This window comes from Streptomyces sp. NPDC014907 (genome assembly GCF_055562975.1).
Map to the genome: position 1 here is coordinate 441,420 of NZ_JBVHEG010000005.1, position 115,081 is coordinate 556,500.

Sequence of the window (115,081 nt, forward strand, 5' to 3'; positions counted from 1 at the left end):
GGGCATGGCCGTCCAGTGCGCCCCGGCGACCCTCGCCGGACTGAGGATCGGCGAGGAGGCCCGGCTCGCGACCTCCCTCGTCGTCCGCGAGGACTCCCTCACCCTGTACGGCTTCGCCGACGACGACGAACGGCAGGTCTTCGAGCTCCTCCAGACCGCCAGCGGCGTCGGCCCCCGCCTCGCCCAGGCCATGCTCGGCGTGCACAGCCCCGACGCGCTGCGCCTCGCCGTCGCCACCGGCGACGAGAAGGCCCTCACCGCCGTCCCCGGCATCGGCAAGAAGGGCGCGCAGAAACTCCTCCTCGAACTGAAGGACAAGCTCGGCGCCCCCCTCGGCACCGGCGGCCCGGCCGGCCCCCGGCGCGCCGCCTCCGGCCCGGCCCCCTGGACCGAGCAGCTCACCGCCGCCCTCATCGGCCTCGGCTACGCGCCCCGCGAGGCCGAGGAGGCCGTCGGCGCCGTCACGCCGCAGGCCGAGGCCGCCCTCGCCGAGACCGGCGCCGCCCCCGTACCGCAGCTGCTCCGCGCGGCCCTGCAGACCCTCAACCGCGCCCGCTGACCCCCCTCCCGGCACACCGGCCGGCCCCGTACGAACGAGAAGGCACCACCGTGAACTGGGACGACGACACCACCGAGGCACCCGACGCCGAGGCGCGCATCGTCGACGCCGCCGCAGAGGGCGACGACCAGGCCGTCGAGGCGGCCCTGCGCCCCAAGGACCTCAGCGAATTCGTGGGCCAGGAGAAGGTGCGCCAGCAGCTCGACCTGGTCCTCAAGGCCGCCCGGCAGCGCGGCGCCACCGCCGACCACGTCCTGCTCTCCGGCGCCCCCGGCCTCGGCAAGACCACCCTCTCGATGATCATCGCGGCCGAGATGAACGCCCCGATCCGCATCACCTCCGGCCCCGCCATCCAGCACGCCGGCGACCTCGCCGCGATCCTCTCCTCCCTCCAGGAGGGCGAGATCCTCTTCCTCGACGAGATCCACCGCATGTCCCGGCCCGCCGAGGAGATGCTGTACATGGCGATGGAGGACTTCCGCGTCGACGTGATCGTCGGCAAGGGCCCCGGCGCCACCGCCATCCCGCTGGAGCTGCCGCCCTTCACCCTCGTCGGCGCCACCACCCGGGCCGGGCTGCTGCCGCCCCCGCTGCGCGACCGCTTCGGCTTCACCGCCCACATGGAGTTCTACGACCCGTCCGAACTCCAGCGCGTCATCCACCGCTCCGCCGGACTCCTCGACGTCGAGATCGACCCGGCCGGAGCCGCCGAGATCGCCGGCCGCTCGCGCGGCACCCCCCGCATCGCCAACCGCCTGCTGCGCCGGGTCCGCGACTACGCCCAGGTCAGGGCGGACGGAGTCATCACCCGGGAGATCTCCGAGGCGGCCCTGAGCGTGTACGAGGTCGACGGCCGCGGCCTCGACCGGCTCGACCGCGCCGTCCTGGAGGCCCTGCTCAAGCTCTTCGGCGGCGGACCGGTCGGCCTGTCCACCCTCGCGGTCGCGGTGGGGGAGGAGCGCGAGACCGTCGAGGAGGTCGCGGAACCCTTCCTCGTCCGCGAGGGCCTGCTGGCCCGCACCCCCCGGGGCCGGGTCGCCACTCCCGCCGCGTGGGCCCACCTCGGGCTCGTTCCGCCGCAGGCGGCGGGCCCGGCGGCACCGGGAAGCGGACAACAGGGGCTCTTCGGGGCGTGAGACGCCCGTGACGGGCGGATGACGGCGCGGAGTGTCGCCCGAGCAGGAACCACGGTGCCATGCTGGGCGTTGTTCCATCGATGCGGACTCGCCTAGACTCCGCCGATGCCGCCCTTTCTGGTCGGCGCGCCCACCCCCGAAGACCAGGCCGCGGGTTCTCCGTGACCGTGCGAAGGATTTCCGTCCCGTGAATAACATCGGCATGCTCCTCCCGTTCATCGTGCTCATCGGGGCGATGTTCCTGATGACCCGCTCTGCGAAGAAGAAGCAGCAGCAGGCGGCGGAGATGCGCAACCAGATGCAGCCCGGCACCGGCGTACGCACGATCGGGGGAATGTACGCCACCGTCAAGGAGATCGGCGACGAGACCGTCCTCCTGGAGGTCGCGCCCGGCGTGCACGCCGTCTACGCCAAGAACGCCATCGGCGCGGTCCTGGAGGACTCCGAGTACAACCGGATCGTCCACGGCGACGAGGGCGACGAGGCGCCGGACTCCGACGCGGTCGTCCCGGACGACGCCTCCTCCCTGACGGCGGGGGCCACCGACATCACCGCCGAGGACGCCCCCAAGGCGGACCTGACGAAGAAGTCGGACGCGGCCGAGGGCCAGAAGGACGGCAAGGCCGACGGCGAGACCGACGCGAAGTAGTCGCGGCCGGGGAACACGCGCACTCCTCCCGGAGCGCGCGGCCCCCGGAACGGTTCCACGTCTGCGGGGGAAGGTCCCCACACATACTTCGTGGCCACCGCGCGCACACCCGGCGCACGGTGGTTGGACAGGGAGATACGACAGGTGGCAGCACCGAAGAAGGGCCGAAGGCCGGCGGGGGGACAGAGCCGGCCGGGCCGCGCCCTGGCACTCATCCTGATCGCCATGGTCGCGCTCACCGGCGGCATGTTCGCGTCGGGGCACACCACCCCGCGCCTGGGCATCGACCTCGCCGGCGGCACGTCGATCACGCTCAAGGCCAAGGCCGACCCCGGCCAGGAGTCGGCGGTCAACGAGACCAACATGAACACGGCGGTCGACATCATCGAGCGCCGTGTCAACGGTCTGGGTGTCTCCGAGGCCGAGGTCCAGACGCAGGGCCGCGAGAACATCATCGTCAACATCCCTCGCGGGACGGACGAGAAGCAGGCCCGTGAGCAGGTCGGCACCACCGCCCAGCTCTACTTCCGGCCCGTCCTCACGGTGACGAGCGGCGCGCCCCAGCCCGCGCCGACCGCCGGTTCCTCCGGCGCCCCGTCGGCCCCTCCCGCGCCGTCCGCCTCCGGCACGACCGCGGGCGGCCCGTCGGCCGCCCCGAAGACCACCGCCTCTCCCCGGGGCCGTGCGCTCACCGAGGCGCTCAGGGCACCGACCCCGACCCCCACCGGAAGCGCCCCGGCCTCCCCGAAGCCGAAGGCCTCCGGCACCCCCGCGGCGACTCCGGCGCCGAACCCCGCCAACGCGGCCCTCGAGCAGAAGTTCGCCGCCCTGAACTGCCTCGACCCCAAGCAGCGCTCCGCCGCCGGCCAGGGCGTCAAGCCGTCCGAGCCCACCGTGGCCTGCGGCGAGGACGCCCCGGGCGTGTGGTCGAAGTACATCCTCGGCCCGGCCGAGGTGGAGGGCCGTGACGTCGACGACGCCAAGGGCGTCTTCGACCAGCAGCGCGGCATGTGGATCGTCACCATGGACTTCACGGACGCCGGTTCGAAGAAGTTCCAGTCGATCACCGGCAAGCTGTCCTCGCAGGCCGACCCGCAGAACCGGTTCGCGATCGTCCTGGACGGCGAGGTCGTCTCGGCCCCCTCGGTGCGCCAGACGCTCAGCGCCAGCGCCGAGATCTCCGGCAACTTCAACCAGCAGTCCGCCCAGGACCTCGGCAACATCCTGTCCTACGGCGCCCTGCCCCTCTCCTTCCAGACGCAGAGCGTCGACACCGTCACCGCCGCGCTCGGCGGCGACCAGCTGGAGGCCGGCCTGATCGCCGGCGCCATCGGCCTCGCGCTCGTCGTCATCTACCTGGTCGTCTACTACCGGGGCCTGTCGCTGATCGCCATCCTCAGCCTCGGCGCCTCCGCGCTCCTCACCTACGTGATCATGGCCCTGCTCGGTCCGGCCATCGGCTTCGCGCTGAACCTGCCGGCCGTCTGCGGCGCCATCGTCGCCATCGGCATCACGGCGGACTCGTTCATCGTCTACTTCGAGCGCATCCGCGACGAACTGCGCGAGGGCCGCACGATCCGCCCGGCCGTCGAGCGCGCCTGGCCCCGCGCCCGCCGCACCATCCTGGTCTCCGACTTCGTGTCGTTCCTGGCCGCGGCCGTGCTCTTCGTCGTCACCGTCGGCAAGGTCCAGGGCTTCGCGTTCACGCTCGGTCTGACCACCCTGCTGGACATCGTCGTGGTGTTCCTCTTCACCAAGCCGGTCATGACGCTGCTGGCGCGGACCAAGTTCTTCGGCGACGGCCACCCGTGGTCCGGCCTGGACCCGAAGCGCCTCGGTGCCAAGCCGCCGCTGCGCCGCACCCGCCGCACCACCGCCCCCGCCGGCCCTGTCGACCCGAAGGAGGCGTGAGATGTCGAAGCTCGGCGATCTCGGAGCCCGACTCCACCGCGGTGAGGTCGGCTACGACTTCATCGGCAACCGCAAGCTCTGGTACGGCCTGTCCGTCCTGATCACCATCACCGCCATCGTCGCCCTGGCCGTCCGCGGCCTCAACATGGGCATCGAGTTCCAGGGCGGCGCCGTCTTCACGACCCCGAAGACGGACGTCTCCGTCAGCCAGGCCCAGGAGTACGCGGAAGAGGCCTCGGGCCACGACGCGATCGTCCAGCAGCTCGGCAACGGCTCGCTGCGCATCCAGGTCGGCGGCCTCGACACCGACAAGTCCGACCAGGTCCGCTCGGAGCTGGCCAAGGACCTGAAGGTCGCCGAGAGCAAGATCGCGGCGGAGCTGGTCGGTCCCAGCTGGGGCGAACAGATCGCCAACAAGGCATGGACCGGCCTCGGGGTCTTCATGATCCTCGTGGTGATCTACCTGGCCATCGCCTTCGAGTGGAGAATGGCGGTCGCGGCACTCGTCGCCCTCATCCACGACCTCACCATCACCGTGGGCATCTACTCCCTGGTCGGCTTCGAGGTCACCGTCGGCACCGTCATCGGCCTGCTGACGATCCTCGGTTACTCGCTCTACGACACCGTCGTCGTCTTCGACTCCCTCAAGGAGTCCACGAAGGACCTCACGAAGAAGCAGGCCCGCTTCACCTACAGCGAGCTGGCCAACCGTTCGATCAACGGCACCCTGGTCCGCTCGATCAACACCACCGTCGTCGCGCTGCTGCCGGTCGCCGGCCTGCTCTTCATCGGCGGCGGCGTCCTCGGCGCCGGCATGCTCAACGACATCTCGCTGTCGCTGTTCGTGGGCCTCGCCGCCGGCGCGTACTCGTCGATCTTCATCGCCACCCCGCTCGTCGCCGACCTCAAGGAGCGCGACCCGGCGATCAAGGACCTCAAGAGGCGCGTCCTGGCCAAGCGGGCCGCCGCCGCCAAGGACGAGCGGGCGGACGGGACGGACGCGTTCGGCGACGGTGCCGAGACCGCCGTCGTCGGCCCCCGGGCCGGCCGCCGGGGCCGCACCGAGGAGCACCGCGGATGACCGCGGGGACCCAGGACCTCACCGGCCTCCTGCTCAGCCGCATCCGCGACGTGCCGGACTACCCGAAGCCCGGCGTGCTGTTCAAGGACATCACGCCGCTGCTCGCGGACCCGGAGGCGTTCGGCGCGCTGACCGACGCCCTCGTCGGGCTGTGCTCCGCGCACGGCGCGACGAAGGTCGTCGGCCTGGAGGCCCGCGGCTTCATCCTGGCCGCACCGGTGGCCGTCCGCGCGGGACTGGGCTTCGTCCCGGTCCGCAAGGCCGGCAAGCTCCCCGGTGCCACGCTCCGCCAGGCGTACGAGCTGGAGTACGGCACCGCCGAGATCGAGGTGCACGCCGAGGACCTGGCGGCGGGCGACCGCGTCATGGTCGTCGACGACGTCCTCGCCACCGGCGGCACGGCCGGGGCGGCCGTGGAGCTCGTCCGCCGCGCGGGCGCCGAGGTCGCGGGCGTCGCCGTCCTCATGGAGCTGGGCTTCCTCCCGGGCCGCGCCCGGCTGGAGCCGGCCCTGAAGGGCGCTCCGCTCACGGCGCTGATCACCGTCTGACGTCGGGCCTCCACCCGTACGGGGCGCTCCGGGAATCACCGGGGCGCCCCCGTCGTTTTCCGGAATGCCCCGGTCCGGTGTGCCGGGGCGCATGTCCCCGGGCACCGCGGACGCCCCGGACACCCGTCCCCTCCGGGCGCGTGAGCGGGGCGGGGCGCGGCTCGATACGATGGCCTTTCCGGGCCTGACCGGGGGACCCGGAACCTCCCCCAGACCGCGTCCGGGGGGACCCCAGAGGAGCGCTCTTGCCAGACGAGGCCCAGCCACTCTCCGCCGCGCAGCCCGACCCGAAGGCCGAGAAGGCCGCGCCGGGAACCGGCACGCCACGGAACGAGCCCGCGGAGACCGGGCCCGTGCCCGCCGCGCCCGAGCCGGCCTCGCCCGCGCGCCCCGCACCGGCGCCGCCCGCCCGTTCCGGCGGCTCCTCCAACCGCGTCCGCGCCCGCCTCGCCCGCCTCGGCGTCCAGCGCTCCTCCCCGTACAACCCGGTCCTGGAACCGCTCCTGCGGATCGTCCGCTCCAACGACCCCAAGATCGAGACGGCCACGCTCCGCCAGATCGAGCGGGCCTACCAGGTCGCCGAGCGCTGGCACCGGGGCCAGAAGCGCAAGAGCGGCGACCCGTACATCACGCACCCGCTCGCCGTCACCACCATCCTCGCGGAGCTGGGCATGGACCCGGCGACCCTGATGGCCGGGCTCCTGCACGACACCGTCGAGGACACCGAGTACGGCCTCGACACCCTGCGCCGGGACTTCGGCGACCAGGTCGCGCTCCTCGTCGACGGCGTCACCAAGCTCGACAAGGTCAAGTTCGGCGAGGCCGCCCAGGCCGAGACCGTCCGCAAGATGGTCGTCGCCATGGCCAAGGACCCGCGCGTCCTGGTCATCAAGCTCGCGGACCGCCTGCACAACATGCGCACCATGCGCTACCTCAAGCGGGAGAAGCAGGAGAAGAAGGCCCGCGAGACGCTGGAGATCTACGCCCCCCTGGCCCACCGCCTGGGCATGAACACCATCAAGTGGGAGCTGGAGGACCTCGCCTTCGCGATCCTCTACCCCAAGATGTACGACGAGATCGTCCGGCTCGTCGCCGAGCGCGCCCCCAAGCGGGACGAGTACCTCGCGGTCGTCACCGACGAGGTCCAGGCCGACCTGCGCGCCGCCCGCATCAAGGCCACCGTCACCGGCCGCCCCAAGCACTACTACAGCGTCTACCAGAAGATGATCGTCCGCGGCCGCGACTTCGCGGAGATCTACGACCTGGTCGGCATCCGCGTCCTCGTGGACACCGTCCGCGACTGCTACGCGGCCCTCGGCACCGTCCACGCGCGGTGGAACCCGGTCCCCGGCCGGTTCAAGGACTACATCGCGATGCCGAAGTTCAACATGTACCAGTCGCTGCACACGACGGTCATCGGACCCAACGGCAAGCCCGTCGAACTCCAGATCCGCACCTTCGACATGCACCGGCGCGCCGAGTACGGCATCGCCGCGCACTGGAAGTACAAGCAGGAGGCCGTCGCCGGTGCCTCCAAGGTCCGCGCCGAGGCACCGAGGAGGACCGGCAAGGACGACCACCTCAACGACATGGCGTGGCTGCGCCAGCTCCTCGACTGGCAGAAGGAGACCGAGGACCCCGGCGAGTTCCTGGAGTCCCTGCGCTTCGACCTCTCCCGCAACGAGGTCTTCGTCTTCACCCCCAAGGGCGACGTCATCGCGCTGCCCGCCGGGGCCACCCCCGTCGACTTCTCGTACGCGGTCCACACCGAGGTCGGCCACCGCACGATAGGGGCACGGGTCAACGGGCGGCTCGTCCCGCTCGAATCGACCCTCGACAACGGCGACCTGGTCGAGGTCTTCACCTCCAAGGCCGCCGGCGCCGGTCCCTCCCGCGACTGGCTCGGCTTCGTCAAGTCCCCGCGCGCCCGCAACAAGATCCGTGCCTGGTTCTCCAAGGAGCGCCGGGACGAGGCCATCGAGCAGGGCAAGGACGCCATCGCGCGGGCCATGCGCAAGCAGAACCTGCCGATCCAGCGCATCCTGACCGGCGACTCCCTCGTCACCCTCGCCCACGAGATGCGCTACAGCGACATCTCCTCGCTGTACGCGGCGATCGGCGAGGGCCACGTCACCGCCCAGTCCATCGTGCAGAAGCTGGTCCAGGCGCTCGGCGGCGAGGAGGCCGCCACCGAGGACATCGACGAGGCCACCCCGCCGACCCGCGGGCGTTCCAAGCGCCGCTCCAACGCCGACCCCGGTGTCGTCGTCAAGGGCGTCGAGGACGTCTGGGTGAAGCTGGCCCGCTGCTGCACCCCCGTACCCGGCGATCCGATCATCGGCTTCGTCACCCGGGGCAGTGGCGTATCGGTTCACCGCAGCGACTGCGTCAACGTGGACTCGCTCTCCCGGGAGCCGGAGCGCATCCTGGAGGTCGAGTGGGCCCCCACCCAGTCCTCCGTCTTCCTCGTCGCCATCCAGGTCGAGGCCCTGGACCGCTCCCGGCTGCTCTCCGACGTCACCCGGGTCCTCTCGGACCAGCACGTCAACATCCTCTCGGCGGCCGTGCAGACCTCCCGCGACCGGGTGGCCACCTCCCGCTTCACCTTCGAGATGGGCGACCCGAAGCACCTGGGCCACGTCCTGAAGGCCGTGCGGGGCGTCGAGGGCGTCTACGACGTGTACCGCGTGACCTCGGCCCGCCGGCCGTGACGCGCGCACACGAAGGGGCGGGCCCGGTACGCGTACCGGGCCCGCCCCCTTTTCGCGGCGGTGTCAGCCGCCGAACTCCTCCAGGCCCTTCAGGGCCTGGTCGAGCAGGGCCTGACGGCCCTCCAGCTCGCGCGAGAGCTTGTCGGCCTTGGCGTCGTTGCCGGCGGCACGGGCCGCGTCGATCTGCTTGCGCAGCTTCTCGACCGCGTCCTGGAGCTGGCCGGTGAGACCCGCGGCACGCGCGCGCGCCTCCGGGTTCGTCCGGCGCCACTCGGCCTCCTCGGCCTCCTGGATCGCCCGCTCCACCGCCTGCATCCGGCCCTCCACCCGGGGACGGGCGTCACGCGGGACGTGACCGATCGCCTCCCAGCGCTCGTTGAGGGAGCGGAAGGCCGCGCGGGCCGCCTTCAGGTCCGTCACCGGGACGAGCTTCTCGGCCTCGGCCGCCAGCTCCTCCTTCAGCTTCAGGTTCTCGGTCTGCTCCGCGTCCCGCTCGGCGAAGACCTCGCCGCGCGCGGCGAAGAAGACGTCCTGGGCGCCGCGGAAGCGGTTCCACAGCTCGTCCTCGTGCTCGCGCTGGGCGCGGCCCGCCGCCTTCCAGTCCGCCATCAGCTCGCGGTAGCGGGCCGCGGTGGCCCCCCAGTCGGTGGAGTTCGACAGGGACTCCGCCTCCGCGACCAGGCGCTCCTTCACCTTGCGGGCGTCCTCGCGCTGGGCGTCCAGGGACGCGAAGTGGGCCTTGCGGCGCTTCGAGAACGCCGAACGGGCGTGCGAGAAGCGGTGCCACAGCTCGTCGTCGGACTTGCGGTCGAGCCGGGGGAGGCCCTTCCAGGTGTCCACGAGCGCCCGCAGCCGCTCGCCCGCGGAGCGCCACTGCTCGCTCTGGGCCAGCTCCTCCGCCTCGGCGACGAGCTTCTCCTTGGCGGCGCGCGCCTCGTCGGTCTGCCGGGCCTTCTGGGCCTTGCGCTCCTCGCGGCGCGACTCGACCGTCTCGACGAGCCTGTCCAGACGGGCGCCGAGCGCGGCCAGGTCGCCGACGGCGTGGTGCTCGTCGATCTGGTGCCGGATGTGCTCGATCGCCGCGGTGGCGTCCTTCGCCGAGAGGTCGGTGGTCCTCACCCGCTTCTCGAGGAGGCCGATCTCGACCACCAGGCCCTCGTACTTGCGCTCGAAGTAGGCCAAGGCCTCCTCGGGGGTGCCGGCCTGCCACGATCCGACGACCTTCTCGCCCTCGGCCGTCCGCACGTACACGGTGCCCGTCTCGTCGACGCGGCCCCACGGGTCGCTGCTCACAGCGCCTCCTCACCATGATGCCGTCGGGGGGCCGTAACCCCCCGGGCATCGTCCACAGTTTCCCGGCGGGCCTCGCCCGCCTTCCGCAGCGCGGCCGACGGCCCACGCTGCACGACGCCAATCTAGGCGAACCGCGGCCCGGCTGTCCGCACCCAGCGCGACCGAGATTCGACGGTCGCGCGCAGGAGCGGGCGCGCGGGCGGGCGCCCGCTCCGGCTCACTTCTTCGTGACGGTCGCCTTCTCGATGGTGACGGTCTTCTTCGGGGCGCCGTCCGTGGCGCCGCCCGCGACACCGGCCGCGGCGACGTCCTGGACCGTCTTGAGGCCGGCCGCGTCGATCTTCCCGAAGGGGGTGTAGGTCGGCGGCAGCTTGGTGTCCTTGTACACGAGGAAGAACTGGGAGCCGCCGCTGCCCGGCTGCCCGGTGTTCGCCATGGCCACGCTGCCGGCCGGGAAGGTCACCGTGCCGTCCGCGCCCGCCTTGCCGAGGCCGCCCAGGTTCTCGTCCGGGATGGTGTAGCCGGGGCCGCCGGTGCCGGTGCCCTGGGGGTCGCCGCACTGGAGCACGTAGATGCCCTGTGTGGTGAGCCGGTGGCACTTCGTCCCGTCGAAGTACTTCTTGTCCGCGAGGTGCTTGAAGGAGTTCACCGTGTGCGGGGTCTTCGCCGCGTCCATGGTGACCGTGACGGCACCCTCGCTGGTCCTGAGCACCATGTCGTACGAGGCGTTCCGGTCCACGGTGAGCTTCGGCTCCGGGTTCGCGGACCGCGAGGGCGCCGGCGTGGAGGGGTTCGCGGGGGTGGGCGTCGTGCCCGCGGCGCCGTCCGAGCCCTTCGTGCCGCCGTCGGTCAGTTTCACCGAGGCGTACACGGCGCCGCCCGCCGCCAGCACCACCGCGAGGGCGGAGGCGACGACGGTGTTGCGGCGCCTGTCCCTGCGGCGCTTCTCCTCCCGCCGCTGCTGCTGCCGCACGTACTTCTCCCTGGCAAGCTGCCGCCGCCGCTGATCGCTGCTGACCACCGGGTCCGCTCCTTCTCGCTCGTCTGTTCCTGCCCTGGCCGGATGTGCCCGTACCGTATACGGGTTGGCTGTGGAAGCGGCACCGCCGGTAGGCTCTGACCGGCCGCGTTCCGTGTTTTCCGCGGGCCCCGCGCCTCCCTGCCGGACGACATCTAAGGACGAACGTGCTGATTGCCGGGTTCCCCGCCGGGGCCTGGGGGACCAACTGCTACGTGGTCGCCCCCGCCGCAGGTGAGGAGTGCGTGATCATCGACCCGGGCCACCAGGCCGCCCAGGGCGTCGAGGAGACGCTGAGGAAACACCGGCTCAAGCCCGTCGCCGTCGTCCTCACCCACGGACACATCGACCACGTCGCCTCCGTCGTCCCGGTGTGCGGCGCCCACGACGTCCCCGCGTGGATCCACCCGTCGGACCGCTACATGATGAGCGACCCGGAGAAGGCCCTCGGCCGCTCCATCGGGATGCCCCTCATGGGCGAACTCACCGTGGGGGAGCCCGACGACGTGCGCGAGCTCGCGGACGGCTCCCGGCTGAAGCTCGCCGGCCTGGACTTCTCGGTCGCCCACGCGCCCGGCCATACCAAGGGGTCGGTGACCTTCCGGACCCCCGAGACCGCGGAGGTCCCCTCCGTGTTCTTCTCCGGGGACCTGCTGTTCGCCGGCTCCGTCGGACGCACCGACCTGCCCGGCGGTGACATGGACGAGATGCTCGGATCGCTGGCCCGCGTGTGCCTGCCGCTCGACAACTCGACCGTGGTGCTGTCGGGACACGGTCCCCAGACGACCATCGGCCAGGAACGCGCCACCAACCCCTACCTCCGGCAGGTGGCCGCCGGCCTCGGGAGCCCCGACGCTCCCCGACGAGGAATGTGACGACTCACGTGAGCACCTTCAAGGCCCCCAAGGGCACGTACGACCTCATTCCGCCGGTCTCGGCGACCTACCTCGCGGTCCGCGAGGCCATCGCGGCGCCCCTGCGCCGCTCCGGCTACGGCTACGTCGAGACCCCCGGCTTCGAGGACGTGAACCTCTTCGCCCGGGGCGTCGGCGAGTCCACCGACATCGTGACCAAGGAGATGTACGCCTTCGAGACCAAGGGCGGCGACCGGCTCGCCCTGCGGCCCGAGGGCACCGCCTCCGTCCTCCGCGCCGCCCTGGAGGCCAACCTCCACAAGCAGGGCAACCTGCCGGTCAAGCTCTGGTACTCCGGCTCGTACTACCGCTACGAGCGCCCCCAGAAGGGCCGCTACAGGCACTTCTCGCAGGTCGGCGCCGAGGCGATCGGCGCCGAGGACCCGGCGCTCGACGCCGAGCTGATCATCCTGGCCGACGAGGCCTACCGCTCCCTGGGCCTGCGGAACTTCCGCATCCTGCTGAACTCGCTCGGAGACAAGGAGTGCCGCCCCGCCTACCGGGAGGCCCTCCAGGCCTTCCTGCGCGGCCTCGACCTCGACGAGGACACGCTGCGCCGCGCCGAGATCAACCCGCTGCGCGTCCTCGACGACAAGCGCGAGTCCGTGCGGAAGCAGCTCGTCGGCGCCCCGCTCCTGCGCGACCACCTGTGCGACGCGTGCACGGCGTACCACGAGGAGGTGCGCGCCCTGATCACCGCGGCGGGCGTCGTCTTCGAGGACGACCCGAAGCTGGTGCGCGGCCTCGACTACTACACCCGCACCACCTTCGAGTTCGTCCACGACGGCCTCGGCTCGCAGTCGGCGGTCGGCGGCGGCGGCCGTTACGACGGCCTCTCCGAGATGATCGGCGGCCCCGCGCTGCCGTCCGTCGGCTGGGCGCTCGGCGTGGACCGCACGGTCCTCGCCCTGGAGGCCGAGGGCGTCGTGCTCGACCTGCCCTCCGCCACCAGCGTCTTCGCCGTCGCCCTCGGCGAGGAGGCCCGCCGGGTCCTCTTCGGCAAGGTCACCGAGCTGCGCAGGGCCGGTGTCGCTGCGGACTTCTCCTTCGGCGGCAAGGGGCTGAAGGGCTCCATGAAGGACGCCAACCGCTCGGGCGCCCGTCTCGCCGTCGTCGCCGGCGAGCGCGACCTGGCCGAGGGCGTCGTCCAGCTCAAGGACATGACGTCCGGCGAGCAGCGGGCGGTCGCCCTGGACGACCTCCTGGACGAGGTACGGGCCGAGCTGGCCTGACACCCGGCCGTACGCAGGGGCCCGACCCGCGGGACGCGGACCGGGCCCCCTCGCGTACGGGCCCGCCCGGTCCGTCCTTGTCCCCACCGAACGGTCCGCACGGTCCCCCGTACGGCAGAATGACCGGGACCGGCAGCCCGCGAGCGATGGATCGGAAACATGACGAAAGCAGCGGTGGACGACTCGGCGCGCGGAACGATCGGAGCGAGCCGCGCCTTCTCCTGGCTCCTGGTGATCACGGGCGCGGCCGGACTGCTCGCCGCCTGGGTCATCACGATCGACAAGTTCAAGCTCCTGGAGGACCCCGGCTTCACCCCCGGGTGCAGCCTCAACCCGGTGGTGTCCTGCGGCAGCGTCATGAAGAGCGAGCAGGCGGCGGTCTTCGGCTTCCCCAACCCGATGCTCGGGCTCGTCGCGTACGGCGTGGTGATCGCGGTCGGCGCCGGTCTGCTCGCCGGCGCCCGCTACCGCCGCTGGTACTGGCTCGGCCTCCAGGCGGGGACCCTCTTCGGCGTCGGCTTCTGCGCCTGGCTGACCTACCAGTCGCTGTACGAGATCAACGCCCTCTGCCTGTGGTGCTGCCTCGCCTGGACCGGGACCATCGTCATGTTCTGGTACGTGACCTCGCACAACGTGCGCAACGGCGTGATCCCCGCCCCCGCCGGCCTGAGGACCTTCTTCGGCGAGTTCACCTGGGTCCTGCCCGTCCTGCACATCGGGATCATCGGCATGCTGGTCCTGACCCGCTGGTGGGACTTCTGGACGGGCTGAGCCCGGCCGGATTGTCGGCGGCGTGACCTAGGCTTCGTGAACGTGGAGCCCGACCTCTTTACCGCAGCCGCCGAAGAACGCCAGGAGAAGGACCCGTCCAGCAGCCCGCTGGCCGTCCGGATGCGCCCCCGCACCCTCGACGAGGTGGTGGGGCAGCGGCACCTCCTCAAGCCCGGGTCGCCGCTGCGCCGGCTCGTGGGGGACGGCGACGGAGGCCCCGCCGGAGCCTCCTCCGTGATCCTCTGGGGCCCGCCGGGCATCGGGAAGACCACCCTGGCGTACGTCGTCTCGAAGGCCACGAACAAGCGGTTCGTGGAACTGTCCGCCATCACCGCGGGCGTCAAGGAGGTCCGGACCGTCATCGACGGGGCCCGGCGCGCGGCGGGCGGCTACGGCAAGGAGACCCTCCTCTTCCTCGACGAGATCCACCGCTTCTCCAAGGCCCAGCAGGACTCCCTCCTGCCGGCCGTCGAGAACCGCTGGGTGACGCTGATCGCCGCCACCACCGAGAACCCCTACTTCTCCGTGATCTCCCCGCTCCTCTCCCGCTCGCTGCTCCTCACCCTGGAGCCGCTGACCGACGAGGACCTGAAGGGACTGCTCGCCCGGGCCCTCACCGACGAGCGCGGGCTCGGCGGGGCCGTGACCCTGCCGGAGGACGCCGAGGCCCACCTCCTGCGGGTCGCGGGCGGCGACGCCCGCCGCGCCCTGACCGCCCTGGAGGCCGCCGCCGGCGCGGCCATCGCCAAGGGAGAGGCGGAGATCACCCTCCGGACGGTCGAGGAGACCGTCGACCGGGCGGCCGTGACGTACGACCGGGACGGCGACCAGCACTACGACGTGGCCAGCGCCCTCATCAAGTCGATCCGGGGCTCCGACGTGGACGCGGCCCTGCACTACCTGGCGCGGATGATCGAGGCGGGGGAGGACCCGCGCTTCATCGCGCGGCGGCTGATGATCTCCGCGAGCGAGGACATCGGCCTGGCCGATCCGAACGCCCTGCCGATCGCGGTGGCCGCCGCCCAGGCCGTCGCCATGATCGGTTTTCCCGAGGCGGCGCTGACCCTGAGCCACGCCACCATCGCCCTCGCCCTGGCCCCGAAGTCGAACGCGGCGACGACCGCGATCGGCGCGGCCCTCGCGGACGTGCGGAACGGCCTCGCGGGCCCGGTCCCGGCCCACCTGCGCGACGGCCACTACAAGGGCGCGGCCCGGCTCGGCCACGCCCAGGGATACGTGTACCCGCACGACGTTCCCGGCGGCATCGCGGCCCAGCAGTACGCCCCGGACACGGTCCGCGACCGCCAGTACTACGAGCCCACCCGCTACGGCGCGGAGGCGAGGTACGCGGACGTGGTGGAGCGCGTGCGGGCGCGGCTGCGGGGGGACGACTAGGGCGCGCCGGAAGCGGCGCCGCCCGCCGGGCGGGGCTTTCGGCGCGCGCCCCGGGCCTCCCGGACGGGGGCGTGCGGGGGACCCGCGCGGACCCGGTACACTGGTCGGGATCGCTGCGTCCCGTGTCCGGCTCCGGCCGGCACCACCAGAACGGGACAGTCAGTCGGAGACCCGGCCCCCGGGCGGGGATCTCCAGGAGCGTCGCGCACCTTCGAAGGTGTCGCGTGCCACCCATCACCCCCCGGAATCCCGGGAGCGGCGATGGGTCGTTCGCGTGCTGCACGTATGTGCCCAGACCTGGGAGCGGCTGCCCGGCAGGTCCGTCCCGTACGGACCCGGCGGGTTTCCCGGCTGCGGATGCGACCTCCCCTAACCCTGGTGAAGCCGTTTCTTTCGACAGAGAGGTTGGTTCATGCCGAACCAGTCCCGCCCCAAGGTCAAGAAGTCGCGTGCCCTCGGCATCGCGCTGACGCCGAAGGCCGTCAAGTACTTCGAGGCCCGCCCCTACCCGCCGGGCGAGCACGGCCGCGGCCGCAAGCAGAACTCGGACTACAAGGTCCGTCTGCTCGAGAAGCAGCGTCTGCGCGCCCAGTACGACATCAGCGAGCGCCAGATGGCGCGCGCCTACGACCGCGCCAAGAAGGCCGAGGGCAAGACGGGTGAGGCGCTGGTCGTCGAGCTCGAGCGCCGCCTCGACGCCCTGGTCCTGCGTTCGGGCATCGCCCGCACCATCTACCAGGCCCGTCAGATGGTCGTCCACGGCCACATCCAGGTGAACGGCCAGAAGGTCGACAAGCCGTCCTTCCGCGTCCGTCCCGACGACGTCGTCATGGTCCGCGAGCGCAGCCGCACCAAGCCGCTGTTCGAGGTCGCCCGCGAGGGTGGCTTCGCCGCCGACGGCGAGACCCCCCGCTACCTCCAGGTCAACCTGAAGGCGCTGGCGTTCCGCCTCGACCGCGACCCGAACCGCAAGGAGATCCCGGTCATCTGCGACGAGCAGCTGGTCGTCGAGTACTACGCCCGCTGACGCGAGCGCGGTACCGCCCACGCGGTGTTCAGCCCGCCGCTTCCCCGCCCTTGCCGGTGGGGGAGCCGGCGGGCTTCCGCGTCCCCGGGACCCCCGTGGCCCCGGTCGTGCGGAACGGGCGCCGCGCCCCCGGGTCCTCCCGGCCGGCTCCGGCCGGACCGCGCCGCCCGGCGAGCGCGCGTTCCGCCGTCGCGTCCGGCGAGAGCCCCCGCCCCTCGCGGAACGCCTCCTCGTACGCCTCCGCCCCCAGCGCCTCCCGCGCCCGCTCCTCGCACAGCTCCCCGGGACCGCCGAACGACCGCGAGCCGAAGAGCCGGACGCCCACGACGTCCCAGACCGGCACCGCCGCCCCCTGGAGGACCGCCGCCTCCGCCGGGTCCCCCTCGCTCACCGTCACCAGGGCGAGCAGCTCGACCGCCAGGACCAGTCCGACCAGGTCGCGGAAGGTGTGGTTGATCGAGACGCACTCGGTCAGGAGCTCCCTCGCCTCCCCGTACGCGCCCCGCGTCCACGCCGCGTACGCCAGGACGTAGAGGGCGTACGCCCGGGTCCACAGCTCCCCGTGCTCCTCGCAGATCTCCCGCACCTCCCGGCACAGGGCCGCGGCCCCCTCCAGGTCGCCCCGGAAGGCCCGCGCCATCGCCACCTCGACCCGGCCCATCAGCACGTTGCTGTTCAGCTCGCCGGCCTCCCGGTAGGCGTCGAGCGCCCGGCCGATCAGCTCCTCCGCCCGCCCGGCGTCGTCCGAGAGCAGCGCCAGACAGCCCATCCGGTGCGTCGCGTACGCCTCCGCCAGCGCGTTCCGCGACGACCGGGCCAGCTCCCGGCACTCGTGGAGCGCCGCCACCGCCGCCGTGCCGTCCCCCCGCAGGACCGACACGTACCCCAGGACCCACAGCGCCTTGAGCCGCGCCTCCGGGTGCCCGGAGTCCAGCGCCAGCGCCCGGTCCAGCCAGTGCCGCCCCTCGGACAGGCGCCCGCAGCCCACCCAGGCGAACCAGAGCGTGCCCGCCAGGTGCTGGGCGAGGTGCGCGTCCTCCGGGAGTTCCAGGCACAGGTCGAGGGCCGCCCGCAGATTGGGCAGCGCCACGTCCGTGCACGCCGCCACCTCCGCCTGGCGCGGGCCGAACCACTCCAGCTCGCACCAGGTGGCCAGCCCCACGTACCAGTCGCGGTGCCTGCGCCGCATCCGCTCCGTGTCGCCCAGCGCCGCCAGCCACTCCGCCCCGTACGCGGCGACCGTGTCCAGCATGCGGTGGACGGGACCCGCCGGCGTGTCCTCCCGCGACACCACGGACTGGGCGAGGAGCCCTCCCAACAGATCCAGGATTCGTTCCGGCGGCAGCTCGGGGCCACCGCACACGTACTCCACCGCCTCCAGGTCGAAGGGGCCCGCGAACACCGAGAGCCGCGCCCAGAGCAGCCGCTCCGCCGGGGTGCACAGCTCGTGGCTCCAGCCGATCGCCGTCCGCAGCGTCCGGTGGCGGGGGAGGGCCCCGCGCTCGCCGTCCGCGAGGAGCCGGAACCGGTCGTCGAGCCGCCGCAGCACCTGCTCGACGGAGAGGAGGGGAAGCCGTACGGCCGCCAGTTCGAGCGCGAGCGGAATCCCGTCGAGCCGCCGGCACAGCTCCCGCACGGCCCCCGGAACGCCTCCGTCCGCCACGGCCGGGTCCCCGGCCCCCCCGGCCCCGGGCGGTGCGCCCGGCAGCACCGGCGCGCCCGCCTCCGCCGCCCGCTCGGCCAGCAGCGCCACCGCGTCCGCCTCGTCCATCGGCGCCAGCGGGAACACCGCCTCGCCCGCCACCCGCAGCGGTCTGCGGCCGGCCGCGAGGACGGTCAGCCCGGGCGCGTGCGCGAGCAGGTCGCGCAGCAGCGGCGCGCACCCCTCCACCAGGTGCTCGAAACCGTCCACCACCAGCAGGAGCCGGCGCTCCGCCAGGTGTTCCCGCAGCGCCTCGCGCGGCGGCCTCGGCGTGTGGTCGGTCAGGCCCACCGCCTCGGCCAGGGCGTGTGCCACCAGGTCCGGGTCGCGCAGCGGCGCCAGCCCGGCGAACCGGACCCCGTCGCCGTGGCGCTCCCGCGCCCCCGAGGCCGCCCGCAAGGCCAGCCGCGTCTTGCCGACGCCGCCCACGCCCACGATCGTGACCAGCCGGGACGTCCCGAGGAGCGCCCTCAGGGCGGTCTCCTCGGCGGCCCGTCCGACGAACCGGTTCAGCTCCGCCGGGAGATTGCTCCGTCGCATGGGACACGGAGCGTACTCACCCCCGCGCGCTCCGTACAACCGGTTCCCGCCACCGGTCTTCCGCGGGCCCCGCGGGCACCGACGCGGACCGTAATGCGGTACGGCGCGACAGTCCGGGCGCGATAGGGTCGGGGGACGACTTTTCACAAGGCCCAACGACAGCAGAGAGCGGTGCAGCGTGACCGGTGGAGAGGTTGCCGGGCTCCTGGTGGCCGTCTTCTGGGCGATCCTCGTCTCCTTCCTCGCCGTGGCACTGGCGAGGCTGGCGCAGACGCTCAGGGCGACCACCAAGCTCGTGGCGGACGTGACCGAACAGGCCGTTCCCCTGCTCGCCGACGCCTCGGCCACGGTGCGCTCGGCGCAGACGCAGCTCGACCGGGTGGACGCCATCGCGTCGGACGTCCAGGAGGTCACCTCCAACGCCTCCGCGCTCTCCACCACCGTCGCCTCCACCTTCGGCGGCCCGCTCGTCAAGGTGGCCGCCTTCGGCTACGGCGTGCGCCGGGCGCTCGGCCGGAGCCGGGACGGGGAGGGCGCCCCGCGCGCCTCCGCGCGCCGTACCGTGGTCGTCGGCCGTACCGTGCCGTTCTCGCGACCCCGGAAGCAGAAGGGCTGAGCCGTATGTTCCGCCGCACGTTCTGGTTCACGGCCGGCGCAGCCGCCGGCGTGTGGGCCACCACCAAGGTCAACCGGAAGCTGAAGCAGCTGACCCCCGAGAGCCTCGCGGCCCAGGCCGCGAACAAGGCGGTCGAGACCGGCCACCGGCTCAGGGACTTCGCCCTCGACGTGAGGGCGGGCATGGTCCAGCGGGAGGCCGAACTCGGCGAGGCGCTCGGACTCGACGCCGCCGCCGACGGCCCGGACGCGGGCCGGGAGCTTCCGGAACCCCGCCGCAGGGCCGCGCTCGGCCCCGCACCCACGTACTTCACGTCCCCCACGCGTTCGTTCAACCGGAATGAGGACCACTGATGGAGTCGGCTGAAATCCGCCGCCGCTGGCTGAGCTTCTTCGAGGAGCGCGGGCACACCGTCGTCCCTTCGGCGTCGCTCATCGCGGACGACCCGACTCTGCTGCTCGTCCCCGCCGGCATGGTGCCCTTCAAGCCCTACTTCCTGGGCGAGGTCAAGCCGCCCTTCTCGCGCGCCTCCAGCGTGCAGAAGTGCGTGCGCACCCCCGACATCGAAGAGGTCGGCAAGACCACCCGCCACGGCACGTTCTTCCAGATGTGCGGCAACTTCTCCTTCGGCGACTACTTCAAGGAAGGCGCCATCAAGCTCGCCTGGGAGCTGCTGACCACCCCGGTCGAGCACGGCGGCTACGGGCTCGACCCGGAGAGGCTCTGGATCACCGTCTACCAGGAGGACGACGAGGCCGAGCAGATCTGGCGCGACGTCGTCGGCGTCCCCGCCGAGCGCATCCAGCGCCTCGGCAAGAAGGACAACTACTGGTCGATGGGCGTTCCCGGCCCCTGCGGCCCGTGCTCCGAGATCAACTACGACCGCGGTCCCGAGTTCGGCGCCGAGGGCGGCCCGGCCGTCAACGACGAGCGGTACGTGGAGATCTGGAACCTGGTCTTCATGCAGTACGAGCGCGGCGAGGGCTCCGGCAAGGACGACTTCCCGATCCTCGGTGAGCTGCCGTCGAAGAACATCGACACGGGCCTCGGCCTGGAGCGCCTGGCGATGATCCTCCAGGGCGTCCAGAACATGTACGAGACGGACACCCTCAAGGTCGTCATCGACAAGGCCACCGAGCTGACCGGCGTCCGGTACGGCACGTCCCACGAGAGCGACGTCTCCCTCCGCGTGGTCGCCGACCACATGCGCACCTCCGTCATGCTCATCGGCGACGGGGTCACCCCCGGCAACGAGGGCCGCGGCTACGTGCTGCGCCGCATCATGCGCCGCGCCGTCCGCAACATGCGCCTGCTCGGCGCCACCGGCCCGGTCGTCCAGGACCTCGTCGACACCGTGATCAACACCATGGGCGAGCAGTACCCCGAGCTGGTCACCGACCGCAAGCGCATCGAGACCGTCGCCCTCGCCGAAGAGGCCGCCTTCCTCAAGGCCCTCAAGGGCGGCACCAACATCCTCGACACCGCCGTCACCGAGACCAAGGCCTCCGGCGGCACGGTCCTCTCCGGCGACAAGGCGTTCCTGCTCCACGACACCTGGGGCTTCCCGATCGACCTCACCCTGGAGATGGCCGCCGAGCAGGGCCTCTCCGTGGACGAGGACGGCTTCCGCCGCCTGATGAAGGAGCAGCGGGACCGGGCCAAGGCCGACGCCAAGGCCAAGAAGACCGGCCACGCCGACATGACCGCGTACCGGGAGATCGCCGACGGCAGCGGCGCCACCGAGTTCACCGGCTACACCAGCACCGAGGGCGAGTCCACGGTCGTCGGCCTCCTCGTCAACGGCGTCCCCTCGCCGGCCGCCTCGGAGGGCGACGAGGTCGAGGTCGTCCTCGACCGCACCCCGTTCTACGCCGAGGGCGGCGGCCAGATCGCCGACCAGGGCCGCATCAGGCTGCACAGCGGTGCCGTCATCGACGTCCGCGACGTGCAGCAGCCGGTTCCGGGCGTCTCGGTGCACAAGGGTTCCGTGCAGGTCGGCGAGGTGACCGTGGGCGCCACCGCCTACGCCGCCATCGACGTGCGCCGCCGCCGGGCCATCGCCCGCGCCCACTCGGCCACCCACCTCACCCACCAGGCGCTGCGCGACGCCCTCGGCCCGACGGCCGCCCAGGCCGGTTCCGAGAACCAGCCCGGCCGCTTCCGCTTCGACTTCGGTTCCCCGAACGCCGTCCCCGGCACGGTCCTCACCGACGTCGAGCAGAAGATCAACGAGGTCCTCGCGCGCGAGCTGGAGGTCCACGCCGAGGTCATGCCGATCGACGAGGCCAAGCGCCAGGGCGCCATCGCCGAGTTCGGCGAGAAGTACGGCGAGAAGGTCCGCGTCGTCACCATCGGGGACTTCTCCAAGGAGCTGTGCGGCGGCACGCACGTCCACAACACCGCCCAGCTGGGTCTGGTGAAGCTGCTCGGCGAGTCCTCGATCGGTTCCGGCGTGCGCCGCATCGAGGCCCTCGTCGGCGTCGACGCCTACCACTTCCTCGCCAAGGAGCACACGGTCGTCGCCCAGCTCCAGGAGCTGGTCAAGGGCCGCCCCGAGGAGCTGCCGGAGAAGATCTCCTCCATGCTCGGCAAGCTGAAGGACGCCGAGAAGGAGATCGAGAAGTTCCGCGCGGAGAAGGTCCTCCAGGCCGCCGCCGGTCTCGTCGAGTCCGCCCGTGACGTCCGGGGCGTCGCCCTGGTGACCGGACAGGTGCCGGACGGCACCACCGCCGACGACCTGCGCAGGCTGGTCCTCGACGTCCGCGGCCGGATTCCGGGCGACCGTCCGGCCGTCGTCGCCCTCTTCACCACCGTGGGCGGCAAGCCGCTGACGGTCATCGCCACCAACGAGGCGGCCCGCGAGCGCGGCCTCAAGGCCGGCGAGCTGGTCCGCACGGCCGCCAAGACCCTCGGCGGCGGTGGCGGCGGCAAGCCGGACGTGGCCCAGGGCGGCGGCCAGAACCCGGAGGCCGTCGGCGAGGCCGTCGCCGCCGTCGAGCGCCTCGTGACGGAGACGGCGTGACGATGCGCCGCGGCCGCCGCATCGCGGTCGACGTCGGGGACGCCCGGATCGGGGTCGCCTCGTGCGACCCCGACGGGGTCCTCGCCACGCCGGTGGAGACCGTGCCGGGACGCGACGTCCCGGCCGCCCACCGGCGGCTCCGCCGGATCGTCGAGGAGTACGAGCCGATCGAGGTCGTCGTGGGCCTGCCCCGCTCGCTCAGCGGGCGGGAGGGTCCGGCCGCCGCCAAGGTCCGCGCCTTCGCCCGGGAGATGGCGAAGGGCGTGGCCCCGGTCCCGGTCCGGCTGGTGGACGAGCGCATGACCACGGTCACCGCCACCCAGGGCCTGCGGGCCTCCGGGGTGAAGGCGAAGAAGGGGCGGTCCGTCATCGACCAGGCCGCCGCGGTGGTCATCCTGCAGAACGCCCTTGAGTCCGAACGGGTATCAGGCAATCCGCCCGGTGAGGGCGTCGAAGTGGTCATCTGATCGCGATACGGTAACGTTCCGCGCGATACGGCGGCGTTCGAACAGCTGCCGTACTACGTAGAGGCGGATCGTCCGGAAGCCTCGCGGCTGTTTTGGGGATCGATGACTGAGTATGGCCGGGGCTCCGGCTCCGAACCGTGGCACCCCGGGGACCCGCTCTACGGGGACCAGGGGTGGGACGGTCGGCAGCAGCACCCGCACCCGCAGCAGGCGAACCAGTACGGCCACGAGGACCGGGGCCACCAGGACCCGTACGGCCAGGGCGGCCACGGAGGCCAGGGTGCCCACGGAGGCCAGGGCGGCCAGGGGTACGAGGGCGATCCCTACCAGCAGTACGGGGAGTACGAGCAGCAGGCGCAGCAGTACCCGTACCAGCAGCAGTCGCAGGGCTACGCCGATCCCCAGTACCAGCAGCAGCACCAGCAGCACCACCCCCAGCATCAGCAGCAGCACCAACAGCAGTACCAGCAGGCGTACGACCAGCAGCAGTACGGGACGGGGCAGCAGGGCGAGTACGACACGCCCGGGCACCTCGGACAGCAGTACGACGGCAGCTGGGAGTCGGGCCAGGCGGCGATGGCGTACGGCGCGCCCCCGGCCGATCCGTACGGCGGCCAGGACCCGGACCTGTACGGCACGTCCGGGGCCTACCCCCCGCCCCAGCCCCCCGGCCGCCGGCAGGACCCGCCGGAGCCGGTGATCGACTGGGCCCCGGAGGAAGAGGAGCACCCGGAGGAGGAGAAGCACCCCTTCTTCACCGGCGAGGACGACGACCGCGACGGCCGGAACGGCCGTGACGCCCGGGGCGCCCGGGACGACTACGACGACGACTACGACGACGAGGAGCCGGCGCGCGGCCGCGGCTCCCGCGGCGACGACCGCGAACGCCGGGGCAAGGCGAAGAAGCGCAAGGGCAAGAACGGCATGGCCTGCCTGGTCGTCGCGGCCGTCCTGACCGGCACCGTGGGCGGCATCGGGTACTTCGGCTACAAGTTCTGGCAGGGCCAGTTCGGCGCGGTCCCCGACTACGCGGGAAGCGGCAGCGGCGAGGTCCAGGTCGAGATCCCCAAGGGCTCCTACGGCTCCGACATCGGCAACATCCTGAAGAAGGCGGGCGTCGTCAAGAGCGTCGACGCCTTCGTGTCGGCCCAGCAGAAGGACCCCAAGGGCAACACGATCCAGGCGGGCGTCTACACGCTGAAGAAGGAGATGTCGGCGGAGAGCGCGGTCAGGCTGATGCTCGATCCGGCGAGCCAGGCCAATCTGGTCGTTCCGGAGGGCAAGCGCAACGTCTGGGTCTACGAGAAGCTCGACGAGCGCCTGGGCCTCAAACCGGGCACCACGAAGGAGATCGCCCACACGAAGGCGGACTCCCTGGGGCTGCCCGACTGGGCCAAGAAGCACCCCGAGCTCAAGGACCCGCTGGAAGGATTCCTCTTCCCCGCGAGCTACCCCGTCGCCAAGGGCACCAAGCCCGAGGACGCGCTGCGCAAGATGGTGACCCGCGCGAACCAGGAGTACGCCAAGCTGGGCCTGGAGGGGAAGGCGAAGGAACTGGGCGTCGAGGGACCGTGGGAGCTCGTCACGGTCGCGAGCCTGGTCCAGGCCGAGGGCAAGACCCACGACGACTTCCGCAAGATGGCGGAGGTGGTCTACAACCGCCTCAAGCCGGACAACCACGAGACCAACCAGAAGCTCCAGTTCGACTCGTCCCTGAACTACCTGAAGGGACAGAGCGAGATCAAGATCTCCGAGAAGGAGGCCCACAGCAACCAGGACCCGTACAACACGTACGTGCACAAGGGACTGCCGCCGGGACCGATCGGCAACCCGGGCAACGAGGCCCTCGCCGCCATGCTCAACCCGACCAGCGACGGCTGGATCTACTTCGTGGCCACGGACGGCATGAACAAGACCGAGTTCGCCAAGACACTGGCGGAGCACAACAAGCTGAGGGACAAGTTCAATGCCCACACGAACCAGTGAGACGGCCCGTCGCGCGGCCGTCCTCGGTTCGCCGATCGCCCACTCCCTCTCCCCGGTCCTGCACCGCGCCGCGTACGCCGCGCTCGGCCTCGACGACTGGTCGTACGAGCGCTTCGAGGTGGACGAGGCCGCGCTGCCCGGGTTCCTGGACGGACTGGGCGGCGGCTGGGCCGGGCTCTCGCTGACCATGCCGCTCAAGCGGGCGGTCATCCCGCTGCTCGACGAGGTCGGCGACACGGCCGCGTCCGTGGAGGCCGTCAACACCGTCGTCCTCCGCGAGGACGGACGGCGGGTCGGCGACAACACCGACATCCCCGGCATGATCGCCGCCCTGCGCGAGCGGGGCGTCGAGAAGGTGGAGGCCGCCGCCGTCCTCGGCGCCGGCGCCACCGCCTCCTCCGCGCTCGCCGCCCTCGCCCGCGTCTGCGCCGGCCCCGTCACCGCGTACGTACGGAGCGAGGCGCGGGCCGGGGAGATGCGCGGCTGGGGCGAACGGCTCGGCGTGGACGTGCGCACCGCCGACTGGGAGCGCGCGGCGGACGCCTTCGAGGCCCCGCTGGTGATCGCGACCACCCCCGCCGGGACGACGAACGCCCTGACGGGCGCCGTTCCGGCCACCGTCGGCACCCTCTTCGACGTCCTCTACGACCCCTGGCCGACCCCGCTGGCCGCCGCCTGGTCCGACCGGGGCGGCAAGGTCGTCGGCGGCCTCGACCTCCTGGTCCACCAGGCCGTCCTCCAGGTCGAGCTGATGACGGGCCGCGCGCCGGCCCCCCTCGCCGCCATGCGGGCGGCGGGAGAACGGGCACTGGCGGCCCGGTAAGCTCCCTCCCGGCGCCGGGAACCGGCCGGCGCCGAGGGGGGAACGGGGAACATGAGCGGGGAGACGGCGCTGGCGTCCAAGGGGGACGCCGTCTTCGACGTGATGCGCTTCCTGGCCGTGGCGTTCCTCGACGACCTGCCCGCATGGGCGCGGTACACCCTCCTCGTCCTCTTCGGTTCGGCCGTCCTGTACGGCCTCCTCTCCTGGTGGCGGAACAGGTTCGGCGCCGCCCCGGGGAGCACCCGCGGGAGCGGGGAGGCCGCTCCGCCGCACGAGCCCCCTGTCCGCTGACCGGACCGGCAACCGGGCGGTCGCTCCGGCGTGGGAGGATCGGGGACGGCGGGCCAGGGCCGCGCACCCGGGCGCGCCGTCGCAGTGCCAGGCGCGAGCATGAGGAGCATCGTTGAGCAGGTTGCGTTGGCTGACGGCTGGAGAATCCCACGGACCCGCGCTGGTCGCGACCCTCGAGGGTCTCCCCGCCGGTGTCCCGGTCACCACGGAACTGGTGGCCGACCACCTCGCGCGGAGGCGCCTCGGTTACGGACGCGGCGCCCGGATGAAGTTCGAGCAGGACGAGATCACCTTCCTGGGCGGCGTCCGGCACGGACTCTCCCTCGGTTCCCCGATCGCCGTCATGGTCGGCAACACCGAGTGGCCCAAGTGGGAGAAGGTCATGTCGGCCGACCCGGTCGACCCCTCGGAACTCAAGGAGACGGGCCGCAACGCGCCCCTGACCCGCCCCCGCCCCGGCCACGCCGACCTGGCCGGCATGCAGAAGTACGGCTTCGACGAGGCCCGGCCGATCCTGGAGCGCGCCAGCGCCCGCGAGACCGCCGCCCGTGTCGCCCTCGGCGCCGTCGCCCGCTCCTTCCTCAAGGAGGCCGCCGGCATCGAGATCGTCTCCCACGTCGTCGAACTGGCCGCCGCCAAGGCCCCCTACGGCGTCCACCCCACCCCCGCCGACGTCGAGAGGCTCGACGCCGACCCGGTCCGCTGCCTCGACGCCGACGCGTCGAAGGCGATGGTCGCCGAGATCGACCAGGCCCACAAGGACGGCGACACCCTCGGCGGCGTGGTCGAGGTCCTGGCGTACGGCGTGCCCGTCGGCCTCGGCTCCCACGTCCACTGGGACCGCCGCCTCGACGCCCGCCTCGCCGCCGCCCTCATGGGCATCCAGGCCATCAAGGGCGTCGAGGTCGGCGACGGCTTCGACCTCGCCCGCGTGCCCGGCTCCAGGGCCCACGACGAGATCGTCCGCACCGAGGACGGCATCAGGCGCGCCTCCGGCCGCTCCGGCGGCACCGAGGGCGGCCTCACCACCGGCGAACTGCTGCGCGTCCGCGCCGCGATGAAGCCCATCGCGACCGTCCCGCGCGCCCTCGCCACCATCGACGTCGCCACCGGCGAGGCCGCCGCCGCCCACCACCAGCGCTCCGACGTCTGCGCCGTCCCCGCCGCCGGCATCGTCGCCGAGGCCATGGTCGCGCTCGTCCTCGCGGACGCCGTCCTGGAGAAGTTCGGCGGCGACAGCGTCCCGGAGACCCGCCGCAACGTGCGGTCGTACCTCGACAACCTCCAGATCCGGTGACCGCCGGACCCCTGGTCGTCCTCGTCGGCCCGATGGGTTCCGGCAAGTCCACGGTGGGCGCGCTCCTGGCCGAGCGGCTGGGCGCGCCCTACCGGGACACCGACGCCGACATCGTCGCCGCCGAGGGACGCGAGATCTCCGACATCTTCGTGGAGGACGGCGAGGAGCACTTCCGCGCCCTGGAGCGGGCGGCCGTCGCCCGCGCCGTCGCCGAGCACGAGGGCGTCCTCGCCCTCGGCGGCGGCGCGATCCTCGACGCCGGCACCCGGGACCTGCTCGCCGGGCTGCCCGTCGCGTACCTCTCGATGGACGTCGAGGAGGCGGTCCGCCGCGTCGGCCTCAACACCGCGCGGCCGCTGCTCGCCGTCAACCCGCGCCGCCAGTGGCGCGAGCTGATGGAGGCGCGCCGCCACCTCTACACCGAAGTAGCCCGCGCGGTCGTCGCCACCGACGACCGCACCCCCGAGGAGGTCGCGGACGCGGTCCTCTCGGCACTGGAACTCAAGAAGGACGCATGACGACGGACCAGGAAGTGACCCGCATCCACGTGGCGGGCAGCGCGGGCACGGAGCCGTACGAGGTGCTGGTCGGCCGGCAGCTGCTCGGCGAGCTCCCCGGCCTGATCGGCGACCGGGCCAAGCGGGTCGCCGTGATCCACCCCGAGGCCCTGGCCGGCACCGGCGAGGCCCTCCGCGCCGACCTCGCCGAGCAGGGGTACGAGGCGGTCGCCATCCAGGTGCCGAACGCCGAGGAGGCCAAGACCGCCGAGGTCGCCGCGTACTGCTGGAAGGCCCTGGGCCAGACCGGCTTCACGCGCACCGACGTCGTCGTCGGCGTCGGCGGCGGCGCCACCACCGACCTGGCCGGCTTCGTCGCCGCGACCTGGCTGCGGGGCGTGCGCTGGATCGCCGTGCCGACCACCGTCCTGGCCATGGTCGACGCGGCCGTCGGCGGCAAGACCGGCATCAACACCGCCGAGGGCAAGAACCTCGTCGGCGCCTTCCACCCGCCCGCCGGGGTCCTCTGCGACCTCGCCGCCCTCGACTCGCTGCCGGTGCACGACTACGTCAGCGGCCTCGCGGAGATCATCAAGGCCGGCTTCATCGCGGACCCGGTGATCCTCGACCTCATCGAGGAGGACCCGGAGGCGGCCCGTACGCCGGCCGGGCCGCACACCGCCGAACTGCTCGTCCGCTCGATCGAGGTCAAGGCCGAGGTGGTCTCCGGGGACCTCAGGGAGTCCGGCCGCCGCGAGATCCTCAACTACGGCCACACCCTCGCCCACGCCATCGAGAAGAACGAGCGCTACAAGTGGCGCCACGGCGCCGCCGTCTCCGTCGGCATGGTCTTCGCCGCCGAACTCGGCCGCCTCGCCGGCCGCCTGGACGACGCCACCGCAGACCGGCACCGCGCGATCCTGGAGTCCGTCGGCCTGCCGCTCACCTACCGCGGCGACCAGTGGCCCAAGCTCCTGGAGACCATGCGGGTCGACAAGAAGTCCCGCGGCGACCTGCTGCGGTTCATCGTCCTCGACGGGCTCGCCAAGCCGACCGTCCTGGAGGGCCCCGACCCGGCCGTCCTGGTCGCGGCGTACGGCGAGGTGTCGGCGTGAGCGGGCCGCGTCCGGGCCGCCCGGTCCTCGTGCTGAACGGCCCGAACCTGGGCCGGCTCGGCTCCCGCGAGCCCGACATCTACGGCGCCACCTCCTACAAGGGGCTCGTGGAGTCCTGCCGCGCCCTCGGGGCGGAACTCGGCTTCGACGTCGAGGTGCGGGAGACCAACGACGAGGGCGAGATGATCCGCTGGCTCCACGAGGCGGCGGACGGCTCGGTCCCGGTGGTGGTCAACCCGGGCGCGTTCACGCACTACTCGTACGGGATGCGGGACGCGGCCGCCCAGCGGACCGCGCCGCTGATCGAGGTGCACATCTCGAACCCGTACGCCCGCGAGGAGTTCCGGCACACCTCGGTGATCGCGGCCGTGGCGACCGGAACCGTCGCCGGGTTCGGCGTCGGCTCCTACCGGCTGGCGCTGCGGGCGCTCGCCGAGGAACTGTCCGGCTGACGGGGCACCCGGGGAGGCCCCCGGCCGTTCCCCCCGTGGGGGCCGGGGGCGGTAACGTTCCGCCGTCCGGGGTACACGACCGGCCCCGGAGGACATCAGGCGTACGAGACGGAGTGGCACCGGATGCAGCACGCAGTGGGGGGCCCGCTGCCACCGCACGCGCGGCCGGGCGGGGCGCCCGGCCCCGTCCCCGGAGCGGGGGACGGCATCAGGGGCGGACAGCCGCCCGTACCGGGGGGCGCCCCCCACCCGGGGCCGGACGCCCGCCCCCGCCCCGGCGTCCACCCCGCCCTCCCGGACGGAGTCCCCGGGCCCCCGTACGCCCCGCCGCCCGCGGGGCCCGGCGCGCCGGGCTGGAGCACCCCCGGCGCCGTACCGCCGCGTCCGGCGGGCGGACCGCCCCCGGCCGAGGGCCCCCGGCCCCCCGCCCCCGGGCAGCAGCCTCCCGCCACGGCCCCGCACCACCCCGCCGCGCCGCCGCACCACGGCGACCTCACCGGCCAGGTCCCGCCGTCGCCTCCCGCGCCCGCCGCGGAGCACGGCGCGGGGACCGGTGCCGCGACCCTCGCCGTGCTGCTGATAGGACCGGCCGGCGCCGGCAAGACGACCGTCGCCCGGCACTGGGCGCGGCGCCGTCGCGTGCCCACCGCCCACATCAGCCTGGACGACGTCCGCGAGTGGGTCTGCTCCGGCTTCGCCGACCCCCAGTCCGGGTGGAACGAGCACTCCGAGGCGCAGTACCGGCTCGCCCGCCGCACCTGCGGCTTCGCCGCGCGCAACTTCCTCGCCAACGGGATCTCCTGCATCGTCGACGACGCGGTCTTCCCGGACCGGCCCGTCGTCGGCCTCGGCGGCTGGAAGCGGCACGTCGGACCCGGCCTGCTGCCCGTCGTCCTCCTGCCCGGCCTGGAGGTCGTCCTGGAGCGCAACGCCGAGCGCAGCGGCAACCGGCGCCTCTCGGACGAGGAGGTCGCCGCCATCCACGGCCGGATGGCCGGCTGGTACGGCTCGGGCCTGCCGATCATCGACAACTCCGCGTACGACGTCGAGACCACCGCCCGCGTCCTGGACGACGTCCTCGCCCGCGCGATCGCGAGCCCGCCCGCCTGGTGACCGGGGTCCGCCCGGTCGGCCGCCCTGAACAGGCCGCCGCGGCCCGGCCCTCGTAGGCTCGGGGCATGTCAGAGGTGTATGCGGACCGCCGTGTACGGCTGCGCGACCGGTGCGCGGCCGCGGGCAGCCCGGCGGCCCTGGTCTCCCGCCCCGCCAACGTCCGCTACCTCGCGGGCGGTTCCCCGCCGGGGTCCGTCCTGCTCGTCGGCCCGGAGCCGGAGGCGGACGTCCTGCTCCGCCCCGTCGCGCCCGGGGACGAACCGGCGGACGGGCGGATCGACGAACTGCTCCGGCAGCAGGTCCTGCCCACCGGGGGAGGGGACCCGGCCGTGACGGCCGTCGACCTCGCCCGCCGGGCGGGCGCCGACGCGCTCGCCGTCGAGGAGCACCACCTGACGGTCGCCCGGCACCGGGCCATGGGCGCCGTCGCGCCCGGACCGCGCCTCACCGACCTCGCCTGCGCCGTGGAGCAGCTCAGGATCGTCAAGGACGAGGACGAGATCGCCTGCCTGAGGATCGCCGCCGAGATCACCGACCAGGCCCTCGGGGAGCTCCTGGAATCGATCCTGGTGGGACGGACCGAGCGCCACCTCGCCCTGGAGCTGGAGCGCCGGCTCGTCGACCACGGCGCCGACGGGGCCGCCTTCCCCACCTCGGTGGCGACCGGCCCGCACTCGGGGCGCCGGGGCCACCGGCCCACCGACCGCCGGGTCGAGGAGGGCGATTTCCTCTCCGTCTGCCTCGGCGCCGACTACCGCGGCTACCGGTGCGAGATCGGCCGCACCTTCGTCATCGGAACGGCTCCCGCCGACTGGCAGATCGAGCTGTACGAGGTCGTCTTCGCCGCTCAGCGGGCCGGACGGGAGGCCCTGGTGCCGGGCGCCGAGTACCGGGACGTGGACCGGGCGGCCCGCCGGATACTGAAGGCGGCGGGGCACGCGGAGGCCGCCGTACCCCTCACCGGGCACGGGGTGGGGCTCGAAATCGACGAGGACCCGCAGTTGTCGCCCTCGGCCATGGGTAAACTGGACGCTTGTGTGCCGGTCACCGTCGAACCGGGGGTCCACCTCCCGGGCCGGGGCGGAGTCCGGATCGATGACACGCTCGTCGTGCGCCAGGAGGCGGACGGCGGACCCGAGCTACTCACCATCACGACCAAGGAGCTGCTCGCGCTGTGAGGCGCGTACGCCTCCCCGGTCCCACGTCAGTCCAGGAGATTCCGCAACCGTGGCTTCCACGAACGACCTCAAGAACGGCATGGTGCTCAAGCTCGAAGGCGGCCAGCTCTGGTCCGTCGTCGAGTTCCAGCACGTCAAGCCCGGCAAGGGCCCGGCCTTCGTGCGCACCAAGCTCAAGAACGTGCTGTCCGGCAAGGTCGTCGACAAGACCTTCAACGCGGGCGTGAAGGTCGAAACGGCCACCATCGACCGCCGTGACATGCAGTTCTCCTACATGGACGGCGACTACTTCGTCTTCATGGACATGGAGACCTACGACCAGCTGCACGTCGACCGCAAGGCCGTCGGCGACGCCGCCAACTTCCTCGTCGAGGGCTTCACCGCCTCCGTCGCGCAGCACGAGGGCTCGGTGCTCTACGTCGAGCTGCCGGCCGCCGTCGTGCTGACGATCCAGCACACGGACCCGGGCGTCCAGGGCGACCGCTCCACCGGCGGCACCAAGCCCGCCACGCTGGAGACCGGTCACGAGATCCAGGTGCCCCTCTTCATCACCACCGGTGAGAAGATCAAGGTCGACACGCGCACCAGCGACTACCTCGGCCGGGTGAACGACTAACCGTGGCCGCCCGGAGCAAGGCCCGCAAGCGCGCCTTCCAGATCCTCTTCGAGGCCGACCAGCGCCGCGCCTCCGTCCAGGAGGTCCTCGCGGACCAGGTCCGGCACGCCCGGTCGGACGACCGGCAGCCGCCGGTGAACGAGTTCACCATGCAGCTGGTGGAGGGGTACGCGTCCCACGTGGCGCGGATCGACGAGCTCATCGCCACCTACGCGGTGGACTGGGACCTCGACCGGATGCCCGCCGCCGACCGGAACATCGTGCGCCTCGGCGCGTACGAGCTGATCTGGGAGGACGGTACGCCGGACGCGGTCGCGATCGACGAGGCGGTGCAGCTCGCCAAGGAGTTCTCCACCGACGAGTCCCCGGCCTTCGTCAACGGCCTGCTGGCGCGCTTCAAGGACCTGAAGCCGCGCCTGCGCCGGGACGCGGACGTCTGAGTCCACGCGAACCTCCGAGTCCGTCGCGTTCCGGCGGCCGAAGGGCCCGCGGCACCGAGTGCCGCGGGCCCTTCGGCGTACCCCCGGGACGTTCGCGCGGGGCCGGAACGCCACGGGGCCCGTGGACGTCGATGACGTCCACGGGCCCCGGCGGTACGTTTCTGCGGGCCCCGGAAGGGGTCAGCTCTCCTCGTGGGCGACCGCGCGCCGCGCGTCCGCGTCCAGCACGCCCCAGCTGATCAGCTGCTCGGTGAGGACCGAGGGGGACTGGTCGTAGATGACGGCGAGGGTGCGCAGGTCGTCCTGGCGGATCGACAGCACCTTGCCGTTGTAGTCGCCGCGCTGCGACTGGATCGTCGCCGCGTAGCGCTGGAGGGGGCCGGCCTTCTCCTGCGGGACGTGGGCCAGGCGCTCCAGGTCCAGGACCAGCTTCGGCGGCGGCTCGGCGGCCCCGCCCGGCGTGGTGCCCGGCAGGAGCTCCTGCACCGGCACCCCGTAGAAGTCGGCCAGCTCGGCAAGGCGCTGCACGGTCACGGCGCGGTCGCCGCGCTCGTACGAGCCGACCACCACGGCCTTCCAACGGCCCTGGGACTTCTCCTCCACCCCGTGGAGCGAGAGACCCTGCTGAGTGCGGATGGCACGGAGTTTGGCCCCGAGCTGCTTTGCGTATTCGCTGGACATAACGCTCCCGGACGCTGTGACGACATGCGGCTGCGCCGCGCGGCTGGTAACTCACTGTGAGGTTACGCAGCGTTACACCCACCCGTCAAGCCGAAAGGTCCGTACCGCCCTCTCCCGGGGGACGGCGCCCGGGGGAGCGCCGGGGGTGCGCGAGGAGCGCCGCACCACCCCTGGTAGAGTTGACGCGCAAGTCAGACGTCCTTTAAGAGCCGTCCCGTGAGGCGGAGAAGGAGGTCCGTTTCTCATGGACACCCGGCTGGACACCCAGCAGCAGTACGGCGACGACGCGCGGCCCGTTCTCGAAGGCCCCGACATCGCGCGGGTCCTCACCCGCATCGCCCACGAGATCGTCGAACGCGCCAAGGGCGCCGACGACGTGATTCTCCTCGGCATCCCCACCCGCGGCGTCTTCCTCGCCCGCCGGCTCGCCGAGAAGCTCGCCGCCATCACCGGCGCCCAGGTCCCCGTCGGCTCCCTCGACATCACCATGTACCGGGACGACCTGCGCCTGAAGCCCGCCCGCGCCCTCGGCCGCACCGAGATCCCCGGAGACGGGATCGACGGACGCCTCGTCGTCCTCGTGGACGACGTCCTCTTCTCCGGCCGGACCATCCGCGCCGCCCTCGACGCCCTCGGCGACATCGGCCGCCCCCGTGCCGTCCAGCTCGCCGTCCTCGTCGACCGCGGCCACCGCGAGCTGCCCATCCGCGCCGACTACGTCGGCAAGAACCTCCCCACGTCGCTGCGGGAGACGGTCAAGGTCCTGCTCGCCGAGGAGGACGGTCGCGACACCGTCCTGCTCGGCACCAGGCCCGCCTCCTAGCCGGACCGGCTTTCCCGCCGGGGCCGGGGCACCCCCCTGCGCCCCCGCATGCCCTCACGCCTCCCCACCACGGAGAGAACCCCCGATGATGCGTCACCTCATCTCGGCCGCCGACCTCACCCGCGACGACGCCGTACTGATCCTCGACACCGCCGAGGAGATGGCCCGGGTGGCCGACCGGCCCATCAGGAAGCTGCCGACCCTGCGCGGCCGCACCATCTGCAACCTCTTCTTCGAGGACTCCACCCGGACCCGGATCTCCTTCGAGGCCGCCGAGAAGCGCCTCTCCGCCGACGTGATCAACTTCGCGGCCAAGGGCTCCAGCGTCTCCAAGGGCGAGTCCCTCAAGGACACCGCCCAGACCCTGGAGGCCATGGGCGTCGACGCGGTCGTCATCCGGCACGGCGCCTCCGGCGCCCCGTACCGCCTCGCCACCTCCGGCTGGATCGACGCCCCCGTCGTCAACGCCGGCGACGGCACCCACCAGCACCCCACCCAGGCCCTCCTGGACGCCTTCACCATGCGCCGCCGCCTCGTCGGCCGGGACGCCGGGCTCGGCCGGGACCTGGCCGGACGGCGCATCACGATCGTCGGCGACGTCCTCCACAGCCGCGTCGCCCGCTCCAACGTCGACCTGCTGCACACCCTCGGCGCCGAGGTCACCCTGGTGGCCCCGCCCACCCTGGTCCCCGTCGGCGTCGAGACCTGGCCCTGCGAGATCTCGTACGACCTCGACGCCGTGCTGCCGAAGTCCGACGCGGTGATGATGCTGCGCGTGCAGCGCGAGCGGATGAACGCCGCCTTCTTCCCCACCGAGCGCGAGTACTCGCGCCGCTACGGCCTCGACGGCGAGCGGATGGCGAAGATGCCCGAACACGCCGTCGTGATGCACCCCGGCCCCATGGTCCGCGGCATGGAGATCACCGCCGAGGTCGCCGACTCCGACCGCTGCACGGTCGTCGAACAGGTCGCCAACGGCGTGTCCGTCCGCATGGCCGTCCTCTATCTGCTCCTTGGCGGCTCCGAGCCCGCCGTCACCACCACCCCCGCCGCGCGCACCGAGGAGAACAAGTAACCATGAGCAAGACCCTGATCCGCGGTGCGAAGCCGCTGGGCGGCGAGGTCCGGGACGTCCTGATCGACGGCGAGACGATCGCCGAGGTCGGTACGGGCCTGTCCGCCGAGGGCGCGACCGTGGTCGAGGCCGGCGGGCAGATCCTCCTGCCCGGCCTGGTCGACCTCCACACCCACCTGCGCGAGCCCGGCCGCGAGGACTCCGAGACCGTCCTCACCGGCACCCGCGCCGCCGCCGCCGGCGGCTACACCGCCGTCTTCGCCATGGCCAACACCCACCCGGTCGCCGACACCGCCGGCGTCGTCGAGCAGGTCTACCGGCTCGGCAAGGAGTCCGGCTACTGCGACGTGCAGCCCATCGGCGCCGTCACCGTCGGCCTGGAGGGCAAGAAGCTCGCCGAGCTGGGCGCCATGCACGACTCCGCCGCCGGCGTCACCGTCTTCTCCGACGACGGCAAGTGCGTCGACGACGCGGTGATCATGCGCCGCGCCCTGGAGTACGTGAAGGCCTTCGGCGGCGTCGTCGCCCAGCACGCCCAGGAGCCCCGCCTCACCGAGGGCGCCCAGATGAACGAGGGCGTCGTCTCCGCCGAGCTCGGCCTCGGGGGCTGGCCCGCCGTCGCCGAGGAGTCGATCATCGCCCGCGACGTCCTCCTCGCCGAGCACGTCGGCTCCCGCGTCCACATCTGCCACCTCTCCACCGCCGGCTCCGTCGAGATCGTCCGCTGGGCCAAGTCCCGCGGCATCGACGTCACCGCCGAGGTCACCCCGCACCACCTCCTCCTCACGGACGAGCTGGTCCGCTCGTACAACCCGGTCTACAAGGTCAACCCGCCGCTGCGCACCGAGAAGGACGTCCTCGCGCTCCGCGAGGCGCTGGCCGACGGCACGATCGACATCGTCGCCACCGACCACGCCCCGCACCCCCACGAGGACAAGGACTGCGAGTGGGCCGCCGCCGCCATGGGCATGGTCGGCCTGGAGACCGCGCTCTCCGTCGTCCAGCGGACGATGGTCGAGACCGGCCTCCTCGACTGGGCCGGCGTCGCCGACCGCATGTCCTTCGCCCCCGCCCGCATCGGCCGGGCCGGGGGACACGGGCGTCCCGTCTCAGCCGGTGAGCCCGCGAACCTGACCCTGGTCGATCCGGCTTACCGTGGAGTCGTGGACCCCGCGGACTTCGCCTCCCGCAGCCGCAACACCCCGTACGAGGGGCGCGAGCTGCCGGGACGCGTCACCCACACCTTCCTGCGGGGCCGGGCAACGGTCGTGGACGGGAAACTGGCGTGACACCACTCATCGCAATCGCCGCAGGGGCCATCGCCGCGGAGGCGGCCGACCGGGAGTCGGCGGAGGTGACCGACTGGGCCGGACGGCTCGGCTGGGTCGCCGGACTGCTGCTCTTCATCGCCTTCGTGTACTGGCTGATGCGCCAGGGGTGGAAGTGGCGCGGCAGCCTCCAGTCCTCCCTCCCCGAACTGCCCGGGGTGCCGGAGCGGACCGGCGGGGCGAGACTGACCCTCGTCGGGCGCTACCACGGCTCCACCACCGCGGGGCAGTGGCTCGACCGGATCGTCGCCCACGGCCTGGGCGTCCGCAGCCGCGCCGAGCTCACGCTCACCGACGCCGGGATCGCGGTCGTGCGCCCCGGGGCGAACGACTTCTTCGTCCCGGCCGGGGCCCTGCGCGGGGCCCGCCTCGACAAGGGCATCGCCGGCAAGGTCCTCACCGAGGGCGGGCTCCTGATCATCACCTGGGAGCACGGCGGCGAACTCCTCGACTCCGGCTTCCGGTCCGACCGCGCGGCGGAGCACGCCGCCTGGGTCGAGACCGTCACCTCCATGACCAACGCAACGGAAGGCGCACGATGACCACCTCCACCAGGGGAGCCGCCAAGGCTCCCGCCGTACTCGTCCTGGAGGACGGCCGCATCTTCCGCGGCCGCGCCTACGGGGCCGTGGGGGAGACCTTCGGCGAGGCCGTGTTCTCCACGGGCATGACCGGCTACCAGGAGACCCTCACCGACCCGTCGTACCACCGCCAGGTCGTGGTCATGACCGCCCCCCACGTCGGCAACACCGGCGTCAACGACGAGGACCCCGAGTCCGGCCGCATCTGGGTCTCCGGCTACGTCGTCCGCGACCCCGCCCGCGTCTCCTCCAACTGGCGCGCCCGCCGCTCCCTCGACGAGGAGCTGGAGCGCCAGGGCGTCGTCGGCATCTCCGGCGTCGACACCCGCGCCCTCACCCGCCACCTGCGCGAGCGCGGCGCCATGCGCGTCGGCATCTTCTCCGGCGCCTCCTGGACCGGCGTCCGCGACGAGGCCCTGCTGGACAAGGTCAGGGCGCAGCCCGGGATGAAGGGCGCGGACCTCTCCGCCGAGGTCGCCACCAAGGAGGCGTACGTCGTCCCCGCGATCGGCGAGAAGAAGTTCACCGTCGCCGCCGTCGACCTCGGCATCAAGGGCATGACCCCGCACCGGATGGCCGAGCGCGGCATCGAGGTCCACGTGCTGCCCGCCACCGCCACCGCCGAGGACGTCTACGCCGTCCGGCCCGACGGGGTGTTCTTCTCCAACGGCCCCGGCGACCCGGCCACCGCCGACGGCCCCGTCGCCCTGATGCGCGCCGTCCTGGAGCGGAGGACGCCGCTCTTCGGCATCTGCTTCGGCAACCAGATCCTGGGCCGCGCCCTCGGCTTCGGCACCTACAAGCTGAAGTACGGCCACCGCGGCATCAACCAGCCGGTCCAGGACCGCACCACCGGCAAGGTCGAGGTCACCGCGCACAACCACGGCTTCGCCGTGGACGCCCCCCTCGACGAGGTCTCCGACACCCCCTTCGGGCGTGCCGAGGTCTCCCACGTGTGCCTGAACGACAACGTCGTGGAGGGCCTCCGGCTGCTCGACCGGCCGGCCTTCTCCGTCCAGTACCACCCCGAGGCGGCTGCGGGCCCGCACGACGCCGCGTACCTCTTCGACCGCTTCGTGACCCTCATGGAGGCCGAGCGTGCCTAAGCGCACCGATATCCAGTCCGTCCTGGTCATCGGCTCCGGCCCGATCGTCATCGGCCAGGCCGCCGAGTTCGACTACTCCGGCACCCAGGCGTGCCGCGTCCTCAAGTCCGAGGGCCTGCGGGTGATCCTGGTCAACTCCAACCCGGCCACGATCATGACCGACCCGGAGATCGCCGACGCCACGTACGTCGAGCCGATCACCCCCGAGTTCGTCGAGAAGATCATCGCCAAGGAGCGCCCCGACGCCCTCCTGCCCACCCTCGGCGGCCAGACCGCGCTCAACACCGCGATCTCCATGCACGAGCAGGGCGTCCTGGAGAAGTACGGCGTCGAGCTCATCGGCGCCAACGTCGAGGCCATCCACAAGGGCGAGGACCGCGACCTCTTCAAGGGCGTCGTGGAGGCCGTCAAGGCCAAGATCGGCTACGGCGAGTCCGCGCGCTCGGTCATCTGCCACTCCATGGACGACGTCCTCGCGGGCGTCGAGACGCTCGGCGGCTACCCCGTCGTCGTCCGCCCCTCCTTCACCATGGGCGGCGCCGGCTCCGGCTTCGCCCACGACGAGGAGGAACTGCGCCGCATCGCCGGCCAGGGCCTCACGCTCTCGCCCACCACCGAGGTGCTCCTGGAGGAGTCCATCCTCGGCTGGAAGGAGTACGAGCTGGAGCTGATGCGCGACAAGAACGACAACGTCGTGGTCGTCTGCTCCATCGAGAACTTCGACCCGATGGGCGTCCACACCGGCGACTCGATCACCGTCGCCCCGGCGATGACGCTCACCGACCGCGAGTACCAGCGGCTGCGCGACATCGGCATCGCGATCATCCGCGAGGTCGGCGTCGACACCGGCGGCTGCAACATCCAGTTCGCGATCGACCCGGCCGACGGCCGGATCATCGTCATCGAGATGAACCCGCGCGTCTCCCGCTCCTCGGCGCTCGCCTCCAAGGCGACCGGCTTCCCGATCGCCAAGATCGCGGCCCGCCTCGCCGTCGGCTACACGCTGGACGAGATCCCGAACGACATCACGGAGAAGACCCCGGCGTCCTTCGAGCCCACCCTCGACTACGTCGTCGTCAAGGCCCCGCGCTTCGCCTTCGAGAAGTTCCCCGCCGCCGACTCCACGCTGACCACCACCATGAAGTCGGTCGGCGAGGCCATGGCGATCGGCCGCAACTTCACCGAGGCGCTCCAGAAGGCCCTGCGCTCCCTGGAGAAGAAGGGCTCGCAGTTCACCTTCGTGGGCGACCCCGGCGACAAGGACGAACTGCTGCGCGAGGCCGTCCGCCCGACCGACGGCCGGATCAACACCGTCATGGCCGCCATCCGCGCCGGGGCCACCCCGCGGGAGGTCTTCGACGCCACGAGGATCGACCCGTGGTTCGTGGACCAGCTCTTCCTGATCAAGGAGATCGCCGACGAGCTGGCCGCCGCCGAGAAGCTCGACCCGGAGATCCTGGCCGAGGCCAAGCGCCACGGCTTCTCCGACGCCCAGATCGCGGAGATCCGCGGCCTGCGCGAGGACGTCGTCCGCGAGGTCCGGCACGCCCTCGGCGTCCGCCCGGTCTACAAGACGGTCGACACCTGCGCCGCCGAGTTCGCCGCCAAAACCCCGTACTTCTACTCGTCCTACGACGAGGAGAGCGAGGTCGCGCCGCGCGAGAAGCCCGCCGTGATCATCCTGGGCTCCGGCCCGAACCGCATCGGCCAGGGCATCGAGTTCGACTACTCCTGCGTCCACGCCTCCTTCGCCCTGAGCGACGCGGGCTACGAGACCGTGATGGTCAACTGCAACCCGGAGACCGTCTCCACCGACTACGACACCTCCGACCGGCTCTACTTCGAGCCGCTCACCCTGGAGGACGTCCTGGAGATCGTCCACGCCGAGACGCTCGCCGGCCCCGTCGCCGGTGTCGTCGTCCAGCTCGGCGGCCAGACCCCGCTGGGTCTCGCCCAGGCGCTCAAGGACAACGGCGTGCCGGTCGTCGGCACCTCCCCGGAGGCCATCCACGCCGCCGAGGACCGCGGCGCCTTCGGGCGGGTCCTCGCCGAGGCGGGCCTCCCGGCCCCCAAGCACGGCACCGCCACCACCTTCGCCGGCGCCAAGGCCATCGCGGACGAGATCGGCTACCCCGTCCTGGTCCGCCCGTCGTACGTGCTCGGCGGGCGCGGCATGGAGATCGTGTACGACGAGGCCCGCCTGGAGTCGTACATCGCCGAGTCCACCGAGATCAGCCCGACCCGGCCGGTCCTGGTCGACCGCTTCCTGGACGACGCCATCGAGATCGACGTGGACGCGCTCTACGACGGCCACGAGCTGTACCTCGGCGGCGTCATGGAGCACATCGAGGAGGCCGGCATCCACTCCGGCGACTCGGCCTGCGCCCTGCCCCCGATCACCCTCGGCGGCCACGACGTCAAGCGGCTGCGGGCCTCCACCGAGGCCATCGCCAAGGGCGTCGGCGTCCGCGGCCTGATCAACATCCAGTTCGCGATGGCCGGCGACATCCTGTACGTCCTGGAGGCCAACCCGCGCGCCTCCCGGACTGTCCCCTTCACCTCGAAGGCGACCGCCGTGCCGCTCGCGAAGGCCGCCGCCCGCATCTCGCTCGGCGCCACCGTCGCCGAACTGCGCGCCGAGGGCCTGCTGCCGAAGAACGGCGACGGCGGCACCCTGCCGCTCGACGCGCCGATCTCCGTCAAGGAGGCCGTGATGCCGTGGTCGCGCTTCCGCGACGTGCACGGCCGCGGCGTGGACACCGTCCTCGGCCCGGAGATGCGCTCCACCGGCGAGGTCATGGGCATCGACGCGGTCTTCGGCACGGCCTACGCCAAGTCGCAGGCCGGCGCCTACGGCCCGCTGCCCACCAAGGGCCGCGCGTTCATCTCGGTCGCCAACCGCGACAAGCGCTCGATGATCTTCCCGGCCCGCGAACTCGTCGCCCACGGCTTCGAACTGCTGGCCACCTCCGGCACCGCCGAGGTCCTCAAGCGCAACGGCATCAACGCCACGGTCGTGCGCAAGCTCAGCGAGGGGGAGGGCGAGAACGGCGAGAAGACCGTCGTCCAGCTCATCCACGACGGCGAGGTCGACCTCATCGTCAACACCCCGTACGGCACCGGCGGCCGCCTCGACGGCTACGAGATCCGTACGGCGGCCGTGGCGCGCGGCGTCCCGTGCCTGACCACGGTCCAGGCGCTCGCCGCGGCCGTCCAGGGCATCGACGCGCTCCACCACGGCGGTGTCGGCGTGCGCTCCCTCCAGGAGCACGCCGAGCACCTCGTCGCGGCCCGCGACTAGCAGCCCGTACGGAGAAGGGGGACACCGGCCACCGCGCGGTGTCCCCCTCTTCATGACCGAACAAGGGATATTTCGGACGATGTACAAGCTGTTCTTCCACCTGGTCTTCAAGCGGATGGATCCCGAGCAGGCCCACCACCTGGCCTTCCGCTGGATCCGCCTGGCCGCCCGCGTCCCGGTGCTCCGCACCTTCGTGGCCGCCGCCCTCGCCCCCCGGTACGAGGCGCTGCGCACCGAGGCCATGGGCCTGCGCATGCACGGCCCCTTCGGTCTCGCCGCGGGCTTCGACAAGAACGCCGTGGCCGTCGACGGCATGGCGATGCTCGGCTTCGACCACGTCGAGATCGGCACCGTCACCGGGGAGGCCCAGCCCGGCAACCCCAAGAAGCGCCTCTTCCGGCTCGTCCCGGACCGCGCCCTGATCAACCGCATGGGCTTCAACAACGAGGGCTCCGCCGCCGTCGCCGCCCGCCTGGCCGCCCGCAACCCCGTCTTCCGGACGGTCGTCGGCGTCAACATCGGCAAGACCAAGGCCGTTCCCGAGGCCGAGGCCGCCGCCGACTACGTGAAGTCCACCGAGCGCCTCGCCGCGCACGCCGACTACCTCGTCGTCAACGTCTCCTCCCCGAACACCCCGGGCCTGCGCAACCTCCAGGCCACCGAGTCCCTGCGCCCGCTGCTCACCGCGGTCCGCGAGGCCGCCGACCGCGCGGTCACCGACCGCCGCGTCCCGCTCCTGGTCAAGATCGCCCCCGACCTGGCCGACGAGGACGTGGACGCGGTCGCCGACCTCGCCCTGGAGCTCGGCCTCGACGGCATCATCGCCACCAACACCACCATCGCGCGGGAGGGCCTCGGCCTGAAGTCCGACCCCGCGCTGATCGAGGAGACCGGCGGCCTGTCCGGCGCGCCCGTCAAGGAGCGCTCCCTCGCCGTCCTGCGCCGCCTCCACGCGCGCGTGGGCGACCGCCTGGTCCTCGTCGGCGTCGGCGGCATCGAGAACGCCGAGGACGCCTGGCGGCGCATCCTCGCCGGCGCCACCCTGGTCCAGGGCTACAGCGCGTTCATCTACGAGGGCCCGTTCTACGCCCGCGCGATCCACAAGGGTCTCGCCGCGCGCCTCGCGGCCTCCCCGTACGCCACCCTCGCCGAGGCCGTCGGCGCCGACAACCGAAAGGCCGCCCAGTGACCCCGCCCCCCTCCTTCGGCACCCGTCTGCGCTCCGCCATGGACGAGCGCGGCCCGCTCTGCGTCGGCATCGACCCGCACGCCGCCCTGCTCGACTCCTGGGGCCTCGGCGACGACATCGCCGGCCTGGAGCGCTTCACCTTCACCGTCGTCGAGGCCCTCGCGGGCACCGTGGCCGTCTTCAAGCCCCAGTCCGCCTTCTTCGAGCGCTTCGGCTCGCGCGGCGTCGCCGTCCTGGAGCGCGCCGTCTCCGACCTGCGCGCGGCGGGCGGCCTGGTCGTCATGGACGCCAAGCGCGGCGACATCGGCTCCACCATGGCCGCCTACGCCGAGGCCTTCCTGCGCGAGGACTCCCCGCTCTTCTCCGACGCGCTCACGGTCTCCCCGTACCTCGGCTACGGCTCCCTGAAGCCGGCCGTCGACCTGGCCCGGAAGTCCGGCGCCGGCCTCTTCGTCCTGGCCCTGACCTCCAACCCGGAGGGCGGCGAGGTCCAGCGGGCGGTCCGCGAGGACGGCCGCACCATCGGCGCGACCATGCTCGCCCACCTCGCCGGGGAGAACGCGGGGGAGACCCCCATGGGCTCCTTCGGCGCGGTCGTGGGCGCCACCCTCGGGGACCTGTCCTCCTTCGACCTGGACATCAACGGTCCGCTCCTCGCCCCCGGCATCGGCGCCCAGGGTGCGACCCCCGCCGACCTCCCGGCCGTCTTCGGCGCGGCGGTCCGCAACGTCGTCCCGAACGTCAGCCGGGGGGTCCTGCGGCACGGTCCGGACGCGACCGCCCTGCGGGACGCGGCGCTCCGGTACGCGGACGAGATCCGCGCGGCCGTCGTCGCGTAGCCTCCGCCCGGCCCCCGCCGGTCAATCCGCAGGTCGGAGCGGATCGGGTCCGGGCCGGGGGCGGGGGCGGGGGAGGTTCCGCCCGGTCGTTCCGCTCCTTGACGAAAACTTGGCTCAAAACCGGGTCGTTATGCCGGAAAAGTCCTGGTCGAGCGATGCTGACCAGGACTTTTCCTTCTTTCTCGCTGACTGGAGCGGCCTCGGCCGCTAGTCTCCGGGGCAGAGCAGGCGTTCAGCGGCCACTCCGCTGGGTGTCGCTCCACTGGTGTGGGGCACTGGTTCCTCACCGGTCCGTATCCGACAGATCGACATCCGAGGTGACGTAGGCGTGGCTCTTCCGCCCCTTACCCCTGAACAGCGCGCTGCCGCGCTCGAGAAGGCCGCCGCGGCTCGCCGGGAGCGGGCCGAGGTCAAGAATCGACTCAAGCACTCCGGAGCCTCCCTCCAGGAGGTCATCAAGACCGGCCAGGAGAACGACGTCATCGGCAAGATGAAGGTCTCCGCGCTCCTGGAGTCCCTGCCGGGCGTGGGCAAGGTCCGCGCCAAGCAGATCATGGAGCGGCTCGGCATCTCCGAGAGCCGCCGGGTGCGCGGTCTGGGCTCCAACCAGATCGCTTCCCTCGAGCGGGAATTCGGCTCCACCAAAGCCTGACCTTCCCGGTCATTCCGGGCATGCGGCGTCCTCCCCGCGCAAGCAGGGGTGAACCACTGGAATAATCGCCGCATGGCAGCAGAGGTACGTCCGCGGCTGACCGTGCTCTCCGGCCCCTCAGGGGTCGGCAAGAGCACGGTCGTCGCGCATATGCGCAAGGTCCACCCCGAGGTCTGGCTCTCGGTGTCGGCGACGACGCGGAAGCCGCGCCCCGGCGAGAAGCACGGCGTCCACTACTTCTTCGTGACGGACGACGAATTCGACAAGCTGATCGCCAACGGTGAGCTCCTCGAGTGGGCCGAGTTCGCGGGCAACCGCTACGGCACCCCGCGCGGCGCCGTCCTCGACCGCCTGGACTCCGGCGAACCGGTTCTCCTGGAGATCGACCTCCAGGGCGCCCGCCAGGTCAAGGACTCCATGCCGGAGTCCCAGCTGGTCTTCCTGGCCCCGCCGAGCTGGGAGGAGCTGGTCCGCCGCCTCACCGGCCGCGGCACCGAGTCGCCCGAGGTCATCGAGCGCCGCCTGGGCGCCGCGAAGGTCGAGCTGGCCGCCGAGTCGGAGTTCGACACCACCCTCGTCAACACCTCCGTCGAGGACGTGGCCCGCGAGCTGCTAACGTTGATGCTGTTGACTTCTGGGGAATGATCCCCGGTTCCCAACGGCTTGTCTGATCTTTTTCCATCTTCGGAAGGTAGAGCGTGTCCTCTTCCATCACCGCGCCCGAGGGCATCATCAACCCGCCGATCGACGAGCTGCTCGAGGCCACGGACTCGAAGTACAGCCTCGTGATCTACGCGGCCAAGCGCGCGCGTCAGATCAACGCGTACTACTCCCAGCTCGGCGAGGGCCTGCTGGAGTACGTGGGTCCGCTCGTCGACACCCACGTCCACGAGAAGCCGCTCTCGATCGCCCTGCGCGAGATCAACGCGGGCCTGCTGACGTCCGAGGCCATCGAGGGCCCCGCGCAGTAAGCAGGAAGCGCACAGCGCTTGTAAGACGTGTCACCACGGGCCCGGCGGAACATCCGCCGGGCCCGTGGTGTCTCATGGAGCCATAAGCGTCCGAGTGCGGGGAGTCGTGGAAGTCGTGGCAAAGCCGAAGGTCGTTCTGGGCGTCACCGGCGGGATCGCCGCCTACAAGGCGTGCGAGCTGCTCCGCCGGCTCACCGAGTCGGGCCACGACGTCCGGGTCGTGCCGACCGAGTCCGCGCTGCACTTCGTCGGAGCCGCCACCTGGTCGGCGCTCTCCGGCAACCCCGTCTCCACCGAGGTGTGGGAGTCCGTCCACGAGGTGCCGCACGTGCGGATCGGCCAGAACGCCGACCTCGTCGTCGTCGCCCCCGCCACCGCCGACATGCTCGCCAAGGCCGCCCACGGCCTCGCCGACGACCTCCTCACCAACACGCTGCTCACCGCGCGCTGTCCCGTCGTCTTCGCCCCCGCCATGCACACCGAGATGTGGGAGCACCCGGCGACCCGGGAGAACGTGGCGACCCTGCGCCGCCGCGGCGCCGTCGTCGTCGAACCCGCCGTCGGCCGCCTCACCGGCGTCGACACCGGCAAGGGCCGGCTCCCCGACCCCGGCGAGATCTTCGAGGTCTGCCGCCGCGTCCTCGCCCGGGGCGCCACCGTCCCCGACCTCGCCGGCCGCCACGTCGTGGTCAGCGCGGGCGGCACCCGCGAACCCCTCGACCCCGTCCGCTACCTGGGCAACCGCTCCTCCGGGAAGCAGGGCTACGCCCTCGCCCGCGCCGCCGCCGCCCGGGGCGCCAGGGTCACCCTCGTCGAGGCCAACACCGGCCTCCCCGACCCGGCCGGCGTCGACGTCGTCCACGTCGGCACCGCCCTCCAGCTCCGCGAGGCCGTCGTCGAGGCCGTCGCCGACGCCGACGCGGTGGTCATGGCCGCCGCCGTCGCCGACTTCCGCCCCGCCGTCTACGCCCCCGGCAAGATCAAGAAGAAGGACGACGACGGCGCCCCCGTCGTCGAACTCGTCCGCAACCCCGACATCCTCGCCGGGCTGGCCGCGGACCGGGCCCTGCCCGGCCAGGTGGTCGTCGGCTTCGCCGCCGAGACCGACGACGTCCTCGCCAACGGACGCGAGAAGCTGCGCCGCAAGGGGTGCGACCTCCTCGTCGTCAACGAGGTGGGGGAGCGCAAGACCTTCGGCTCCGAGGAGAACGAGGCCGTGGTCCTCGCCGCGGACGGCACCGAGACCCCCGTGCCCCACGGGCCGAAGGAAGCGCTCGCCGAGACGGTCTGGGACCTGGTCCTGCCCCGGCTGCGTCCCACAGTCTGAGACGGACCGGAGCTTTCCGTCACGTGGCGCGCCGCCGCCCCGCTTCACCCGGGAGGAGGCGGAAAGCGCCTCCTCCCGGGTGATTCGCGTCCCGCCGGCGCGGGCACGGCGGCCCCGCCGGGGATCGGTTCCGAAACCCGAGGGCATCCGCCGGGCGAGACACCTGGTCCATTGCCCGACCACGACCGATAGACTGTTCGCGGAACGTCGAGGGGCGCAGCCCCCTGCCGGTCCGAGCCAGAGTAGCCAGCAGCCGCTGCAACCCCAGGGAGCGTTGTGTCCCGTCGTCTGTTCACCTCGGAGTCCGTCACCGAGGGGCATCCCGACAAGATCGCTGACCAGATCAGCGACACCATTCTCGACGCGTTGCTGCGTGAGGACCCGACCTCGCGCGTGGCGGTCGAGACGCTGATCACGACCGGTCTGGTGCATGTCGCCGGTGAGGTGACCACCAAGGCGTGGGCGGACATTCCCACCCTGGTGCGCAACAAGATCCTGGAGATCGGTTACGACTCCTCGAAGAAGGGCTTCGACGGCGCTTCGTGCGGCGTGTCGGTGTCCATCGGGTCGCAGTCGCCGGACATCGCGCAGGGCGTGGACACCGCCTACGAGAAGCGGGTGGAGGGCGACGAGGACGAGCTGGACCGGCAGGGGGCCGGTGACCAGGGTCTGATGTTCGGTTACGCGTCGGACGAGACGCCGGAGCTGATGCCGTTGCCGGTGCACGTGGCGCACCGGCTCTCGCGCCGGCTGACCGAGGTCCGCAAGAACGGGACGATTCCCTATCTGCGTCCGGACGGCAAGACGCAGGTCACCATCGAGTACGACGGTGACAAGGCGGTGCGTCTGGACACGGTGGTGGTGTCCTCGCAGCACGCCAGTGACATCGATCTGGAGTCGCTGCTGGCGCCGGACATCCGTGAGTTCGTGGTCGAGCACGTGCTGGCGGGGCTGGTGGAGGACGGCATCAAGCTGGACACCGAGGGCTACCGGCTGCTGGTGAACCCGACGGGGCGTTTCGAGATCGGCGGGCCGATGGGCGACGCGGGTCTGACCGGCCGGAAGATCATCATCGACACCTACGGCGGGATGGCCCGGCACGGTGGTGGCGCGTTCTCGGGCAAGGACCCCTCGAAGGTGGACCGCTCGGCGGCCTACGCGATGCGCTGGGTGGCCAAGAACGTGGTGGCCGCGGGTCTGGCGGCGCGCTGCGAGGTGCAGGTCGCCTACGCGATCGGCAAGGCCGAGCCGGTGGGTCTGTTCGTGGAGACCTTCGGGACCCACACGGTGGAGCCGGAGCGGATCGAGAACGCGATCGGGGAGGTCTTCGACCTGCGTCCGGCCGCGATCATCCGTGATCTGGACCTGCTGCGCCCGATCTACGCGCAGACCGCGGCCTACGGTCACTTCGGCCGTGAGCTGCCCGACTTCACCTGGGAGCGCACCGACCGCGTCGACGCCCTCAAGAAGGCCGCCGGTCTGTAGACCCCGGAAGCACGCGACGGAGCCCGGCACCCCCAGGGGGTGCCGGGCTCCGGTCCGTCCGGCCTGTCGGTGGCGTCTGGTAGGTATGGGGCGGTGAGCAGCCAGAACGAGAAGCCCTCCGACGAACCCGAGCAGCTCGCGCTCATCCGGGAGACCGTGCGGAAGGCGAAGGTGCCGCGGGCCAAGCCCCGCACCTGGCGGGGGGCCCCGGTGGCCAGGGAGCTGCCCGTCGCGCGGGTGGTCGTCAACAAGGGCGCCCTCCACCTCGACCAGTTCTTCGACTACGCGGTCCCCGAGGAACTGGACGGGGCCGCCCGGCCCGGGGTGCGGGTGCGCGTGCGGTTCGGGGCCGGGGCCCACCAGGTGAAGAACGGGCGCCGGGAGGGCGGACGGCTGATCGACGGCTTCCTCGTCGAGCGCCGCGCCACCTCCGACTACTCCGGCCCCCTGGCCGCGCTCGCCGACGTCGTCTCCCCGGAACCGGTCCTCGGACCCGAACTCCTCGGTCTCGCCCGCGCCGTCGCCGACCGGTACGCGGGCAGCCTGGCGGACGTGCTCCAGCTCGCCGTGCCGCCGCGCAGCGCCCGCGCCGAGGCCCGCCCCTCCCCGGAACCGCCGCCGCCGCCGCGACCGCCGGAACCGGGAAGCTGGACGCGGTACGAGCGGGGGCCGGCGTTCCTGGAGTCCCTCGCGCGCGGCGGGGTGCCCCGGGCCGTGTGGAACGCGCTGCCGGGACCGCACTGGGCCGGAGAGATCGCCCGCGCCGTCGCCGCGACCCTCGCCTCCGGGCGGGGCGCCCTGGTCGTCGTCCCGGACGGACGGGCCGCCGGGCGGGTCGACACGGCGCTGAACGAGCTCCTGGGCGAGGGCCGGCACGTGCTGCTCACCGCCGAGGCGGGACCCGAGAAGCGCTACGGGCGGTGGCTCGCCGTACGGCGCGGAGCGGTCCGGGCCGTCGTCGGCACCCGGGCCGCGATGTTCGCCCCCGTACGGGACCTCGGGCTCGCCGTCATCTGGGACGACGGCGACGGCAGCCACAGCGAACCGCACGCCCCGCAGCCCCACGCGCGCGAGGTGCTCCTGCTGCGCGCCGCCCACGACCGGTGCGCCTTCCTCCTGGGGAGCACCGGCTGCACGGTCGAGGCCGCCCAGCTCGTCGCGTCCGGCTGGGCCGCGATGCTGGCCGCCCCGCGCGAACGGGTCCGGGCGGCGGCCCCCCTGATCCGCACCGTCGGCGACGGCGAACTCGCCCGCGACGAGGCCGCCCGCGCCGCCCGGCTGCCCTCGCTGGCCTGGCAGACCGTACGGGAGGGACTGAAGACCGGACCGGTGCTCGTCCAGGTGCCCCGCCGGGGGTACGTGCCGAGGCTGTCCTGCGAGCGCTGCCGGACGCCCGCCCGCTGCCGGCACTGCGCCGGACCGCTCGAAGCCCCCGAACAGCGGGAGCTGCGCTGCGGCTGGTGCGGCCGGGGCGCCTCCGACTGGCACTGCCCGGAGTGCGGATCGACCCGGCTGCGCGCCCAGGTCGTCGGCGCGCGGCGGACCGCGGAAGAGCTGGGCCGGGCGTTCCCCGCCGTGCCGGTCCGCACCTCGGGGCGGGACCACGTCCTGGACGGCGTGCCCGGACGGCCCGCGCTCGTCGTCTCCACCCCCGGCGCCGAGCCCGTCGCCGAGGGCGGCTACGCCGCCGCGCTGCTCCTCGACGGCTGGGCCATGCTCGGCCGGCCCGACCTGCGCGCGGGCGAGGAGGCCCTGCGCCGCTGGATCGACGCGGCCTCGCTCGTGCGGGGACAGGCCGAGGGCGGCACGGTCGTCGTGGTCGCCGAGCCGACCCTGCGCCCCGTGCAGGCCCTCGTCCGCTGGGACCCGGTCGGGCACGCCCGGCGCGAGCTGGCCGAACGCGCCGAGCTGGGTTTCCCGCCGGTCTCCCGGATGGCGGCGGTGACCGGCCCGCCGGAGGCCGTCGAGAGCTTCCTCGCGGCGGCCGGACTGCCCGCCGACGCCGAGGTCCTGGGCCCGGTGCCGCTGCCCGTGGTCCGCCCCGGAGCGGCCCGCCGCCCCGGCGACCCGCCGCCGGGCGAACAGTGGGAGCGCGCCCTGGTCCGGGTCCCGCCCGGGAGCGGCGCGGCCCTGGCGGCCGCGCTCAAACAGGCCCGGGCGGCCCGCCTCGCGCGCGGCGGCGGGGACCCGGTGCGCGTCCGCGTGGACCCGCCGGACATCGGGTGACGCGGGACGGCCGTCCGTCCCCCGGGGGACGGACGGCCGTCGTGTCCCGTGCGCCGGCCGTCGCGTCAGACGTTGCGGGGCGCGGGGAGGACGGACGGGCGGGGGTCCTCACGGAGGACGGAGCCGCCCGAGGAGGGCTGCGGCGGCATCGAACGGGCGGCGGGGACCGTCGGAACGGGAAGGCCGTCGCCCGGCTCCGGGTGCTCCTGCTGCACGGGAGCGCTCTGCCGGGACGCGCGGCGGGCGCCGTAACGGCGGTGGACGGCCTGCTTGGTGACCCCGAGCGCGGAGCCCACCGCGTCCCACGAGAACCCGAGCGAGCGGTCGAAGTCGACCGCGGCGGTCACCAGGGTCTCGACGCTGTCCCGCAGCTCCTGGGCGAGGCGTACGGTCGGGGCGGGCGCGCGCCCGTAGACGACGAAGCCCGTCGACGGGCCGGAGCGGCGAGGGCGGTAGACATTGCCCAGCTGGGCCGTGAGCGTGCGCAGCGCGTCCACCTGCCGCCGGACCCGCTCGATGTCCCGCACGAGCAGGTGCAGACTCGCCCGGGCTTGGGCGTCGTGGGTTGCGTGGTCGGCCATGTGAAAGCCTCTCGAACCGGCGTTTGATGGGGCGGGCCACGAGGGGGAGCGGCGGCCCGATACGGTCAATCTCTCTTGACCAACGCGCCATCGGGAGTTGGGTCACGCTACGGGGGCGTACACGCACGCGCGAGGGGCGCCCGCCCTCCCGTACGCCCCCTCCGGCACCGGACGCCGCCGGGCGGGCGGGACCTACGGCACACGCCCTAGACTGGTGCGTCGCCCAACACCCCCGGAGAGACAGGCAGTCGCCATCCATGAAGCTCGTCTTCGCAGGCACCCCCGAGGTCGCCGTCCCCGCCCTGGACGCCCTGCTCGCCTCCGGACGGCACGAGGTGGCCGCCGTGGTCACCCGCCCGGACGCCCCGGCGGGACGCGGCCGGCGGCTCGTCGCCAGCCCGGTGGCCCAGCGGGCGGAGGAGGCCGGCATCGAGGTCCTCAAGCCGGCCAGGCCCCGCGACGAGGACTTCCTCGCCCGGCTGCGGGAGATCGCCCCGGACTGCTGCCCGGTCGTCGCCTACGGCGCCCTGCTCCCCAGGGTCGCCCTCGACGTCCCCGCCCGGGGCTGGGTCAACCTGCACTTCTCGCTGCTGCCCGCGTGGCGCGGCGCCGCGCCCGTGCAGCACGCGCTGATGGCGGGCGACCAGGTGACGGGCGCCTCCACCTTCCTCATCGAGGAGGGCCTGGACTCGGGACCGGTCTACGGCGTCGTCACCGAGGACGTCCGCCCGACCGACACCAGCGGCGACCTGCTCACCCGGCTCGCCTTCGCCGGCGCCGGACTGCTCGCCGCGACCATGGACGGCATCGAGGACGGCACGCTCCGGGCCGTCCCGCAGTCCGCCGAGGGCGTCACCCTCGCCCCGAAGATCCAGGTGGAGGACGCCCACGTGGACTTCGCCGCCCCCGCGCTGCGGGTGGACCGGGTGGTGCGCGGCTGCACCCCCGCCCCCGGCGCCTGGACCGTCTTCCGGGGCGAGCGCCTGAAGCTGATCCAGGTCACCCCCCTCCCGGACCGCACCGGCCTGGCGCCCGGCGAGCTGTCGGTGGGCAAGAACAACGTGTACGCGGGCACCGGCTCGCACGCGGTCGAACTCCTCTGGGTCCAGCCGCAGGGCAAGAAGCCGATGAAGGCCGCCGACTGGGCCCGGGGCGTGCGGATCGCCCCCGGGGAGCACCTGGGCGCGTAGCCCCCGGGCGCGGACGGGGCGCGGACCCCGGCGCCGCCCCGGGTACGGCCGGACGCGCGGCGGACGTACGCTGGGAGGGTTCGACCTCTTCATTTCGTCACGCGGAGCACCTTTGAGCGAGCAGGCACGTCGCCGTCCCCCCAAGCCCTACCGGAAGCCGAAGAAGGACCCCGTCCGGATGCTCGCCTTCGAGGTGCTGCGGGCGGTGGACGAGCGGGACGCCTACGCGAACCTCGTCCTGCCGCCCCTGCTGAGGAAGGCCCGCGAGGGCGGGGACTTCGACGGACGGGACGCGGCCCTCGCGACCGAGCTGGTGTACGGGACGCTGCGCCGCCAGGGCACGTACGACGCGATCGTCGCCGCCTGCGTCGACCGGCCGCTGCGCGAGGTCGACCCGCCCGTGCTCGACGTGCTCGCGCTCGGCGCCCACCAGCTGCTCGGGACCCGCATCCCCACCCACGCCGCCGTCTCCGCCAGCGTCGAGCTGGCCCGGGTGGTCCTCGGCGACGGGCGGGCCAAGTTCGTGAACGCCGTGCTGCGGAAGATCTCCCGGCACGACCTCGACGCCTGGGTGGAGCGGGTCGCCCCGCCGTACGACGAGGACCCCGAGGAGCACCTCGCCGTCGTCCACTCGCATCCCCGCTGGGTCGTCTCGGCCCTCTGGGACTCGCTCGGCGGCGGCCGGGCCGGGATCGAGGACCTCCTGGAGGCGGACAACGAGCGCCCCGAGGTCACTCTCGTCGCGCGCCCCGGCCGCTCCACCACCGAGGAGCTGGCCGCGGCCACCGAGACCCTGCCGGGCCGCTGGTCCCCGTACGCCGTGCGGATGGCCGAGGGCGGCGAGCCCGGCGCCATCGGGGCGGTGGCGGAGGGGCGGGCCGGCGTCCAGGACGAGGGCAGCCAGCTCGTCGCCCTCGCCCTCGCGAACGCGCCCCTCGACGGCCCCGACGCCCGCTGGCTCGACGGCTGCGCGGGCCCCGGCGGCAAGGCCGCGCTCCTCGCCGCCCTCGCCGCCGGGCGGGGCGCCTCGCTCCTCGCCTCCGAGAAGCAGCCGCACCGCGCCCGCCTGGTCGAGCGCGCCCTCGCCGGGAACCCAGGCCCGTACCAGGTGATCGCCGCCGACGGCACCCGCCCGCCGTGGCGTCCCGGCTCCTTCGACCGGGTCCTGGTGGACGTGCCGTGCTCCGGGCTCGGCGCCCTGCGCCGCCGCCCCGAAGCCCGCTGGCGCCGTCGCCCCGGGGACCTCGACGGCTTCGCCCCGCTCCAGCGCGCCCTGCTCACCGAGGCGCTGCGCGCGGTGCGCGTCGGCGGGGTCGTCGGATACGCGACCTGCTCGCCGCACCTGGCCGAGACCCGGGTGGTCGTCGACGACGTCCTCAAGAGGACGGGCGGCGCCGAGCTGATCGACGCCCGCCCCCTGCTGCCCGGCGTCCCGGCGCTCGGCGAGGGGCCGGACGTCCAGCTGTGGCCGCATCTGCACGGTACGGACGCCATGTACCTGGCGCTGCTGCGCCGGACCGCCTGACCGGCGGCGCTCCACCCTTCGATCGTCCGGCCGCAATATCCCGGTCCGTGCGGGTCCCGGGCCCCCGGTTCGCCCCGATTCGGGTCCGGACCCGAATCGAAACCGTCCAGCGGCAAAGAACCGCCCAAGAACGTGGGAGGCTTGGCACATGGCGCAGATCAACCCCAGCATCCTGTCCGCGGACTTCGCCCGGCTGGCCGAGGAGGCCAAGGCCGTCGAGGGCGCCGACTGGCTGCACGTCGACGTGATGGACAACCACTTCGTGCCCAACCTGACGCTGGGCGTGCCGGTCGTGGAGTCCCTCGCCCGGGCCACGGAGACCCCCCTCGACTGCCACCTGATGATCGAGGAGCCGGACCGCTGGGCCCCGCGGTACGTGGAGGCCGGCGCCGGGTCGGTGACCTTCCACGTCGAGGCGGCGGCCGCCCCCGTGCGGCTGGCGCGGGAGATCCGGGCCAAGGGCGCCCGCGCCTCGATGGCGCTCAGGCCCGCCACGCCCATCGAGCCGTACGAGGACCTGCTCCCCGAACTCGACATGCTGCTGATCATGACCGTCGAGCCGGGCTTCGGCGGCCAGGCCTTCCTCGACATCATGCTGCCCAAGATCCGCCGCACCCGGGAGCTGATCTCCAAGCACGGCCTGGAGCTGTGGCTCCAGGTGGACGGCGGGGTCGCGGAGTCCACGATCGAGCGGTGCGCCGAGGCCGGCGCGGACGTCTTCGTGGCGGGCTCGGCGGTGTACGGAGCGGCCGACCCGGCCGCCGCCGTGGCCTCGCTGCGCCACCGCGCCGAGACCGCGACGGCCGCCGCCGCGTGGGCGTGTGGCCACTGAGCCTCCGGCAGGTGAACGCGGCCCGTCGGGCCGCCGACGGGACTGATCGGGACACGTCGTTTCTGACAGGATGAACGGCGGGTCCGGGGTGTGAACGACTTCGGTACGTGGACAGCGGTACGTGCGCAAGCGGTACGTGAACGGCAGTGAGGAGATCGCGGTGGCGGGTATGTCGGCGGGACGGTCAGCCCTGCGGATGGGCCCCGCGGAGCTGGTGCAGGCGGCGGCCATGGCCCGCCGCTTCTACCTGGAGGGCAAGTCCAAGATCCAGATCGCCGAGGAGTTCGGCGTGAGCCGCTTCAAGGTGGCCCGGGTCCTGGAGACCGCCCTGGAACGCGACCTCGTACGGATCGAGATCCGCGTACCGGCCGAGCTGGACGCCGAGCGCTCCGACGCGCTCCGCGCCCGCTACGGACTCCGCCACGCCGTCGTCGTCGAGTCGCCGGCGGAGGGCGAGGACGAGTCGCCCGACCCGGAGAACCTCGGCGAGGTCGCCGCCGACCTGCTCGGCGAGCTGGTCACCGAGGGCGACGTCCTCGGCCTGGCCTGGGGCCGCTCCACCATCCACATGGCGGCCGCGCTCGACCGGCTGCCGCCCTGCACGGTCGTCCAGCTCACCGGGGTGTACGACGCCGGGACCGCCGAGCGCGGCTCCGTCGAGGCCGTCCGCAGGGCCGCCCAGGTGTCCGGCGGCGAGGCCCACCCCATCTACGCCCCCATGCTGCTGCCCGATCCGGCGACGGCCGCCGCGCTGCGCGGCCAGACCGGCATCGCGCGGGCCTTCGAGTACTTCGACAAGGTGACCGTCGCCTGCGTCTCCATCGGCTCCTGGGAGCCGGGCATCTCGACCGTCCACGACATGCTCTCCGACGAGGAGCGGGCCCACTACGCCTCGCTCGGCGTCGCCGCCGAGATGTCCGCGCACCTCTTCGACGCCGACGGGCGCCGGGTCGGCCGCGACCTGGGCGAGCGCTGCATCACCGTCGAGGCGGACCGGCTGCGCCGCATTCCCGAGGTCGTGGCCATCGCCGGCGGCCAGCGCAAGGCGGCGGCGATCGGCGCGGTGCTGCGCTCCGGACTCGTCACCAGCCTGGTGACCGACCGCGCCGCGGCGGACTACCTGCTCACCGAGTCCAGCCCGGGCACCCACCCGGCACTCGACCGGACGGACCCCGACGGCAACTGAGCGCCGGCCGCCGGGCCGCGAGGGCGGAAAAGCCTCCCGGCGGTATGTTCGGGGCATGTCGCCCAGGCCTCCGCGGGTGCTCCTCGCGCTCGTCCTCTCCGTCCTCCTGGGCGGTCTCCCGACCGGATGCTCCCCGGCCGGCGACGGCGCCCGGAGCCCCGCGGGCACGGCCTCCGCCACCGCCGCGCCGGACCGTTCCGCGCACACGCCCGGCCCGACCGCCGGGACCTCCGGCCTCCCCGTCGTGCGCGTCTCCGAACTGCCGCCCGAGGCGCGCCGGACCCTCGACCTCATCGCGCGCGGCGGCCCCTTCCCGTACGCCAGGGACGGCGCCGTCTTCTCGAACTTCGAGCGGGTGCTGCCCCGCCGGGAGCGCGGCTACTACCACGAGTACACCGTCAGGACCCCCGGCGAACGCGACCGGGGGGCGCGCCGCGTCGTCACCGGACGGAACGGCGAGGCGTACTACACCGACGACCACTACGAGACCTTCCGGGAGGTGGTCACGGATGAGGCTTGACGACCCCGTCGTCCTCGACCTGACCGGAGTCACCGACAGGGCGGCCCTCATGGACCGGTGCGCCGAGGTCCTCGCGCTGCCCGGCTGGTTCGGCCGCAACTGGGACGCCCTGGCCGAATGCCTCGGCGACCTGCCCGGGCCGGCCGTCCTCGTCGTCACCGGCTGGCGGGAGTACGCCGGAGCCCGGCCGGGGGAGTGGGAGACCGCCCAGGAGGTCTTCGCCGCCGCCGCCGACGAGCGCCCCGGGCGCCTCGCCGTCCTCCTCTCCCTGGGAGGGGTTTTCGGAGGATCGCACGAACCCTCTGCCGCGAGCCTCGGATGATCCGTCCGGAGCTGGTATCCGTACGGGCGTGGGACAATGAACTACGTGCTTTTTCCCCTGGCTGAAATGCCTAGGGGCCGATCCGAACGACTGGGATGTCAGCACGTGCGTTTCCTCAATGACGTCAAGCCGCCCTACGACCTGACGTACGACGATGTGTTCATGGTGCCGAGCCGCTCGGCCGTCGGTTCCCGCCAGGCGGTGGACCTCTCCTCGCCCGACGGGAGCGGAACGACGATCCCGCTGGTCGTCGCCAACATGACCGCGATCGCCGGCCGCCGGATGGCCGAGACCGTCGCCCGCCGCGGCGGACTGGTCGTCATCCCGCAGGACATCCCCATCGAGGTCGTCACCGACGTGATCTCGTGGGTGAAGAGCCGCCACCACGTGCTCGACACCCCGATCGTCCTGGAGCCGCACCAGACCGTCGCCGACGCGCTCTCCCTGCTGCCCAAGCGCGCCCACGACGCCGCCGTCGTCGTCGACGGGGACCGGCGCCCGGTGGGTGTCGTCACCGACGCCGACCTCTCCGGCGTGGACCGCTTCACCCAGCTCTCCGAGGTCATGTCCAGGGACCTGCTCCTCCTGGAGGCGGACATCGACCCGCGCGAGGCGTTCAACACCCTCGACGCGGCCAACCGGCGCTACGCCCCGGCCGTCGACGCGGACGGCCGGCTGGCCGGCATCCTGACCCGCAAGGGCGCGCTGCGCGCGACCCTCTACAGCCCCGCCGTCGACGCGCACGGCAACCTGCGCGTCGCCGCCGCCGTCGGCATCAACGGCGACGTGGCGGGCAAGGCCAAGCAGCTCCTCGACGCGGGCGTCGACACGCTCGTCATCGACACCGCGCACGGCCACCAGGAGTCGATGATCTCCGCCGTCCGGACCGTCCGGGCACTCGACCCGCGGGTGCCCGTCGTCGCGGGCAACATCGTCGCCGCCGAGGGCGTCAGGGACCTGATCGAGGCGGGCGCCGACATCATCAAGGTCGGCGTCGGCCCCGGCGCCATGTGCACCACCCGCATGATGACCGGCGTCGGCCGCCCGCAGTTCTCGGCCGTCCTGGAGTGCGCCGCCGAGGCGAGGAAGCACGGCAAGCACGTCTGGGCCGACGGCGGCGTCCGGCACCCGCGCGACGTCGCCATGGCGCTCGCCGCCGGTGCCTCCAACGTGATGATCGGCTCCTGGTTCGCCGGCACGTACGAGTCCCCGGGCGACCTCCAGCAGGACGCCGAGGGGCGCTTCTACAAGGAGTCCTTCGGCATGGCATCGGCGCGCGCCGTCAGGAACCGGACCTCCGAGGAGTCCGCCTACGACCGCGCCCGCAAGGCGCTGTTCGAGGAGGGCATCTCCACCTCCCGGATGTTCCTCGACCCGCAGCGCCCGGGCGTCGAGGACCTGATCGACTCGATCATCGCGGGCGTCCGCTCCTCCTGCACCTACGCCGGAGCCGGCTCGCTCGCCGAGTTCGGGGAGAAGGCCGTGGTCGGCGTCCAGTCCGCCGCCGGCTACGCCGAGGGCAAGCCGCTGCACGCCAGCTGGAGCTAGGCGTATTGATCCGCACGGCCGTGGCCCCCGGGAGTCCGCTCCCGGGGGTCACGGCCGTCCCCGTACGGGTCACGGCGCCGGGGCCGCGGCGGGAAGGCGCAGGACCTCGCTCAGCACCTCCGCCACCGCGGCGGCGATCCGGGCGTGCCCCCGGTCGTTCGGGTGCAGACCGTCCGCCAGGTGCTCCGGGCCGAGCAGCGGCCCGCCGGACAGGACGAGCAGGTGCCCGTCGCCCTCGGCCGCCAGGTCCCGGCCCGCCCGCTCCATGGCCAGGCGCAGCTCTGCGAGGGTGGCGCCGAGGGCGTTGCGGGTGTGTTCCGCCTCCGGGCGCAGGACGGGCGAGACGATGAGCAGCGGGGTGCCGGGGTGGCCCCGGCGGACGAGCCCGACGAAGGCCCGGACGGTCTCGTACAGCCAGTCGGCCGTCGCGGGCACCCGGGACCAGCAGTTGGTGCCGAAGGCGAGGGTGATCACGTCGCCCGGGAGCCGCGCCAGGTGCTCGGCGAGGGGAAGCTCGCCGCGCCCCGCGCCCGCGTACCCCAGATTGACCGGGTCGAGGCCCAGGAGACGGCCCGCCGCGGCGGGCCAGGCCCGGGCCGGACGGGTCGCCCACCAGCCCTCGGTGATGGAGTCGCCGTGGACGAGCCAGCGGGGCAGGGGAGGCGCGGGGGAGAGGGCGCCGCCGACGGCCCGCAGCCCGAGGGGCACGGGGGCCTGGCCCTCCGGCAGGTGCACGGAGAAGACGCCACCGCCCGGGGGCAGCGGGATCTCGGCGGTGGCCTCGGCGGCGGGGGCGACGCAGGTCTCCCCGACGAACGCCGCCCCCCGCCAGAGTGCGAAGCAGTGGCGCAGGTCGCGCAGCGGATCGTCGTCGCCGGGGACGTCCGCCCGGTAGCGCAGCTCCACCGCGCGCGTGCCGGGCGCCGCCGTGAACTCGATCCGGACGCCGATGGGCAGTTCGGCCCGCGCCGCGACGTCCCACGGCAGTCGTGCCAGGTCGTCGGGGTCGGCCCGTACGGGCCGCTTCCCGTCCAGCCAGGCGGTACCGCGCAGGAACGGTTCCGGGTCGAGCCAGTCCACCGGGGCCTCCGATCGTGGGGTCGCCGACCTCGCGGAGCGGATCGCCCGGAGCGGATCGCCCGGCGCGGGCGCCCCTGCGTCGCGTGGTCGCTCCATGCCCCCGATGTACGGATTCATGCGGGTCGGCGCAATGTTCCCCCGTTCGTGTCCCGAGCACGCAATGATCGACCGCCATTGCGCAACAACCCTGCATTACGGGTGCGAACTCCGCAGCTTAGGCTCATGCCCCGTACCAGGAGTGGCGGCGACCGCCCGCTCGGCGGTCCCCGTCCCCGCGGGCTTGCTCCGGCATGCCCGCGCACCGCCGCGGTCACCGCCCCGCCCCCGCAGGCAGCGATAAGGAGCCTCCGCAGTGCTGGACCACGGCGCAGCCCCACCGGTCGACGACACGGTCGCCCCCAAGCCCTCCGCCCTTCACGCCCTCACCCGCCGCAAGCCGGTGGAGTCCCTGGTCAACGAGGGCGGGCAGGGAGAGGGCGGCAGCCTTCGCCGCTCCCTTTCGATGTGGCAGCTGACCATGATCAGCATCGGCGCCACGCTCGGCACGGGCATCTTCGTCGTCCTCGGCGAGGCCGTGCCCAAGGCGGGCCCGGCCGTCACCGTGGCCTTCGTCCTCGCCGGGCTCACGGCGCTCTTCTCGGCCCTCTCGTACGCCGAACTGGCCGGCACCATCCCGGTCGCCGGCTCCTCGTACTCGTATGCTTACGCAACCATGGGGGAGCTGATCGCCTGGGTGTGCGGCTGGTGCCTCCTCCTGGAGTACGGCGTCTCCGTCGCCGCCGTGGCCGTCGGCTGGGGCGACTACCTCAACGAACTGCTCGACGGGACGATCGGCGTCACGCTCCCGGCCTCCCTGAGCGCGCCTCCCGGCGACGGCGGCGTGTTCAACCTGCCGGCCCTGATCGTCGTCGTGCTCGCGATGGTGTTCCTGCTGGGCGGCGCCAAGGAGTCCGCCCGCGCCAACACGATCATGGTGTTCGTCAAGATCGTCTCGCTGGCGCTGTTCTGCGCGGTCGGCTTCATGGGCTTCAAGTCCGGCAACTACGCGGACTTCCTGCCGCTCGGCCGTGACAGCATCGGAGCGGCGGCGGCCGTCCTCTTCTTCTCGTACATCGGCTTCGACGCCGCCTCCACCGCCGGTGAGGAGGCCAAGGACCCCAAGCGCGACCTGCCCCGGGCGATCATGCTCTCCCTGGTCGTCGTCACCGCGCTGTACGTCCTCGTCGCCGCCGTCGCCATCGGCGCGTGGGACTGGAGGAAGTTCGAGGGCACCGACGCCACGCTCGCCGCGATCATGAACGACGTGACCGGCCAGAGCTTCTGGGGCACGCTGCTCGCCGCCGGAGCCGTCGTGTCGATCGCCAGCGTCGTGCTGACCGTCCTCTACGGCCAGACCCGCATCCTCTTCGCCATGTCCCGCGACGGCCTCGTCCCCAAGGTGTTCGGCAAGGTCCACGCCAGGACCGGCAGCCCGCGCGCCAACACGGTGATCGTCTCCCTCTTCTGCGGGGTCCTCGCCGCCGCCGTCCCGCTCGGCGAGCTGGTCAACGCCACGAGCATCGGCACGCTCTTCGCCTTCTCGCTGGTCAACGTCGCCGTCGTGGTGCTGCGCCGCACCCGGCGCGACATGGACCGCTCGTTCAAGGTGCCGCTCGGACCGGTCTTCCCCGTCCTGGGCCTCCTCTGCTGCGTCTACAGCATGCTCAGCCTCGACCTGATCACCTGGAAGTATTTCGGTGGCTGGATGGCCGTGGGCCTCGTGGTCTACTTCCTGTACGGCATGCGCCGCTCCCGACTGGCCGCGACCGGGTCCTCGGAGCCCTCGACGACCCCGGCGGCCTCAGCAGAGAAGTGATCCACCCGCAGTGCGACTCAACGACCTCGACGAACGCATCGTCCACGCCCTCGCGGAGGACGCCCGCCGCTCCTACGCCGACATCGGCTCCCTCGTCGGACTCTCCGCCCCGGCGGTGAAGCGGCGCGTGGACCGGCTCCGGGCCGAGGGCGCCATCACCGGCTTCACCGTACGGGTGGACCCGGCGGCGCTCGGCTGGGAGACGGAGGGCTTCGTCGAGATCTACTGCCGCCACAACACCTCCCCGGACGACATCCGGCGGGGCCTGGAGCGGTACCCCGAGGTGGTGTCCGCGTCGACCGTCACCGGCGACGCGGACGCCGTCGTCCAGGTCTTCGCCTCGGACATGCGCCACTTCGAGCGCGTCCTGGAACGCATCGCGGGCGAGCCCTTCGTGGAGCGCACCAAGTCCGTCCTGGTGCTCTCGCCGCTGCTGCGGCGCTTCTCCTCGGGTTCGCCCGCCTGAGCGGACCCGCGCGGGGCTCCGGCCGGCCGGCCCGCCCGTCCCGCCCGTCCCGCCTGTCCGGCCTACCCGTCCTGCCGTCCTGTCCCGTCCTGCCGTCCGTCCCGCCCGGCCGCCCGTGCCACCCCGCCGGGCGGCCTCCCGGGAGCCGTGAGCGCCCGGCGGGAGCCCCGCGCGGGTCCGGTGAACCCTCCCGGCCGGACCCGTGCGCAACGAATCGCCGTCCGGTCCGGCGATCGCGCAACGGTTCGACGGTCGGTCCGCAACGCTCGCGCCTTGTCCCGGCCGAGCGGGGAAACGTACCGTTTCTGACGTCTCCCCCTCCACTCCGGACCTCCCGAGGATCGCCATGCCCGCGCTGCGCACCGCCCTGCTCCAGAGCTCCGGCGAGCCCGGTGACGTGGCCGCCAACCTCAAGCTCCTCGACGAGGCCGCCGCCCGCGCCGCCGCCGCCGGAGCGGGCCTGCTGCTCGCCCCCGAGCTGTTCCTCACCGGCTACGCCGTCGGCGACGACATGGCCCGCCTGGCCGAACCGGCCGACGGCCCCTCCGCCCGTGCCGTCGCGGCCGTCGCCCTCCGCCACGGCCTGGCCGTGGCCTACGGCTACCCGGAACGGAACACCGGGCACCACGACGTCCTCCACAACTCCGTGCTGCTCGTCGGCGCCGACGGCGTCCCGCTCGCCAACTACCGCAAGACCCACCTCTACGGCCCCTTCGAGCGGAAGTGGTTCACGCCCGGCGAGGGCGGCGTCGCGCAGGCGGAGGTCGGCGGCCTCACCGTCGGCCTGATGATCTGCTACGACGTCGAGTTCCCCGAGAACGTACGGGCCCACGCGCTGGCCGGAACGGACCTCCTCCTCGTGCCGACCGCGCTCATGCACCCGGCCCAGATCGTCGCCGAGTCCGTCGTCCCCGTGCGCGCCTTCGAGAACCAGCTCTACATCGCGTACGCGAACCGGACCGGCCCCGAGGGCGATTTCGAGTTCGTCGGCCTCTCCGTCCTCGCCGCCCCCGACGGCACCGCCCGGGCCCGCGCCGGACACGGTGAGGACCTGATCGTCGGCGAGGCCGACCCCGCGGTCCTGGCGGCCTCCCGCGAGCTGAACCCCTACCTCCGCGACCGCCGCCCGGACCTCTACGGCCCCCTGGTCTGAGCCGCTCCCGCCCCTCCTCCCGCCTCACCCTTTTTCCGTGCAAGGAGTCCGTACCCCATGACGTCCACGGTGCCCACCGCCGTCCAGCACACCGACGCGCAGCCGCCGATCACCATGTTCGGTCCGGACTTCCCGTACGCCTACGACGACTTCCTGGCCCACCCGGCCGGGCTCGGCCAGATACCGGCGACCGAGCACGGCACCGAGGTCGCGGTCATCGGCGGCGGCCTGTCGGGCGTCATCGCCGCGTACGAGCTGATGAAGATGGGCCTCAGGCCCGTCGTCTACGAGGCCGACAGGATCGGCGGACGGCTGCGGACCGTCGGCTTCGAGGGCGCCGGGACCGAGGGGCTCACCGCCGAGATGGGCGCCATGCGCTTCCCGCCCTCCTCGACCGCGCTCCAGCACTACATCGACCTGGTCGGCCTGGAGACCAGGCCCTTCCCGAACCCGCTCTCCGAGGCCACCCCGTCGACCGTGGTCGACCTCAAGGGCGAGTCCCACTACGCCGAGACCATCGAGGACCTGCCGCAGGTCTACCGCGACGTCGCCGCCGCCTGGGCCCGGTGCCTGGAGGAGGGCGCCGACTTCTCCGACATGAACACGGCCATGCGCGAGCGCGACGTCCCGCGCATCCGCGAGATCTGGTCGCAGCTGGTCGAGAAGCTCGACAACCAGACCTTCTACGGCTTCCTCTGCGAGTCGGAGGCCTTCAAGTCCTTCCGGCACCGCGAGATCTTCGGCCAGGTCGGCTTCGGCACCGGCGGCTGGGACACCGACTTCCCCAACTCCATCCTGGAGATCCTCCGCGTCGTCTACACCGAGGCCGACGACCACCACCGCGGCATCGTCGGCGGCTCGCAGCAGCTGCCGCTGCGCCTGTGGGAGCGCGAGCCGCAGAAGATCGTCCACTGGGCGCAGGGCACCTCGCTCAGCTCCCTGCACGGCGGCGACCCGAAGCCGGCCGTGACCCGGCTGAACCGGACCGCCGGCAACCGGATCACGGTCACCGACGCCTCCGGCGACATCCGGACGTACCGCGCGGCGATCTTCACCGCCCAGTCCTGGATGCTGCTCTCCAAGATCGCCTGCGACGACTCGCTCTTCCCGATCGACCACTGGACGGCGATCGAGCGCACCCACTACATGGAGAGCTCGAAGCTGTTCGTGCCGGTGGACCGGCCCTTCTGGCTCGACAAGGACGAGGACACGGGCAGGGACGTCATGTCGATGACGCTGACCGACCGGATGACCCGCGGCACGTACCTCCTGGACGACGGCCCCGACAAGCCCGCCGTCATCTGCCTGTCCTACACCTGGTGCGACGACAGCCTGAAGTGGCTGCCGCTGTCCGCGAACGAGCGGATGGAGGTCATGCTGAAGTCGCTCGGCGAGATCTACCCGAAGGTCGACATCCGGAAGCACATCATCGGCAACCCGGTGACGGTCTCCTGGGAGAACGAGCCCTACTTCATGGGCGCCTTCAAGGCCAACCTGCCGGGCCACTACCGCTACCAGCGGCGCCTGTTCACCCACTTCATGCAGGACCGGCTGCCCGAGGACAAGCGGGGCATCTTCCTCGCGGGCGACGACATCTCCTGGACGGCCGGCTGGGCCGAGGGCGCCGTCCAGACCGCGCTGAACGCGGTCTGGGGCGTGATGCACCACCTCGGCGGGGAGACCGACGCCACCAACCCGGGCCCGGGCGACGTCTACGACGAGATCGCCCCGGTCGAGCTGCCGGAGGACTGAGCCGTACGGCCCGGGACGGCTCCTCGCCGGCCGGGACGCCTCAGGGCCTGGTCAGGGGCGTGAGCAGCATCCGCCCCACCAGGCCCACCGAGCGGTCCAGGCGTTCCGTGAACTCCCCGGCCAGGCCGGGGAGTTCACGGAGCTGCCAGAGCGAGCGCGCCGCCAGCCAGGCCCCGTCCCTGGCGCGGTCCAGGCTCCAGCAGCCCAGCAGATGGGTGAGGGGGTCCGCCAGCTCCAGGAGGTCCGGTCCCGGCAGCAGCTCCTCCCGGATGCGCTCCTCCAGGAGGACGAGGACGTCGCCGATCCGGTCGAACTCGTCCTCCAGGTCGGCGGGCGCGCACCCCAGGTCCCGGCAGGCGTCGACGACGGCGAGCGCCAGGTCGTGGCCGACGTGGGCGTTGATCCCGGCCAGGGCGAACTGGAGCGGACGGACGCCGGGGTGGCGCCGGTAGCGGAAGAGGGGGCGCCAGCAGGCGGGCGCCGGGCCGCCGGTGGTGACGGCCTCGACCGCGGTGAGGTACCGCTCCGCGAACCGCGCGTCGAGGGCGGCGGCCCGCCGGTCCCCGAAGGCGCCCGCCGCGACGGCGTGGCCGATCTCCTCGGTGACGGTCAGGTACACCTGGTTGAAGACGGCGACCCCGTCGGCCGGGTGCCGGGCCGAGCGGATCGCCCTCATCCGGTCCACCGCGGGGTCGACCGCGAGGAAGGGGCCGATCTCCTGCCCGAGCTGCTGGGTCTGCGCCATGGGGGCAGGCTCCCAGTCGCCGGGCCCGCCGGGAGGTCCGCCGGGCCCGGCTTACCCAGAACGGGCGAATCACTCAGCTCTTCGGCGGCGGATTCCCGCCGGACGTGCTTCCCTTCCCGCGCGGAGCCGGGGCGTCCCCGTCCGGGCCGGCCGCTCCCTCGTACGAGCTGGTGCCGGAGTCGAGGAGCGGCTCCTGGTCCTTGAGGTGGGCGGGGGCGAAGGCCCTCAGCACGTGGTAGCCGGTGATGACGACGATCGTGCCGAGCGCGATGCCGCCCAGCTCGAAGGTGTCGGTGAAGGTCAGCTTCACGCCGCCGACGCCGATGATGATGCCGGCGGCGGCCGGGACCAGGTTGAGCGGGTTGCGCAGGTCGACCCCGGCGTTGATCCAGATCTGGGCGCCGAGCAGGCCGATCATGCCGTACAGGATCACCGTGATGCCGCCGAGGACACCGCCGGGGATGGCGGCGACGACCGCGCCGAACTTCGGGCAGAGGCCGAAGAGCAGCGCGAAGCCGGCGGCGGCCCAGTAGGCGGCGGTCGAGTAGACGCGGGTGGCGGCCATGACGCCGATGTTCTCGGAGTACGTGGTGTTCGGCGGGCCGCCCACGGCGGTCGACAGCATCGAGGCGGCGCCGTCGGCGGCGATGGCGGTCCCGAGCCTGTCGTCGAGGGAGTCGCCGGTCATCTCGCCGACGGCCTTGACGTGTCCGGCGTTCTCGGCGATCAGGGCGATGACCACGGGCAGCGCGACCAGGATCGCGGACCACTCGAAGCTCGGTCCGTGGAAGGAGGGCAGGCCGACCCAGTCGGCCTTCGAGACGCCGGAGAGGTCGAGCCGCCAGTGGTCGGTGACCTGCCCGGACGGCGACATCGAGTGGATCTTCCCGAAGACCAGGTCGAGCACCCAGGACAGGGCGTAGCCGAAGACCAGGCCCAGGAAGATCGCGATCCGGGACCAGAACCCGCGCAGGCAGACCACGGCCAGACCGGTGAACAGCATCACCAGGAGCGCCGTCCACTGGTCCTGCGGCCAGTAGGTGGACGCGGTGACCGGGGCCAGGTTGAAGCCGATCAGCATGACGACGGCGCCGGTCACGACCGGGGGCATCGCCGCGTGGATGATCCGCGCGCCGAACTTCCGGACCGCGAGGCCCGCCAGGAAGAGGACGGCGCCGACGACCAGGACCGCGCCGGTCACGGTGGCGCTGGTGCCGCCGGAGGCCCGGATGGCGGCGGCGACGCCGACGAAGGAGAGCGAGCAGCCCAGGTAGGAGGGGACCGTGCCGCGGGTCGCGAGCAGAAAGATCGCGGTGGCGACGCCGGACATCATGATCGCGAGGTTCGGGTCCAGGCCCATGAGCACCGGAGCGACGAACGACGCGCCGAACATCGCCACGACGTGCTGCGCGCCGAGTCCGACGGTCCGGGGCCAGGAGAGCCGTTCGTCCGGGCGGACGACGGCCCCCGGAGCGGGTGTTCTCCCGTCGCCGTGCAGGGTCCAGCGCACGCCGAGGTTCATGAGGTCGCTCCCGTTCTCCGGTTCCGGCGGTCGCGTCATGACCGCAAAAGATCAGCCACATGGTATGCGCGACCGCCGGCCCCGGGCGCCGGGAACGGACGCCGGCTCCGACCGCCGACCCCGACCGCCGGGGCCCGGGGCCGCCGTCAGGCGGCCGGACCCCCGCTCCTCACCGGGGCACCGCCCTCCGGGGATGCCGCCGGGGCCTTCCGGTCGGCGTTTCTGAGCACGCCCGCGCCCACGACCAGGCCGAACGCGAGCAGCGTGACCAGGCCGAAGGAGAAGACCAGCGAGGTCGCGTCGGCGATGCCGCCGATCGCGGAGGGGGCGATGAGCCCCGAGGTGTACGTGATGGTGGCGACTCCCGCGATGGCCTGGCTGGGGTTGGGGCCGCTGCGTCCGGCCGCCGCGAAGGCCAGCGGGACGACGACCGCGATCCCCAGCCCGATGAGACCGAATCCGGCCAGGGCGACGGCGACGTGCGGGGCGACGACGACCAGGAGGCCGCCGAGGGTGGCGACGGCGCCCCCGGCCCGTACGGTGCGGACCGCGCCGAAGCGGTCCACCACCCGGTCGCCGGCCAGCCGGGCCACGGCCATCGTCAGCGCGAAGGCGGTCGTCGAGGCGGCGGCGAGCCCGGCCGAGCTGCCCAGCTCGTCCCGCAGGTAGACGGCCGACCAGTCGAGGCTGGCCCCCTCCGCGAACACCCCGCAGAAGCCGATGGCGCCGATGACGAGGGCGGCCTTCGGCGGCAGCGAGAAGCGCGGCGGCGCCTCCTCCTCCGGGGCGCTGCGCACGTCGAGCACGCCCTGACAGGAGATCAGGCCGAGCGCGGTGAGGACGAGGGCGGCGATCAGGTGGTGCGGCCGGGCGTCGCCGCCGAGGTGGGCGGCGACCGTGCCGGCGGCGGAGCCGATCAGGGCGCCCACGCTCCACATGCCGTGCAGGCTCGACATGATGGACCGTCCGAGCCGGGCCTCGGTCTCGACGCCCAGCGCGTTCATCGCCACGTCGGACATGCCCGAGGTCGCGCCGTACACGAAGAGCGCGCCGCACAGTCCCCAGATGTTCGGGGCCAGCGACGGCAGGATCAGGGAGAGGGTCCACAGGGCGAGCAGGCCGCGCAGCGCCGGGCGGGCGCCGAAACGGTGGGAGACGGCCCCGGCCAGCGGCATCGCGACCGAGGCGCCGAGCGCGGGGAAGGCGAGCGCGAGGCCGAGCTGCCCGGCGCCGATGCCCGCGTGCTCCTGGATCCAGGGGATGCGGGTGGCGAAGCTGCCGGTGACCGCGCCGTGGACGCAGAAGACGGCGGCGACGGCGAAGCGCGCCCGCCGCAGGCGCTGGGTGCTGGTGACGGTCTCCGCCGCCATGGGCCCTCCCGGTGTCGTGGTGTGGCGCGTAAACTATCAGGGACCCTGCCTGATAAATAGTCCACAGGGGCCGGTTCCGTCACGGGAACGTCTGAGAGGATCGCCGCATGGCCGCATCCCCGAGCACCGCACGGGCCATCAACGACCGGCTCGCCCTGCGACTGCTCCAGGACGAGGGGCCGCTGACGGCCACTCAGCTCAAGACGCTCACCGGGCTCTCCCGCCCGACCGTCGCCGACCTCGTCGAGCGCCTCCGGGACTCCGGGCTCGTCCACGTCGTCGGCGAGGCGGGGGCCGAACGCCGCGGCCCCAACGCCAGGCTGTACGGGATCGTCGCGGGGCGCGCGCACCTCGCCGCCCTCGACGTGCGCACCCGCTCGGTCACCGTCGCCGTCGCCGACCTGCTCGGCACCACGCTCGCCGAGGCCTCCGCGCCCGTCGGGGACGACGGCGGCACCGGGCCGGCCGTGGAGAAGGCCGTCGCCCTCCTGGAGCGGACCGCGAAGGAGGCGGGCGTCGACGCGCTGCACAGCGTCGCGGTCGGCGCCCCCGGACTCATCGAGCCGGTCAGCGGCGAACTCCGCGACTCCACGGGACTGCCCGCCTGGCACCGGCGGCTCGTCGCCGTCCTCCAGGAACGGCTCCCCGCGCGCGTCCTGGTCGAGAACGAGACCAACCTCGCCGCCCTCGCGGAACTGCGCGAGGGCGCGGCCCGCGACCGCGAGGACTTCGTCCTGCTCTGGCTCGGCCAGGGCGTGGGCGCCGCCGTCGTCCTCGACGGGCGGCTGCGCCGGGGGGCCTCGGGCGGCGCGGGGGAGATCGGCTTCCTGCCGGTGCCGGGCACCACCGGGCTCCCCTCGGCCACCGGCTGCGACGGCGGCTTCCACGAACTGGCCTGCGCCGCGGCCGTCGGGAAGCTCGCCCGGGAGCACGGTCTCGCCCCCGGGGACCGCGCGGCCGCGCTCGCCTCCGGCCCCGAACCCTTCCTGGACGCCGTCGCCCGACGTCTCGCCGTCGGCGCGGCGGCCGTGGCCTCGGTCCTCGACCCCGGCTGCGTCGTCCTCGGGGGCGAGACCGGCCACAGCGGGGGAGCGGCCCTGGCGGCCAGGGTGGAGGCGGAACTCGCCGTCCTCTCGCCGCTGCGCACCGAGGTCAGGGCCACCGCCCTCGGGGACGCGGCCGTCCTGCGCGGGGCTCTCCTCACGGCCCGGGACGCGGCCCAGGAGGACCTGTTCCCGTAGGGGAGGGGGCTCTTCCGCCGTGGGTACGGCCCGGAAAAACCGCCGCGCCCCGCCCCCGTACGGGGAGGCGCGGCGCGGCGGGTGTGCGGGCCCGGCGGCGGCAAGGGCCGTGGTTCTCCGCCGCCGGGGTTCCTTCAGGGCGTGGGGATCAGCAGGCGCCGAGGTCCTTCCAGACGCCCCACTCGCCGGTCGTGCCCGGCTCCTGGTTCTGGGTCCACCACTGGGCCTTCCACGTGTGGCCCTTGTGGGAGACCTCGTTGCCCGCGTTGTAGACCGTGCCGGCCGCGTACGCCGGGGCGGTGCAGCCGGTGGGCGGGGTGGTCGGGGGCGTGGTGGGCGGGGTGGTGCCGGAGCCCGGCTCGACGACCGTCGTGCCGCGCGCCAGGTCGCCGGCGAGGGCGTAGGCCGTGCCGCCGATGGTCACCGTCCAGTTGGAGGGGGTGGACACCGGCAGGTAGTAGTTGAACGACAGGTCGACCGTCGCGCCCGGGGCCAGCGTCTGCCAGGCCGGGAGCTTCAGCGAGACGCGGTGGAAGTCGCCCTTCAGGCCGCCGGCGTTGCCGCCGGTGTGGTCGCTGCTGATCACCTTGGTGCCGAAGCCCGACTGGTCGGAGGCGTTGGCCGGGGCGGCGGTGGAGTAGTCGAACTGGAACTCCGTGCCGCCGGGGAGGGTGGCCGAGGTGTTGTTGGTGATCCTCAGCTTGGGCGTGATCGGGTAGTTGGAGTCGCCCAGCTTGAACTCGGTGAAGTCCACCGCGATGTCGACCGCCTTGGCGGGCAGCGCCTTGTTGGACTTCTTCGCGCCGTACGGGGCGGCGGTCCTGAACTTCTCGTACATCAGCGAGGTGAGGGTGGAGCCCGCCTCGTACTGGCCCTTGGCCGCGTTCCAGGCGTAGTCGCCGGCCATCTCCCAGACCATGGTGCCGCCGATGCCGCGGGCGGCCACGTAGTCCGCCTTCGCGGCCACCGACTGCTCGTCCTCGGTGGAGAGGAAGACCTTCTTCTCCGCGTTCCACAGCCACGGCGCGACCAGGGACGCGTCGTACTTGCGGGCGTAGGTGCCCGTCAGCCGGGTGTTCGCGGGGAAGCCGTACTGGGTGACGTAGTCGCCGACGATCCCCTTCTCCAGGTTCTTGGCGTGCCACATCGGGTTGGAGCCCGCCGGGGACTCGACGCCGTTGTCGTCCTTGTCGTGCCAGAGGTTGTCGATGCCGACGGCCCCGTCGCCGCACTTGGTCAGGCCGGAGCCCGCCGGGCAGGAGGAGGCGGCGGCCCTGCCCCACAGCCCGTCCGTGCCGCCCTGCACGTTCTTGTGGCCGCGGGTGTAGTACGGCAGGCCGATGTTGATGCGGCCGGCCGGCATGGAGCCGCGGAAGTAGTGGTACGCCCAGTCGGTGTTCAGGTAGCCGATGCCGCCGTACTGCGCGCTGCCGTAGACGTTCGCGGCGGCCAGCTCGGCGTCCTTGCCGTCGTCGAAGAGGGAGGCGTTCGGGCCGACGTACTCGTTCCAGGCGCCGTGCAGGTCGTACGACATGATGTTGACGTAGTCCAGGTACTTCTGGACCTGGAAGGTCTCCATGCCGCGCAGCAGGTAGCCGGAGGAGGGGGCGGCGACGGTCAGCAGGTAGTGCCTGCCGTCGGCGGCGCCGGCCCGGTCCAGCTTCTCGCGCAGGGTCTTCATCAGGGCCGCGTAGCCCTTGTTGAGGCCCGCGCGGCGGGCGTTGGAGATCGGGAAGTCGGCCGGGTGGCCGGCGTCCTTCATCGACGTCGGGTACTCGTAGTCGATGTCGACGCCGTTGAAGCCGTACTTCTTGACGAACGCCACGGCGGAGTCGGCGAAGGTGTTGATGCCCGCCTGGTTCACGGAGCCGTCCGCGTGGGTGGCCATCGTGTAGAAGCCGCCGGAGCCGACCCGCTTGCCGCTCTCGTCGAAGTAGCCGCCGGTCTCCGCCCAGCCGCCGACCGAGATGAGCGTCTTGACGTCCGGGTGCTGCTTCTTGAACTTGTTGAGCTGGTTGAAGTGGCCCTTGTAGGGGAACGCCGGGTCCATCTCGGCGCCGGCGACGCCGGGCCAGGTCATGCCGGTCGCCGCGTTGTCCGGGCCGTCGGCGCCCACGGACACCTTGTTGGCCGCGTCCACGTGCGCGAAGGCGTAGTTGATGTGGGTGATCTTGTCCCACGGGATGTCGTCGGCGAGGTAGGCGTCCTGGCCGTTCTTGCCGGTGCGCCAGCCGGTGAAGTAGCCGATGACCCGGCGCTGGTGGTCCGCGCCCATCTTCTCGCGGCCCTCGGCGTCGTAGACCGAGCAGTAGGGGACGTCGACGCCGGGCGTCCTGTAGAGCCCGTCGGGGCGGCAGGACTCGTTGTCGGCGGCGTACGAGACGCCGCCGGAGAGCGAGCTGAGCAGCAGCCCGGCGACGGCCGCGCCGGACGCGAGCAGCGAGGCTCTCTTCGTCGTGGGGGACAGCACGATCGGTTCCTCCTGGGGAGGTGGGGAGAACACAACGAACAGGGGGGTGGGTCGTGTGGGGCCCGTGGAGTGCGCACGCCGACGAACCGGTGCCTCGAAGGTGACACGGAGATTAAGAGGACTAGACCAGTGAGTCAATAGGTCCGTACCAAAGAGGGTGACCGTGGAGCTCTGTGAGCGGGCCCACAGGGGACTCCCCGCGCCGCCGCCACGGGTCGTGGCACACTGGCCCTGTATCAGCAGCAGCGCACTCCGGGGTCGGTGCAATTCCGAACCGGCGGTATAGTCCGCGACCCGTCCGCAGCCAGCGGCCGGTTGACCAGGTGAGATTCCTGGACCGACGGTGAAAGTCCGGATGGGAGGCAGTGCGCGGCGGGCGACCCCTGTCAGGGGTGTGCCGGCCGTACGTCCACCGTTCGCCGTTCCCGGCGAACCGGGACCTCCGGCCCCGGCGCACCCGTGCGAGGCGATCCACCCGCTCCCTGTCGTCACCGACAGGCCCCGGAGTCCGTGCCCGAAGAGGCAGGAGGACCCGGTGGACCGGCAGGCCGACACCACCGCCATGCGACGCGCCGTCGAGCTCGCCGCCCGCGCCCTCGGCGCCACCAGCCCCAACCCCGTCGTCGGCTGCGTCGTCACCGACGCCTCCGGCCACCGGGTCGGAGAGGGGTACCACCGGCGCGCCGGCGGCCCGCACGCCGAGATCCACGCCCTGCGCGAGGCCGGCGTCCTGGCCCGCGGCGGCACCGCCTACGTCACCCTCGAACCCTGCGACCACACCGGCCGCACCGGGCCCTGTTCCCGGGCCCTGATCGAGGCCGGGATCCGCCGCGTCGTGTACGCGGTCGGCGACCCGGACCCGCGGGCCACCGGCGGCGCCGGGACCCTGCGCGCCGCCGGCGTCGAGGTCGAGCGGGGACTCCTGGCGGACGAGGCCGAGGCGGGCAACATCGCCTGGCTCACCTCCGTGCGCCGGGGCCGCCCCTTCGTCCGCTGGAAGTACGCCGCCACCCTCGACGGCCGGGTCGCCGCCGCCGACGGCACCTCCCGCTGGATCACCTCCGCCGAGTCCCGCGCCGACGTCCACCGGCTGCGCGCCGAGGCCGACGCCGTCGTGGCCGGCGGCGGAACCCTGCGCGCGGACGACCCGCACCTCGCCGCCCGGGGCGTCGACGGCGCGACCCAGCCGCTGCGGGTCGTCCTCGACACCCGCGCCGCGCTCCCGCCGACCGCCCGCGTCCTGGACGACGCCGCGCCCACCCTGGTCGTCGTCGGCGAGGACGCCGACACCCGGCACCTGCCCGGCGCCGAACTGCTCCGGCTGCCCCTGCGCGACGGCCGCTTCGGCGTGCGCGACCTGCTCGACCGGCTCCACGCCCGCGGCGTCCGCTCCGTCCTCCTCGAAGGCGGCCCCACCCTCGCGGGCTCCTTCGTCGCCGCGGGTGCCGTCGACCAGGTCGTCGGCTACCTCGCCCCCGTCCTCCTCGGCGCGGGCCCGCACGCCCTCGCCGACGCCGGGATCGGCACCCTCACCGAAGCGCTGCGGCTCGACGTCACCGAGACCGTGCGCGTCGGCCCCGACCTCCGCATCACCGCCACCCCCAAGGGAGCCTGACCGTGTTCACCGGAATCGTCGAAGAACTGGGCGAGGTCGTCGCCGTCGAACGGCTGGCGGACGCCTCCCGCTTCCGACTGCGCGGCCCCCTCGTCACCGGGGGCGCCCGGCACGGCGACTCCATCGCCGTCAACGGCGTCTGCCTCACCGTCGTGGAGCACGGCGACGGCGAGTTCACCGCCGACGTCATGGCCGAGACCCTCAAGAGGTCCAGTCTCGGCGCCCTCGGCGTCGGCTCCCGCGTCAACCTGGAACGGCCCATGGCCGTCGGCGACCGCCTCGGCGGCCACATCGTCCAGGGACACGTCGACGGCACCGGCACCATTCTCGGCCGGACCCCGTCCGAGCACTGGGAACTGGTCGAGATCGGCCTCCCGGCCCACCTTTCCCGCTACGTCGTGGAGAAGGGCTCGATCACGGTCGACGGCGTCAGCCTCACCGTCGTCGAGGCCGGCGACGACCGGTTCACCGTCAGCCTCATCCCCACCACCCTCGACCTGACCACGCTCGGCATCAAGCGGAGCGGCGACCCGGTCAACCTCGAAGTGGACGTCATCGCCAAGTACGTCGAGCGGCTGCTCGGCCCGAACGCCCGGGAGAACGTCAAGTGAACTGGCTCAACTCCGAGGCGTTCACCGTCCTCGACCAGCGCATCATCTGGTCCGACATGATCGGCAACGTCTTCGGGCTCGCCGCCCTGGCACTCGGCTGGCGCCGCTCCGTCTGGACCTGGCCCGTGCAGTTCCTCGCCGGCCTCGTCCTCTTCGTCGCCTTCTACGGCCACCTCGCCGGCAGCGCGGGCAAGCAGGTCGTCGTCGTGCTCGTGGCGCTCTACGGCTGGTGGCAGTGGCGGCGCGGGAAGGACCAGGGGACGGACGGCCACATCACCGTGCGCTTCGCCACCTGGCGCGAGCGCGGCGCCATGGTCGCCGCGGCGGCCGCCGGCACCGTCGCGGTGGCCCTGCTCTTCAAGGCCTTCCCGACCCTGTCCTGGGACCCCTGGCCGGACGCGTACATCTTCGTCGGCACCGTCGTCGCCATGTACGCCCAGGCCCGGGGCATGGTCGAGTTCTGGTTCGCCTGGCTCCTCGTCGACCTGGTCGGCGTCCCGCTGAACTTCGCCAACGGCTACGCCTTCTCCGGCTTCGTCTACGTCGTCTACGGCGCGCTCGTCCTGTGGGGCATGCGCGACTGGTGGCTCCGCTCCCGCACCGTCCCCGCTCCGGAAGGAGCCCACGCATGAGTGCCCTCCCGATCCGGGACGCCGAGGACCTCCTCCTCGACCCCGTCGAGCAGGCCGTCCGGGACATCGCCGCGGGCCGGCCCGTCGTCGTCGTGGACGACGAGGACCGCGAGAACGAGGGCGACCTCGTCATCGCCGCCGAGAAGGCCACCCCCGAGATCGTCGCCTTCATGATGAGCGAGTGCCGCGGCCTGATCTGCGCGCCCATGGAGGACGGGGAACTGGAACGCCTCCGGCTCCCGCAGATGGTCGAGGACAACACCGAGTCGATGCGCACGGCCTTCACCGTCTCCGTCGACGCGTCCCCCGCCCACGGCGTCACCACCGGCATCTCCGCCGCCGACCGCGCCACCACCCTGCGGATGCTGGCGAGCGGCCGCCACGAGCCCTCCGACTTCGTCCGCCCCGGACACGTCTTCCCGCTGCGCGCCAGGCCCGGCGGCGTCCTCGCCCGCGACGGCCACACCGAGGCGGCCGTCGACCTCGCCCGCCTCGCCGGACTGCGCCCGGCGGGCGCGATCGTCGAGATCGCCGGCGAGGACGGCGTGATGCTGCGCCTGCCCGAACTGGTCCCCTTCGCCCGCAAGCACGGACTCACGATCATCTCCATCGAGGACCTGATCGCCTACCGCCGCTCCGCGGAGCCGACCGTCCGCCGCGAGGCCGAGGTCCACCTCCCCACCGCGCACGGCGACTTCACCGCGTACGGCTACCGCTCCACCGTCGACGGCGTCGAACACGTCGCCCTCGTCCACGGCGAGATCGGCGACGGCCGGGACGTCCTCGTACGGGTCCACTCCGAGTGCCTCACCGGCGACGTCTTCCACTCGCTGCGCTGCGACTGCGGCCCCCAGCTCCAGGCCTCCATGGACCGGATCACCGCGGCCGGGCGCGGGGTCGTCGTCTACCTGCGCGGCCACGAGGGGCGCGGCATCGGCCTGCTGTCCAAACTGCGCGCGTACGAGCTCCAGGAGCAGGGCCGCGACACCCTCGACGCCAACCTGGAACTCGGGCTCCCCGCCGACGCCCGCGACTACGCGGCCGGCGCGCGGATCCTCGCCGACCTCGGCGTCCGCAGCCTGCGCCTGATGACCAACAACCCCGACAAGATCGACGCCCTCACCCGGCACGGCCTCACCGTCGAGGGCCGCGAGCCCATGCCGGTCACGGCCGGCGAGCACAACCTCCGCTACCTGCGCACCAAGCGGGACCGGATGGGCCACGACCTGCCCTGGCTGGACGGCTCCCCGGCCCCCACCTGCGGCAACCAGTAATCCCCCCTGCTTTCCCCACGGTTCAGTACGGTTCACTACGGTTCAAGGAGAGACATGAGCGGCAAGGGCGCACCCGTCCTCAGCGTGAAGAACTGCGGCGACCTCCGGGTCGCGGTCGTCGCGGCCCAGTGGCACGAGAAGATCATGGACGGTCTCGTCGACGGCGCCCTGCGCGCCCTGAGCGAGCTGGGCATCGACGAGCCGACCCTGCTCCGCGTCCCCGGCAGCTTCGAGCTCCCGGTCGTGGCGAAGGTCCTCGCCGGGCGCGGCTACGATGCCGTCGTGGCCCTCGGCGTCGTCATCCGCGGCGGAACCCCGCACTTCGAGTACGTGTGCCAGGGCGTCACCCACGGCCTCACCCAGGTCTCGATCGACACCGGCGTACCCGTCGGATTCGGCGTCCTCACCGTCGACAACGAGGAACAGGCCCTCGACCGGGCCGGCCTCGAGGGCTCCTCCGAGGACAAGGGCCACGAGGCCGTCACCGCCGCCGTCGCCACCGCCACCACGCTGCGCACGGTCAGCGAACCCTGGCGCTGAGTGCGCGACCCCCACCCCGTACTCTTAGGACCATCATGGCGAACACACCCTCAAAGAGTTTCGAAGAGCTCTTCGCCGAGCTCAAGCTCAAGGCCGAGACCGGCGACCCGGCCACCTCCCGCACCGCGGAACTGGTGGACAAGGGCGTCCACGCCATCGGCAAGAAGGTCGTCGAAGAGGCCGCCGAGGTCTGGATGGCCGCCGAGTACGAGGGCAAGGAAGCCGCCGCCGAGGAGATCTCGCAGCTGCTGTACCACGTCCAGGTGATGATGGTCGCCCGCGGGATCTCGCTCGACGACGTCTACGCCCACCTCTGAGCACGACTCTTCCGGTCTCCCCACCACTCCCAGGCAAAGGAAGCCCACCCCATGCTGCGCATCGCCGTCCCCAACAAGGGTTCCCTCTCCGGACCTGCGTCGGCCATGCTCCATGAGGCGGGCTACCGCCAGCGCAAGGAGTCCAAGGAACTGGTGGTCGTCGACCCCGGCAACGAGGTCGAGTTCTTCTACCTGCGCCCGAAGGACATCGCGATCTACGTCGCCTCCGGCAAGCTGGACATCGGCATCACCGGCCGCGACCTGCTCCTGGACTCCGGCGCCGACGCCGAGGAGATCCTCCCCCTGAACTTCGGGCGCTCCACCTTCCGGTACGCCACCCGCCCGGGCACCGCGAAGGGCCCCGAGGACTTCGGCGGCATGACGATCGCGACCTCCTACGAGGGCATCGTCGCCCGGCACCTCGCCGACCAGGGGATCGACGCCTCCGTCGTGCACCTGGACGGCGCGGTCGAGACCGCGATCCAGCTCGGCGTCGCCCAGGTCATCGCGGACGTCGTGGAGACCGGCACCAGCCTGCGCAACGCCGGCCTGGAGGTCGTCGGCGAGCCGATCCTCACCTCCGAGGCCGTCGTCGTCCGCCGCCGGGGCGCCGCGGACGACCACCCGCAGGTCCAGCAGTTCCTCCGCCGCCTCCAGGGCGTCCTCGTCGCCCGCTCGTACGTGATGATGGACTACGACTGCCGCGCCGAGCACCTGGAGCAGGCCGTCGCCCTCACCCCCGGCCTGGAGTCGCCCACCGTCTCCCCGCTGCACAACGAGGGCTGGGTCGCCGTCCGCGCGATGGTCCCCGCCAAGGACGCGCAGCGGATCATGGACGACCTGTACGAGCTGGGCGCCCGCGCCATCCTCACCACCGCCATCCACGCCTGCCGTCTCTGACGGCCCGAACCGCACGCCCGCCGGCACCACCAGGCATCGAGGAACCCCCATGTCGCAGCCCACGACGCCCGCCCTCCCGGTCACCTTCCGCCCCGGCCGCACCAGGGCGGTCCTGCTGACCGTGGGGCTGGCGATGTTCGCCGCCATCACCCTCGTGGCGATGATGCTGGAGCGGCTGGGGCCCGGCGAGCGCGCCAGCTTCGTCTTCACCGCCGCGCTCTTCCTGGGCGTCCTCGTCCTGCTGAGCCGGCCCAAGGTCGTCGCCGACGACGAGGGCGTCACGGTCGTCAACATCACCCGGACCAGGCGGCTCGCCTGGGCGGAGATCCTTCGCGTCAACCTCCGTCCCGGCGACCCGTGGGTCTTCCTCGACCTGAGCGACGGCACCAGCCTGCCCGCGCTCGGCATCCAGCCCGGCATCGCCAAGGAGTCGGCCATCCGGGACGCCCGCGCCCTGCGGGCCCTGGCCGAGAGCCACGGGACGGGCACGGAGCGGAGCTGACCCCGGGCCCGGGGTGGAGCTGACCCCGGGCCCGGGGACGCGGCTCCGGGGCGCCGGAGCCGGGATTCCGTCCGGTACGGCACCGGGGCGGCGCTCACCGCGCCTCCCGCCCGGACGGTGCGGGTTTCCGTCCGGGTACGGCACCGGGGTTCCCCGGAGGAACGCCGGAGTCCGGCCCCCGCCCTTCCCCGGAGGAACATCGGGGTCCGGCCCCCGTTCTTCCCCCATCCGGAGCCGACCCCCTGCCCTTCCGGGCGCTCGCTTGACTACTCTGGAAGCGGTGGTGCCGAGCGCACCACCGCCTCGCGTGCGCAGGGCCGCCGTCGCGGCCCGCGAGGCCTCCCTACGACCCGAGGAGTGACTCCCTCCAGCAATGGACGGACCGTCCGGTAGTACCCGCGCCGCCCTCTTCCAGGAGGCGGCGGCATGATCGTCTCCCTTCTGCTGCTCGCCGCGGCCTTCCTCCTGATCCTCGCCAACGGCTTCTTCGTGGCCGCCGAGTTCGGTCTCGTGACCGTCGAGCGCGCCGAGGCCGAGCGCGCCGCGGCCGCCGGCGACCGGCGCGCCCGCGCCGTCGTCACCGCGCTGCGCGAGCTGTCCTTCCAGCTCTCCGGCACCCAGCTCGGCATCACCCTCACCTCCCTCGTCGTCGGCATGCTCGCCGAGCCCGCGCTCGCCGGACTGCTGCACGGGCCGCTCGCCGCGACCGGACTGCCCCGGGGGGCCGTCTCCGCGGTGTCGGTGGTGATCGGCATGCTCCTCGCCTCCGCCCTCCAGATGGTGGTCGGCGAGCTGGTGCCGAAGAACTGGGCGGTCTCCCGGCCGCTCCAGGTGGCCCGTTTCGTGGCCACCCCGCAGCGCCGCTTCTCCGCCCTCTTCCGGCCGGTGATCGCCCTGCTCAACCGGGTCGCCAACCGTCTCGTCCGGCTCCTGGGCGTCGAACCCACCGATGAGCTGGACTCGGTCCGCACCCCCGGCGAGCTGGTCTCCCTGGCCCGGCACTCCGCCCGGGCCGGCGCGCTCGAACAGGACACCGCCGACCTCTTCGTGCGGACCCTGTCCCTCGGCGGCCTCACCGCCGGGCGGGTCATGACCCCGCGCGTGAAGGTGAGCGCCCTCCAGTGGGACGCCACCGCGGCCGACGTCCTCAACCTCACCCGGGCCACCGGCCTCTCGCGCTTCCCGGTCTACCGCGACCGCATCGACGAGATCGTCGGCATGGTCCACCTCAAGGACGCGCTCGCCGTCGCCCCGCACGCCCGGCTGCGCACCCCCGTCGGCCGGATCGCGGTCCCGCCGCTCCTCGTCCCCGAGACGCTGCCCGCCCAGACGCTCCTGGAGCGCCTGCGCCGCGAGCAGCCGATCGCGGTGGTCGTCGACGAGTACGGCGGCACCGCCGGCGTCGTCACCCTGGAGGACATCGTCGAGGAACTGGTCGGCGAGGTCCGCGACGAGCACGACACCGCGGCCGACGGGCGGCCCGAGCTGGTCGCCGTCCCCGCCGAGGACGGCCGTCCCGCCTGGGACGCCGACGGCTCCTGCCGGGTCCACACCCTGTGCCGGATGGGCCTCGACGTGCCCGACGGGCCGTACGAGACCGTCGCCGGGCTCGTCGCCGACCTCCTCGGGCGCATCCCCGTCCCCGGGGACCGGGTCGAGCTCCCCGGCTGGCTGCTCACGGTCCACCGCGTCGACCACTACCGCGCCGAGCACGTGCGGATCGTCCGGACGGACGCGGTCCCGCACCCGGCCCCGGTCCCGGACGGCGGGACGGCGGCCGGCACGGCAGCGGCCCCCTCCTCCGCCGCACTGGTCGCGGAGGGCGTCCGATGAGCACCCTCCCCCTCCTCCTCGCCGTCCTGCTGGTCCTCGCCAACGGCTTCTTCGTCGGGGCCGAGTTCGCGCTCGTCTCCGTACGGCGCAGCCAGATCGAACCGCTTCCCGGTGCCCGGGCCAAGCAGGTCCTGCACGGCCTGGAGAACCTGCCGCAGATGATGGCGGCCGCCCAGTTCGGCATCACCGTCTGCTCGCTGACGCTCGGCGCCGTCGCCGAACCGACCGTCGCCCGGCTGCTCGAACCGGTCTTCCACGCGGTCGGCGTCCCCGAGGGACTGATCCATCCCCTCGGCTACGTCATCGCCCTCGCCGCCGTCGTCTTCCTCCACCTCGTCATCGGCGAGATGGTGCCGAAGAACCTGGCGATGGCGGCGCCCGAACGGACCGCGCTCTGGCTGGCCCCGGCCCTGGTCGGCTTCGCCCGGCTCTGCCGGCCCGTGACGGCGGCCCTGGGCGCCTGCGCCCGGCTGGTCCTGCGGGCGTTCGCGGTCGAACCGAAGGACGAGGTGGAGGCGGTCTTCACCAGCGCCCAGCTCGGCCGTCTCGTGGAGGACGCCGGACAGGCCGGTCTGCTCGACCCGGCCGAACAGGAGCGCCTGGAGGACGCGCTCGAACTGGGCAGCCGCCCCGTGACGGACGTCCTCCTCGCGTCCGCCTCCCTGGTCACGGTCCCGCCCTCGGTCACCCCCCGGGAGGTCGAGGAGCTGACCGTACGGACCGGATACTCGCGCTTCCCGGTCCGCGCCGAGGAGCACGGCGCCTTCCTGGGCTTCGTGCACGTGAAGGACGTCCTCGACCTGGAGGAGCGGGAGGGGGCCGTGCCGCGGCGCCTGTGGCGGCCGATGGCCACCCTCCGCGCCGACGTGCCGCTGGACGACGCCCTCACCGTGATGCGCCGCGCCGCGACCCATCTGGCGCAGGTCGCGGACGGCACCGGCACCGTCCTCGGGCTCGTCGCCCTGGAGGACGTCCTGGAGACGCTGGTGGGGGAGGTCCGCGACCCCGCCCACCGCGTGGGCCCGCCGCCCTCCCCGGTCTCCTCGCGGGGCGCGGCACCCTCCCCGGCCGCCGTGCGCGGGTAGCGCTCCGGGCCCCGTTCCCGGCCGCCCGGCGCGGCCCGGGGTTCCGGCGGCCCCGTCCCGCCCGCCCCGCGCGGAGGGGACGGAGCCGCCGGACCTTTCCGGTCGCGACCGGCGCACCGCACTTACCCGTCCCGCCGGCCGGTGGGGTGCCCGGGCCGGACGCGCGCCCGGGCCGGACGTACACCGGCGGGCCCGGCGGTTCTCCCGGAGCGCGTTCCAAGCGTTCCAAGCGTCCCGGGCATCGGGCGTCCCGGGGACACGGTGAACGCCCCTCAGTACCCGGGGGGTTCCTCCCGGGGCCCCCGGTCGGCCGGACCGCGGCCCGACAGGATCTCGCCGTACGCCTGCATGAGGTCGGCGAGCCGGAGGGTGGCCAGGTCCTCCCGGGTCGGCCTCCCCGGGTATCCGGAGAGCCGCAGGTCCCGGTAGGCGCAGGACTTCTCGTACAGGGTGCGCAGGAAGCGCCCGTTGCCCAGCTCGTCGATCCAGCCCTGTTCCACGACGTGCCCGCTGATCGAGCGCAGCTCCTCGCGGGCCTCGTCGTCCCAGCCGTCCCCGTTGGCCGCCGCCAGGACCTCGCCGATGGCGGCGAGTTCGAGCGGCCGGTACGAGGGGAAGTCCACCCGGGTGGTGAACCGCGAGGAGAGGCCCGGGTTGGTGGAGAGCAGCCGGTCCATGCCCTCGGGGTAGCCGGCCAGGATGACCACGAGGTGGTCGCGGTTGTCCTCGGCGCGCTTCAGGAGCACCTGGAGGGCCTCGTCGCCGTAGGCGTCGCCCTTGCTGTAGCCGGTGTTGGAGAGCGCGTAGGCCTCGTCCACGAAGAGCACCCCGCCGACCGCCGAGTCGATCAGCTCGTTGGCCTTGACCGCCGTCTGACCCAGGAACTCTCCCACCAGGTCGGCCCGTTGGGCCTCCACGAGGTGGTCGCCGCCGAGCAGCCCGAGGGCGTAGAACACCCGGCCCAGGATGCGGGCGACCGTGGTCTTCCCGGTGCCCGAGGGGCCGGAGAAGACGAAGTGCCGCTTCGGCGGCTGGACCGGGAGCCCCTGGCCGGCGCGGAGCCGGGCCATCTCCAGCTGTGCCGAGAGCGCCCTGACCTGACGCTTCACCGGTTCCAGTCCGACCATGCCCTCCAGCTCGGCGAGCGCCTCCGCGAGCAGGGCCGGATCGGTCGGCCCGGCCGGGAAACGGGGCGGCACCGGCTGGCGGGGCAGCCGGGCCTTCTGCCGCACGGGTTCCGGCGGGGTGACCGGCGCGGCGGGCGGCACCGGGTCGGGCGCGAGCCGCAGTCCGTCGCCGAGCCCGGCGTCGGGCTCGGCGCCCGGGACGGTGTCCACCGCGTCCTGGCCGGACCCGCCGCCGGGAGGGCCCAGGGCGACCGTCGCCAGCCCGGCGGGGCCGTCCGCGCCCTCGTATCCCTCGTACCCCTCGTACCCCTCGAAGCCGTCGTACTCGGTGATCGCCGCGAGCCGTGCGGCGGTGTCCATGAACGACGGGTCGACGCGGTGCACGGCCCGGTACAGCGGCAGGGCGGCGGCGCTGCGCCCCGTGCCCTCGTGGGCCCGGGCCAGCCAGTACCGCAGCTCCTTGCGCTGCGGCTGCTCGCTGCGGCACCGCATCAGGGAGGCCGAGAGCAGGGGTTCGGCCTGGCCGTACATCTCCAGGCGCACCCGGGCCATGCCGCCGAAGAGCCCGGCCTCGATGCCGAGCAGCGGATCGTCCACGAGGGTCTCGGTGTGACGGACGAGCTGTTCCCAGTCCTTCACGAGGTAGGCCCGGCAGGCGTGCAGGAAACGCACCTGGGGATCGGTGTCCACCGGGGGGAGCCCGGCCAGGGCCCGGTCCAGTTCGGGCACGTGACGGCCGTCGAGCCAGTGGGAGGCGTGTGCGAGGAGCAGGTCGCGGGGGCTCTCCAGGACGGGCTGCACCCACCAGCCCAGCCAGTACCAGGAGTTCAGGGTGCGCCGGTAGCGCGTCCGCTGCTCGCCGAAGCGCTCGCGGTGGCGGTACATGCGCAGCAGCGCGGTCGTGGTGTCGACCCGGAGCGCGTGCAGTCCGAGCCAGGCGTCCGCCATCCCGGGGTCGATCCGCACCGCCGTCCGGAACTCCTCCTCCGCCCGGGGGTAGGCGCCCATCGTGTAGGCGTCGACCCCGCGCAGCCAGGCGAGTTCGGCCGGGGGCTGCGAGCCCTGTGTGCCGATGTCCATCGGGTCCCCCACAACCGTCATCGCATGGACGGGATTTGACCGCACCTGCGGGCATCGTACCCGCGCGGGGGGTGGGCGCTTAAGGAGAAGCGCATGATCCGGAAGCGGTGACCCTGGGTGAGGGCCGGGGGACGGAAAGGTCCCCGGGGGAGGGCCGGAGGGCAGAACGAAGCCCCCGATCACGGGGGAACAACCGGGGGCTTCGTGTCCGCGGCGGCTCCGAAAAGCCGCACATTCAGAACGTAAGACCTGTACGCCCCTTGGGTCAAGCGGAGTTGGGGCATGTGCACGAGCGGACCCGGAGCCCCTCATTCCCCGCACATCAGGCCGTCACGGTGCGTGATGGTCTGGTCCGTGCCTGTCTTCGCACCGGGCCCGGGAAGCCACTCGTACCCCGTCCGGCACTCCCGTACCAGGGTGCCGGCGAAGGGCCGGGAGGGGTCGTCGTCGAAATGGCGCGTCTCCGCCACGGTCCAGCCGTCCCAGAACGCGGCCTGCTCCGGGCCGTCCCGGCGCCGTCCCCGTGCCCAGGACTCCTCCGCCCCGCGCTCCATCCACAACAGCCACGCGAGGAGGGGCCGCACCTCCCGCCGTCCCGCGCCGACGCCCTCGACGAGGACCACCGGTGCCGGGGGCAGGGGCCGGGGCGCCCCGAAGCGCCGCAGCCGCCAGTCGTAGGGACGGTAGGACGCGGTCTCGCCCCGCGCGAGGGGTTCCAGGACCTGTTCCCGCAGCCGGCCCGTCCACGCGAACGGTTCCCCGTGGGTGGCGAGGTCGTCGAGGTGGAGGACGGGCGCGCCGCCGAGGGCGGCGGAGAGACGGGCCGCGAGGGTGGACTTGCCCGAGCCCGCGTGGCCGTCGACCGCGACCAGCCGGACCGGCCCGCAGGAGGGCGGCAGCCGGAGCAGCGTGCGCGCCGCGCGGTCGAGGTCGTCCATGCCCCCAGGGTAGAGGGCGGGGACCGTCGCAGGTCAGGGAGGTGCCACCGCCAGTGGTCGGGACCAATATTGGTGCGGCGACGCGGGGCGAAGTGCTGGCGGGGCCGGTCGCGAGCCGGGATAGTGGGCCCGCGCGATCCCGTCCGCGGTCCGGTACGCGACCCGCGTCCGTGCGTCCGCGCGTCCGCACGCCGTGCCTCCGTGACCCGCGCCTCCGCACGCCGGCGGCCGTCCCCTCCGACGGCCCCGGGACCACCGCTCCGCACGCCCGCCGTTCTCCGTTCTCGACTGGGGGTCACCGCCCATGACCAGCTCCACCCCGCGCAGAACCGTCCTCGCCGCGGCGCTCGCGGCCGCCGCCGGAACGGCCGCGACCGCCGTCCCCGCCGTCGCCTCCGCCCCCGCGGGCCGGGACCGCGCCCCCGGGACCGGCCCCGGGCTCGTCGACAACCGCTTCTGGACCTCGTACACGGACTGGCGGTGCGGCACGGCCGCCGGCACGCGGACGGTGCCCGGCCGCCGCCCGGGCCTGGTCCTCGCCGAGCCCGCCGGCCGCGTCGACCACACCGATCCGCACACCGGACGGACCTCCGCCTGGGAGTACGCGAGCTGGACCTCGCCGGAGCACACCCCGGCCGTGCCCGCCACCGAGGTCATCGCCTCCTGGAACGCCCGCACCCCCTCGGGCACCTGGCTCCAGGTCGAGCTGCGCGGCACGTACACGGACGGCACGGACACCCCCTGGTACGTCCTCGGCCGCTGGACCTCCGGCGACGGCGAGGCCGACGTCCGGCGCGCCTCGGTCGACGGCCAGGGCGACGGCAGGAGCAGCGTCTGGACCGACACCCTCGCGATCGACGACCCGGCGGGCGGGCTCCGGCTGCGCTCGTACCGGCTGCGCCTGACCCTGTACCGCGCGCCGGGGAGCGGCCTCACCCCGGCGGTGTGGCGGATCGGCGCCATGGCCTCGGACATCCCGGACCGCTTCATCGTCCCGGCCTCCGCGCCCGGCCCCGCCCGCGAGCTGGCGGTGCCCCGCTACTCGCAGAACATCCACGTCGGGCAGTACCCCGAGTACGACAACGGCGGCGAGGCCTGGTGCAGCCCGACCTCCTCCCAGATGGTCCTCGAGTACTGGGGGCGCCGGCCCTCGGCGGCGGACCTGGCGTGGGTGGACCCGGCCTTCGCCGACCCCCAGGTCTGCCACGCGGCCCGGTTCACCTACGACCACCAGTACGAGGGCTGCGGCAACTGGCCCTTCAACGCCGCCTACGCCGCCACCTATCCCGCCATGAACGCCGTGGTCACCCGGCTGCGCTCGCTCACCGAGCTGGAGACCCTGATCCTGGCCGGCATCCCGGTCATCACGTCCCAGTCCTTCCTCAAGGGGGAGCTGACGGGGGCGGGGTACGGCACCGCCGGCCACCTGATGGCCGTCGTCGGTTTCACGGCGGACGGCGACGTCGTCGCCAACGACCCCGCCTCACCGGGCAACGAGGCCGTACGCCGGGTCTACGCGCGGCGCGAGTGGGAGAACATCTGGCTGCGGACCAAGCGGTACGACACGAACGGCAAGGTCAGAAGCGGTACGGGCGGTGTCTGCTACGTCTTCTGGCCGGACGGACCGGCACCGGGCCGGCACCGCGTGCTGCGGTCGCTCGGTCTGGTGTGAGCACGTGCGGCCCCGCGGCCGCCCCGACGACCTGACGGCAGCGCTCCCGGCCGTCCTGCGTGGGGTGGCCGTACCGGTCCACCGTGACCCTGACCGAACGGCGTCCGAGCGGGTGGGACGCCTCGGGGTCGTCCCGTGACCGTCGGTCGTCACCGGGCGGCGTCGCGCAGGTCCCGGACGTACCGGTCGAAGCGCGTGCCGTCCGTGCCGTGCGTCGGCTCGCGGGGGGTGAACCCCGCCCGCCGCGCGACTGCGGCAGACGCGGGATTCCCCGGTTCCACCTGGATCACCGCCTCCACCCCTCCCTCGTTCGCCGCGCACCGGGACACCGGCAAAACCGCGCGGGTGGCCAGGCCGCGCCCCCGCCAGGGCGGATGGAGGCCGTAGGCGACGTTCACCTGGCCGGGCGCCAGGCCTTCTCCTGCGAACCGCACGTCGATCGTGCCCGCGAGCACCTCGTCGGCACCCGTCCGGATGCCGAACGCGCGCAGTGGCCCGGCGGTGTCCCACTGCTCCCGGCAGTGCCGGACGTACGCTTCGGTGCCCTCCCGCGTGCCGGGACCGCCGTTGAGCCGGCGAACGAGCAGTTCGTCCTCCCCGGCGAGGTGCGCCTCGACATCGTCCATGCGCAGGGGGACAGAGTGATGATCCCGTCGGACAGCCCCACTTCACGCATCCGGTGATTCTTGATGCCGGAGCCGTGCCGCGCCAGCGGATTCCGCGCGGCATCACGCGGAGCCCGGGCCACAGGAGGTGATCACCGTGCGGCCGGTGCGACCACGGCGTCGGAACCGTCCTGGACGGCCCCGTTCACCGGGTCGAGTTCCGCCTTTCCGGGGAGCCGGTGGCGGTTCTGCGTCGTGAGGGTGCGGACGCGGTCCGCAAGGGCCGGCCGCGGAGCCTTCCGCTGGAGGACCGGGTCCTGCCGGTCGCGGCGTACTGGCGAACCCGCCTGACGCCGCGACAGACCGCCCCGCTGTTCGGGGCGTCGACGTTCTCCGAAGGCCGCCGTGGCCCGCCCGAGGGCAGGGCGGAGCCGCGGCGGCCTGATGGAGTTCGCCGTGGTCGAGCCGGTACGTCGCCGCGGCCCGCCGTTCAGGGGGTGATGAGCTGGGCTGCGAACAGCCAGCGCTGCTTCTCGAGTTCGGCGGTGATCGAGATCAGCAGGTCCTGGGTGACCGGGTCGGCGTTCTCGGTGGCGTCGACGCGCTCGCGCAGCCGTACGGCGGCGGTTCCCAGGGTCTCGGTCATCATCTCGACGATGTCGTCGTCGCGTACCCAGCCGGCCTTCGGGCCGGGCAGCGTGAACCCCGAGGCGATCGTCGCCGGCCGGCCGTCGGGCGGGACGCCGAGTGTCGCGGCCCGTTCGGCGACCGTGTCGGCGGCTTCCCGTGTCACCGTCACCAACTCGTCGAGCTGCAGGTGGAGGGAGCGGAACCGGGGGCCCACGATGTTCCAGTGCGCCTGCTTCCCGATCAGCGAAAGCCCGAGCAGATCCACGAGGGTGTCCTGCAGCGCGTTGCCGGCGGCCTGCCTCGCCGCGTCGGGGATCGTGCTCTTCATGGCGGTCAAGCGGGGGTTCTCCTTGTGCGTCGTCTTCGGTGGTGGGGACGGGTGTGAGTCGTTCCCCCGGCGGCTCCGGGCGGTGGCCCGCTCGCCGGGTGTGGTCGCGCCGGGGGTCCGGGCGGTGCGGGTCAGGCGGTGTGGAGCGCGGTGCGCAGGACGGTGACGGCCTGGGTGATGGCGGCCTCGGCGGCGTGGGTGCCGCGCAGGGCGTTGAGCATCACGAAGTCGTGGATGACGCCCTGGTAGCGGACGGCGGTGACGGGCACGCCGGCCTTGCGCAGCTTGTTGGCGTAGGCCTCGCCCTCGTCGCGCAGGACGTCGGCCTCGCCGGTGATGACCAGGGCCGGGGGCAGACCGGTGAGCTGCTCGGTGGTGGCGCGCAGCGGGGAGGCGGTGATCTGGGCGCGCTCGGCCTCGTCGGTCGTGTACTGGTCCCAGAACCACTGCATGCCGTCACGGCGCAGGAAGTAGCCCTCGGCGAACTGGTGGTAGGAGGCGGTGTCGAAGTTCGCGTCGGTGACGGGGTAGAACAGCACCTGCTGGACCAGCGGGACGCCGCCGCGCTCCTTGGCCATGAGCGTCAGCGCCGCGGTCATGTTGCCGCCCACCGAGTCACCGGCGACGGCGATGCGCGCCGGGTCCAGGCCCTTGTCGGCGCCCTCCTCGACGATCCAGCGGGCGACGGTGAAGTTCTGCTCGATGGCGACCGGGTAGCGGGCCTCGGGCGAGAGGTCGTACTCGGGGAAGACCACCGCGGCGTTCGCGCCGACGGCCAGTTCCCGCACGAGGCGGTCGTGGGTGTGGGCATTGCCGAAGACCCAGCCGGCGCCGTGGATGTAGAGGATGACGGGCAGGGTGCCCTCGGCCCCGGCGGGCTTGACGATGCGGGCCCGGACGCTGCCGGTCGGGCCGCCGGAGACGGTGATCCACTCCTCGTCGATCAGCGGCATCACGATCTCACCGGACTGGACCTCGTCCACGGCCTTGCGGCCTTCGGCCGGGTCCAGGTCGAACAGGTAGGGCGGGTTCGCGGTCGCCTTGGCGAACTCCGCGGCAGCGGGCTCCAGGACCGGAATGGACGGCGTGTGAACGGACATGGGGAAGCTCCTGGAGTCGATCTGTGGTGGGCGGACCGGACGAGCCGATCTTATGACACAACTTAACTGCGCACAACTTAACTGCGCACAACTTAATTTTGAGGTGCCATACGGTTGTGTGAACGAGAAGACGGCCGCGCGCCTCGCCCGGACCGGGCGAGGCGGACCCGTGCTCGGGCCGGCCTGCCGCGTCGGCGCCTTCTCCCTGCCCTACGTCCGAAAACCGGGTCCGGTTCACCCCTGTTGCCCGGAACGCGCCCGGCGGCATCCCGCAACCGCGTCCCGCCCCGGGCCCCACCGGCCCGTCCCGTCCGGGCCCCACCGGCCCGCCGGAAAGCCAACGGCGTACGGCCGTGTTCTCGTGCGGCCGCTGCCATCCGTCACGCGGCGCGGAGGGGGCGGCGCGCTTCCGGTCACCGCACCGGTGTGCCGCGTGGCGCGCACGGAAGTGGACTCCACCCCTCGTCCGCCCCGCCCGGTGCGCGCACAGGGGGTGGCGGCGTGACGGATGTGGTGCGCCCGGCGCACTCCCTCGTCCGCGTATGCGGCCGGAGCCCGCCCGGGCCGTCGGGTGGAGAGGCGGCCCTCGTCCGGTCACGAGTTTCCGCCGCCGTCCCCTTGTCCACCTCCGCCACCGGCCCGAGGGGGCTCGCACCGGGGCCCGGCGCTGGATCGGCGCCCGGGTCGAAAGCCGGTCGAGGCCGACAACGCGCCGCACATCACGGGCCCCGGAACATCGCCGTACTGGAGATGACCCGAGGTGGCGTTAGCGGAACGTTGCCGGCCGCTGACAGGATCGGCGACCGCGGCCACAATGCCGGCACGCACTCAGCTGCCACCCCCGCCGGCCGTCGTGCCGGTCGTAGCGTCCCGCGAGAGGATTCGATGCACGCCAACGGCCAGGAACACATGCCAAGCGGCAAGAAGCCCACCGGCCCTGCCCGGACGCATGGGCCGGGAGGCGGCATCGCCGCCGGTCTCCCCGCCCTCCAGAGCGCCGCGGGCAACGCTGCCGTCGTCCAGATGCTCCGGGCGGCCGGCCACTCCTGGGTCCGGGACCGGCATCAGCACGATGCGGGTTGCGACAACCAGCAGGCCGGACAGTTCCCGGTGCAGCGTTCCACGGTCCACGACGTTCTGCGCACCGGCGGGCGGCCCCTGGACGATGCCACCCGCATGGACATGGAAACGCGGCTGGGGGCCGACTTCTCCGACGTTCGCGTCCACGACGACAGTGCCGCCAAGGCCTCCGCCGCCGAAGTCGGCGCCCGCGCCTACACCTCCGGAAACCACGTCGTCATCGGTCACGGGGGCACCGACAGGCACACCCTGGCCCACGAACTCACTCATGTCGTCCAGCAACGCCAAGGCTCCGTCGCGGGAACCGACAACGGTTCCGGACTGAAGGTCTCCGACCCGTCCGACCGGTACGAACGGGAAGCGGAAGCCAACGCGACGCGGGCACTTTCGGGACCTCCGCGAGGGAACCCCGCGGTCGCCCGGCAAACCGCGGTCTCACCGGCTTCGGCCTCCGTCCAGCGGAAGGTTCCGGGAAGCGGCGCTCCTGATGAGCATTATGCGGACAATCCGTCCGCACATCCGGAATGGGCCTTGTTCCAGAGCTTGATGAAGACCGCGGGGTTCTCCCAGGACACGGTGGAGGGGCTGTGGCAGCTCATCCTGGGCGGGCTGAGGGAGCAGGAGACCATCAACGACGGATGGAAATCGGAGAAACTCACCAGGGCGGAGCTGCGCCCCCTGCTCGACAGCAACGGATGGTACGAGCAGGGAATCAAAATGCTGCGCGAGAACAATGGTTTCGTGACACCCAATATGGCGCTGTGGTCCGGCGGGCTCGACGTGTGCAAGTACGCCGAATCAAAAGGGTATACGCCAATGGAATTCACTCGGGCGGGGAAAGTGCTCAACGAGCTGGAGTACCACAAGGATTGGCGGCTGCAGGGCCCGCTCTGGAATCTCCTGTCGAAGTTCTACGTCTCGCAGGCGACCGGACCGGTCCACATCTTCCTGCGCAGCTACAGCGCGGAAAGCGTCCTCGTGGGGCAGGAAGTTCCCCAACTGCAACAGCTGCAACGGTTCCGGCCCGACGTCGAACTCGTCTGGCATCCCCTTTACACGACCGAGGACGGGACCATCAGGGAGATCTCCCGGGACCGCAAGCTGGTCGATGATTCCACGTTCCCCACGCGGGATTCGTGCGTTGCCGCACTGTACGACTTCTTGCAGTATCACCACGATACGAACAATGAAAAGGCGGCGTGGTCGCATCGGGAGATGGAGGAGGATCTGAAGAAAAACATCAACGCGAACGATACGAAATCTTGATGGTGTGTGCCCGGGGCGTGGTGGGGCGAGTGCGGCACCAGGTCGGCACCGGCGCGTCCATGCTCGATCGGGGAGATCGTCCGGCTGCGCACCGAGCGGCACGACGCGAGCGGGAAAGTGGTGTCCGGCACAGGCGGGGTCCGTTGCCGGCACTTCCCCGACCGGCTCCCGGCCGCTCGGCGCAAGGCGCTCGGGGTCCTCGGCGTCGTCCGGGGCGGCGGCCCGGCCCCGGGGACGTGACGGACATCTCTACCCCCGGGCCGCCCTCGTGACGCATGGTGGTCGCCATGACCTCCACCACCTACGGCCTCACCCTCCTCCGCGCCCGCACGGGCGGTCCCCGGGACGACGACGGCCCCAAGATCCTGGAGCACGTCCTCGGCTGGACCCTGGTCGTGCTGCTCGCCGTCCTCGTCACCCGGGCCGGCCTCATGTGAGAGCCCCCGCCCGGGGCGCGGCCGGGGAGCCGCGGACGAGGCGGTCCGGTGCGCGGGGGAGCGGCACCGGCCCGTCCGGCCCGTCACCGGTTTCCGGGACTCCGCTTCCCCGTGCTCCGGGCCGCCGGGAGAACCCGTTCGGCTCCGGCGGCGGTCAGCGTCCGTCGCCCGACCCGACCAGGGTCCCGTTGACGCGGACGGTCCGGTCCGCCCAGACGGGACCGGCGGCGAGCCGGGCCCACTCCTGGTCGCGATGGCCGGGCAGGGTGCGGCCCTGGCTCGCCCAGAGGGTCAGCACGTCCTGGTAGATGGGCGGATGGGCCGGGCCGGGAGCCGGTGCCGGCAGGGGGGCGGAGGCCGGCGGGGGGACCGGGGCGGGCTGCCGCGTCCGCGCCGGGGACTGTTCCCGGACCCGCGGGCCGGTCTGCGCCGTCGTCTCCGGCCGCGACCGCGTCTCCGGTTCCCCCCGCTCCGGTACGGGCACGGGGGCGGGCGCCGGAACCGGGAGAGGAACCGATTCTTCACCGTGCGGTTCGGCCTGCCGGTGCCGACCGTAACCGCTGGAAGTCTTGTGCAGCGTGGTCATGCCCTGACCAACGCGCCCGGAGGGCCGGGGGTCACCGCCGAGCGGAATCGGGCGACAGTTCGCCCGGTACCCGGTACCCGGTACCCGGAACGCGGCCCCGGCGCCGCCCCGGTACACCGCGCCAAAGGGCCGCGGTGCGGGGGGCCGGCCGGGGCCGGGACGTCTCCCGTACGGCGGCGCGGCGCCCTCACGGCGCGACGCCGCGCGGTACGGGGAAGGAAGGGGGCGGCCTCAGGCCGCGCGGCGCATCTGCGGCATCCGGATCGGGCGCGAGCCCGGGCCGCCGACGTGCGAGAAGGGCTGCGTGCGCCAGTCGAGGCCCTGGGGGAGCGTCAGGAGCAGCGCGGTGTCCTGCTCCTGGACCCCCAGGGTGTCGTCGGCCGGACGCGCCCCGGCGGCCGCGAGCCCCGTGCCCGGGCAGACCGTGAGCACGAAGGGGTTCCACGGCGTGGGGCAGAGGGCGTGCTCCGGCAGCTCCTCCTCGTCCGCGAGCAGCGCGATGGGCTGCACGCACTCCGGGCAGATGACCCGGAACATCTCAAAGGTGTCGTACGCGTCGAGCTCGTCGGGCGTGTCGACCGAATCAACAGGCTCCTGCATGGAGAATCTCCCCCTCGGGTGGGTCGGCCGGATCTGTGCGGCCTCGACCACAGCAAGCACTTCCCATACGGAAGTCCGCATAACCGTGAGACGGTGCTTCGGGACCGGCTCGAACATGTGGCGTTCGTCACAGCGCCGTCGCAGGTGCCCCGCGGCCGCCCATAGCGCCGCATACGGGCCGCCCCCGGCTGTGCCCCGGCCCCTCCGGACCACTAGGGTCACCGCATGGAGGAGCTGGATCGTCAGATCGTGGAGTTGCTCGTCAAGGACGGGCGCATGAGCTACACCGACCTGGGCAAGGCCACGGGCCTGTCCACGTCGGCCGTGCATCAGCGCGTCCGCCGCCTGGAGCAGCGCGGTGTCATCCGCGGCTACGCCGCCGTCGTCGACCCGGAGGCCGTGGGCCTGCCGCTCACCGCCTTCATCTCGGTCAAACCCTTCGACCCCAGCGCCCCCGACGACACCCCCGACCGGCTCGCCGACATCCCCGAGATCGAGGCCTGCCACAGCGTCGCGGGCGACGAGAACTACATCCTCAAGGTCCGGGTGGCCACCCCGCTGGAGCTGGAGCACCTGCTCAGCCGCATCCGTTCCCAGGCCGGGGTGTCCAGCCGCACGACGGTCGTCCTCTCCACCCCGTACGAGGCCAGGCCGCCGCGCGTCTGACCCGCACTCGCGCGCACGGGACGCCCGGCGGCGGTACGCACCGCCCTCGCGCGCGGGCGGGCCGCACGGGGACCTGCATCGGGTCGGGGCCGGTCCGCGTCCGTCCTCGCAAGCGGGCGGGTCGCACCGGTCCGCGCAGGCGTACGGCGACCCCTGCGGACCCGTTCCTCGCAAGCGGGCGGGTCGCACGGGGACCTGCCGGACAAACCGGGTCCCCCGGGTCCTAGCCTGGGGGCATGAGCGAGTCCATGCCTGCCGCGTCTTCCGGCGAAGACCGCACCGTGCTGCTGCGCGGTGGAGAAGTCCACAGCCCCGCCGACCCCTTCGCCACCGCCATGGTGGTGGAGCGCGGGCACGTCGCCTGGGTGGGGTCGGAGGGCGCGGCCGACGCCTTCGCCACCGGTGTGGACGAGGTGGTCGACCTGGAGGGCGCGCTCGTCACCCCCGCGTTCGTCGACGCGCACGTGCACACCACCGCCACCGGTCTCGCCCTCACCGGGCTCGACCTCTCCTCCGCCGCCTCGCTCGCCGGGGCGGCGGAGCTGATCCGCGCCCACGCCGCCGCCCGCCCCGGCGACCGCGTCCTCGTCGGCCACGGCTGGGACGCCTCCCGCTGGCCCGAGCGCCGCCCCTTCACCCGCGACGAGCTCGACGGGCTCACCGGCGGCCGGCCCCTCTACCTGACGCGGATCGACGTCCACTCGGCCGTCGTCACCACCGCCATGCTCGACCTCGTGCCCGGCGTCCGGGACCTGGACGGGTTCCACGACGGACAGCGGCCGCTCACCGGCGACGCCCACCACGCCGTGCGCGCCGCCGCCTTCGGCGCGGTGTCGGCGCGCCAGCGCACCGAGGCCCAGCGCGCCGCCCGCGCCCGGGCCGCCTCCCTCGGCATCGGCACCCTGCACGAGTGCGGCGGCCCGCGGATCTCCTCGGAGGAGGACTTCACCGGTCTGCTCGACCTGGCCCGCGAGGAGGCCGGACCCCGGATCGTCGGCTACTGGGCCGACCTCGACGTGGAGCGGGCACGCGCCCTCGGCGCGCTCGGCGCCGCCGGAGACCTGTTCGCGGACGGTTCCCTCGGCTCCCACACGGCCTGCCTCCACGAGCCGTACGCCGACCACGCCGACGCGGGCCACACCGGCGACGCCCACCTGGACGCGGCCACCGTCGCCCTCCACGTCGCGGCCTGCACCGAGGCGGGCCTCCAGGCCGGTTTCCACGCCATCGGGGACGCGGCCGTCACCGCGGTCGTCGAGGGCTTCAGGGCCGCCGCCGAGAAGCTCGGCCCCGCCCGCGTCCGGGCCGCCCGGCACCGCGTCGAGCACGTGGAGATGCTCACTCCCGAGACGATCGCCGCCTTCGCGGAACTGGGCCTCACCGCCTCCGTCCAGCCCGCCTTCGACGCCCTCTGGGGCGGTGAGGAGGGCATGTACGCCGACCGGCTCGGCGCCGGACGGGCCCGCACCCTCAACCCGTACGCGGCGCTGCTGCGCGCCGGTGTGCCGCTGGCCTTCGGCTCCGACAGCCCCGTCACCCCGCTCGACCCCTGGGGGACCGTCAGGGCCGCCGCCTTCCACCGCACCCCCGAGCACCGCGTCTCCGTCCGCGCCGCCTTCACCGCCCACACCCGGGGCGGCTGGCGGGCCGCCGGCCACGACGACGCCGGGACGCTCGTCCCCGGGGCCCCCGCCGACTACGCGGTCTGGCGCACGGAGGAACTCGTCGTCCAGGCGCCCGACGACCGGGTCGCCCGCTGGTCCACCGACCCGCGCTCTGGCACGCCCGGCCTGCCCGACCTGTCGCCCGGCGCCGAACTCCCCGTCTGCCTGCGCACGGTGGTGAACGGACGGACGGTGTTCGCGCGGCCGGGCGAGTGACACGGGGGCGCCCGCCGGTCCGGCCGCCGTTCCGCGTGTTCCTCCCCGACCTGCGGGTCTCCCCTCCGACCTGGCCTTCCGGGGAGGACGCCCAGGCCGGAGGGGTATTGACAGCCGCCCGCGGGGGACGGGTAGGTTCTCCGAGTCCACCACAGGACGTCCGACCGGACCGCGCCTCCGCGCAGTGACCGAGCGCCGCCCGCGCCTCGGTCACCGGGAAGGCCCTCCGGCGGAAGGTGCGACCCGGGTGGGGCCCGGACGTTCAGTAGACAACGGCTCCCGGTCGACCCGCAGCCAGCGGCTCCCGGACCGGACCGAAGGACGTCGGGCCCCGCACCGCACCGGACGCGTCCCGCCCCGTCCGACCCGCCGCGCCGGAGCACCCCGGGGACCTCGCTATGGTGGGGTCCTGCGTTTGTATCCGAAGGGGCAGTAGTGAACGACGGTGGCCAGAGGCGTTACGGCCCGCTCGGCAAGGCCTTGGTGATCATTCCGACCTACAACGAGGCGGAGAACATCAAGCCGATCGTCGCGCGGGTGCGGGAGGCCGTACCCGAGGCGCACGTTCTCGTCGCCGACGACAACAGCCCCGACGGCACGGGCAAGCTCGCGGACGAGGTCGCGTCCGAGGACGACCACGTGCACGTCCTGCACCGCAAGGGCAAGGAGGGGCTCGGCGCCGCCTACCTCGCCGGCTTCCGGTGGGGCATCGAGCACGGCTACGGCGTCCTCGTCGAGATGGACGCCGACGGCTCCCACCAGCCCGAGGAGCTCCCGCGGCTGCTCACCGCCCTCAAGGGCGCGGACCTGGTGCTCGGCTCCCGCTGGGTGCCGGGCGGCCGGATCGTGAACTGGCCCAGGTCCCGCGAGTTCATCTCCCGGGGCGGCAGCCTCTACTCGCGCGTGATGCTCGACGTGCCGATCCGCGACGTCACCGGCGGCTACCGGGCCTTCCGCAAGGAGACCCTGGAGGGCCTCGGCCTGGACGACGTCGCCTCGGCCGGCTACTGCTTCCAGGTCGACCTGGCCCGCCGCGCGGTCGCCGCGGGCTTCCACGTCGTGGAGGTCCCCATCACCTTCGTGGAGCGGGAGGTCGGCGACTCGAAGATGAGCCGCGACATCCTCGTCGAGGCGCTGTGGCGGGTCACCGGCTGGGGTCTGACGGCGCGGGCGGAGAAGGTCGGCAGGATGCTCGGCCGCAAGTCCTCCTGACCCCCCTCCGGGTCCGCCCGTCCCGGCCGTTCCTTTATGCCGTTCCGGCGGGGCGCCGGGCACACTGGTGACCATGACGACCGGCGCACCGCCTTCCCCCGCCCCCAAGAAGCGCTCCCGCGCGCGCACGCTCCTCCCGCTCGCCGTCGCCGCCTGGCTGGTCCTGGAGATCTGGCTGCTCACGGTGGTGGCGGACGCGGCGGGCGGATGGGCCGTCCTCGCCCTGCTCGTCGGCGGAGCAGTCCTCGGCGCCGCCGTCGTCAAGAGGGCCGGCCGCCGCGCCTTCCGGAACCTCACCTCCACCTTCCAGCAGGCCCAGGAGGCCGTGCGGGCGGGCGTCCCGCCCGTCGCGCCGGAGCGGTCCGGCGCGGAGGACCGCAACGGCTTCCTGATGCTGGGCGGTCTGCTCCTGATGCTCCCCGGCCCGCTCTCGGACGCGGCCGGCCTGCTCCTGCTGGTCCCCCCGGTCCGTTCCCTCCTGGGGCGGTACGCGGAGAGGGCCGTCGAGCGCCGGATGGCCGCCGCCTCCCCCGGAAGCCTCCAGGACGCCTTCCGGCAGGCCCGCATCCACCGCCCGGACGGGAAGGTGGTCCCGGGCGAGGTCGTCCGCGAGAGCGCCCCCGGGGAGCCGCGGCGGCCCGACGGGGCCCGCCCGCCCCTGACGCCCTGACCGTCCGTGCCCGCCGGACCGCCGTCCGGCGGGCACGACGACGCCGCGGGGCCCGGTACACGACGTCGTGTACCGGGCCCCGCGGCGTTGCCCGTCCGGTGGTCCGCTAGGCGGACTTGCGGCTGTCGCGCGGATGCACGGCGATGTTCATGGCACCGGAACGCAGGACGGCCAGCCTCTCGGCGAGGACCTCCTCCAGTTCCTCGCGGGTGCGCCGCTCCATGAGCATGTCCCAGTGCGTACGCGCCGGCTTGCCCTTCTTCTCCTCGGGACCGTCCCCGTCCACCAGAAGTGCCTGGCTTCCGCAGACCTTGCACTCCCACTCCGGCGGAATCTCCGCCTCCACCGAGAAGGGCATCTCGAAGCGATGCCCCTTCTCGCATGCGTACTCCACCGCCTGGCGCGGGGCCAGATCGATGCCGCGGTCGGTCTCGTAGCTCGTCACCACGAGGCGCGTGCCGCGAAGAGCTCGCTCACTCATGAATCGTGCCTCCCGGGCTTGTCGCCCACAGGACAGATGTCGCTGTCGTCGTTATCCGGTCAACGTCCGGTCGGCGGTAAAGATTCCCGTGCCGGGACATGCGTCGCCCGTCGTGCCGCCCCTTGTTGTACCCACCAGTGCCCGTTTTGTCACATCTGACAGCAGGTGCGACTCGGTGTTCTCACCAAGGCAGCATGCAGTAACGGTCCGCCTGGCAGGCCAAACGCGTACACTACCGCCCTTTCACCGCCACGTCTAAATACGCTCCGGTACCGGATTCCCCGCGGCCTCGACGGCCCGCCGCACGGGGACCCTGGCGAGGAGCACGAAGCCCGCGACGAAGAAGATCACCAGGGAGATGATGGCATCCCGGTAGCTTCCCGTCAGCTGATACGCGAGACCGAACACGAGCGGGCCCAGCCAGCTGAGCCCCCGGTCGCTCATCTCGTACGCCGAGAAGTACTCCGCCTCCTTGCCGCGCGGCACCAGGTGCGAGAACAGCGACCGCGACAGGGCCTGGCTGCCGCCCAGGACCAGGCCGATCGCGGCCGCCAGGGAGTAGAAGAAGACCGGCGCGCCGGCCGGCAGGGCGCAGGCCGCCGCCAGGATCGCCGTCCAGACCGCCAGCGACCCCAGGATCGTCCGTTTGGCGCCGTACACCCGGGCGAGCCGCCCCATGCCGAGGGCGCCCGCCACCGCGAGCACCTGGACGAGCAGGACCGCCGTGATGAGCGTCGTCTGGTCGAGGCCCAGCTCCTCCGAGCCGTACACGGAGGCCTGCGAGATCACCGTCTGCACGCCGTCGTTGTAGACCAGGTACGCGAGGAGGAAGGAGAGCGTCAGGGGATGCCGGCGCATGTCCTTCAGGGTGGTCCGCAACTGGCGCCAGCCGCCGCCCACCGCGCCCCGGCCGGCCCGCTCCCCCGGGGAGGCCCGCCGGTCGCGCAGCCGCCGCAGGGGGACGAGCGTGAACGCGCCCCACCACACGCCGGCCGAGGCCAGGCAGATCCGGACCGCCTCGCCCTCGGTGAGGCCGAAGGAGTCGTGGCCCGAGTAGAGGACCAGGTCCAGGACGAGGACCAGCGCGCCGGAGGTGTAGCCGAAGGCCCAGCCGCGCGAGGAGACCGCGTCCCGCTCGTCCGGCTCCGAGATCTGCGGCAGGTAGGCGTTGTAGAGGACCATCGAGACCGACAGCGAGGCGTTCGCCACGACCAGCAGGAAGGCGCCGAGGAGGTAGCGGTCGCCGTCCAGGAGGAACATCCCCGCCGTGGCCGCCGCCCCCAGGTACGCGCTCGCCGCGAGCAGCGGCTTCTTCCGGCCCGTGCGGTCCGCCGCCGCGCCCGCCAGCGGCATCGCCAGGACCGCGACCACGATCGAGGCCGACACGGAGTACGCGAAGAGCGAGCCCGCCCGCACGGGTATGCCCAGCGGGTGCACGAACCCCTCCGGGTCGGCCGCCGCCCGCGCCACCGAGGTCAGGTACGGGCCCAGGAACACGGTGAGCACGCTCGTCGAGTACACCGAGCACGCGAAGTCGTAGAAGTACCAGCCCCGCCGCTCGCGCCGCCGTTCGGCGGGATCGGTGGTGCACTCCTCCGGCCCGGTGGTGCCAGCGGTCACGGCCGCGCCCCCTCGTTCGTCCCCGTGGGCCCGCGCCCCTCGTGGTCCCTCCCCGCGCCGCCCGGGCGCGCGGTCAGGTCCACGCGCCCCGCTCGGTCAGCACCGAACGCAGCGTCTCCAGGTGATCGGTCATGATGCCATCCACTCCCAGGTCCAGGAGGGAGTTCATCCGGTCCGGATCGTTCACGGTCCACACGTGGACCTGGAGCCCGCGCGCGTGCGCCTCCCGGACGAACCGCCGGTCGGCCACCGGGACCCCGCCCCGGCGCTCCGGTACCTGCGCCGCCACCGCCCCGGCCCGCAGGGCCGCCGGAAGGCCGAGGGAGCGCAGCCGCAGGCCGAGCACGCCGCGCACCCCGTACGAGGTGGCGAGCCGGGGGCCGGCCAGGCGGTGCGCCCGGGCCACCCGGGCCTCGCTGAAGGAGCCCACGCAGACCCGGTCCCAGGCGTTCGTCCTGCGGACCAGGGCGATCAGCGGCTCCAGGGCCGGCTCCGCCTTGAGGTCCACGTTCCAGCGGGCCTCCGGGAACTCCTCCAGGAGGTCGGCGAAGAGCGGCAGCGGCTCCCGGCCCGCCACCCGGGCCTCGCGCACCGCGGCCCACGGCAGGTCGCGGATGCGTCCCGCGGCGTCGGTCACCCGGTCGAGGGTCGCGTCGTGGAAGGCGACGAGCGCGCCGTCGGCCGTCGTGTGGACGTCGGTCTCGAAGTAGCGGTAGCCCGCCGCGGCGGCCCGGCGGAAGGCGGCCGCGGTGTTCTCCAGGCCGTCCGCCGTGCCGCCGCGATGGGCGAACGCCAGGGGGCCGGGGTGGTCGAGGTAGGGGTGGGGTGCACGGGTCACCGCCGCAGTATGGCCCCTTCCGGTGTCCCGGGGGCGACCGCCGGGGGACCGGCGTCCGGCTCCCCGGTGGCCGAGGGGCCGGAATCCGCCGGGGCGGCTCCCGTGTCCGGGGCCGGCCCGGTGGTCGGATCGGGAGCGGTCGGGGCGGGCGCGGCCGGGGCGGGCGCGGGGGAGACCGCGACGGCGCCCGCGTCCGGCTCCGGTATCGCGAACCGGCGCAGGAAGAACTGGGCGAGCGGCCCGATCGCGAGCGCGTACAGCACCGTGCCGACGCCCACCGAGCCGCCGAGCAGGAAGCCGGTCGCGACCACGGCCACTTCGAGGGCCGTCCGCACCAGGCGGATGGAGCGGCCGGTGAGCCGGTGCAGACCGGTCATCAGGCCGTCGCGCGGGCCCGGGCCGAACCGCGCCGCGATGTACAGGCCGGTCGCGACTCCGTTGAGGACGACCCCGAGCGCGAGCAGCGGCACCCGCACGGCCAGGGCGCCGGCGTCCGGCACCAGGGCCAGGGTGCCGTCCATCGCCAGGCCGATCACGAAGACGTTGGAGACCGTGCCGAGCCCGGGGCGCTGGCGGATCGGAATCCACAGCAGCAGCACCACCGCCCCCACCACGATCGACACCACGCCGATCGTCAGCCCGGTCTTCCCGGCGAGCCCCTGGTGGAGGACCCCCCAGGGCTCCAGGCCGAGACCGCCGCGCACCAGCAGCGCCGAACTGACCCCGTACAGCGTCAGGCCCGCGTAGAGCTGGACCAGCCGGCGGGTGAGGTGCCGACCGCGGAGGCCGGAGGCGATGGACAAAGGACTTCCCCCAGAGTGGTGACGGTGGACTGGCTCATGACACTCTGTGGCGGGAGATCGAGGGTCAACCATGGCCAATTCGAGGAAGGTGGACTGATTTCCATGGCTCAGTGGACTTCGGCGGTGGGACCGGCCCAGCTCGCCCGGCAGCTCCAGGCGCAGCAGACCCGGCCCGCCGGACCCGGCGCCCGCAAGCCGCCCGCCTACCGCGCGCTCGCCGACGGCATCCGTCTGCTCGTCCTGGAGGGCCGGGTCCCGGTCGCCGCCCGCCTGCCCGCCGAGCGGGAACTCGCCCTCGCCCTCGCCGTCAGCCGCACGACGGTGGCCGCGGCCTACGAGGCGCTCCGCACCGAGGGCTTCCTCGAATCGCGGCGCGGCGCCGGCAGCTGGACCGCCGTCCCGGCCGGGAACCCGCTGCCCGCACGCGGTCTCGAACCCCTGCCGCCCGAGGCCCTGGGCTCGATGATCGACCTCGGCTGCGCGGCCCTGCCCGCGCCCGAGCCGTGGCTGACCCGGGGCGTCCGGGGCGCCCTCGAGGAACTGCCGCCCTACGCCCACACCCACGGCGACTACCCGGCGGGGCTGCCCGCGCTCCGGCAGATGCTCGCCGACCGGTACACCGCCCGCGGCATCCCCACGATGCCCGAGCAGATCATGGTCACGACCGGTGCCATGGGCGCCATGGACGCCATCTGCCACCTCTTCGCCGGGCGCGGCGAACGCATCGCCGTCGAGTCCCCCTCGTACGCCAACATCCTCCAGCTGATGCGCGAGGCCGGGGCCCGGCTGGTGCCCGTCGCCATGTCCGAGGGGCTGGGGAGCTGGGACCTGGGCCGCTGGCGCCAGGTGCTGCGGGACGCGGCGCCCCGCCTCGCGTACGTCGTCGCCGACTTCCACAACCCGACCGGCGCGCTCGCCGACGAGGACCAGCGGCGGCAGCTGGTGGAGGCGGCCCGCTCGGCCGGGACGGTGCTCGTCGTGGACGAGACCATGACCGAGCTGCGCCTCGACGACGTGGAGATGCCCCGGCCGGTCTGCGCCTTCGACCCGGCCGGCTCCACCGTCCTCACGGTCGGCTCGGCCAGCAAGGCCTTCTGGGCGGGCATGCGCATCGGCTGGGTCCGGGCCGCGCCCGACGTCATCCGCTCCCTGGTGGCCGCCCGCGCGTACGCGGACCTCGGCACCCCCGTCCTGGAACAGCTCGGAGTGAACTGGCTGATGCGGACGGGCGGCTGGGAGGAGGCCGTGGGCCTCCGGCGCGACCAGGCGAGGCAGAACCGGGACGCGCTCGTGGCCGCCGTCCGCAGGGAGCTCCCGGAGTGGGAGTTCGTGGTGCCGCGCGGCGGGCTGACCCTCTGGGTGCGCACCGGCGGCCTCTCCGGCTCCCGGCTCGCCGAGGCGGGCGAGCGGGTCGGCGTCCGGGTGCCCTCCGGGCCGCGCTTCGGCGTCGACGGCGCCTTCGAGGGCTTCGTCCGGCTGCCCTTCACGGTCGGCGGGGCGGTCGCCGACGAGGCGGCCGTCCGGCTCGCCGCCGCGGCCCGTCTGGTCGAGTCGGGGGCGGGCGGGGGGACGGAGCCGCCGAGGTCGTTCGTGGCGTAGGCGCCCGCCCCGGTGCGCGGGAGGGGCCGGTGGGGACCGCGCGGTCCCCACCGGCCCCTCCCGCGCACCGGGCGCTCAGCCCTCCGCGGGGACCGGCGCGTGGAGCGGGACCGGCCCGGGGTCCGGCTCGGCGCGGGGGGCCGGGGAGGGCGCGGGGGCGGTCGTGGCGGCGGAGGTCGTGGCGGGGACCTTCTCGAACACCGTCGTGACCGGGGCCGCGGCCGGAACGGTCCCGGCCGCCTCCGCGACGGCGGGCGGCCGCCGCTCGGGGAGCAGGTCGAGGACCGCCCGCCGGTGCGCGTCGCTCGTGGCGTCGTCGTACGGGTCGGGCGTCGCCGGCACCTGGAGCCGCAGGACCGGACCGTCGCCCAGGCGCGCGTAGCCGCGGCCCGGGGGGACGTCGGGCGTCGGCGTGGTGTGCGGCCCGGCGCCGAGGACGGCCGTGATCTGTCCGGGCGTCGCGGGGCCGAGGACGAGCCGGGCCCGGGTGTGGGTCCGTACCGCCTCGCCCAGGGTGTCCGCGTGGTCGAACTGCTCGGCCACCACCACCGTGACCTGGGCCGCCCTGCCGTGCCGCAGCGGCACCCGGAGCAGCTCCTGCGGGTCGGGGCGGCCGTCCGCGGCGGCCAGGTGGCCGAGGACGCCCGGCCGGTCGAGGAGGATCCACAGCGGCCGCCGGACGTCCTCGGGAACGGGGAGGCCCGCCTGCCGGGCGCGGTTCGCGGCGACCAGGCGCCGCTCGGTCTCGCGCGCCGCCCACTCCAGCCTCTCCAGGGCACCGGAGAGCCCGCACTCGACGGCGATCACCCCGGCGCGGCCGGCCAGACACGCGTACTCGCCCGCCCCGCCGCCCTCGACGATCAGGACGTCGCCGTGGGAGAGGGCCTGGATCGCGATCGAGCGCAGCAGGGTGGTGGTGCCGCTGCCCGGCCGGCCCACGGCGAGCAGGTGCGGCTCGGTGGAGCGGGGGCCGGTGCGCCAGACGACGGCCGGCGCGTCCTCCGTGCCGTCCGCGGAGACCACGGGCACGGTCCGGCGGGCGGCGTCGGCGTCGGTGAAGCCCAGGACCGTCTCGCCCGGCACGGTGACGAACCGCTGGGCGGCGATCGTGGTGGGCAGCGCGGGCAGCACGTTCAGGACGAGCCGGTTGCCCTCCTCGTCCCAGTCGAAGCGGTACTCGCGCCCGCGCCCCGACTTGGCGTGCAGGAGCTGCTCGACGCGGGCGCGGGCGGCCGGTTCGCCGTCGGTGAAGTACGGGGGGTACGCGATCCGCAGCCGGGTGAGCCGCCCGTCCTCGTCGAAGGCGTGCTCCTCGAAGGCGGCGCTCCAGTCGCCCCCGTGGGAGAAGAGCGGGGAGGGGTCCTCGGGGACGGAGAAGTACGGGACGAGGGCCTCGTACAGGCCCTTGAGCCGGGCGGTCTCCGCGTCGCTCGGCCCGGTCCTCGCGACGGGACGCTCGCGCCCCTTCCACGCGGCGGCACCCATGAGCGCGACGAGCGCGAGGAGCGGCCCGTACGGCACGAGGGCGATGCCCAGGACGCAGGCCGCGACCGCGAACAGCGTGGGACCACGCCGCTCCTTCGGGGTCGCGGCCCACCTGGCGCGCGCGAGCGCGGCCAGCTTCCGCAGACCGCGGGAGACCGTGATCAGCGGATGGAGCACGTCGGTGGCGCTGTCGGCGGCCGTGCGCGCGATCTCTCGACTGCGGGCGATCCGCGCGCTGCCGCTGCTCAGAATGCGGGGGAGTGGTCGCCGGGCCACGTCGTACTCCTGAAGGGGTGGAAGGGGCTGAGGGGCGTCAGAACTTGATCCCGCCCAGGAGGCCGGCGAGGCTCTGCCCGCCCGCCGTGATGCTCGGGGCGATGGCGGTGCCCGCGAGGTAGAAGCCGAACAGCGAGCAGACGAGGGCGTGCGAGGCCTTGAGTCCGTCCTTCTTGAAGAACAGGAAGCAGATGATGCCGAGCAGGACGACGCCTGAGATGGACAGGATCATGGGGTGTTCTCCTGGTCGTGGGGACAGTCACCATGAGTTCTTCCAGTTTCACGCCGAGTATCTATGTGACTAAAGGTGCATTGGAGTGAAAAAACGGTGATTTCACCCGAGTGGCGGGCGGTGGGCGCCCGGCCGGCTGGCGGAACGGCGGAAGGGCGTTAAAGGCGGTCGGGGGGAGCGGGGCGCCGTGATCTCCGTCTCCTTCCCGCACGGCCGGGCCTCCGGGCGGGCAGTACCCTGTCGATTCACCCGTACGGCCGCGCCCGGCGTGCGGGCCGCGACCCCGCAGGAGAGAGGCGGTTCCACCCGATGAGCGAGACTCCGGACCCCGAGGTCATCGAGCTGGCGTCCACGGTCTTCGACCTCGCGCGCGCGGGGGACGCCGACGCCCTCGCCGCCTACGTCGACGCGGGCGTCCCGGTGAACCTCACCAACGAACAGGGCCACACCCTCGTCATGCTCGCCGCCTACCACGGCCACGCCGCCGCGGTCACCGCCCTCCTGGAGCGGGGCGCCGACGCCGACCGCCCCAACGACCGCGGTCAGACCCCGCTCGCCGGGGCCGTCTTCAAGGGCGAGGAGGACGTGATCCGCGCGCTCCTGGCCGGCGGGGCGAATCCGGAAGCCGGGACTCCGTCCGCTGTCGACACCGCCCGGATGTTCGGCAGGACCGGCCTCCTGGAACTCTTCGGAACCCGGTGAACGGACGCTGAACCCCAGGTGAGGGCGGCGTCGTAAATGTGGTCGCGGTGGCGAAATGGGTGGGTCATCATGACGTCGGGCCCGGTGGACCGGGCCATCGACGAGAGGCAGAGGAAGATGGTCACTGGCAGGCGCAGGACGACGAACGGCCCGACATGTCGCCGCACGGCCTAGGCGTACACACGTGTACCGCCTGAACCGGTCCGTCCCGGTGTCCCCCGGTCGTGTCGACAGCTTGATGTGAGGCGTCCTCCCATGTTCGATCCAGTCATAGCGCCGAGCGGCACCCTGCTCGGCCTGCTGCAGCGGGGCCGCGGCGACGGCACCCTGCACGCGCTCGCCGCACCACGCGCCGAAGCCCTCGCGGCCCTCAACCACTGCGTTCTCGACGACCCCCGCCACGACTGGCGCGTCGAGAACCGCTCGCTCTACTACGCCCGCCTCTACCTGGACCTCCACGGCGGTCTGGAGGAGATCGAGGCGCACCTGTTCGGCGCCGAGGACCACCTCGACACCGAGGAGTCCAGGACCGGGCTCGCGCTCGCCGTCCTCGGCCACCTCGCCTCCTACGGACGCCAGGACGCCCTGCCGCTGCTCCGGCGGTACGCGGCGGCCGGGGCCAACTGGGCCTGGGCCCTGGACGAGCTGGCCCTCCGCGACGACGACGCGGGGCTCCGGGCGCTCGCCCCGTCCGTCCTGGCCCGCTTCCCGGCCGGCCCGGAGGGCGACTCCGAGCTGGCCCGCGCCGTGCGCGACGCCTTCGAGCCTCGCCCCTGGCGGCTGTGGGCCGGGGACCGGCGCGACGGGATCGGCGCCCGGGTCTCGGCCGCCATGGAGCAGGGCTCCTTCGACCGCTGGCAGCGCCAGATGCGCCCCGCCGGACCCCGCCCCGGATGGAGCGTGCGCGCGGTCCTCGACTGGGCGCAGGAGGGGTACGAGCGCGGTTCCGTCCTCCACGGCCCCGCCGCCCGCTGCCTCACCGCGGTCGCCGGCCCCGAGGACCGGCCCGAACTCCTCGCCGCCGCCCGCGACGGCGAGGAGGGAGCCCGGGGGGCCGCCCTCCACCACCTCGCCGAGACGCGGGACCCCGCCGTCCTCGACCTGATCGAGTACGCCGTCGACGGCGGCTCCCGCACGGTCGCCGAGGCGGCCGTCGCCGCCTACCGGCGCATGTGCGGCGAGGAGGCCGTCGCCCGCGCCCGCGTGTGGGTCCGGCGCGCCGACGCGCTCGGCGCCGCCGCCGCCGGGGTGCTGGCCTGCCGCGGCACCGCCCAGGACTCCCCCTCCGTCCTCGGCGCCCTGCGCGCGACCGTGCGGTCCGAAGGGCCCGACGCCCCCGAACTGGCCTGCCTCGCCGACGGCGCCGGACGCCTCGGCATCGTCTGCGCGGCCCCCGTGCTGCGCCACGTCTACCGCGAGACGGCCTCCTCCCGGCTGCGCGGCCGCGTGGCCCTCGCCCTCGCCGCCACCGATCCCACCTTCGCGACCGGCTTCGCCGTCGAATGCCTCTGGGACTGCGAGGAGACCACCCGCGAGATCGCGGCCCAGCACGCCGAGACCGGCGACGTCCGGGTCGCGGACCGGCTCCGCCGCCTCGCCGCCGACCCGGCCGAGGAGGTCGAGGTGCAGATGGCGGTGCGGAACCGGATAGGGCCGGACCTGCAAGTCTGAGGGGACGGGACCGCGCCCTCCCCTCCGGGCGCGGCGTCCTCCGGCGCCGGAACCGCCCGGTGCCGGGACTCCCGATGCCGGAACCGCCCGGAGGTGCCGGAACTGCCCGGAGACGTCGGAGCCGCCCGGAGGCGCCGAGGCCGGGCCCTGGGGCGCCGGGACCGCCCGGAGACGTCGAAGCCGGGCCCGGGGTCCGGAGCCCGGCACCCACCGGGCGGACGGCGGTCGGGGAGGAGCCTCCCGGAGACGGCGGCCGGGAAGGACCTCCCGGACGGGCCGGTGCCCCGGGTCCCGGTCGGGGCCGCGCCCGGACGGGGCGGGGCCGGAGCACCGGCGGGCCCGGTCCCGCCCCGGGCATCCCGGCCCCGCGCGGGGCCGACGGCCGCCCGCTCACCCGCCCCCGCGCGGGGCCGACGGCCGCCTGCTCACCCCACCGGTACGAACCGCACCGCCGTTCCCGGCGCCGCCTGGGCCGCCGCGCCCAGGTCGGCCTCCCGGACGACTCCGACCACCGGGTAGCCCCCGGTCGTCGGGTGGTCCGCGAGGAAGACCACCGGGCGCCCGTCCGGCGGCACCTGGACCGCGCCGAGCACCATGCCCTCGCTCGGCACCTCCCCGGGCACGGCCCGTTCCAGGGCCGGGCCCTCCAGCCGCAGCCCGATCCGGTTGCTCGCCGGGGACACCCGGTACGCGCGCGTGGCGAGGGTCCGGAGGGCGCCGGGCGTGAACCGGTCGTCGCGGGGACCGAACCGGAGCCGCAGGACGAGCACCTCCGGCGGTCCCGGCCAGGGAGGGACGTCGACCGGTGCCCGTACGGCCGCCGCCGCCCCCAGCGGCAGCACGTCCTCCGCGCCCAGCGGCGCCGGGCCGAGGCCGGACAGCAGGTCGGTGGAGCGGCTGCCGAGCACCGGCCCGGCCTCGATCCCGCCGCCGAACGCCACGTACGCGCGCACCCCGCGCACCGCCGGGCCCACGTCGAGCACCGATCCGGCCGGGACCCGGAACGCCGTGCCCCAGGGCGCCGGGCGCCCGTCCACCCGGACCGGACAGGGCGCGCCGCCCACCGCCGCGGTCACCGCCCGTCCGGGCCGCACCGCGCAGCCGTCGACGGTGGTCTCCAGGACCGCCGCTCCTTCCGCGTTGCCGACGAGCCGGTTGACGAGCCGTACGGCGGCCGGGTCCAGGGCGCCCGAACGGGGCACACCGAGGTGCGCGTACCCCGGACGTCCCAGGTCCTGCACGGTGGTCAGCGCTCCCGCCCGGACCACGGCGACGGCGCGGCCGGTCACCGCCCGCCCCCCGGCGCGGAGCCCTCCGCGACGAACCGCACCCGCGTGCCGGGGGAGAGGAGCGCGGCCGGCTCCCGGCCGGTGTCCCAGAGCACGGCGTCCGTGGTCCCGATCAGCTGCCAGCCACCGGGGGAGGCGCGCGGGTACACCCCCGTGTACGGCCCCGCCAGGCCGACCGAGCCCGTCGGCACGACGGTGCGCGGAGTGGCCCGCCGGGGGACCTCGTACCGCTCGCCGAGCCCCGTCAGATAGCCGAAGCCCGGCGCGAAACCGCAGAAGGCGACCCGGAACTCGGCCGCCGTGTGGATCCGCACGGCCGCCTCGGCCGACACTCCCCACAGCGCGGCGACCTCCGCCAGGTCGGGCCCGTCGTAACGGACCGGCACCTCCACCGCCCGCCCGGCGCGCACGGGGACCGGGCCCACCTCCCAGCCCGGCAGCTCGGCCGCGAGCCGGTCCGGGTCCGCCACCCCGTCGAGCAGCACGGTCCGCGCCGCCGGAACGACCTCCCGCACGGCGGGAAGGGTCCCCGCCGCCCGCCGCCGCAGCACCTCGGCGTGGAACGCCCCGGCCGCGGCGCCGTCGTCCAGCTCCACGAGGAGCGCCCGCTCGCCCACGCGCAGCACGCGCACGCGTCCGCCCGCCGGACGGTTCCCGCTCCCGGCCGGAGGGTTCCCGCCCCCGTTCACGCGAAGGCCTCCACCCGCACGCCGGAGGACTCCAGGCCCTCCCGCACCCGCCGGGCCAGCTCCACCGCGCCCGGGGTGTCCCCGTGCAGGCAGAGCGACCGGGCCCGGACGGCCACCGGGCCGCCGTGCCGCGCGGTGACCACGCCGTGCCGTGCCAGGGTCACCGACCGCTCGACGACCTCGGCGGGGTCGGTGACGACCGCGCCCTCCCGTCCGCGCGGCACCAGGGTGCCGTCCGCCCGGTAGGCCCGGTCTCCGAAGGCCTCGGGGACGACCGGGAGTCCGGCCGCCGCGGCGGCCCCGTGCAGCCGGGAGCCGGGCGGTCCCAGGACCGGCAGGGCCCGGTCCGCGAGCAGGACGCCCTCGACGACCGCCGCCGCCTGTTCCTCGTCCCCGGTCACCCGGTGGTAGAGCGCGCCGTGCGGCTTCACGTAGGAGACCCGGGACCCCGCCGCCCGGGCGAAGACCTCCAGGGCGCCGATCTGGTACGCCACCTCGGCGGCCAGCTCCGCCGCCGGCACGTCCATCGCCCGCCGCCCGAAACCGGCCAGGTCGCGGTAGGACACCTGGGCCCCGATCCGCACTCCCCGCGCGGCGGCCAGCTCGCACACGCGCCGCATGGTGACCGCGTCCCCGGCGTGGAAACCGCAGGCCACGTTGGCGCTGGTGACCACGGACAGGAGCGCCTCGTCGTCGGTCAGCGTCCAGCGGCCGAAGCCCTCGCCGAGATCGGCGTTGAGATCGATCGACACCCGGTTCGTGCTCATCTGCGCCTCGCGGGGTGGGGGCGTGCCCGGGGGCACGGCGGACCGTGGGACGGTCTCAACGTAGAGGATCGTTGAACGATCCGACAAGGAGCCGATTGTCCCGGCCGGTGCCGTGCGGTTGACTCGGCCGCGGACGCCGGAGGAACGCCGGCGACGGAGAGGGAGGGAGCGCCGTGACAGGGGACGCGACGGGGGACCTGACGGACGACCGCGCGCTGCTCGGGCGCACGAGCACGGCCGAGCGGGTCGCGGACATCCTGCGCGCCCGCGTCGCCGAGGGGTACTTCCGGCCCGGCACCCGGCTCTCCGAGGGCGGCATCGGGGGAGCCCTCGGCGTGTCCCGCAACACCCTCCGGGAGGCCTTCCGCCTCCTCACCCACGAGCGCCTGCTGGTCCACGAACTGAACCGCGGCGTCTTCGTCCGCGTCCTCGCCGTCGAGGACGTGACCGACATCCAGCGCACCCGCGAACTCGTCGAACGCGCCGTCGTGCGCGGCCTCGGACGGCCCCCGTACGCCCTCGACGGCCTCGCCGCGGCCGTCGCGGCGGGCGAGGCCGCCGCCCGCGCCGGCGACTGGAACGGCGTCTCCACGGCCGACATCCGCTTCCACCGCGAACTCGTCGCCCTCGCCGGCAGCGCGCGCACCGACGCGCTGATGCGCGGCGTCCTCGCCGAACTCCGCCTCGCCTTCCACCTCGTGGACGACCCGCGCGGCCTCCACGAGCCGTTCCTCGCGCGGAACCGGGAGATCCTGACCGCCCTGCGCGCCGGCGAACGCGGCACGGCGGAACGCCTCCTCGCCCGCTACCTGGACGATTCCCGCGCCCTGCTCGTGGCCGCCTGCGCCCGGACCGCCCGCACCCCGCCGGGCCCCCGCGGCTGACCCCCGGGGAGTCGGCCGCATCCGCACGGTTTCGACCGTTGTCAGGGGGAGGACCTAATCTGTGCACCGTGACTTCGCCTGCCTCGACGGACCTCGTTCCGCCCCAGCTCAGCGCGGGGCCGCGGCCCGCGCAGGGCCCGGCCGCCGACGAAGGGCTCGCGCGGCGGCTCCGCGCGCTCGCGTGCACCGCCCCGCTGCACGACCTCGACGTCCGCAAGGCGAACCTGGCGGGCGAGTACACGGTCTACGCGATGGCCGAGGTGGCCCTCGCGGCGATCGACCTGATCACGCTCAACATGGACTTCGACACCGGCGCCGACCACGAGCAGATCGTCGCCCGCCTGCTGCCCCGCGTCGCCGCCCAGGCCCCCTCCCGCCCCGCCGCCGAGCACGAGCGCGTGGCCCGCTGGGTCCTGGAGAACCTGATCAACGTCGGCAGCGTCGACCGCGGCTTCCGCGCCGTCTACGGCACCTTCGGTCCCGACGGCGTCTACGTCCGCAGGGACTACGACTTCAAACTGGTCGAGGAGGTCCCGGGATACGGGGGCGGGGTCTACCTCCGCACCACCGACGAGGCCGTCAACGTCCTGGTCGGCGCCCTCGACACCGATGTCACCAGCGCCCAGATCGCCGCCGAGGTGAAGCTGGAGGTCCTCATCAGCCGGGGCCGCCTCGCCGACGCGCAACTCGCCGCCGAACAGGCCCGGTACCGGACCGTGCAGTACGCCGAGACCCTCCGCAGGACCCTGGAGGCCACCCGGCGCAACGTCCGCGCCGTCGACTGGCTCCAGGCGGTCCCCGACATGATCGCCGAGGCGCTCGACCACGTGGCCGACCGCTACCGCCACGAGAACGCCATCCTCACCAACATCCGCAGGGCGCGCGACGAGGCCGAGGCCGCCACCGACGCGAAGACGGCGGAGCACAAGCGCCGCGCCGCCGAACTCGTGGACATCGTCAAGGACTGCATCCGGCGCCACACCCAGCTCCAGTCCCGCCTCCTGGAGGCCGGGCCGCTCTTCCGCGCCGAGCAGGACCGCCAGGCCTTCGCCGCCCCCGCCGCGTACACCGGGCTGGACCTGTACGGGCAGCTGGTCGCCCCGCTCCTCACGCTCCCCGTCGAACGGGCCACCCGCGTCACCGACGCCTTCTTCGCCCACGGCACCGGACCGCGCACCCCCGCCTCCGTCCGCCTCGGGGACCTCGTGGACCTGCTCCTCACCCCGCCCGTCGAGCGCGAGCACCTCGGCGCGGAGATGCCCGAACCCGACCTGATCGCCACCCCCGACGACTCCCGCTTCAGCGAGGAGCAGCTCGCGAGCGCCCTGCGCCTGCTCGACCTGGAGCACGACGCCCCGCGCCGCCTCTCCGGCCTGCTCGCGGACGCCCGCCGGCTCGACCCCGACCTGCCGTACCTCGTCGCCCTCCTCGCCGTCCACGCGGCGAGCCCCCCGGTCGGCACCGCCTACCGCCAGGGCGAGGAGCGCCTGCTCTTCGCCGTGGACGACGGCACCCCGCTGGACGACCCCGAGTTCGGCGGCGCCGACCTCATCGTCGGTACGGCGCTCCTCGACGCGGCGGGCATGGCCGCCGACCGTACGGAGGCGACATGACCCCCGTCCCGCCCGAGCCCTCCCGGGTCCCGGCCGTCCCCGCCGGGCCCGCGGCCCCCGCAGCCCCTCCGTCCGCCGTCCCCGTCCCGGAAGCCGTCACGGGGCACGCCCCGGAGGGCGGGCCCGACGCGGACGGGGGAAGCCGCACGGGAGCGGAACCCTCCCCGGGAGGGGAGACCCGCCGGGACACGGAGATCCGCCGGGTCCCGGAGATCCGCCGGGACACGGAGACCTTCCGGGACACGGAGACGTCCCCGGAGCCGGAGACCGCCCCGGAACCGGGACGCGCCCCCGGCCTCCGTCTGTCGTCCGTGCCCGTGGAGCCGCCCGCCGGCCCGCGCGGCGAGACCGGGGAGCACCCTCCGCGAGCCCCCCGCCTCGGCGTCGTCCCCCTGTCCGGACCGTCCCGCCCCGGACCCGCGCGGCACCGGGGCGGCCCCCCTTCCGTACGGGCCGTGCGGCTCACGGACGAGCCGCCCGCGCCCGCCGGCCGGCCGGGTCCCCCCGCCGCCCCGGCGGCCGTCACGCCCGTCCCGCTGCCCCTGCCCCGACCCGCCGCCCGCGCCGTACCGACCGAGAGCCGTCCCGAGGAGCCCCAGCCGTGAGCGAAACCCACGCCGAGCACGCCGACGCGTGGAGCGAGCAGGAGCCCCCGCAGCCCCCGGCCGCCCCCGCCCCGGCCGCGGTCACCCCCGCCGACGCCGCCGACGCCGCCCGGCTCGTCTCCTTCGGGCTCCAGCCCAAGCTGCTCCCGGCCCGCGACGCCGAGTACGCCGATCTCCTCCGCCGCTACCGCGAGGACCCCGCCTTCGCGCGCCTCGCCGACGCCGTCGCCACCGGCCTCGGCCTGATCGTCCTGGAGGTCTCCCCGCGCGCGGGGATGGCCGTCACGGCGGACGAGGACTCCGTCTTCGCCGTCCGCATGGGCGACTACGCCCGCCGGGCCTCCACCGACTCCGCCGACCGGTTCCTCCACGGCCTGGCGCACCTCGCCGTCGCCGCCATGGCCTTCCCCCGCCCCGAGGACCTCGCCGACGACTCGTACATCGGCCGGTTCACCGTCAACGGCGTCGACGCCTTCGTGCGCCAGGCCTGCCTGCGCCTGGAGCAGCGCGCCGAGGAGGAGGGCGAGAACACCGACCCGGCCTCCGGCGCCCCCGGCCTGGAGGCCGCCTGGCGGACCTACGCCCGCCGCAGCGCCACCGGCGCCACCAAGGACGCCCGCAGGCTGGCCGGCTCCACCACCGGCATCGTCGGCAAGGCCGCCGCGTTCCTCACCGAATCCGGCTTCCTCCAGCGCACCGGCGACGAGGGCGGCGGCTCCTACCGCACCACGGCCCGCTACCAGCTCCAGGTCCGCGACATGGCCGGTTCCGCCGCCATGGCCGAACTCCTCGAACTCGGCGTCGTCCCCGTCAGCGACGGCTCCGCGACCCTCCTGCCGCCGCCCGAGGGCGACGACCTGGAACTCGCGGCCGACGCGGGCCTCCCGTTCCACGCGTAACCCCGCCCGTCCCCGCGCGGTCCCGCCGCACCACCGACCTTCCCAGCACGAGAGTCCCCGCCATGTACGAGCTGTCCCGGGTCCGCCTCTACTCCATCGGCCCCGCCGGCGCGCGCTACGCCGACACGGTCCTGGACCTGCGCGGAGTCGGCGCCCCCGTGCCCCACCCCGCCCCCGCCCAGGCGGAGTTCTTCGAGGACGAGCCGGTCGGCCCGCCGCGCCGCCCCGCCCCCGCCGGCGTGCTCTTCCTGGAGAACGGCGGCGGCAAGTCCGTCCTCCTCAAGCTGATCTTCTCGGTCATGCTCCCCGGCCACCGCAACACCCTCGGCGGCGCCAGCTCCGGCGTGCTGCGCAAGTTCCTCCTCGCCGACGACTGCGGCCACGTCGCCCTGGAGTGGCAGCACACCCTCACCGGCGAACTCGTCGTCGTCGGCAAGGCCAGCGAGTGGCGCGGCCGTCAGGTCTCCAACGACCCACGGAAGTTCGCCGAGGCCTGGTACTCCTTCCGGCCCGGCCCCGGACTCAGCCTGGACAACCTCCCCGTGGCCGAGGCGACCTCGGTCCGCCCGCCCGCGGAGGGCGTCTCGGGGGCCCGCGGCCGCCGCCGCACCATGAAGGGCTTCCGCGACGCGCTGACCGAGGCCGGCAAGGCGTATCCGCACCTCGAAGTGGTCTGGGAGGAGATCCACGACCGCTGGAACGAACACCTCGGCGAACTCGGCCTCGACCCCGAACTCTTCCGCTACCAGCGCGAGATGAACGCCGACGAGGGCGAGGCCGCCGGTCTCTTCGCGGTCAAGAAGGACTCCGACTTCACCGACCTGCTGCTGCGCGCCGTCACCGACACCCGGGACACCGACGGCCTCGCCGACCTCGTCGGCGGCTTCGGCAACAAGCTCGGCCGCCGCGCCGAACTCACCGCCGAACGCGACTTCACGGCCGGCTCCGTGGACCTCCTGGGCCGGATCGTCGAGGCCACCGGGGTCCGGACCCACGCGCGCGAGGTCCACACCGCCGCCGAGCGCCGGACCCGCACCCTCGCCCGCCGGCTCTCCGCCCGCGCCGCCGGGGAACGCGGGCGGGGCGCCGAACTCGCCCAGCGGGTCACCTCCGCCGCCCACGCCGTCGCCGAGGCCGAGGAGGCCCGGGGCCGCAGTGCCCTCATCGCCGCCGAACTCGCCTACCGGCACGCCTCGCTGGCCCTGGCCGCCGCCGAGAAGGGCGCGGCCTCCCAGCGCCGCGAACTGACCGACGCCCGTACCCTGCACGCCGCCTGGCAGGCCGCCGAGGCCGTGCTCCGCCACCGCGCCGCCGCCGACCGCTCCGCGCGCGTGGCCGTCGCCATCCGCGAGGCCGAACGGGACGCCGCCCCCGCCCTCGCGGCCCGCGCCGAGGCCGCCGCCGACCTCGTACGGGCCCTGGCCGCGGCCGCCGAGGAGGGCGAGCGGCGCGCCGCCGAGGAGGAGGAGCGCTCCACCGCCCTCCAGGAGGAGGGCGAGGCCGCCCACCGCGATGCCACCGCCGCCGCGACCGAGGCCCAGCGCGCCCGCAGCGAGGCCGGCCACCTGCGCCAGCGGCTCGCCGAGGTCGAGCAGGAGACCACCGAGGCGGTACGGGCCGGCTGGCTCGACGACACCGCCCCCGACGCCGACCCGGCCCGCGCCGCGCTCGCCGCCAGCGACGCCGAGAAGACGGCGGTCGCCGCCTGGGACGCCGCGCGCGAGGCCGCCCGCGCCGCCGCCGACCGCGCCCGCGAGGCCGCCGGAGCCGAGTCCCGCGCCGAACTCGCCGCCGCCCGCGCGGCCGACGCGGCCGCCGCCGCCGGGAACGCCCACGACGCGGAGCGCCGCGCCGCCGAGTCCCTGGCCTCCGAGGAGCGCCTGGCGGAACTCCTCGGACTGCCCTCGGGCGAGCACGCGGAGGACGGCTCCGCGAGGCCCGCGCCCGTCCCCCACGAGGGACCGCTCACCGTCACCGACCTCGACCGGTACGCCGACGAACTGCGCTCCCTGCTCGACGGGGCCGTCGCCTCCGCCGAACGGCAGCTCTTCGAACTGCGCACCGCCGCCGCCGACGACTCCCGCATCCTCGGCGCCCTCG

The 115,081-nt window shown here is 73.6% G+C and carries 103 protein-coding genes, 1 pseudogene and 1 riboswitch (2 of these 105 only partly in view); of the genes and pseudogenes, 78 read left to right on the forward strand and 26 right to left on the reverse strand.

Annotated features, from left to right (window positions below; translation table 11 throughout):
- From ruvA to ACZ3IL_RS17245, 7 genes are all read left to right on the forward strand, one after another.
- On the forward strand, positions 1-559 hold the 3' portion of the coding sequence (gene ruvA, locus ACZ3IL_RS17215; RefSeq protein ID WP_467391166.1) for a Holliday junction branch migration protein RuvA. Its footprint begins 71 nt before the window's first position; only the last 559 of its 630 coding nucleotides appear in the window; the start codon falls outside the window, past its left edge; it ends in the stop codon at positions 557-559.
- Between the two features lie 50 nt (positions 560-609).
- The gene (gene ruvB, locus ACZ3IL_RS17220; RefSeq protein ID WP_467391168.1) at positions 610-1,695 is read left to right on the forward strand and encodes a Holliday junction branch migration DNA helicase RuvB; all 1,086 of its coding nucleotides are present in this window, start codon (positions 610-612) and stop codon (positions 1,693-1,695) included.
- A gap of 202 nt (positions 1,696-1,897) precedes the next feature.
- Positions 1,898-2,344, forward strand: coding sequence for a preprotein translocase subunit YajC (gene yajC, locus ACZ3IL_RS17225; RefSeq protein ID WP_467391346.1), 447 nt, complete (start codon positions 1,898-1,900; stop codon positions 2,342-2,344).
- Positions 2,345-2,488: 144 nt separating this feature from the next.
- Entirely contained in the window at positions 2,489-4,255 is a 1,767-nt protein-coding gene (gene secD / locus ACZ3IL_RS17230) for a protein translocase subunit SecD (RefSeq protein ID WP_467391170.1), read from the forward strand.
- Between the two features lies 1 nt (position 4,256).
- Positions 4,257-5,336 (forward strand): protein translocase subunit SecF, encoded by a 1,080-nt coding sequence (gene secF, locus ACZ3IL_RS17235; RefSeq protein ID WP_467391172.1) that lies wholly within the window; start codon positions 4,257-4,259, stop codon positions 5,334-5,336.
- The gene (locus ACZ3IL_RS17240) at positions 5,333-5,884 is read left to right on the forward strand and encodes an adenine phosphoribosyltransferase (RefSeq protein ID WP_467391174.1); all 552 of its coding nucleotides are present in this window, start codon (positions 5,333-5,335) and stop codon (positions 5,882-5,884) included. The genes secF and ACZ3IL_RS17240 overlap by 4 nt, the downstream gene beginning before the upstream one ends.
- 245 nt (positions 5,885-6,129) lie before the next feature.
- The gene (locus ACZ3IL_RS17245) at positions 6,130-8,595 is read left to right on the forward strand and encodes a RelA/SpoT family protein (RefSeq protein WP_467391176.1); all 2,466 of its coding nucleotides are present in this window, start codon (positions 6,130-6,132) and stop codon (positions 8,593-8,595) included.
- A 63-nt stretch (positions 8,596-8,658) separates the two neighbouring features.
- Here ACZ3IL_RS17245 and ACZ3IL_RS17250 read toward each other — a convergent pair whose 3' ends face one another.
- Positions 8,659-9,888 (reverse strand): DUF349 domain-containing protein, encoded by a 1,230-nt coding sequence (locus ACZ3IL_RS17250; protein WP_467391178.1) that lies wholly within the window; start codon positions 9,886-9,888, stop codon positions 8,659-8,661.
- Between the two features lie 217 nt (positions 9,889-10,105).
- Entirely contained in the window at positions 10,106-10,909 is an 804-nt protein-coding gene (locus ACZ3IL_RS17255; protein ID WP_467391180.1) for a peptidylprolyl isomerase, read from the reverse strand.
- 164 nt (positions 10,910-11,073) lie between these two features.
- Here ACZ3IL_RS17255 and ACZ3IL_RS17260 point away from each other — a divergent pair, with 164 nt between their 5' ends.
- From ACZ3IL_RS17260 to rpsD, 5 genes are all read left to right on the forward strand, one after another.
- A complete protein-coding gene (locus ACZ3IL_RS17260) occupies positions 11,074-11,781 on the forward strand; it encodes an MBL fold metallo-hydrolase (protein WP_467391182.1) in 708 nt (235 codons plus the stop codon).
- An 8-nt stretch (positions 11,782-11,789) separates the two neighbouring features.
- Positions 11,790-13,052 carry a histidine--tRNA ligase gene (hisS, locus tag ACZ3IL_RS17265; RefSeq protein WP_467391184.1) on the forward strand — a complete coding sequence of 421 codons (1,263 nt, stop codon included), beginning with the start codon at positions 11,790-11,792 and terminating at the stop codon, positions 13,050-13,052.
- Positions 13,053-13,211: 159 nt separating this feature from the next.
- Positions 13,212-13,823, forward strand: a complete 612-nt coding sequence (locus ACZ3IL_RS17270; RefSeq protein WP_467391186.1) for a vitamin K epoxide reductase family protein — start codon at positions 13,212-13,214, stop codon at positions 13,821-13,823.
- 42 nt (positions 13,824-13,865) lie between these two features.
- Positions 13,866-15,218 carry a replication-associated recombination protein A gene (locus ACZ3IL_RS17275; RefSeq protein WP_467391188.1) on the forward strand — a complete coding sequence of 451 codons (1,353 nt, stop codon included), beginning with the start codon at positions 13,866-13,868 and terminating at the stop codon, positions 15,216-15,218.
- Positions 15,219-15,630: 412 nt separating this feature from the next.
- Complete coding sequence (gene rpsD / locus ACZ3IL_RS17280; protein ID WP_030214918.1) at positions 15,631-16,245, forward strand: 30S ribosomal protein S4; 615 nt, start codon at positions 15,631-15,633, stop codon at positions 16,243-16,245.
- 28 nt (positions 16,246-16,273) lie between these two features.
- Here the strand turns inward: rpsD and ACZ3IL_RS17285 are convergent, their stop codons facing one another.
- Positions 16,274-18,487: an ATP-binding protein gene (locus tag ACZ3IL_RS17285; RefSeq protein ID WP_467391190.1), complete on the reverse strand. Its 2,214-nt coding sequence runs from the start codon at positions 18,485-18,487 to the stop codon at positions 16,274-16,276.
- A 178-nt stretch (positions 18,488-18,665) separates the two neighbouring features.
- On the opposite strand from ACZ3IL_RS17285, the gene ACZ3IL_RS17290 reads away from it, so the two are divergent.
- From ACZ3IL_RS17290 to nusB, 15 genes are all read left to right on the forward strand, one after another.
- Positions 18,666-19,103 carry a DUF948 domain-containing protein gene (locus tag ACZ3IL_RS17290; protein ID WP_467391192.1) on the forward strand — a complete coding sequence of 146 codons (438 nt, stop codon included), beginning with the start codon at positions 18,666-18,668 and terminating at the stop codon, positions 19,101-19,103.
- Positions 19,104-19,108: 5 nt separating this feature from the next.
- Positions 19,109-19,456 (forward strand): DUF6167 family protein, encoded by a 348-nt coding sequence (locus tag ACZ3IL_RS17295; protein ID WP_467391194.1) that lies wholly within the window; start codon positions 19,109-19,111, stop codon positions 19,454-19,456.
- Positions 19,456-22,125, forward strand: a complete 2,670-nt coding sequence (alaS, locus tag ACZ3IL_RS17300) for an alanine--tRNA ligase (protein WP_467391196.1) — start codon at positions 19,456-19,458, stop codon at positions 22,123-22,125. Before ACZ3IL_RS17295 ends, alaS begins: the two co-directional genes overlap by 1 nt.
- Before the next feature lie 2 nt (positions 22,126-22,127).
- On the forward strand, positions 22,128-22,592 hold the full coding sequence (gene ruvX / locus ACZ3IL_RS17305) for a Holliday junction resolvase RuvX (RefSeq protein WP_467391347.1): 465 nt from the start codon (positions 22,128-22,130) through the stop codon (positions 22,590-22,592).
- 102 nt (positions 22,593-22,694) lie between these two features.
- The gene (mltG, locus tag ACZ3IL_RS17310) at positions 22,695-24,578 is read left to right on the forward strand and encodes an endolytic transglycosylase MltG (RefSeq protein ID WP_467391198.1); all 1,884 of its coding nucleotides are present in this window, start codon (positions 22,695-22,697) and stop codon (positions 24,576-24,578) included.
- Complete coding sequence (locus ACZ3IL_RS17315; RefSeq protein ID WP_467391200.1) at positions 24,559-25,401, forward strand: shikimate dehydrogenase; 843 nt, start codon at positions 24,559-24,561, stop codon at positions 25,399-25,401. Before mltG ends, ACZ3IL_RS17315 begins: the two co-directional genes overlap by 20 nt.
- A 51-nt stretch (positions 25,402-25,452) precedes the next feature.
- Complete coding sequence (locus tag ACZ3IL_RS17320) at positions 25,453-25,692, forward strand: hypothetical protein (RefSeq protein ID WP_467391202.1); 240 nt, start codon at positions 25,453-25,455, stop codon at positions 25,690-25,692.
- A 112-nt stretch (positions 25,693-25,804) separates the two neighbouring features.
- On the forward strand, positions 25,805-26,989 hold the full coding sequence (aroC, locus tag ACZ3IL_RS17325; protein ID WP_467391204.1) for a chorismate synthase: 1,185 nt from the start codon (positions 25,805-25,807) through the stop codon (positions 26,987-26,989).
- The gene (locus tag ACZ3IL_RS17330; RefSeq protein ID WP_467391206.1) at positions 26,986-27,507 is read left to right on the forward strand and encodes a shikimate kinase; all 522 of its coding nucleotides are present in this window, start codon (positions 26,986-26,988) and stop codon (positions 27,505-27,507) included. The genes aroC and ACZ3IL_RS17330 overlap by 4 nt, the downstream gene beginning before the upstream one ends.
- A complete protein-coding gene (gene aroB, locus ACZ3IL_RS17335; protein WP_467391208.1) occupies positions 27,504-28,601 on the forward strand; it encodes a 3-dehydroquinate synthase in 1,098 nt (365 codons plus the stop codon). The genes ACZ3IL_RS17330 and aroB overlap by 4 nt, the downstream gene beginning before the upstream one ends.
- Positions 28,598-29,053: a type II 3-dehydroquinate dehydratase gene (gene aroQ / locus ACZ3IL_RS17340; protein WP_467391210.1), complete on the forward strand. Its 456-nt coding sequence runs from the start codon at positions 28,598-28,600 to the stop codon at positions 29,051-29,053. The genes aroB and aroQ overlap by 4 nt, the downstream gene beginning before the upstream one ends.
- A 123-nt stretch (positions 29,054-29,176) precedes the next feature.
- The gene (locus tag ACZ3IL_RS17345; RefSeq protein WP_467391212.1) at positions 29,177-30,166 is read left to right on the forward strand and encodes an AAA family ATPase; all 990 of its coding nucleotides are present in this window, start codon (positions 29,177-29,179) and stop codon (positions 30,164-30,166) included.
- A 65-nt stretch (positions 30,167-30,231) separates the two neighbouring features.
- Positions 30,232-31,344, forward strand: coding sequence for an aminopeptidase P family protein (locus ACZ3IL_RS17350; protein ID WP_467391214.1), 1,113 nt, complete (start codon positions 30,232-30,234; stop codon positions 31,342-31,344).
- Between the two features lie 49 nt (positions 31,345-31,393).
- Positions 31,394-31,960: an elongation factor P gene (gene efp, locus ACZ3IL_RS17355; RefSeq protein ID WP_467391216.1), complete on the forward strand. Its 567-nt coding sequence runs from the start codon at positions 31,394-31,396 to the stop codon at positions 31,958-31,960.
- Between the two features lie 2 nt (positions 31,961-31,962).
- Positions 31,963-32,400 carry a transcription antitermination factor NusB gene (gene nusB, locus ACZ3IL_RS17360; protein WP_467391218.1) on the forward strand — a complete coding sequence of 146 codons (438 nt, stop codon included), beginning with the start codon at positions 31,963-31,965 and terminating at the stop codon, positions 32,398-32,400.
- Positions 32,401-32,580: 180 nt separating this feature from the next.
- Here the strand turns inward: nusB and bldD are convergent, their stop codons facing one another.
- Complete coding sequence (gene bldD, locus ACZ3IL_RS17365; protein WP_005319862.1) at positions 32,581-33,081, reverse strand: transcriptional regulator BldD; 501 nt, start codon at positions 33,079-33,081, stop codon at positions 32,581-32,583.
- A 244-nt stretch (positions 33,082-33,325) separates the two neighbouring features.
- Between bldD and pyrR the strand changes: the two genes are divergently transcribed.
- The 14 genes from pyrR to ACZ3IL_RS17435 all read left to right on the forward strand — a co-directional run bounded on the left by pyrR (position 33,326) and on the right by ACZ3IL_RS17435 (position 49,984).
- Positions 33,326-33,904, forward strand: a complete 579-nt coding sequence (gene pyrR, locus ACZ3IL_RS17370; protein WP_467391221.1) for a bifunctional pyr operon transcriptional regulator/uracil phosphoribosyltransferase PyrR — start codon at positions 33,326-33,328, stop codon at positions 33,902-33,904.
- Positions 33,905-33,989: 85 nt separating this feature from the next.
- Positions 33,990-34,979, forward strand: coding sequence for an aspartate carbamoyltransferase catalytic subunit (locus tag ACZ3IL_RS17375; protein ID WP_467391223.1), 990 nt, complete (start codon positions 33,990-33,992; stop codon positions 34,977-34,979).
- A 2-nt stretch (positions 34,980-34,981) separates the two neighbouring features.
- The gene (locus ACZ3IL_RS17380) at positions 34,982-36,268 is read left to right on the forward strand and encodes a dihydroorotase (RefSeq protein ID WP_467391225.1); all 1,287 of its coding nucleotides are present in this window, start codon (positions 34,982-34,984) and stop codon (positions 36,266-36,268) included.
- Positions 36,265-36,849, forward strand: coding sequence for a PH-like domain-containing protein (locus ACZ3IL_RS17385; RefSeq protein WP_467391227.1), 585 nt, complete (start codon positions 36,265-36,267; stop codon positions 36,847-36,849). Before ACZ3IL_RS17380 ends, ACZ3IL_RS17385 begins: the two co-directional genes overlap by 4 nt.
- Complete coding sequence (gene carA / locus ACZ3IL_RS17390; RefSeq protein WP_467391229.1) at positions 36,846-37,994, forward strand: glutamine-hydrolyzing carbamoyl-phosphate synthase small subunit; 1,149 nt, start codon at positions 36,846-36,848, stop codon at positions 37,992-37,994. The genes ACZ3IL_RS17385 and carA overlap by 4 nt, the downstream gene beginning before the upstream one ends.
- Positions 37,987-41,295 (forward strand): carbamoyl-phosphate synthase large subunit, encoded by a 3,309-nt coding sequence (carB, locus tag ACZ3IL_RS17395; protein WP_467391231.1) that lies wholly within the window; start codon positions 37,987-37,989, stop codon positions 41,293-41,295. Before carA ends, carB begins: the two co-directional genes overlap by 8 nt.
- A gap of 79 nt (positions 41,296-41,374) precedes the next feature.
- Positions 41,375-42,484 carry a quinone-dependent dihydroorotate dehydrogenase gene (locus ACZ3IL_RS17400; RefSeq protein WP_467391233.1) on the forward strand — a complete coding sequence of 370 codons (1,110 nt, stop codon included), beginning with the start codon at positions 41,375-41,377 and terminating at the stop codon, positions 42,482-42,484.
- Positions 42,481-43,323, forward strand: a complete 843-nt coding sequence (gene pyrF / locus ACZ3IL_RS17405; RefSeq protein ID WP_467391235.1) for an orotidine-5'-phosphate decarboxylase — start codon at positions 42,481-42,483, stop codon at positions 43,321-43,323. The genes ACZ3IL_RS17400 and pyrF overlap by 4 nt, the downstream gene beginning before the upstream one ends.
- Positions 43,324-43,651: 328 nt before the next feature.
- Positions 43,652-43,975, forward strand: a complete 324-nt coding sequence (locus ACZ3IL_RS17410) for an integration host factor (protein WP_467391237.1) — start codon at positions 43,652-43,654, stop codon at positions 43,973-43,975.
- Between the two features lie 72 nt (positions 43,976-44,047).
- Entirely contained in the window at positions 44,048-44,620 is a 573-nt protein-coding gene (gene gmk / locus ACZ3IL_RS17415; protein ID WP_467391239.1) for a guanylate kinase, read from the forward strand.
- Between the two features lie 53 nt (positions 44,621-44,673).
- Complete coding sequence (gene rpoZ / locus ACZ3IL_RS17420; RefSeq protein ID WP_005319902.1) at positions 44,674-44,946, forward strand: DNA-directed RNA polymerase subunit omega; 273 nt, start codon at positions 44,674-44,676, stop codon at positions 44,944-44,946.
- A gap of 115 nt (positions 44,947-45,061) precedes the next feature.
- Entirely contained in the window at positions 45,062-46,273 is a 1,212-nt protein-coding gene (gene coaBC, locus ACZ3IL_RS17425) for a bifunctional phosphopantothenoylcysteine decarboxylase/phosphopantothenate--cysteine ligase CoaBC (RefSeq protein ID WP_467391241.1), read from the forward strand.
- A gap of 276 nt (positions 46,274-46,549) precedes the next feature.
- Positions 46,550-47,758, forward strand: a complete 1,209-nt coding sequence (metK, locus tag ACZ3IL_RS17430; RefSeq protein ID WP_467391243.1) for a methionine adenosyltransferase — start codon at positions 46,550-46,552, stop codon at positions 47,756-47,758.
- A 93-nt stretch (positions 47,759-47,851) separates the two neighbouring features.
- Positions 47,852-49,984, forward strand: a complete 2,133-nt coding sequence (locus ACZ3IL_RS17435) for a primosomal protein N' (protein ID WP_467391245.1) — start codon at positions 47,852-47,854, stop codon at positions 49,982-49,984.
- A gap of 65 nt (positions 49,985-50,049) precedes the next feature.
- Here the strand turns inward: ACZ3IL_RS17435 and ACZ3IL_RS17440 are convergent, their stop codons facing one another.
- Complete coding sequence (locus ACZ3IL_RS17440; RefSeq protein WP_467391247.1) at positions 50,050-50,565, reverse strand: hypothetical protein; 516 nt, start codon at positions 50,563-50,565, stop codon at positions 50,050-50,052.
- Between the two features lie 257 nt (positions 50,566-50,822).
- Here ACZ3IL_RS17440 and fmt point away from each other — a divergent pair, with 257 nt between their 5' ends.
- The 7 genes from fmt (at position 50,823) to ACZ3IL_RS17475 (ending at position 57,688) form a co-directional block, all read left to right on the forward strand.
- Positions 50,823-51,755, forward strand: a complete 933-nt coding sequence (gene fmt / locus ACZ3IL_RS17445) for a methionyl-tRNA formyltransferase (protein WP_467391249.1) — start codon at positions 50,823-50,825, stop codon at positions 51,753-51,755.
- Between the two features lie 112 nt (positions 51,756-51,867).
- Positions 51,868-53,280, forward strand: a complete 1,413-nt coding sequence (locus ACZ3IL_RS17450) for an RsmB/NOP family class I SAM-dependent RNA methyltransferase (RefSeq protein ID WP_467391251.1) — start codon at positions 51,868-51,870, stop codon at positions 53,278-53,280.
- Between the two features lie 148 nt (positions 53,281-53,428).
- Positions 53,429-54,112, forward strand: coding sequence for a ribulose-phosphate 3-epimerase (rpe, locus tag ACZ3IL_RS17455; RefSeq protein ID WP_467391253.1), 684 nt, complete (start codon positions 53,429-53,431; stop codon positions 54,110-54,112).
- Between the two features lie 169 nt (positions 54,113-54,281).
- Positions 54,282-55,298: a sugar-binding transcriptional regulator gene (locus ACZ3IL_RS17460; RefSeq protein WP_467391348.1), complete on the forward strand. Its 1,017-nt coding sequence runs from the start codon at positions 54,282-54,284 to the stop codon at positions 55,296-55,298.
- Positions 55,299-55,353: 55 nt separating this feature from the next.
- On the forward strand, positions 55,354-55,818 hold the full coding sequence (locus ACZ3IL_RS17465) for a guanyl-specific ribonuclease (protein ID WP_467391255.1): 465 nt from the start codon (positions 55,354-55,356) through the stop codon (positions 55,816-55,818).
- Positions 55,808-56,140: a barstar family protein gene (locus tag ACZ3IL_RS17470; protein ID WP_467391257.1), complete on the forward strand. Its 333-nt coding sequence runs from the start codon at positions 55,808-55,810 to the stop codon at positions 56,138-56,140. The genes ACZ3IL_RS17465 and ACZ3IL_RS17470 overlap by 11 nt, the downstream gene beginning before the upstream one ends.
- Before the next feature lie 105 nt (positions 56,141-56,245).
- Positions 56,246-57,688, forward strand: a complete 1,443-nt coding sequence (locus tag ACZ3IL_RS17475) for a GuaB1 family IMP dehydrogenase-related protein (RefSeq protein WP_467391259.1) — start codon at positions 56,246-56,248, stop codon at positions 57,686-57,688.
- Positions 57,689-57,757: 69 nt separating this feature from the next.
- Here the strand turns inward: ACZ3IL_RS17475 and ACZ3IL_RS17480 are convergent, their stop codons facing one another.
- On the reverse strand, positions 57,758-58,768 hold the full coding sequence (locus ACZ3IL_RS17480) for a GDSL-type esterase/lipase family protein (protein WP_467391261.1): 1,011 nt from the start codon (positions 58,766-58,768) through the stop codon (positions 57,758-57,760).
- Positions 58,769-59,120: 352 nt separating this feature from the next.
- Here ACZ3IL_RS17480 and ACZ3IL_RS17485 point away from each other — a divergent pair, with 352 nt between their 5' ends.
- From ACZ3IL_RS17485 to ACZ3IL_RS17500, 4 genes are all read left to right on the forward strand, one after another.
- Entirely contained in the window at positions 59,121-60,623 is a 1,503-nt protein-coding gene (locus ACZ3IL_RS17485) for an amino acid permease (RefSeq protein ID WP_467391263.1), read from the forward strand.
- 10 nt (positions 60,624-60,633) lie between these two features.
- Positions 60,634-61,089, forward strand: coding sequence for an Lrp/AsnC family transcriptional regulator (locus ACZ3IL_RS17490; RefSeq protein WP_015032260.1), 456 nt, complete (start codon positions 60,634-60,636; stop codon positions 61,087-61,089).
- Between the two features lie 346 nt (positions 61,090-61,435).
- A complete protein-coding gene (locus ACZ3IL_RS17495; RefSeq protein WP_467391265.1) occupies positions 61,436-62,242 on the forward strand; it encodes a carbon-nitrogen hydrolase family protein in 807 nt (268 codons plus the stop codon).
- 57 nt (positions 62,243-62,299) lie between these two features.
- Complete coding sequence (locus tag ACZ3IL_RS17500) at positions 62,300-63,994, forward strand: flavin monoamine oxidase family protein (RefSeq protein WP_467391267.1); 1,695 nt, start codon at positions 62,300-62,302, stop codon at positions 63,992-63,994.
- Between the two features lie 40 nt (positions 63,995-64,034).
- Here ACZ3IL_RS17500 and ACZ3IL_RS17505 read toward each other — a convergent pair whose 3' ends face one another.
- From ACZ3IL_RS17505 to ACZ3IL_RS17515, 3 genes are all read right to left on the reverse strand, one after another.
- Positions 64,035-64,739, reverse strand: a complete 705-nt coding sequence (locus ACZ3IL_RS17505; protein WP_467391269.1) for a DUF5995 family protein — start codon at positions 64,737-64,739, stop codon at positions 64,035-64,037.
- 73 nt (positions 64,740-64,812) lie between these two features.
- The gene (locus tag ACZ3IL_RS17510) at positions 64,813-66,261 is read right to left on the reverse strand and encodes a uracil-xanthine permease family protein (RefSeq protein WP_467391349.1); all 1,449 of its coding nucleotides are present in this window, start codon (positions 66,259-66,261) and stop codon (positions 64,813-64,815) included.
- A gap of 146 nt (positions 66,262-66,407) precedes the next feature.
- Positions 66,408-67,631 carry an MFS transporter gene (locus tag ACZ3IL_RS17515; protein ID WP_467391271.1) on the reverse strand — a complete coding sequence of 408 codons (1,224 nt, stop codon included), beginning with the start codon at positions 67,629-67,631 and terminating at the stop codon, positions 66,408-66,410.
- Positions 67,632-67,738: 107 nt separating this feature from the next.
- Here ACZ3IL_RS17515 and ACZ3IL_RS17520 point away from each other — a divergent pair, with 107 nt between their 5' ends.
- Positions 67,739-68,872 (forward strand): ROK family transcriptional regulator, encoded by a 1,134-nt coding sequence (locus tag ACZ3IL_RS17520; RefSeq protein WP_467391273.1) that lies wholly within the window; start codon positions 67,739-67,741, stop codon positions 68,870-68,872.
- A 148-nt stretch (positions 68,873-69,020) separates the two neighbouring features.
- On the opposite strand, the gene ACZ3IL_RS17525 is transcribed toward ACZ3IL_RS17520, so the two are convergent.
- Entirely contained in the window at positions 69,021-71,342 is a 2,322-nt protein-coding gene (locus tag ACZ3IL_RS17525; RefSeq protein WP_467391275.1) for a chitinase C-terminal domain-containing protein, read from the reverse strand.
- A 243-nt stretch (positions 71,343-71,585) separates the two neighbouring features.
- Positions 71,586-71,715: riboswitch (FMN riboswitch) on the forward strand.
- A 162-nt stretch (positions 71,716-71,877) separates the two neighbouring features.
- Between ACZ3IL_RS17525 and ribD the strand changes: the two genes are divergently transcribed.
- From ribD to ACZ3IL_RS17575, 10 genes are all read left to right on the forward strand, one after another.
- Positions 71,878-72,957 (forward strand): bifunctional diaminohydroxyphosphoribosylaminopyrimidine deaminase/5-amino-6-(5-phosphoribosylamino)uracil reductase RibD, encoded by a 1,080-nt coding sequence (ribD, locus tag ACZ3IL_RS17530; RefSeq protein ID WP_467391277.1) that lies wholly within the window; start codon positions 71,878-71,880, stop codon positions 72,955-72,957.
- Positions 72,958-72,959: 2 nt separating this feature from the next.
- Positions 72,960-73,568 carry a riboflavin synthase gene (locus ACZ3IL_RS17535; RefSeq protein WP_467391279.1) on the forward strand — a complete coding sequence of 203 codons (609 nt, stop codon included), beginning with the start codon at positions 72,960-72,962 and terminating at the stop codon, positions 73,566-73,568.
- On the forward strand, positions 73,565-74,200 hold the full coding sequence (locus tag ACZ3IL_RS17540; RefSeq protein ID WP_467391280.1) for a nicotinamide mononucleotide transporter family protein: 636 nt from the start codon (positions 73,565-73,567) through the stop codon (positions 74,198-74,200). Before ACZ3IL_RS17535 ends, ACZ3IL_RS17540 begins: the two co-directional genes overlap by 4 nt.
- Positions 74,197-75,474 (forward strand): bifunctional 3,4-dihydroxy-2-butanone-4-phosphate synthase/GTP cyclohydrolase II, encoded by a 1,278-nt coding sequence (locus tag ACZ3IL_RS17545; RefSeq protein ID WP_467391282.1) that lies wholly within the window; start codon positions 74,197-74,199, stop codon positions 75,472-75,474. Before ACZ3IL_RS17540 ends, ACZ3IL_RS17545 begins: the two co-directional genes overlap by 4 nt.
- 54 nt (positions 75,475-75,528) lie before the next feature.
- The gene (gene ribH / locus ACZ3IL_RS17550; protein WP_388698615.1) at positions 75,529-76,014 is read left to right on the forward strand and encodes a 6,7-dimethyl-8-ribityllumazine synthase; all 486 of its coding nucleotides are present in this window, start codon (positions 75,529-75,531) and stop codon (positions 76,012-76,014) included.
- A 35-nt stretch (positions 76,015-76,049) separates the two neighbouring features.
- Positions 76,050-76,331, forward strand: coding sequence for a phosphoribosyl-ATP diphosphatase (locus tag ACZ3IL_RS17555; RefSeq protein WP_467391284.1), 282 nt, complete (start codon positions 76,050-76,052; stop codon positions 76,329-76,331).
- Positions 76,332-76,382: 51 nt separating this feature from the next.
- Positions 76,383-77,231 carry an ATP phosphoribosyltransferase gene (gene hisG, locus ACZ3IL_RS17560; protein ID WP_467391286.1) on the forward strand — a complete coding sequence of 283 codons (849 nt, stop codon included), beginning with the start codon at positions 76,383-76,385 and terminating at the stop codon, positions 77,229-77,231.
- 49 nt (positions 77,232-77,280) lie between these two features.
- Positions 77,281-77,733, forward strand: a complete 453-nt coding sequence (locus tag ACZ3IL_RS17565; protein WP_467391287.1) for a PH domain-containing protein — start codon at positions 77,281-77,283, stop codon at positions 77,731-77,733.
- A 426-nt stretch (positions 77,734-78,159) separates the two neighbouring features.
- Positions 78,160-79,566 carry a hemolysin family protein gene (locus tag ACZ3IL_RS17570; protein ID WP_467391288.1) on the forward strand — a complete coding sequence of 469 codons (1,407 nt, stop codon included), beginning with the start codon at positions 78,160-78,162 and terminating at the stop codon, positions 79,564-79,566.
- Positions 79,563-80,651, forward strand: a complete 1,089-nt coding sequence (locus ACZ3IL_RS17575; RefSeq protein WP_467391289.1) for a hemolysin family protein — start codon at positions 79,563-79,565, stop codon at positions 80,649-80,651. The genes ACZ3IL_RS17570 and ACZ3IL_RS17575 overlap by 4 nt, the downstream gene beginning before the upstream one ends.
- Positions 80,652-80,923: 272 nt before the next feature.
- Here the strand turns inward: ACZ3IL_RS17575 and ACZ3IL_RS17580 are convergent, their stop codons facing one another.
- Positions 80,924-82,858: an AAA family ATPase gene (locus tag ACZ3IL_RS17580; protein ID WP_467391350.1), complete on the reverse strand. Its 1,935-nt coding sequence runs from the start codon at positions 82,856-82,858 to the stop codon at positions 80,924-80,926.
- A 308-nt stretch (positions 82,859-83,166) separates the two neighbouring features.
- Complete coding sequence (locus tag ACZ3IL_RS17585; RefSeq protein ID WP_467391290.1) at positions 83,167-83,796, reverse strand: uridine kinase family protein; 630 nt, start codon at positions 83,794-83,796, stop codon at positions 83,167-83,169.
- A 304-nt stretch (positions 83,797-84,100) separates the two neighbouring features.
- On the opposite strand from ACZ3IL_RS17585, the gene ACZ3IL_RS17590 reads away from it, so the two are divergent.
- Complete coding sequence (locus ACZ3IL_RS17590; RefSeq protein WP_467391291.1) at positions 84,101-85,468, forward strand: peptidase C39 family protein; 1,368 nt, start codon at positions 84,101-84,103, stop codon at positions 85,466-85,468.
- Positions 85,469-85,617: 149 nt separating this feature from the next.
- Here the strand turns inward: ACZ3IL_RS17590 and ACZ3IL_RS17595 are convergent, their stop codons facing one another.
- Complete coding sequence (locus tag ACZ3IL_RS17595; RefSeq protein WP_467391292.1) at positions 85,618-86,094, reverse strand: GNAT family N-acetyltransferase; 477 nt, start codon at positions 86,092-86,094, stop codon at positions 85,618-85,620.
- A gap of 141 nt (positions 86,095-86,235) precedes the next feature.
- Here ACZ3IL_RS17595 and ACZ3IL_RS17600 point away from each other — a divergent pair.
- A pseudogene (locus tag ACZ3IL_RS17600) lies at positions 86,236-86,477 on the forward strand (helix-turn-helix domain-containing protein); the annotation flags it as partial.
- 86 nt (positions 86,478-86,563) lie between these two features.
- On the opposite strand, the gene ACZ3IL_RS17605 reads toward ACZ3IL_RS17600, so the two are convergent.
- Both ACZ3IL_RS17605 and ACZ3IL_RS17610 read right to left on the reverse strand, forming a co-directional pair.
- Positions 86,564-87,040, reverse strand: a complete 477-nt coding sequence (locus ACZ3IL_RS17605; RefSeq protein ID WP_467391293.1) for a Dps family protein — start codon at positions 87,038-87,040, stop codon at positions 86,564-86,566.
- A 122-nt stretch (positions 87,041-87,162) separates the two neighbouring features.
- A complete protein-coding gene (locus ACZ3IL_RS17610; protein WP_467391294.1) occupies positions 87,163-88,131 on the reverse strand; it encodes an alpha/beta hydrolase in 969 nt (322 codons plus the stop codon).
- Between the two features lie 885 nt (positions 88,132-89,016).
- Here ACZ3IL_RS17610 and ACZ3IL_RS17615 point away from each other — a divergent pair.
- Together ACZ3IL_RS17615 and ACZ3IL_RS17620 are read left to right on the forward strand one after the other, a co-directional pair.
- Entirely contained in the window at positions 89,017-90,477 is a 1,461-nt protein-coding gene (locus ACZ3IL_RS17615; RefSeq protein WP_467391295.1) for an eCIS core domain-containing protein, read from the forward strand.
- A 287-nt stretch (positions 90,478-90,764) separates the two neighbouring features.
- Positions 90,765-90,914 (forward strand): SCO1431 family membrane protein, encoded by a 150-nt coding sequence (locus tag ACZ3IL_RS17620; protein WP_467391296.1) that lies wholly within the window; start codon positions 90,765-90,767, stop codon positions 90,912-90,914.
- A gap of 154 nt (positions 90,915-91,068) precedes the next feature.
- Here the strand turns inward: ACZ3IL_RS17620 and ACZ3IL_RS17625 are convergent, their stop codons facing one another.
- Positions 91,069-91,212, reverse strand: coding sequence for a hypothetical protein (locus ACZ3IL_RS17625; RefSeq protein ID WP_467391297.1), 144 nt, complete (start codon positions 91,210-91,212; stop codon positions 91,069-91,071).
- A 519-nt stretch (positions 91,213-91,731) separates the two neighbouring features.
- On the reverse strand, positions 91,732-92,100 hold the full coding sequence (locus ACZ3IL_RS17630; protein WP_467391298.1) for a hypothetical protein: 369 nt from the start codon (positions 92,098-92,100) through the stop codon (positions 91,732-91,734).
- 225 nt (positions 92,101-92,325) lie between these two features.
- Here ACZ3IL_RS17630 and ACZ3IL_RS17635 point away from each other — a divergent pair, with 225 nt between their 5' ends.
- The 4 genes from ACZ3IL_RS17635 (at position 92,326) to fxsA (ending at position 96,528) form a co-directional block, all read left to right on the forward strand.
- Positions 92,326-92,766, forward strand: coding sequence for an Lrp/AsnC family transcriptional regulator (locus ACZ3IL_RS17635; protein WP_015032222.1), 441 nt, complete (start codon positions 92,326-92,328; stop codon positions 92,764-92,766).
- A gap of 236 nt (positions 92,767-93,002) precedes the next feature.
- Positions 93,003-94,646: an amidohydrolase gene (locus ACZ3IL_RS17640; RefSeq protein WP_467391299.1), complete on the forward strand. Its 1,644-nt coding sequence runs from the start codon at positions 93,003-93,005 to the stop codon at positions 94,644-94,646.
- A gap of 435 nt (positions 94,647-95,081) precedes the next feature.
- A complete protein-coding gene (locus ACZ3IL_RS17645; protein ID WP_467391300.1) occupies positions 95,082-95,858 on the forward strand; it encodes a polyprenol monophosphomannose synthase in 777 nt (258 codons plus the stop codon).
- 73 nt (positions 95,859-95,931) lie between these two features.
- Complete coding sequence (gene fxsA, locus ACZ3IL_RS17650; protein WP_467391301.1) at positions 95,932-96,528, forward strand: FxsA family membrane protein; 597 nt, start codon at positions 95,932-95,934, stop codon at positions 96,526-96,528.
- A 106-nt stretch (positions 96,529-96,634) separates the two neighbouring features.
- Here fxsA and ACZ3IL_RS17655 read toward each other — a convergent pair whose 3' ends face one another.
- The 4 genes from ACZ3IL_RS17655 to yczE form a co-directional block, all read right to left on the reverse strand.
- Positions 96,635-97,009, reverse strand: coding sequence for an RNA polymerase-binding protein RbpA (locus tag ACZ3IL_RS17655; RefSeq protein WP_026278069.1), 375 nt, complete (start codon positions 97,007-97,009; stop codon positions 96,635-96,637).
- A 255-nt stretch (positions 97,010-97,264) separates the two neighbouring features.
- Positions 97,265-98,629, reverse strand: coding sequence for an MFS transporter (locus ACZ3IL_RS17660; protein ID WP_467391302.1), 1,365 nt, complete (start codon positions 98,627-98,629; stop codon positions 97,265-97,267).
- 73 nt (positions 98,630-98,702) lie between these two features.
- Positions 98,703-99,467, reverse strand: coding sequence for a glycerophosphodiester phosphodiesterase family protein (locus ACZ3IL_RS17665; protein WP_467391303.1), 765 nt, complete (start codon positions 99,465-99,467; stop codon positions 98,703-98,705).
- Positions 99,464-100,270: a membrane protein YczE gene (yczE, locus tag ACZ3IL_RS17670; protein ID WP_467391304.1), complete on the reverse strand. Its 807-nt coding sequence runs from the start codon at positions 100,268-100,270 to the stop codon at positions 99,464-99,466. Before yczE ends, ACZ3IL_RS17665 begins: the two co-directional genes overlap by 4 nt.
- Positions 100,271-100,372: 102 nt before the next feature.
- On the opposite strand from yczE, the gene ACZ3IL_RS17675 reads away from it, so the two are divergent.
- Positions 100,373-101,869: an SCO1417 family PLP biosynthesis transcription factor gene (locus ACZ3IL_RS17675; RefSeq protein WP_467391305.1), complete on the forward strand. Its 1,497-nt coding sequence runs from the start codon at positions 100,373-100,375 to the stop codon at positions 101,867-101,869.
- Between the two features lie 75 nt (positions 101,870-101,944).
- Here ACZ3IL_RS17675 and ACZ3IL_RS17680 read toward each other — a convergent pair whose 3' ends face one another.
- Both ACZ3IL_RS17680 and ACZ3IL_RS17685 read right to left on the reverse strand, forming a co-directional pair.
- Complete coding sequence (locus ACZ3IL_RS17680; RefSeq protein WP_467391306.1) at positions 101,945-103,630, reverse strand: hypothetical protein; 1,686 nt, start codon at positions 103,628-103,630, stop codon at positions 101,945-101,947.
- Between the two features lie 37 nt (positions 103,631-103,667).
- Positions 103,668-103,862, reverse strand: coding sequence for a hypothetical protein (locus ACZ3IL_RS17685; RefSeq protein WP_030215129.1), 195 nt, complete (start codon positions 103,860-103,862; stop codon positions 103,668-103,670).
- A 309-nt stretch (positions 103,863-104,171) separates the two neighbouring features.
- On the opposite strand from ACZ3IL_RS17685, the gene ACZ3IL_RS17690 reads away from it, so the two are divergent.
- Complete coding sequence (locus ACZ3IL_RS17690) at positions 104,172-104,564, forward strand: ankyrin repeat domain-containing protein (RefSeq protein WP_467391307.1); 393 nt, start codon at positions 104,172-104,174, stop codon at positions 104,562-104,564.
- 255 nt (positions 104,565-104,819) lie between these two features.
- Entirely contained in the window at positions 104,820-106,235 is a 1,416-nt protein-coding gene (locus ACZ3IL_RS17695) for a HEAT repeat domain-containing protein (RefSeq protein ID WP_467391308.1), read from the forward strand.
- Between the two features lie 425 nt (positions 106,236-106,660).
- Here ACZ3IL_RS17695 and ACZ3IL_RS17700 read toward each other — a convergent pair whose 3' ends face one another.
- Genes ACZ3IL_RS17700 through ACZ3IL_RS17710 form a run of 3 tightly spaced genes read right to left on the reverse strand, consistent with a single transcriptional unit; the run spans position 106,661 to position 108,980 of the window.
- On the reverse strand, positions 106,661-107,524 hold the full coding sequence (locus ACZ3IL_RS17700; protein ID WP_467391309.1) for a 5-oxoprolinase subunit C family protein: 864 nt from the start codon (positions 107,522-107,524) through the stop codon (positions 106,661-106,663).
- Entirely contained in the window at positions 107,521-108,156 is a 636-nt protein-coding gene (pxpB, locus tag ACZ3IL_RS17705) for a 5-oxoprolinase subunit PxpB (RefSeq protein ID WP_467391310.1), read from the reverse strand. Before pxpB ends, ACZ3IL_RS17700 begins: the two co-directional genes overlap by 4 nt.
- Positions 108,157-108,209: 53 nt before the next feature.
- Complete coding sequence (locus ACZ3IL_RS17710; protein WP_467391311.1) at positions 108,210-108,980, reverse strand: LamB/YcsF family protein; 771 nt, start codon at positions 108,978-108,980, stop codon at positions 108,210-108,212.
- Between the two features lie 173 nt (positions 108,981-109,153).
- Between ACZ3IL_RS17710 and ACZ3IL_RS17715 the strand changes: the two genes are divergently transcribed.
- From ACZ3IL_RS17715 to ACZ3IL_RS17730, 4 genes are all read left to right on the forward strand, one after another.
- A complete protein-coding gene (locus ACZ3IL_RS17715) occupies positions 109,154-109,864 on the forward strand; it encodes a GntR family transcriptional regulator (RefSeq protein ID WP_467391312.1) in 711 nt (236 codons plus the stop codon).
- A 68-nt stretch (positions 109,865-109,932) separates the two neighbouring features.
- Positions 109,933-111,477 carry a hypothetical protein gene (locus tag ACZ3IL_RS17720; protein WP_467391313.1) on the forward strand — a complete coding sequence of 515 codons (1,545 nt, stop codon included), beginning with the start codon at positions 109,933-109,935 and terminating at the stop codon, positions 111,475-111,477.
- A 601-nt stretch (positions 111,478-112,078) separates the two neighbouring features.
- Positions 112,079-112,981 carry a hypothetical protein gene (locus tag ACZ3IL_RS17725; RefSeq protein WP_467391314.1) on the forward strand — a complete coding sequence of 301 codons (903 nt, stop codon included), beginning with the start codon at positions 112,079-112,081 and terminating at the stop codon, positions 112,979-112,981.
- 62 nt (positions 112,982-113,043) lie between these two features.
- Positions 113,044-115,081: the start of a hypothetical protein gene (locus ACZ3IL_RS17730; protein WP_467391315.1), read on the forward strand. The gene runs 2,594 nt beyond the window's last position; 2,038 of the gene's 4,632 nt are visible here — the first part of the coding sequence; it begins with the start codon at positions 113,044-113,046; its stop codon lies beyond the right edge, outside the window.

Coding starts and splice junctions, on each gene's coding strand:
- fxsA (WP_467391301.1), top strand. CDS start 95,932: ATGACGACCGGCGCACCGCCTTCCCCCGCCCCCAAGAAGCGCTCCCGC.
- ACZ3IL_RS17440 (WP_467391247.1), bottom strand. CDS start 50,565: ATGGCCGACCACGCAACCCACGACGCCCAAGCCCGGGCGAGTCTGCAC.
- yajC (WP_467391346.1), top strand. CDS start 1,898: ATGCTCCTCCCGTTCATCGTGCTCATCGGGGCGATGTTCCTGATGACC.
- ACZ3IL_RS17465 (WP_467391255.1), top strand. CDS start 55,354: ATGTCGCCCAGGCCTCCGCGGGTGCTCCTCGCGCTCGTCCTCTCCGTC.
- gmk (WP_467391239.1), top strand. CDS start 44,048: ATGGCAGCAGAGGTACGTCCGCGGCTGACCGTGCTCTCCGGCCCCTCA.
- ACZ3IL_RS17460 (WP_467391348.1), top strand. CDS start 54,282: ATGTCGGCGGGACGGTCAGCCCTGCGGATGGGCCCCGCGGAGCTGGTG.
- ACZ3IL_RS17585 (WP_467391290.1), bottom strand. CDS start 83,796: ATGGACGACCTCGACCGCGCGGCGCGCACGCTGCTCCGGCTGCCGCCC.
- ACZ3IL_RS17595 (WP_467391292.1), bottom strand. CDS start 86,094: ATGGACGATGTCGAGGCGCACCTCGCCGGGGAGGACGAACTGCTCGTT.
- ACZ3IL_RS17615 (WP_467391295.1), top strand. CDS start 89,017: ATGCACGCCAACGGCCAGGAACACATGCCAAGCGGCAAGAAGCCCACC.
- hisG (WP_467391286.1), top strand. CDS start 76,383: ATGCTGCGCATCGCCGTCCCCAACAAGGGTTCCCTCTCCGGACCTGCG.
- ACZ3IL_RS17555 (WP_467391284.1), top strand. CDS start 76,050: ATGGCGAACACACCCTCAAAGAGTTTCGAAGAGCTCTTCGCCGAGCTC.
- ribH (WP_388698615.1), top strand. CDS start 75,529: ATGAGCGGCAAGGGCGCACCCGTCCTCAGCGTGAAGAACTGCGGCGAC.
- ACZ3IL_RS17515 (WP_467391271.1), bottom strand. CDS start 67,631: ATGGCGGCGGAGACCGTCACCAGCACCCAGCGCCTGCGGCGGGCGCGC.
- ACZ3IL_RS17570 (WP_467391288.1), top strand. CDS start 78,160: ATGATCGTCTCCCTTCTGCTGCTCGCCGCGGCCTTCCTCCTGATCCTC.
- bldD (WP_005319862.1), bottom strand. CDS start 33,081: ATGTCCAGCGAATACGCAAAGCAGCTCGGGGCCAAACTCCGTGCCATC.
- ACZ3IL_RS17240 (WP_467391174.1), top strand. CDS start 5,333: ATGACCGCGGGGACCCAGGACCTCACCGGCCTCCTGCTCAGCCGCATC.
- ACZ3IL_RS17500 (WP_467391267.1), top strand. CDS start 62,300: ATGACGTCCACGGTGCCCACCGCCGTCCAGCACACCGACGCGCAGCCG.
- ACZ3IL_RS17510 (WP_467391349.1), bottom strand. CDS start 66,261: ATGAACCTCGGCGTGCGCTGGACCCTGCACGGCGACGGGAGAACACCC.
- ACZ3IL_RS17630 (WP_467391298.1), bottom strand. CDS start 92,100: ATGCAGGAGCCTGTTGATTCGGTCGACACGCCCGACGAGCTCGACGCG.
- ACZ3IL_RS17285 (WP_467391190.1), bottom strand. CDS start 18,487: ATGCGACGGAGCAATCTCCCGGCGGAGCTGAACCGGTTCGTCGGACGG.
- aroB (WP_467391208.1), top strand. CDS start 27,504: ATGACGACGGACCAGGAAGTGACCCGCATCCACGTGGCGGGCAGCGCG.
- ACZ3IL_RS17640 (WP_467391299.1), top strand. CDS start 93,003: ATGAGCGAGTCCATGCCTGCCGCGTCTTCCGGCGAAGACCGCACCGTG.
- ACZ3IL_RS17610 (WP_467391294.1), bottom strand. CDS start 88,131: ATGTCCGTTCACACGCCGTCCATTCCGGTCCTGGAGCCCGCTGCCGCG.
- carA (WP_467391229.1), top strand. CDS start 36,846: ATGACCACCTCCACCAGGGGAGCCGCCAAGGCTCCCGCCGTACTCGTC.
- ACZ3IL_RS17375 (WP_467391223.1), top strand. CDS start 33,990: ATGATGCGTCACCTCATCTCGGCCGCCGACCTCACCCGCGACGACGCC.
- pyrR (WP_467391221.1), top strand. CDS start 33,326: ATGGACACCCGGCTGGACACCCAGCAGCAGTACGGCGACGACGCGCGG.
- ACZ3IL_RS17580 (WP_467391350.1), bottom strand. CDS start 82,858: ATGGACATCGGCACACAGGGCTCGCAGCCCCCGGCCGAACTCGCCTGG.
- ACZ3IL_RS17675 (WP_467391305.1), top strand. CDS start 100,373: ATGGCTCAGTGGACTTCGGCGGTGGGACCGGCCCAGCTCGCCCGGCAG.
- ACZ3IL_RS17315 (WP_467391200.1), top strand. CDS start 24,559: ATGCCCACACGAACCAGTGAGACGGCCCGTCGCGCGGCCGTCCTCGGT.
- ACZ3IL_RS17400 (WP_467391233.1), top strand. CDS start 41,375: ATGTACAAGCTGTTCTTCCACCTGGTCTTCAAGCGGATGGATCCCGAG.
- ACZ3IL_RS17620 (WP_467391296.1), top strand. CDS start 90,765: ATGACCTCCACCACCTACGGCCTCACCCTCCTCCGCGCCCGCACGGGC.
- ACZ3IL_RS17695 (WP_467391308.1), top strand. CDS start 104,820: ATGTTCGATCCAGTCATAGCGCCGAGCGGCACCCTGCTCGGCCTGCTG.
- ACZ3IL_RS17655 (WP_026278069.1), bottom strand. CDS start 97,009: ATGAGTGAGCGAGCTCTTCGCGGCACGCGCCTCGTGGTGACGAGCTAC.
- ACZ3IL_RS17470 (WP_467391257.1), top strand. CDS start 55,808: ATGAGGCTTGACGACCCCGTCGTCCTCGACCTGACCGGAGTCACCGAC.
- ACZ3IL_RS17685 (WP_030215129.1), bottom strand. CDS start 103,862: ATGATCCTGTCCATCTCAGGCGTCGTCCTGCTCGGCATCATCTGCTTC.
- ACZ3IL_RS17710 (WP_467391311.1), bottom strand. CDS start 108,980: ATGAGCACGAACCGGGTGTCGATCGATCTCAACGCCGATCTCGGCGAG.
- ACZ3IL_RS17505 (WP_467391269.1), bottom strand. CDS start 64,739: ATGGCGCAGACCCAGCAGCTCGGGCAGGAGATCGGCCCCTTCCTCGCG.
- ACZ3IL_RS17565 (WP_467391287.1), top strand. CDS start 77,281: ATGTCGCAGCCCACGACGCCCGCCCTCCCGGTCACCTTCCGCCCCGGC.
- mltG (WP_467391198.1), top strand. CDS start 22,695: ATGACTGAGTATGGCCGGGGCTCCGGCTCCGAACCGTGGCACCCCGGG.
- ACZ3IL_RS17270 (WP_467391186.1), top strand. CDS start 13,212: ATGACGAAAGCAGCGGTGGACGACTCGGCGCGCGGAACGATCGGAGCG.
- ACZ3IL_RS17350 (WP_467391214.1), top strand. CDS start 30,232: ATGTCAGAGGTGTATGCGGACCGCCGTGTACGGCTGCGCGACCGGTGC.
- ACZ3IL_RS17545 (WP_467391282.1), top strand. CDS start 74,197: ATGAGTGCCCTCCCGATCCGGGACGCCGAGGACCTCCTCCTCGACCCC.
- ACZ3IL_RS17520 (WP_467391273.1), top strand. CDS start 67,739: ATGGCCGCATCCCCGAGCACCGCACGGGCCATCAACGACCGGCTCGCC.
- rpe (WP_467391253.1), top strand. CDS start 53,429: ATGGCGCAGATCAACCCCAGCATCCTGTCCGCGGACTTCGCCCGGCTG.
- ACZ3IL_RS17380 (WP_467391225.1), top strand. CDS start 34,982: ATGAGCAAGACCCTGATCCGCGGTGCGAAGCCGCTGGGCGGCGAGGTC.
- ACZ3IL_RS17690 (WP_467391307.1), top strand. CDS start 104,172: ATGAGCGAGACTCCGGACCCCGAGGTCATCGAGCTGGCGTCCACGGTC.
- ruvX (WP_467391347.1), top strand. CDS start 22,128: ATGCGCCGCGGCCGCCGCATCGCGGTCGACGTCGGGGACGCCCGGATC.
- ACZ3IL_RS17320 (WP_467391202.1), top strand. CDS start 25,453: ATGAGCGGGGAGACGGCGCTGGCGTCCAAGGGGGACGCCGTCTTCGAC.
- ACZ3IL_RS17295 (WP_467391194.1), top strand. CDS start 19,109: ATGTTCCGCCGCACGTTCTGGTTCACGGCCGGCGCAGCCGCCGGCGTG.
- ACZ3IL_RS17635 (WP_015032222.1), top strand. CDS start 92,326: ATGGAGGAGCTGGATCGTCAGATCGTGGAGTTGCTCGTCAAGGACGGG.
- ACZ3IL_RS17345 (WP_467391212.1), top strand. CDS start 29,177: ATGCAGCACGCAGTGGGGGGCCCGCTGCCACCGCACGCGCGGCCGGGC.
- ACZ3IL_RS17590 (WP_467391291.1), top strand. CDS start 84,101: ATGACCAGCTCCACCCCGCGCAGAACCGTCCTCGCCGCGGCGCTCGCG.
- alaS (WP_467391196.1), top strand. CDS start 19,456: ATGGAGTCGGCTGAAATCCGCCGCCGCTGGCTGAGCTTCTTCGAGGAG.
- secF (WP_467391172.1), top strand. CDS start 4,257: ATGTCGAAGCTCGGCGATCTCGGAGCCCGACTCCACCGCGGTGAGGTC.
- fmt (WP_467391249.1), top strand. CDS start 50,823: ATGAAGCTCGTCTTCGCAGGCACCCCCGAGGTCGCCGTCCCCGCCCTG.
- ACZ3IL_RS17495 (WP_467391265.1), top strand. CDS start 61,436: ATGCCCGCGCTGCGCACCGCCCTGCTCCAGAGCTCCGGCGAGCCCGGT.
- rpsD (WP_030214918.1), top strand. CDS start 15,631: ATGCCGAACCAGTCCCGCCCCAAGGTCAAGAAGTCGCGTGCCCTCGGC.
- ACZ3IL_RS17575 (WP_467391289.1), top strand. CDS start 79,563: ATGAGCACCCTCCCCCTCCTCCTCGCCGTCCTGCTGGTCCTCGCCAAC.